The organism is Amycolatopsis sp. cmx-4-61, assembly GCF_046548775.1.
Classification (GTDB): domain Bacteria; phylum Actinomycetota; class Actinomycetes; order Mycobacteriales; family Pseudonocardiaceae; genus Amycolatopsis.
Genome location: NZ_JAEBEI010000014.1, coordinates 113376 through 228718, shown reverse-complemented (window position 1 = coordinate 228718; position 115343 = coordinate 113376). Strand labels below are relative to the sequence as shown.

Below are 115343 nucleotides of genomic sequence, written 5' to 3'. Positions count from 1 at the left end.
GCTGCAGTGGCGCCGGGTCCGCTCGCGCGAGCACGTCGCCGCCCGGCTGGCGCCCGGCGGCGCCCGGCCGTCGTGGCGGGTGGCGGCCGGGCAGGTGGGCTGGTGGTACCTCGTGTCGGTGGCGACGACGTTCGGCGGCGGCGCGGTGCTGTGCGCCGCGCGGTTCCTGTCCAGCCCGGCGGCGGGAGCGTGCTGGGCGGTGGCACTGGCGATCGGCGCCTTCGGAGCGGCGCTGGTGCTCGGCCCGGCCCTGCGCGCCCCGGTGATCGCCGAGGACGAGACGTCGCTGGCCGTCGACGGGATCCTGCGCGCCCAGGACGCGGCCGTGTTCGCCCCCTCGGCGGTCCTGGTCGTGCTGGCCTGGATCGACTGGAGCGTCACCTGGCCGGCCGCGCCGCCGTGGTTCCCGGTCCGGGTGGGCTACATCGTCCTGGCGATCGCGACGTGGGCGGTCGCCCGGTTCGGTGCCCGGTACCGGCGCCTGCCGCCCGGCACCTACGGAACGGAGACCGCGTCCGGGGGCCGGCACCTCGGCCGGCCCCCGGACCTCAGCGGTTCGACGCCCGCTTGACGAACTTCGCCAGGTCCTTCGACTGCTGCACCCGGGTCGGCTCGTGGATGTACATCATGTGGCCCGCCGGGTAGTACGCCGTGTCGATGTTGTCCCGCAGTTCCTCCGGGATCTGCAGGTGGGCCAGCACGTGCTCGGCCGCGAAGTACGCCGTTGCGCCGTCGTAGTGGCCGAACGCCACGTGGACCCGCAGGTGCGGGTTCGCGCGCATCGCCGCGCTCAGCGAGTCCACCACCGACACCGAACGGCCCTCGAACTCCTTGTACGACCACGCCTTGAACGTGTCCTCGTGGATGAGCTCGTACGGCAGGTCGTTGGCGTACCCCAGCTCCGCGCGCACGTAGTGGTTGAACGCCGCCGCGTACGCGCCGACCACGCGGGAGATCGACGGGTCGTCGCTCATGTGCTCGCGGCCGCCGTCCGGCTCCCACGTCGTGAAGCGGCCGTCCATCCGGCCGACGACCAGGCCGCGGTCGCGCAGCAGCTCGGTGAAGAACCGGACGTGCTCGATCCGCAGGTTCACCCGGTCCACATAGGACTCACTGAGCCCGGTGAGCGACGCCAGCGTGGCCACCGCCTCCGTCCGGTCCTGAGTGGACAACCGGGCGCCGCGGGCCAGCGCCCACGGGAGCTCCTTCGCCGCGAAGTCCTCGGCGTCGGCGAGGACGTCGTCGAGCGGGCGATCGCCGTGCCGGCCGTGGTAGTGCGCGATCGCCGCGTACGTCGGCACGTACAGCGAGTACGGGAGGTCGTTGCCCTCCGTGAACCGCAGCGTGCCCAGGTCGAGCACGGAGGAGATGAGCAGCAGGCCGTTCAGGTACAGCCCGTGGCGGTCCTGCAGGTGCGCGGCCAGCCCGGCGGCGCGCAGCGTGCCGTACGACTCGCCGGCCAGGAATTTCGGCGACAGCCAGCGCTGGTGGCGCGAAACCCACAGCCGGATGATCTCGCCCACCGACTCGATGTCGCCCTTGAAGCCGTGGAAGTCCTTCGTCTCGCCGCCTTCGGACGCGCGCGAGTAACCGGTCGAAACCGGGTCGATGAACACCAGGTCGCTGTGCACCAGCAGCGTTTCGGGGTTGTCGGCCAGCCCGTAGGGCGGCGGCACCAGGTCGTCGACGTCGCCCGAGAGCACCCGGCGCGGCCCCAGCAGGCCCATGTGCAGCCAGATGCTCGACGAGCCGGGGCCGCCGTTGAAGGCGAACGTCACCGGTCGCGACCCCGGGTCGGCGTCGTCGAGGGTGTAGGAGGTGATGAACACCTCCGCCGTCGCCTTGACGCCCTCGGACTTGCCGTCCTTGACGACCTCCTTGCGGAGGACGATCCGGCCCGCCTTCGCCGTGTACGCGAGCTTCTTGCGCTTCAGGGTGAGCGTGTGCTGGGTCGTGACGATGTCGTCGGTCGGCTCGGCCGGGATCTCGGTGGTTTCCGCGGCCGTCTTCTCGGGAGGCTCTTCGGGGGTCGTGTCCGCCATGGCCCCAACTTAGTCGGCGGGAACGGGGGTCTGTGGCAGGGTGACCTGGTGCACACCGAGGACTGGCCCGCGACGGTCGAGGAAGCGCTCGCCACGCAGGAACGGCTGCGCGGCCGGGTGGACCTCACCGACGACCTCCCCGAACTGCCGCCGACCGTCACCGGCCTCGACGTCGCCTACGACGAGGACGGCCACATCGCCGCGGCGGTCGTCACCCTCGAGACCGCCGGGCTCACCGTGGTCGAGCAGCGGACGCACCGCGCGGAGGCCCGTTTCCCGTACGAGCCGGGCCTGTTCGCCTTCCGCGAGCTGCCGCCGCTGCTGGCCGCGCTGGACCGGCTGGAGCGCACCCCCGACGTCCTGGTCTGCGACGGCCACGGCCTCGCGCACCCGCGGCGCTTCGGCCTGGCGTGCCACCTCGGCGTGCTGACCGGGCTGCCCGCGTTCGGCGTCGGCAAGACCCGGTTCGTCGGCTCGCACGACGAACCGGGTGCGTCGCGCGGGGCGTCGGTGCCGCTGATCGACGCCGGGGAAGAGGTCGGCGCGGTCGTGCGCACCCAGGACGGCGTCAAGCCGGTGTACGTCTCGGCCGGGCACCGGATCGGCCTGGCCCACGCCTGCCGGCTCACCCTGGCGCTGACCCCGCGCTACCGGCTGCCGGAGACCACCCGCCGCGCCGACCGGCTCTCCCGGGCGGCGCTGCGATGAGGTCGCTGCGCGAGCTGGACGCCGCGGTGGCCGGCTGCCGCGCCTGCCCGCGGCTGGTCGCCTGGCGTGAGGGCGTCGCGGGCACCAAGGCGGCCTTCCGCGACGAGGAGTACTGGGCGCGCCCGGTGCCCGGCTTCGGGCCGCCGGACGCCTCCCTCGCCGTCGTGGGGCTGGCTCCCTCCGCGCACGGGGCGAACCGCACCGGCCGGATGTTCACCGGCGACCCGTCGGGTGATTTCCTCTTCCGCGTCCTGCACGAGGTCGGTCTGGCTTCGCAGCCGACGTCGACGGCCATCGGCGACGGTCTCGAGCTGTACGGCACCCGGCTCGTTTCGCCCGTCCGCTGCGCGCCGCCGGAGAACAAGCCGACGCCGGCCGAGCGGGACACGTGCCGTCCGTGGCTGGCCGAGGAACTGGCGCTGTTACGTCCGACACTGCGCGCGATCGTGGTGCTGGGGGCGTTCGGCTGGCAGGCGTTACTGCCCGTGCTCGACGCGGCCGGCTGGCCGGTGCCGCAGCCGCGGCCGGCGTTCGGCCACGGAGCCGTCCTGGAGCTGGACGACCTGCGGGTTTTCGGGTGTTATCACGTCTCGCCGCGCAATGTCCAGACTCATCGCGTGACCCACGCCATGGTGGCCGACGTCTTCCGCGCCGCGACCTCGGTGACGCCACCGAACTGAATCGTTACGGAAACCGCAGCGACGCTGGTCACAGCCGGATGGGGCCCCCGAGCGGGGTCGCGGCGAAGGTGTCACCATGAGGACATGGCTGCTGCGAAGTCGAAGTCGGAACCGACTCGGATCCTCGTCCTCGGTGGTGGGTACGTCGGGCTCTACACGGCGTACGGCCTCCAGAAGATGCTCCGGGCCAACGAGGCCTCCGTGACCGTCGTTGACCCGCAGCCCCACATGACCTACGCGCCGTTCCTCCCGGAGGCCGCGGCCGGCGCGATCGAGCCCCGGCACGTGGTCGTGCCGCTGCGGCGGGTGCTCAAGCGCTGCCACGTGCTGACCGCGCGCGTCACCAAGATCGAGAACGAGAAGAAGTCCGTCACGGTCGAGGCGGCCGACGGCCACGTCGAGCAGCTCGGCTACGACATCCTGGTCGTCGCCCTCGGCGCCGTCGCGCGCATCCTGCCGATCCCGGGCCTGGTCGAGGAGGGCATCGCCTTCAAGACCATCGGCGAGGCGATCTACCTGCGCAACCACATCATGACCAAGCTCGACGAGGCGGCCAGCACGCTCGACCCCGAGCTGCGCAAGCGCCTGCTGACGTTCACCGTCGTCGGCGGCGGGTTCGCCGGCATCGAGGCGCTGGCCGAGCTCGAGGACATGACCCGGTTCGCGGTGGAGAACTACTACCCGAACATCAAGGTCTCCGACATCCGCTGGGTGCTCGTCGAGGCCGCCGGCCGGATCCTGCCCGAGGTCCGCGAGACCCTCGGCGTCTACACGGTCGAGCAGCTGGAGAAGCGCGGCATCGAGGTCTACCTGTCGACGGCGGCGAAGTCGTTCGAGAACGGCCACGTCGTGCTCTCGGACGGCACCGAGTTCGACACGGACACGATCATCTGGACCGCGGGTGTGAAGGCCAACCCGGTGGTGGGCCAGTCGGACCTGCCGGTCGACAAGCGCGGCCGGCTCGAGGCGACCGCCGCCATGCAGGTCGTGGGCCACCCGGACGTGTGGACCGCGGGCGACAACGCGGCGATCCCGGACCTCTCGCGCACCGAAGAGGACCCGACGGCGACCTGCCCGCCGAACGCGCAGCACGCCGTCCGCCAGGCCCGCCTGCTGGCGAAGAACATCATCAAGGTCCTGCGCGGCGGCAAGCCGAAGGACTACTACCACAAGAACCTCGGTGCGGTGGCGAGCCTCGGCCTGCACAAGGGCGTGGCGGACGCGCTGAACCTGAAGATCAAGGGCTTCCCGGCGTGGCTGTTCCACCGCGCGTACCACCTCAAGGCGATGCCGACGTGGAACCGCCGCATCCGGATCCTGTTCGACTGGATCCTCGGTGGCCTGTTCCGGCGTGAGGTGATCTCGCTCGGGCAGATCAACAACCCGAAGGACGAGTTCGCGCGCGTCTCGAAGTCCTGACGCTCGTCTCGCGAAGCCCCCGGCCCGTTGCGGCCGGGGGCTTTCGTCGTTTTCGGGGGTATTGCTGGGAATGCCCGGCTGTGTACCGGTGAGCGACATGGTCTGGACAACTGGACGGGTGGGCGGGTAAACCCTTTCTTCACAACGCGGAATAAGTCCGCTCCCGGCTCCCTCCCTCGGTCCCCCCTGGAGCTCGCCATGCCCTTTTCCCGTACCAAAGCGGCCCTGACGGCGGCCTTGCCGATCGCCGCCGCCCTCGTCCTGCCGCCGTTCACCGCCGCCGCGGCCGGCGCCGCCTTCCCCGCCCACTACGCGGCGCCGTACCTGCAGATCAGCGACGCCGACGCCGGCCAGATGGCCGCCGACCTGAACGCGACCGGCACGAAGTTCTACACGCTGGCGTTCCTGACCCCGCAGTCCGGCTGCACGCCGGTCTGGGAGGCGAACGGCACGGGTGTCGGCTCGTTCAAGTCCCAGATCAGCGCGCTCCAGGCGGCGGGCGGCAACGTGATCCCGTCGTTCGGCGGCGCGGCAGGCGGCGAGCTGGCCCAGACGTGCACGAACACGTCGAGCCTCACGGCGGCGTACGCGAACGTCGTGAACACGTACGGAACGCCCCGCCTCGACTTCGACATCGAGGGCGACGTCCTGAACGACACGGCCTCCAACCAGCGCCGCAATTCGGCGCTGGCGGCGCTGCAGCAGCAGAACCCGTCGGTGCAGGTGGACTACACGCTGGCGGTCGACCCGTCGGGCATCCCGTCGAACGAGCTGGACCTGCTGCGCGACGCGAAGAGCAAGGGCGTCAAGGTCAGCGTGGTCAACCTGATGGTGATGGACTTCTACGACGGCCAGCCGGTCCTGCCGGACGCCCTGTCGGCAGCACGCGCGTCGGCGTCCCAGCTGGCGAGCCTGTACGGCATCTCGACGTCGGCGGCGTACGCGATGATGGGGTTGACGCCCATCGCGGGCCGCAACGACGACGGCGCCCAGTTCAGCCAGTCGGACGCCCAGCAACTGGAGAGTTTCGCGGCCTCGAACGGCGTCGCGGAACTGTCGTTCTGGGAGCTCCAGGACTACGACCGGGCCACGGGTTACGCGTACTCGAGGATCTTCAACGCGATCTCGGGCACGACGCCACCGCCGTCGTCCGGAGGCACGATCACCGGCTACGGCGGCAAGTGTGTCGACGTGGCGGGCGCATCTTCGGCGAACGGCACGACGGTGGACCTGTACACGTGCAACGGCACGAACGCCCAGCAGTGGACGTCTTCCGCGGGCACGCTGCGAGCCTTGGGCAAGTGCCTGGACGTGGCCTCGGCAGGCACGGCGAACGGAACCCGCGTCCAGCTCTACGACTGCAACGGCACGGGCGCCCAGCAGTGGACGCATTCGGGAAACCAGCTGGTGAACCCGGCCTCGGGCAAGTGCCTGGACGCAACGGGCCCAAGCTCGGCGGACGGCACCCCGCTGCAGATCTGGACGTGCACGGGAGCGGCGAACCAGTCCTGGACGTTCAACTGACGCGAGCACGAACACCCGGCCGGGCCGCCTTCGAGGCGCCCGGCCGGCGTCGTTCTCCGGGCGGTGGTGCCGTCGACTCGACCCACATAACATCTCTCGTGGTCGAGGGGAGAACCGGTGAACGGCCGCCAAGACACGACGTTTCCGGGAGGCAGCTTCCTGGCCGGGCTCTCCAGTGCCTCCCGCGCCGCCCTGCTGGCCCTGGGTGTCGCGCGTGACTTCGGGGCGGAACGGGTCCTGATCCGCGAGGGCGATGCCGGCACGCATGTTTTTCTGCTGGTCGATGGCTGTGTGAAGATCACGGGCACCACGCCGGACGGCCACCTCGCCCTGCTGGCGATCCGCGTCGGCGGTGACCTCGTCGGCGAGCTGGCCGCGATGGACGGGCAGCCGCGGGTCGCCACGGTCACGACGGCGGGCCGGGTGGCCGCCCGCCTGATCACCCAAGCCGAGTTCCGCCGGTTTCTCGCCGGCTTCCCGGACGTGGCGCTCGCGGTGACCAGCAGTGTCGCGGCCAAGCTGCGCTGGGCCACGCGCCGCCGGATCGACTTCGGCAGCCGGGAAGTCCGGATCCGGCTCGCCAGGGTCCTCCTCGAACTGGTCACGTCGTACGGAACTGCCGCCGGATCGCACGCCGAGATCGGAGTAGCTCTCACCCAACCGGAGCTCGCCGCGCTGGTGGGCGCGGCGGAACCGACCGTGCACCGGGCGCTGGCCGGGTTGCGGCGAGAGGGGATCGTCGAAACCGGCTACCGCCGCGTGTGCGTCTGTGACCGGGCGCGGCTCGCCGGCGTCGCCGACGGCTGAGCCTGGCTCAGGGCACCGCCGCCATCACCAGCAGCACCAACGCGCTCGAGAAGAGCACGCAGGTCCCGGTCAGCGCCAAGCGGACGTGGCGGTGCTTGCGCATCGCCAGCGCGGCGAGCAGCCGGACGAGTTCGTGTGCTTGGTCGGACTGTTCTCGTGCACCCACACGTCCGGTGACGGCCGTTCCGGCGGCGACGCTCGGGAAGGCGAACTGGTTCTCCTCGGACGGGGCCGCGGTCCGAGGCCGGATCGCCAGGTAGACCTGCAGTGAGGCGTAGGCGTACGCGCACGCGAAACAGAGCAACGCTCCGACGAAGACCATTCGCGGCACAGAACCAGCTCTCGCCCCGCCCAGGAACCCGAGCTGGGCGGCAACGAGGGCGGTGATCATGGTCTGAACCGCGATCACGGTGCGCGCCTTCTCGTCGGCGTGCTGGACGGCGCCTTGGAAGAAGGTCACCGTCGTCAAGGTCGTGGCCAGTTCTCCCCGGCTCCCGGTGCGTGCGTCCCTGAGCCCGGCCGGTGTTCTCCTGTTCATCGCTTCTCCCTCCTTCCGGCCGAGCATCGCCGGTCCGCGTCGCGGAAATGCCGTCACCCGATGGTTTCCCCGCGGAAACTGCTCCGCTTGCTCTCCGAAACCCGGTTTTTGACGTGGTGGGCCGCTCGGCGCCGGAGAAGCGTGGACAGGGCCGCGTCCGCCCGAGGAAGGAGTGGAGCTGAACCAGAAGCCTTGGCCGAAGACCAGCCTGCTCGGCCGGATGTCCGCCCGGACCAGGGCCGGCTTCCTCGAACTGGGAACCGCGGTGACCTACGGCGCACGGCAGAAGGTCATCCGGCAGGGCGAGGAAAGCCACCACGTGCTGGTGGTCGTCGACGGGATCATGAAAGTGTTCGTGGACACCGAGTTCGGCAGCCCGGTTCTGCTGGGGCTGCGCGGCCGCGGCGACCTCCTAGGTGAGATGTCGGTCCTGGAGCGCAGACAGCGCTCCGCCAACGTGATGACCTGCACCGCGGCCCACGTCAGGCTCATCAAGAGTGCGCAGCTGGTGAACTTCCTCGACCGCAATCCGGAGGCCTGGGCGGCGATGGCGGCATCGCTGAGCGCCCGGCTGCACTGGGCGAACAACCGCCGGGCGGAGTTCGTCGCCTGTCCGGCGGCGGTGCGGGTCGGCCGCGTGCTTGCGGAAATCGCCGGCCGGCACGGTGTCCGCACGGCGGAAGGCTGGGACCTCGACGTGTCGCTTACCCAGGCGGAGATCGCGTCGCTGGCCGGGGTCGCGTTGGCGACGTTCGAAAAGGCGCTTCAGCAACTCCACCGGTCGGGGCTGGTGCGACGGCGATATCGACGGATCGTAGTCGAGGACCTCGCCCGGTTGGCCCGGTTCGGCGCGAACGACCGCCGAAACCCGTATCAATACGGGGTCGACTACGGGGATGTGGCTCAGAGTTAGGGATCGGAACGCAGACGATCTTCGGAGGAGGCCGCGTTGCCGGAACACACCGACTTCTCGCGGGTGCTGTTGCTGGCCGTCGACATGTGGCGGTACGGGAGCCGTGACGGGCGGCAGCAGGCCGAACTGCAGCAGGCGTTGTCCGACGCGGTGTCCGCCGCGGCCGCAGCCAGCGGGCTCGACCGGTCGTCGTGGCGGGTGCAGGACGGCGGCGACGGCTTTCACGCCGAGATCGACGACGGCAAGTCGGAGCTCGCCTTGGTGGGCCCGTTCGTGCGCGAGCTCGACGCCCGGCTCGCGCGGTTCAACGCCCCCCGGCGCCCCGAAACGCGCCTGAGGCTACGGCTTGCGCTGCACCACGGCGGCTCACTGCCCGCCGCGTACGGCTTCGCGTCCGACGGTCCGGTGCACGTCCACCGGCTCCTGGACTCGACACAGGCACGAGCGGTGTTGGCTGCGCTACCCGAGGCCAACCTGGTCCAGATCGTCTCGGCGCCGATCTTCGACGGCTGCGTGCGCCAGTGCATCACCGAGGTCTCCGAAACGGAGTTCGTGCGTATCCGCGTGGACATGCCGGACAAGGACTTCCACGATGACGCGTGGCTTCGCGTGCCCGGCGTGTCCGCCACGACGGTGGCGGACCTGATCGGCCCCGAGCCGCTGCTGTTGGGGTTACGGTGCGACCCGGCCACGCCGGGCTTCGTGGACCGAGTGCTCCGGTCGTCGTTCGCCGCGGCGAGGATCGCGTTCCCGGACGCGGTGCACGACGATGGCCGGAACATCACCATGAGCCTGCCCACCGTGACTCGCGGCGAGCACCTGCTCGGGGTGTGGCTGCACCACCTCGGCGGAGTGCTCGACGCGGTCGCCCCGGGCTCGCGGATCATCGTGGGGGTGGCCACCGGCCGCGAGCACGCGGTTGTCAGCGGGCTCATCGGCCGTGCGGCGGCAGCGGGTCTTCCGGCCGGAACCGTCGTCGTGGTTTCCGGGGATGTCCACCGGCAGCTCGTCGCCGGTTCGACGGCACGCATGGTGATGCCGGAGAGCTACCGGCCGCTCGGCACCGAACCGGAGTCCTGGATCCGAGTCCTCGGCTACTCCGTCCCGCCGAAGCCCACGGCTCCGCGGGAGGAAGCGAGCGCACCGGCGGCTGCGCCCAGGATCGGCGTGGCGCACGGGCCGGTCTCACACATCGAGTCCGGTACTTTCCACGGCCCGTTCGTGGTCGGCTCGTGGCACGACAACCGGGGAGCGGACCGATGAGCGACAGCACGCCGGCAGCCCAGCCGGGACCCGTCCCCGGACCGGCCTCGGGTTCCGCATCGCCCCCGCAGGCACCGGCGGAGGGGCCGGCCGGCCCGAAGGGCGGCCAGCCGAAAGCCGATGCGCCGAAGCAGAACCGCGGGAGCACCAAGAAACCCGAGCAGGACCAGGAGAAAGACCACGGCGACGACGAAGCCCGCGGCGTGAAGGAAGCCCTCGACCAGGGAGACCGCTTCTTTTCGCCCAGGTATTCGCAGCACGCTCCGAGCGCCACGATCCACCACGGGAAGTTCAACGGTGACGTGCAGATCGGGGACCGTTACTACGGGATCTCCGTGGGACAGCAGCTCTCGCGCAAATCCGGCTCGGTTCGCGAGGACGTGCTCGACTGGGTCAGGTCTCGCTACCTCGCCGTGGAAAACCACGGCGAGATGGCCGAAATGCTCGAGAAGCGCGGGGTCATCCTCTTGCGTGGACAGCCGGGCACCGGACGCGTCACCACCGCGTTGCACCTGCTGGACCAGGCGGTCGAAGGCCGGGTGTTCCGGCTGTCCTGCGGCGAGAACGTGAAGTCATTCGTGAGTGCCGACTTCCCCGAGGAGAACGCCGGGTACGTCGCGGAGCTGCCGCCCCGCGTGAGCGGAGGCCTCACCGAAGAGAACCTCGACGAACTTCGCGATCGACTGAAGAAAGCTTCGTCTTGCTGCGTGTTGGTGGCGGCGCGCGATCCCCGGTTGACGGCCGTGTTCGGCGGCTACGCGTTCGACTACTTCCCGCCCGATCCGTCGGCGTTGCTCGCCAAACACGTCCGGCACGAGGTCCGGCCCGATGACCCACCCGAGTTCGAAGCCGATCTCGACGAGCTGCTCGCGGCCCCGTGGGTCGCCGAGGCGCTGGCCCCCTGCCCGCGGCCGGTGGAATCCGTGGCAATGGCGGCCCTCCTCGTTCAGCACGCACGGGGAGAGATCACCCGGGAGGACGTCGAGCGAGAGGCCGCCCAAGCAGTCCACGGCCAAGTGGCCGAGTGGTTCTGTTCGCTGCAGGGGATCGCACCGGGTCCCGAGCTCGACGAGGCCCTCCGGCTGAGCGCGTTCCGGGTGGCGCTGGCGGTGCTCAACGAGTCGCCGTACAACATCGTCGCCGAGGCGGCCGAACTGCTGGGCAGCAAGTTGGTCACGGCGTCGAGCAAGGACGACAAGCGTGGGATTTCCTTGTTCGCCGACGACCAGGGGAACCGGCTGCCGGAGCTGCGGGCGACGGTGGCCGACGGATACACGACGTTCGGTCGTGTCCTACTCCCGACGCCCCTGCTGCGGTTCCACGATCCGCGGTACCCGGCCGCGGTCCTCGACCATGTTTGGCAGAACCACTACCGGATGCGTGACTCGATCAACACGTGGCTGACGAAGCTGACCGAAGACAGCCGCCCGATGATCTGGGTCCGCGCCGCGCAAGCGATCGGATACCTGTGCCGGCGGGACTTCGCCTACGTCTACATGAAGATGATCAGGCCCCGCGCCGTCGACCACGATCGGGGCTGGTACCTCGGCAACCGCCGCCTCTCGCCGGCGATCGCCCTGGACCAGGCCGCCCAGGACGACGACCTCCGCCCGGCGATCGTCGAACGGCTGGAGGAGTGGCGCCGGTCCGGCTCCCGGCCGCTGCGCTGGACCGCCGCGGCGACCTACGGGTTCTCGTTGGGCCGCCGGCGCATCGCCGACACGCTCGAGGAGCTCCGGGTGCTCGGCACTCCGTCGGAAAGCCGTCACACGCTCGACGACGGTGACGACTGGGACGTCGTCTGGATCTCCGGGTACAGCGTGGCGAAGCTGCTGGCGTTCGGCCGGGTCACCGAAGTCCTCGAATGCCTGCAGCGGTGGTTCGACAGCGATCGGAGCAGCCTGCGCCGGCTCGCGTTGCGGAGCCTGCGGCACCTGACGAACCTCTACGGGTTCGAGCTCGACAGCCTGGTGATGTCGGAGACGGACCGTCCGGCGCTGCCGTCCGGCGCCGAGCAGTGGCCGTTGCTGCTCACCCTGCATTCGCAGGATGCGGGCCTCACGGAGCCGATCTGCGCGTTGCTCCGGCGGTCACTGCGGAACCGGGAGGGCGATGTACTGGCCCGTCACTTCATCACCAGGTGGATCCGGTGTGCCGAGCAGGACCGGGTACTTCTCGACGTCTTGGCCGGCTTCATGGCCGAGCTCGTCGAGACCGAAAGCGACGCCCAGCGGCTGTTGTACCTGATCGGCAGGCTGACGAAGGACTGGGCCGACCCGCTCGCGCCCGCCGTCGCGACCGAGCTGACCGCGGCGATCAAGACCCGGACCAAGATGAGGGTGGTCGTATGACCGAGGAAAAAGTTACCGAAAAGATCGATCGGAAGAGCGAAGAAGAGCCGGAACAGCCGGAGAAGAACGAGCAGACGTTGCCGGACTCGGGCACGCAGGCCGATCCGTCGGTGGTCCGCACCCTCGATGCCTCCGCGTACGCCCCCATCGTGAGTGACGACCGGGTCGGCCGGCTGGGCTTCGTGCGGAACCGGACGCCGATGCGACCGTGGGTGGCCAGGGTTTTCGTCCAGGGCGACGGCCGGATGGTCGTCTTCGGCAGGCACAAGCAGCCGACCGCGGGCGAGCTCTTCTGGAGTGGCTTCCGCTCGGTGTTCGAGGTGGACCTTTCGCTGCGGCAGCTGTCGCTGGAAATCACACTGCCGAGCCTGGGCGACGCGTTCGTTTTCCGGGCGGAGGTGGACATCCAGTGGCGGGTGACCAGCCCCGAGGTGGTCGTCGCGGAAGGGCTTACGGACATCCGGCCGGTGTTGGTCCCGCGCCTGCTCGCCGGCCTCCGCGAAGCGAGCCGGGTCCTGACGGCGGCGGACGTGGAAACGGCGGAGAAGGCCGTCAACACCCGGTTTCCCGCCGACTGGCTGTCGGCGGAGTTCGGGCTGTGGACGAACGTCCTGGTCCGCCTGCGGATGGACGAGCAGAAGGAGCGCAACGTCCGGCTGGAGGCGGAGGTCGGCGCGTTCAAGGAGCTCATCAAGAACGGCGACCTCGATCAGTTCGCGTTGCAGCTGGCCCAGAACCCGAAGGAAGTCGAACCGGTGGTGCGTGCACTGATCGCGGAGCGCGACACTCACCGCCAAGAGGTGTTCGATTTCATCACGCGGCTGATCGAGTCCGACGCTCTCGACCGCTGGCAGATCGACGACCAGGTCCGCACGGTTATGCAGTGGATGCAGGCTTCGATCAACCGCGTGCTGACCGGAACGGACGGGGCACGCCAGCTCAGCTTCGAAGACCGGGCGAACAACACGGGCGGTGCTTGATGTGGCCGTTGCTTCCGCAGGCGCTGCCCAGTTTGATCCTGGTGGTGGCGGTGGCCTGCCTGGTGGTTCGGTTTGTCGTGCCGATCATGCTCAGGACACTGATCGAGCCGGCACGAGACGTGGTGACGCTGCTCGCCGCGGTCTTGGTGCTCCCGGAGTACTGGCTCAGCCAAGCCCGCCGCCGAGCGGGCGGCGCACCCCCACACTTCGCGTACGTGTACGGGAACGGCGTGACGCGCCTGGCGTGGCTCGGTGACCGCGGCGTCGTTTTGGTGTTGCGCTCGTTGGCCCGGGTGGCGGTCTCGGTCCACCCATTGGCGGTGGGCCTGGCTGCGGCGGCCTGGAAGCTGGTGGTCGCGGCGTGAGATCGTCCTGAGCACCACGGCAGGGCGGTCATAACCTAGAGTGTGCGGTGCCCCCGTAGCCCAACCGGCAGAGGCAGTCGACTTAAAATCGATTCAGTGCGGGTTCGAGTCCCGTCGGGGGCACCACACACGCTGGTCAGCGGGCTGGGGTGGGGTGCAGTGAAGATCGAGTGCCCCACTTACGCCCCACTTTGCCGTGACGGTCACAAGAGGTCTTCCATCGTGTCCGCGATCGTGGGTGCCACGGCGCCCCGGCCGACGTACCGGTCGAGGGTAACCGATGGGCGGGCGTGCCCGAGGAAATCCGCAATCTGGCGTGTGCGGCCAAGCGGCATCTCGACGACCTCCCGGAGGGCTATCACGCCGCGTCAAGGGGGCAGCCGGGCAGGTCAGCCGCAGTCGAGCGGGAAGTGCCCCCTTGACACAGCGTGATCGGGCTGCGCCAGATCGACGAGATGCCGAAAGGCCACCCACTTATGGTTGATTGACTTCAACCCCAGGCTCAAGTACTTGAAAAGAGCGATGCCACGTGCGCTCAGAATCATCAGTAAGGCTAAGTTCCCAGCGATAGAAGCCGGGTTCAAGGGGGAGGCCCCGGTCGAGTCCTAGGATTATCGGCGTGAGGGCGGGGGCGCGGTTGTCAAACTGTTCGGCCTCTACGTCGAACTCCATATTTGCCGAGATGTCGTTGCCATTCCTGTCGGGAACAGGTTTATTATCGGAGTTCACCAGGCGGACGTTGAGTTTGAATCGCTTACCCGCATCTTCTTTGTCAGGTTCGGCGGTCACGACAACAACGTGGGCTTGCAGGGGAGTGGTTGTCCGCGTCCAGCCTAGTCCGATGGCATTAAGCTTTTGTCCGGCTCCGCCTTGGGCGTAGTCGGCGAGCTGAATGAAAAATTTCACTCTGCAACACTCAAAATCGAGGAAGTTGGATTAACTCTTAGATGTGAAGGGCGCCGTGCGGCTGCGCCTGTCTGTGTGCGGGAAACGTTCGAAATGGCACTCGACCCCGACGAGAAATGATCTACGACAGAGTGTCGTACAAGGACGCCGAGGGCTAGAGCATAGCGTCGGATCGTTGACAGCTTGGGGTCGGCATCCGCCTTCTCGAAGGCTGCTACGGCTGGCTGTGTGACACCCATGCGTCGTCCGATTTCACCCTGCGTGAGGCTTTTTTCATTGCGGAGGGCAACTAGACGACGGAGTAACTGGTCGTCAGCGTCCACTAGTTCCAGCGCAAGTTGCTGCGTCGGGTCGGCGGGGTTAATCCCCAACAGGTCGTCGAGTTCGTCACTCATCGTCATCATCTCCTCTCTACGCGTATCAAGTCTAGTTTATACTAGGTTCGAGTCGTCCGCGCCAGCCAGGTTGCGTAGCGTGACCATGCCTCATCGATGTGCTGATCTTGCACCGCGCGGCCCTCCGGCCCTCGTGGCTTTTCACCGAACTTGAAAGCTACGCGAAGTGGGCCCATGTTCGAGTGCCAGCCAAAGTAGAGCCGCCACAGTCGAGCTGGGATGGCCGCATCTCCGATCTTCCAGCGGAGTTCAAAGAGTAGCGGGTTTCGAACGAGGTGCTTCAGGTCGACGTAGGGCTTAAGTCTTCCCTCCATCGCGGCAAGCATGATTCGCTTCACCTCGGCTCGGATCATGGCTCGCTCTACCTCTGAGTTGCCCGCCACGCTGATTTCAACCTTCACTACAGAGATGCCGCGTTCATCCCGGTAGAACTCCCAGACTCCGCCGCTGGCTGCGGCAACGACCTCGGTTAACCCCACCCGCACCTCCTGAGACTGCCCTGACAGTCGGAGAGGCAAGATCGCCTGTTACACCCCCGACAGCCAATGGTCTGGTCGGACAGCTCGCTCGCCGCGCCAGGCCCGACTGCGCACCTAGGTGGCTTCTGCGGATGATCAAGCGCCCCAGATTTGCCCACTATCGAGGCCAGACGACGAAAGAGCTCCACTGAGGTCGACTGTTCGCCATCGTTAACCCCGCAGGCAACGGCCGCGATCGACCAACAACAGGCAACGGCAGCCGATCTAGCCTTAAAATCGATTCAGTGCGGGTTCGAGTCCCGTCGGGGGCGCCAAACACGCTGGTCAGCGGCCCAGGGTGGGGCGGAGACCTCGGGTCAACATTGGTCCTTCGGGATATAGCCCTGCTGGCACCCGTACTCATGCTGGGTATCGCCGGACGTCTTCTGTCGGCCCGATCCTCCGGGGTCGAGGTAGCCCTGGTACTCGCGGCATCTGGGGTTGAATTTGCCTGCGGCGATGGCCCGCTGTCCGCAGCCTGGCTCGTTCGAAGAACCCGACCGCTTCGTAGTGGATCGCGGCGAAGGGGTTGTCGCCGGTGCCGGCACCGCTGACGACGTCGAAGGCTTCGAAGGAGAAGTTGGTGGAGTTTGCGTCCTTGGCGGACCCGACGATGTTGGGGGTGACGCTGGGCGATCGGGTGCCGGTGTTGGGGCTGGGCCACATGCGACCACGGCAAGGCCCACGGCAGCAGCTAGTGATGCTCGTACAGCCCAACTCGTCATACACGGAAGTCGAACCCGCTCAGCTTGGCGTTATGAGTCCGCCCCGCCAGCCGTTGGATCGTTACGTGCTGGTCTCCACTTCGATCGATGAGGCCAAAAGGATCTCGGGGAAAGGGAGGGAAAGATCAACTGCCCCGGTTTCTCCTCACTGTCAACGCCAAATGACAGAAGACGCTCACGCCCGACCGTCGTTTGCGGAAGCCAGCATGGCGGGCCGCACCGCATGTCGATCAACAACAGCCGATATCGGCTGATCCGGCCTCCAATCGATTCAGTGCGGGTTCGAGTCCCGTCGGGGGCACCAACTCAACGACCCGCGGACGGCGGGGCCTGGGTCAGCATCGAAAAGATCGGTTCCGCCATCGCGACCCCGAGCGCGTTCGCATACACCTCCGCCGTCGCCTCCGTCCAGCGGCCGCTCTCCGCCAGTTCCTGGTGCGCCGCCTCGTGGCCCATGCTTCGGGTGTCGAAACGGATTGTGCCCACCTCCCTTCCCGATGCGTCCGCCAGCGGGACCGACCGCAGCGCGTGTGCGGGGCCGCCCAGTGCGTCCGGTGCCTCCGCCGTCAACGCCGGCAACCTGGCGCCGTCCACGCTCACCGTGAACGACAGTCCGCTCGGGCGGTCCTCCGCCGCCGCGTTCACGTGGACCACCTGGTCGAAGTAGTGGTGGAACCGGGTGTTGGCCCGGCCGCGGCCGTCCCACATCGTCGTGCCCGCCGTTGCCGACCGGCCCGCCACCGTCACGTCCAGGCGGAGGTCCGCGCCGGCCGGGAGGGGGTTCGCCGGGGTCAGGGCGATGTCGAACACCGTGACCGCGGTGATGTCCCCGCCCAGCAGCAACGCCGTCCGCCAGCCCACCGCCACCAGGGACGACAGCCACTGGCCGGAGGCCGACAGCAGTCCGTCGAACATGCTCGCCACCACCGCGGCCGTCTCCGCGTTCCGGCCCGCCAGTTCCCGGTACAGGCGGTCGATGCGGTCGGCGAGCCGGCCGGACGGCTGCGGTGCGCCGAACGACGGCGTGGTGGCCAACGCCTTCGTCAGCGCATCGTGGAAGATGCCCGGGCCGAAGCGGTTGATGCGGTCGATGATCCACGATGGCCAGCCCGGGTGGTCGTCCCGGTGCAGGAGACCCTCCATCACCGCCACCACCGTGGTCGCCGCCGCGCCGGCTTCGTCGAGGATCGGGTACTCCGGGGCCACCAGGTAGAAGTGTTCGCCGTCGCCCGCCCAGAACTCCTGCCGCTCCCCGGACGCCGTCGTGAGCCTCAGGTCGTACAGGACAGCGTCCTCGCACGGCACGCGCTCCACTCCCGTCACCCGGGTGGGGCCCGGTGCGCGGGAGTGCACCAGGCTGCCCGGCGCCAGGACCCCGATGCCGTTCTCCCCGAGCGTCGGGACGTCCGACGCCAGGGCCGCCGGATCCACGGCCAGCACGGCGGGCGGCGGGGCCGACGGGTCCTCCGGGGCGGCGTTGAGGAACGGGTGGGTGCCTGTGAACACCGGGCCGCCGCCGTCCAGCCGGTACAGCGGGCGGCCCGCCCGCAGGGGCTGCGCCAGGTAGGCCACCGTGGCGGTGCCGTCCCGGGTCAGCACGACGTCACCCCGCTTGACCGTCCGCAGCGGAACCGGCCGGCCGTCCTTGCGCAGCACCTGCGTGTCGCCGGTGAAGCACGACCCGCCCGGCGGCCGGCGGTAGTGCGTTCCGGGCTGGCTGTTCGCGGTGAACTCGTAGCAGTTGCCGTTGGGCAGCGACGCCAGGCCGCCCCCGTAGGTCGCCATGTACGTCGTCTCGGTGACCGGGCGCGCGCACGCGTCCCGGACGTCGGCGACGTCGACGTCCCGCTTGTCCCGGAGCTCCTCGGCGTAGGAGCGCCAGTTCCGCTGGTCCACCACGCCCGGCACCGGCAGCCCGGCGTCGCCCAGCTCGCGGATCAGCGTGTCCACCTCGGCGTCCGTGGCGCCCAGGACCAGGTACTTCGCGTACTGGTTGAACAGCTCCCAGTCCGGGCTGGTCCACATCCCCGCCTGGTACCACAACTGGCGGTTGAGCACGTTGGCCAGCAGCGATTCGCGGAACCGGGCCTTGGCGACGTCCCGGTTCACCTGGCGCAGCAGGGCGACGAGCGGCTCGTAGGTGGCGCCCAGGATCGTGGCGTACGCGCGGGCCGACCGGGCGCGCAGCTGCGCGTTGAACGCCGCCACGTCGCCGCGGATCTTGTCCGCCAGCATCTGCCCGCGGATGCTGCTGCCCAGCTCCGCGATGGCCTGGCACAGGACCACCACGGAGAAGTCGCGCCACCACGAGTCGGCGAGGCCGGTCACGTCCGCGGCCGCCAGCAGCGGGTCGGCCCGCCAGCCGGGGTAGAACACCCCCCGGAACGCCGGGCCGGTGCCGAACAGCTGCGAATAGTTGCCGGGCAGCGCGCTCTGCGTCTTGTTGACGTAGAGCTCGTGCAGGCGACGGCCCGCGCTGTAGTCGGGCATGAGGTTGACCATCGCTTCGATGGCGGGATCGGGCGTGCCCGCCAGCGGGACGGCGGGCCGCGACAGGGCGATGAGCACGGCGTTCTCCGTCACGCGTTGGCGAAGCCCTTGGCCACCATCGGGCCCTTGACGAACTCGGTGATCGGGTCCGGCGGCGGCGGGGGCGGGTCGATCCAGTTCCAGATGAACTGGATCAGGGCGATGACGACGCCGATGGCCGCGATGGCGAGACCGGCCGGCCCGGCCCAGGCGAAGCTCATCAGCTCGAGACCGAGCAGGGCGACGGTCGCCAGTGCGATGAAGGTGTTCAGCGCCTCGAACACGATGTTGCGCACGTTCCCCGACTTGATGGCGTCGTACAGCGTGAAGGCCGCGAGCACCAGACCGCAGACGGCCATCGCCGGCCCGATCCGCCGGGCCATGAACTCCGCGGCGTTCTCGCCGAAGACGGCCACGAACGCCTTCCCGACCGGGCCCCTCGGGATGACCTTGCCGCCCTCGGCGAACCAGGTCGCGAGGTCACCGGCGAACGCGCGGAACGCGCCGCCCTGGCCGCCTGCCGCGAAGTTCTCCAGGAACCGGCCGACCCCCAGCGACATCATCTTCTGGACGCCCTGCACCAGCAGCGCCAGGGCGAGGATGCCCAGGTTCACCTCTTCGGTGACCGTCTTCGGCGTCTGCTTGCCCTTGCCGTCCTGGACGATCGAGTAGATGAGGAAGCCGGCCGAAGCGCCGTAGAACAACATGCCGAGCAGGCCCTTGACCTTCCCGCTCTTCGTCAGCTGCTCCCAGGCCTCGTACTGGCTGCCCTGCAGCTGCTGCCCGATCAGGCGCTGCGCCTCCGGGTCCGTGGCGAGCTGCTGCAGCGACTTGCGCTGGTAGGCGGAGAGGGCCGCGGCGATGCCGTCCACCAGGTGCACGATCGAGTCGGTGGTGGTGATCAGCGTCTTCAGCAGCTCCCGGTTCTCCGCGGCCGCCTGCTGCTGGAGCTTGTCCATGACGGTCGGGTCGACCTTGCCGGCGATGGCGTTCTCGATCAGCGCCTGGAGGAACGGCTTGAGGTCGTCCGACCACTGGGACTTCGAGTAGTTCACCCCGAGCAGCGCCGCGTAGGCGATGGTCACCATGCGCTGGCCGTAGTCCTTCTTCGGCGCGAGCACCTGCAGCTTGACGTACCACTCGTACATCCGCGTCTTGACGTTGTCGAACTGCTTGCTGGCGACCTGGATCTGCCAGGTCAGGAGGTTGGCGTCGTCGGTCAGCCAGGCGAAGTACTCGGCCGCCCACTTCTCGGGGTCACGGTCGAGGTAGGGCCGCATCGCCTTGACGCCGTCGCGGTAGCCCTCCAGGTAGAGGGCGCTGCTCGCCTCCTGGTAGCGCACGCCCTCGGTCTCGCTCTTGCCCATGTCCGTCCAGACGGTCTTCATGGTCTCCGGGCGGATCTTGTTGATCAGGTCCTTGTACTGCGGCCAGGTGCCGAGGTTGTCGTAGAGCATCTGGCCGGTGCCGAGGACCGCGTTGTCGGCGAAGAACGGCTTCGAGTGCTCGAACACCTTCTGCACGCCGTCCGGGAGGGTGTACCGGTGTCCGTAGATGCCGTCGACCCACCGGTCTTCCAGGCCGTTGACGAGGCACTTGTTGAAGTAGCCGCCGCAGGTCGTCTGGGCGTAGTCGACCGTGACCTGGTTGCCCTTGCCGTCGGTGACGATCTGGATCGAGGAGATGTTGTCCAGGTCCTGCACCGACATGGTGGCGGTTTCCGCGGCGGGTGCCGCGGCGGTCGTGCCGTTGCCGAGGACGGCGGTGCGGGCCGCAGCCACCTGCGCGGGCTGGACGGAGCTGCCGCGCCAGTCGTAGTCGTTGTCCTCGTCGTCGGTGTAGGTCCCGGCGAAGGTGCGGCTGCCGGAGACGAGCACGATGACGAAGGCGTTCTGGCGGAACGGGGCGACCAGCTGCGGGACCATCTCCAGCGTGGTCTCGCCCTTGGGGCGGTCGACCTTCGTCACGCGGGTGCGGTCGCTGACGTCGTCGGTGCCGAGCAGGTAGGTGATCTTCAGGTCGTTGCCGGCCCACTCGGACTTGACGGTGAGGTCTTCCGACGGCCGGAACGGGGCGTGCGGATCCTCCTTGAGGTGCCGTTCGGTGTGGTAGACCTGCTCGATCACCCGGCCGCGGACGGCCTGGGGCGCGCCGCCGCCGGTGGACATCGTGCCGACGAACGCGGACCCGCACTCGGTCAGGTTCAGTCTGGCCCGGAACGTGGGGTCGCCGGTCTTGCCCGCCAGCAGCAACGCGTGGTTCGCGCCGTGGTAGTCGACGGTGTGGACGTGGTCCTCTTCGTGCGTGACCATGTCGTCCTGCACGACGAGCTGCCCGTGCGGCTGCCACGTGGTGCCGTCGTGGACTTCGACGTCGTAGACGCGGCCGTGCGCGGCGCGGCAATGGGTCAGGTCGAACGGAACGGGCCGGGTCGGGAGCATGGCTGGTCACCTTTGCGGTCGTCGTCGGAACCGTGCTTCGACACAATCTAGAAAAGCGCAGTGCCGGAAAACTGACGGTGCTCTGCTCGCCCGGCGGGCGGCTGACAGTTTTGCGGCACAGATTGCGCCTGCGGCCGTGTGAGTGATGATCGGCCACCCGTTCAGGGAGAGTTCGTTGCCCGCCATTGCCTTCGGCGGCCTCGTGCGTAGTGTCGATCGTGCCGGAAAACGTCCACGAACGCAGGCGGAAAACGTCCATGGGGGAATCCGAGTTCCATTTCTTCGTCCTGGGCCCCGTTCGCGTGCGGCGGTCGGGCGCCGACGTGGTGCTCGGTTCTCCTCAGCAGCGGGCCATTCTGGCGTTGCTGATGGCGAATCCCGGCAGCCCCGTTTCCATCAGCCGGATTTCCGAGGTGGTCTGGTGCGCGGACCCGCCGCCGAGCGCGGCCAACGTGGTCCACCGGCACATCGGCGCGATCCGGCGGCTGCTCGAACCGCGGCTGCCCGAGCGGGCGGCCGGGCGGTGGCTGTCCCGCAGCGCCAACGGGTACCAGCTGGACGCGCCGCCCGGCGCCGTCGACCTGCACCGGTTCCGGGAACTGGTGTGCCACGCCCGATCGGCGGGCGCGGCCGGCCGCCGGGTGCCGGCCGGGGAGCGTTACCGGGAGGCGCTGGGGCTGTGGGCCGGACCGGTCGCGACCGGGTGTCCCCGGCACGTCACCGAGCACGCGGTGTTCGCCGCGGTGGAGATGGAGTACCTGCAGGCGCTCCGGGAGGCCGTCGACGTCCTGGCGGACGCGGAACTGCCCGAGGAGGTCGTGAGCGCCCTGCGCGAGGCCAGCGGCCGCTACCCGCTGGACGAATCCCTGCTGGCTCGGCTGGTGCTGGCGCTGGGGATCACCGGGCGGCAGGCCGAGGCGTTCACGGCCTACGAGTCGGCGCGGCGGCGCCTCGCCGACGAGTTCGGGGTCGGTCCGGGCCCGGAGCTGCGGGCCGCGCACGCCCGGGTGCTGCGCCAGACCGCCCGCAGCTGGGGCCTCGTCGCCGCTCCGGCGGTCGCGGCGGCCCCGGTCGTGCGGCCGGCGCAGCTGCCGATGGACGTGCCCTACTTCGCGGGACGCCGTGGGGAGCTGGCGCTCCTGCTGGCGGGCCCCGAGCGGCCGGACGCCCCGGTGCCGCGGGTCCGGACGATCACCGGCGTCGCGGGGGTCGGCAAGACGACGCTCGCGACGCACGCCGCGCACCGGCTCGCGCCGCGGTTCCCCGACGGGCAGCTGTACGCCAAGCTGGGCGGCTCCGATCCGGCCGACGCCACGGCGGCGACGACCGTGGTGCTGCACGGGTTCCTGGAGGCGCTCGGCGTGCCGCAGACGCGCGTGCCCGGCACGGTGGACGGCGCTTCCGCGCTGCTGCGCAGCCTGCTCGCGAACCAGCGGGTGCTCGTCGTGCTGGACGACGCCCGCGACGCCGCCCAGGTCCGGTCGCTGCTGCCCGGGTCGGCCGGGTGCCTGACCGTCGTCACCAGCAGGCACCCTCTCCCGGAGCTGGCGGTCGTGGAGGGGACGTGCCCCCTGTCGCTGCAAGCGCTTTCCGCGGCGGAGTCCCGCGAGCTGCTGGCCCGGCGGATCGGCGAGTCCCGGCTCGCGGCCGAAGGCGCCGCCCTCGACGACGTCGTCGAGTTCTGCCAAGGGTTCCCGCTCACCCTGGCCCTCGTCGTCGGGCACGCCGCCCTGCACCCGCACCTGCCGATCGCCGCGATCGTCGAGCAGTTGCGCGCCACCCGGCTGCCGGCGGGCGCGGCCGACGTCGTGGGCACGCTCGGCTGGAGCCGCGTCACCCGGTGCGGGCCCGCGGGCCGGTCGGCAGCGCGCCGGCTGGCCCGACCGTGACGCGCTGGGCGCTCAGGCGTGGGCCAACGGCCACCGTTCGGGACGAACCGGCGCCCGTGGGCCCGGCGATCAGGCGCACCCGGAAGGGCTCGGCGGGATCGGGCGCCTCGGTCGCGCGCGCGGTCAGCGGCCCACCTGGCAGTAGACCGCGCGGGTGAGCTCCGTGATCCGCGCGGCCGAGTCCTGCCAGGACAACGTGGCCGGTTCCAGCGTCAGTACCACCACGATCCTGCCGCCGTCCGCTCCGGCCGTACCGCTCGTGTGCATCGCGCGGCTGGTCAGGTCGATGTCCTGCCCTCCGAAGGCACCGACAGTCCCTTCACCGCTCGAAGCCACCGAGGTGGCCGCCCCGACCTCCGGCGAGTGCAGCACCCGCAGCACGTTGGGGTCCGTCTCCCTGCACTCCTCGCCGGGGGCCGGGGCCGCTCCGAAACCCGACCAGCCCTGCTTGACCGCCTTAGGGCCGGGGACCGCGCTCGGGAGGCCGAACGACTGGTCGAAGCCGTCCCAACCGCACTTGGCCGACTGCGCCAGGTTGCCCAGGATGAAGTCGCGGTACTTCGGGTTCGCCTCGTGCTGGATGTACTGGTACGTCCGGACGATGTCCGCGGCGCTGATCGCGGTGTACCCCCACTTGCCGCGGTCGGCGGGCGGTGCGGTGTCGGTCAGACCGAGCTTGCCGGCCATCCGCTTGACGATCTCCTCCCAGCCGTCGCGGACCCACAGCGTGCTGGCGGCGTCGTCGTTGCTGGAGCGCAGCATCGGCTCCAGCAGCGCCAGGTCGTCGGCCGGGATTTCGTGGCCCGGGCCCTGCGATTCCAGGTAGTCGAGCGCGATGAACAGCTTGACCAGCGAGGCCGAGCGGTACCGCAGGTGCTCGCCGGAGCCGAAGGCCTGGCCGGTCTTCTGGTCGACGACCAGGTAGCTGGCCGTCATCCCGTCGGGCAGGTCGGCCGGAGACGCCGCCGCCGGCCCGGCCGCCAACGCCATCCCCGTCACGACACCGGTCGCGATCGTCGCCAGCCGCCGGATCTTGCCCATGGTGACCACGCCAGTACCTCTCGATCAACTTTGTCCGCGCCACCGTAGCGGGGTGGTCACTCCGCGTCCGCTAGCGGCGAGCCGGGAGCCGGACCGTGACGAGGAGGCCGCCGGCCGGGCGCGCAGCCAGCTCCAGCATCCCGTCGTGGGCCCGGACGACGCTGTGCACGATCGCCAGCCCGAGGCCCACGCCGTCGTGCTCGTCGGTGCGGGTGCGCGCGGTCCCGCGCTGGAAGGGCTCGGTCAGGGTCGGGACCAGCTCCGGCGGGAGCGGACGGCCGGTGTTCTCGACCCGCAGCACGCTCGCGTACCGCCGTCGTTCCGTGTGGACGGTGACCGTGCCGTGCGGGTGGTTGTGGACGATCGCGTTCTGGACCAGGTTCGTCACCATGCGCAGGAGCAGCGCGGCGGAGCCGGTCGCGCGGACTGGCTGCCCGGTGACGTCGAGGGTGATCCGGCGCGCTTCGGCCAGCGGCAGCAGCGTTTCGGCGGCTTCTTCGGCGAGCAGGGAGAGGTCGACGGGCTCGCGGGTGAAGACCCGCCGGTCGCTGCGGCTGAGCAGCAGGAGGGCCTCGGTGAGGTCGATCGCCCGCGTGTTCACCGTGCGGAGCCGCTCGATCAGCTCACCCCGTTCGTACGCCGGGTCGTTGCGGGCGACGTCGAGGATGGCCTGCGAAACGGCCAGCGGCGTGCGCAGCTCGTGGGAGGCGTTCGACGCGAACCGCTGCTGCTCGCCGACCTGGGATTCGAGCCGCTCGAGCATCGTGTCGAAGACGTCGGCGAGCTCGCGGAACTCGTCGGAGGGACCGGGCAGCCGGACGCGGTGGGACAGCGATCCGTGCGCGGCGAGCCGGGCGGCGTCGGCGATCCGCGTGAGCGGCGCGAGCATCCGGCCGGCCAGCAGCCAGCCGCCCAGGACGCCGAACACGAGCAGGAAGCCGAGCGCGGTCGCCGCGGCGGGGACGAACATGCGCACGAGGAGGTACCGGTTGGGGGAAACCCCGAGCAGGCCCTGGTCGTTGTCGGGCACGTACCGCAGCAGCGACACCCACACGACGGCGAGCAGGACGCCGCCGGCGAGCACGAGAAACCCGGCGTAGCTGATGGTGAGCTTCAGCCGCGCGCTGAGGCCGGGGCGCCTGTTCACGGAAAAAGCGTAGGCAGCCGCGGTTATCGCGGGCATATGCTCGTTCCCCCGCTCGAGCCAAGGACATTGCCGTTGGACACCATCCCGGATCTCGGCCCCGCGCCCGAGCGCGTCACTCTCGGCGTGGACGTCGTGCGCCGGTTGATCGCGGAGCAGTTCCCGCACTGGGCGGCGCTCCCGGTCCGGCCGGTGGCCCACGGCGGGTGGGACAACTTCACCTTCCACGTCGGCGGCGAGCTGGTGGCGCGCCTGCCCAGCGCGGCCGAATACGCCCTGGCCGTCGCCAAGGAACAGCAGTGGCTCCCGGTGCTCGCCACCCGGTTGCCGCTGCCGATCCCGGTTCCGGCGGCGAAGGGGAAGCCCGGCGCGGGCTACCCCTTCCCGTGGTCGGTCCACCGGTGGCTCGACGGCGAACCCGCGAGCCCGGACCGGATCGCCGACCCCGTCCGCTTCGCCCTCGACCTCGCCGGGTTCCTGGCCGCGTTGCAGGACGTCGAGACGGCCGGCGGCCCCCGGCCGGGGAAGCACAACTGGTTCCGGGGCGCCACCCTGCGCACCTACGGGGCGGCGGCCGAACGCGCGCTCGCGGCGCTGGGCGACCGCGTCGACGCCGGACTGGCCCGCGAGATCTGGGCGGCCGCACTGGACGCCCGCTGGGACGGCCGGGACGTGTGGTTCCACGGTGACGTCGCGGCGGGGAACCTCCTGCTCGACGCGGGGGAACTGACGGCCGTCATCGACTTCGGGACCTGCGGTGTCGGCGATCCGGCCTGCGACACGGCCATTGCCTGGACGCTGCTGACCGCCGACGGCAGAAAGGCGTTCCGCGAACGCCTGTCGGTCGACGACGCCACCTGGGCGCGCGGGCGCGGCTGGGCGCTGTGGAAAACGCTCGTGGCCGCGGCGCGCACCGGCGAAGAGGCCGCACACCGCGTACTCGAGGAAATCTTCAGCGAGTACCGGAGCGGAAGCTGATCCTTCGCGCCCCACCGGGCCGTCGGCTACCGCGCGTGGCGGTGACTCCGGCCGGGTGAGCTGCCTGCGGTCGTCGGGGGAACGCGCCGGACGCTGTTCGCCGGAATCGGCGGGCTTTCCCGCCGTTGGTGATTGACAACCCCGGGCCGGGCAGCGACGGTGTGCACGGCGTCTGGGAACGCTCCCAGACGCGTCCGACGTCAGTGTGCACAAGGGAGTGCCGATGTGGGGAAGAGCCGGAAACCGTCCTGCCGCGCTGGCGATAGCGGGTCTCGCGGTCGCCGCCGGGGTCGTCACCTCGACGACGGCGGTGTCGTCCGCGCGTGAGCCGAGCGCGGCGTTCGCCTGCCGCGTCACCTACTCGGCCAACGACTGGGGAAGCGGTTTCAGCGCCACCGTCGGCATCGCCAACGTCGGCTCCGCGGCGGCCGACGGCTGGACGCTGACCTACTCCTACACCGGGAACCAGACCCTGCAGCAGGGCTGGTCGGGCACGTGGACGCAGTCCGGCAAGCAGATCACCGTGACCAACGCGAGCTGGAACGCCACCATCCCGGCCGGCGGCTCGGTCAGCACCGGCGCCAACTTCTCCTACAGCGGCACCAACACGACGCCGGCCACCTTCGCGGTCAACGGCGCCGCGTGCACCGGCACCCCGCCGACCACGGCGACGACACCCAGTACCCCGACGACAACCCCGACCACGACCCCAACGACAACCCCGACACCACCGCCGCCCGGGCCGGCGCCCGCGCTGCACGTGTCGGGCAACAAGCTGCTGACCGCCGACGGGCAGACCTACCGGCTGCTCGGCGTCAACCGCTCCAGCGCCGAGTTCGCCTGCGTGCAGGGCAAGGGCATGTGGGACAGCGGCCCGGTCGACCAGGCGTCGGTGGACGCGATGAAGGCCTGGAACATCCACGCGGTGCGGATCCCGCTGAACGAGGACTGCTGGCTCGGCCTGTCCGGTTCGCCCAGCGGCGCGCCCTACCAGCAGGCCGTCAAGGACTACGCGAACCTGCTGGAAGCCAACGGGATCAACCCGATCCTCGACCTGCACTGGACGCACGGCCAGTACACCGGCACCTCCTCGGCGTGCACCGACGTCAACGCGACCTGCCAGAAGCCGATGCCCGACCGGCAGTACACGCCGACGTTCTGGACGCAGGTGGCCACCGCGTTCAAGGGTGACAACGCCGTGGTGTTCGACTTGTTCAACGAGCCCTACCCGGACGCCGCCGCCAACTGGTCCGACGCGGCCGCCTCGTGGCGGTGCCTGCGTGACGGCGGCACCTGCACCGGCATCGGCTATCCCGTCGCGGGGATGCAGGAACTCGTCGACGCCGTCCGCGCGACCGGCGCCCGGAACGTGATCATGACCGGTGGCCTGACGTGGACCAACGACCTCACGCAGTGGCTGGCCTACCGGCCCGCCGATCCGGCGGGCAACCTGGTGGCGTCCTGGCACTCGTACAACTTCAACGCCTGCATCACCGCGTCCTGCTGGGACAGTCAGATCGGGACGGTCGCCGCGCAGGTGCCGGTGCAGGCCGGGGAGATCGGCCAGAACAGCTGCGCGCACGACTACCTCGACCAGGTCATGGCCTGGCTGGACGCGCACAACCTGGGCTACACGGCCTGGACGTGGAACCCGTGGGGCTGCACCGGTGGCAACGTGCTGATCGAGGACTTCGCCGGCACGCCGACCAAGACCTACGGCGAGGGCTTCCGGGCCCACCTGCTGACCGTTCACCCGTGAGGGTCGCGCCGGGGGTGCGACGGCGCTCGCCGCATCCCCGGCGTCCGTGCGAGTCTTCAGGGCGGACCCACCCGCTCGTCCGCACCCGGGGGACTTCATGGGCAAGCTGCTGCTCGCCGCGCTGCTGGCGGCGTTCGCACTGCTGCCGCCGCCGTCCGGCCCGGCGCCGAGCGCCGGCGCCGGACCGGGTGACCCCTTCGGCCCGGACCTGCGGGCGCGGATCGCGCGGGCGCAGGCCTACGCCGACAGCCGGCCCGGGGTGACCGGCATCGTGCTCCGCGACCGCCGGACCGGAGCCGTCTACCGCAGCCCGGCCGCCGGCACGCTGATCTGGGCCTGCTCGACGCCGAAGCTGGCCATGGCCGTTGACCTGCTGCTGCGCGAGGACACCGGGGCCATCGCGCTGTCGGCCGAAGATCGCGAGCTGCTGCACCGGATGCTCTATTCGAGCGACGACGCCGCCGCTCACGCGTTGTGGACCCGGTACGGCGGCGAGACCGAATTCGGCCGTCGGTTTCCGGCATACGGAATGACCGACATGCGGTTCAGTGATCGCCACCCGCACCACTGGGGCTGGATCCGCACGACGGCCGACGATCTGGACCGGCTGATCGAATACGTCCTGACCCGCCTGCCCGCGCGGCACCGCGACCACCTGGTGCGGGAGCTGCGGGCCGTCGACGTCAACCAGCAGTGGGGGGTCTGGGGCGCCGGGCCGTCCGCGCAGCCGGGGAACAAGAACGGCTGGTCCGACGACAACGACGACGGCTCCTGGATCATGAACTCGGTCGGGTTCGCGGGCCCGGACGAGCGGTACACCCTCGCCCTGATGAACGACACCGGCGTCGTCGCCGGCGGCGAGGAGGCCGGTCGCGAGACCACCACGAAGATCGCCGCAATCCTGTTCGCCGGGTATTTCGGCGCCTGAAATCTGCCGTCCTTTCAGGGGATTTCCGAGCCCAATCGTGTTTATGGGGGCACCGTGCGTAGGCCCCTGTGAGGTCTGTGTATGCTGCGATTCGCTTGACCGGGTGATCACTCACCCGAATCAGTGGCCGCCGTGGTCGGGGATGGTGATCTCACGCGGCCCCTAACGGCTTGGTTCGGGCTCGGATAGGAGATTTATGCAGGTCAGGTCAGCTCTCGTGCGTGGCGGGATCGCGGTGCTCGCCGCGGCCGCCGCCGTCATGGTCAGCGCTCCCTCCGCCCTCGCGGACGACGGCGCCGCGCGCGGCCGCGTCGTCGAAGACGCGGGCACGGTCGGCTACCGGATCAACCTCGACGGTGGCGGTGACTACATCGCCAAGCTGTTCGGCTTCAAGCTGTCGGACGGCAAGTCGCTCAAGCTCTACTGCGTGCAGATCACCGTCGGCATGCGCACCGACGTCGACATGGTCGAGACGCCGTGGAACAAGTACCCGGCCGCCAACTCGCCGTTCAACAAGAACAGCGACAAGATCAACTGGGTGCTGCACCACGGGTACCCGGGCCTCACCCTCGACGCGGTGGGGGCCGCCCTCACCAAGCAGGGTGTCAAGGTCCACGACGGCATTTCCGAGCGCGAGGCGATCGCCGCCACCCAGGCCGCGGTCTGGCACTTCAGCGACGGCGTGAACCTCAACCTGCAGAAGCCGCTGGCCGAGCCGAACCCGGCCGAGGCCAACGCCGACGTCGCCGCGCTGTACAGCTACCTGATCGGCGACCAGAACAAGGGCATCGGCGCCCAGCCGAAGCCGACGCTGAACATCTCGCCGGTCAAGGCCGACGGCAAGGCCGGTACCAAGGTCGGCCCGTTCTCGGTCGCCACCTCCGGTGACGTCACGTCGCTGACCACCGAGCTGCCCGACGGCGTCAAGGTCACCGACGCCGACGGCAAGGAGCTGAAGACCGCCGACGTCAAGGACGGCAGCAAGCTGTTCGTCGACGTCCCGGCCGGCGCCAAGCCGGGCGACGGCTCGTTCTCGCTCAAGGTCACCGGCGAGCTGGACACCGGCCGCCTGTTCGTCGCGGAGAACTACGCCCGGAAGCCGGCGCAGTCGCTGATCGTGGCCGACTCGGAGAAGACCCAGGTGGCCGCGAAGGCGGGCGCGAGCTGGACCGAGGCCGGCACCGTCCCGAGCACCCCCGCGCCCAGCACCACCCCCGGCGGTGCGCCCTCCGGTGGCGGCGAGCTCGCCAACACCGGTGTCGACGCCGCGGTTCCGTTCGGCATCGGCGGCCTGCTGCTCGGCGGCGGCGCGCTGATGCTGCTGGTGAACCGGCGCCGCAGCCGCGCGTAAGCAGCGCTTCACGGAACGGGGTCGGTCCACTGTGGACCGGCCCCGTTTTCCGTGTCCGGTACCCGACGTTCGGATTGCGATCATCGGGGCAAAAACGGCGAATCGCCTTTGAATTGGTCTAGACTTTTCCCCCATGCGCGGTACGACGGTTCCGCTCGGCACGCCCTGCCGGCCCCCGCAGCCGGGGGAGCTGCCGATGCACCGGCTGGAGGTGCCCGCCCCGCACGCGCCGCCGTTCGCGGTCGGCACCTTCGCCGCGCTGGGGCCGCTCTCGCACGCGGATTTCCCGCACCGGCACACCTTCCACGAGCTCGTCCACGTCACCGGCGGCACCGGCGCGCACGTCGTCGACACCGCGCGCTGGCCGCTGCGGCCGCCGCACTTCGGCGTCCTCGCGCCGGGGCAGGTGCACCAGTGGGCGGACGTCCGGGACCTCACCGGGCACGTCGTGCTGTTCACCGACGACTTCCTGCTCGACCACCCGGCCGACCGCGAGTTCCTGCGCCGCCTGAGCGAACGGCCGTGGCTGCACCTGGACGACCACGCCGACGCGCACGTCACGCGGCTGATCGCCGACCTGGAGGACGAATACCGCCGCGGCGGCGAGGGGACGGAGTCGGTGCTGCGGGCGCTGGTCCACGTCCTGGTCGTGCGGGCGGGACGGCTGCTGGGCGCGCCGTCGCCCGCCCCGGCCCCCGCGGTGGCGGCGGAGTTCGTCCGGCTCGCCGGCCGTCCCGAGCTCGGGCTGTGGTCGGTGCGCGCGCACGCCGAACGCCTCGGTGTCACGCCGGGCCACCTCACGGAGGCGGTGAAGGCCGCGACCGGCCGCACCGCCGCGCAGCTGCTGCGCGAGGCCCGGACCCGGGAGGCACAGCGGTTCCTGCTCCGGACGGACCTCACCGTGCGGCAGGTCGCCAGCCGTGTCGGGTTCGCCGACCCGGCGTACTTCTGCCGGTTCTTCCGCCGCGAAACCGGGCTGAGCCCGGGCGGCTTCCGCCGCGGCGGGGAGATTCACCACGACTGACCGGTCCAGTCCATCGCCGCTCACCCGGTGCGCTGCCTACGTTCGAGGAGATCCCCGACCTCCCCCACGAGGAGCAGGCATGGACGAAGAAACCAAGCTCAGCCGCAAGACGGTCCTCAAGGCCGCGCTCGCCGCGGGTGTCGCCGCGCCGGTCGCGCTGATCGGCGGCCCGGCGCTCGCCCGCGCGAACGCCGTCGGCGGTGCGGCACCGGAGCTGACCCCGGCGTGCCACGACGACGACGATCCGACCATCGAGCAGACCGAGGGCCCCTACTTCAAGCCGAACTCGCCGGAGCGGACCAACCTCGTCACGCCCGGCACCCAGGGGACCCGGCTGACCGTGACCGGGTACGTCTTCGGCCGCGCCTGCCTGCCGGTGAACCGCGCGCTGCTGGACTTCTGGCAGGCGGACGTCAACGGCGCGTACGACAACACCGGCTACACCTTCCGCGGGCACCAGTACACCAACGCCCAGGGCGCGTTCACGCTGTCCACCATCGTGCCCGGCCTCTACCCGGGCCGGACGCGGCACATCCACGTCAAGGTGCAGGCACCCGGCCGGCCGATCCTGACCACGCAGCTGTACTTCCCCGGCGAGCCGCGCAACAACACCGACACGATCTTCGACGCGCGCCTGCTGATGACCGTGCGGGACAACGGCTCGGCGAAGGAGGCCGCCTTCGACTTCGTGCTCGACGTCCCGCAGACGCCGACGTCGACGCAGCCCACCCAGCCGTCTTCCACCCAGCCGTCTTCCACCCCGCCGTCTTCCACCCCGCCCGGGGGCACGACCTGGGCCGTGGGCACCGCGTACACGGCGGGCGCGCGGGTCACCTACGGCGGCCGCGGTTACGTGTGCCTGCAGGCGCACACCGCGCAGCCGGGCTGGGAACCGCCGAACGTCCCGGCGCTCTGGCGGGCGGAGTGAGGCCGTCCCGCTGAGGAGGGAGGGAGAACCGGCAGGTCCCGGCCGCATCCCGGGGCCTGCCGGACCCCACTGCGCACCTTGGGGGTCGACGGCGGCGCCGCGGCCTGCCAGATTGGGGCCATGACGATTTCCCTCGACGCCTCCGAGTGGGTCCGGCGCTTCCACCCGGCGCCGTCCGCGACGGCGCGGCTCGTGTGCTTCCCGCACGCCGGGGGATCGGCGAGCTACTTCCACCCGGTTTCGGCGGCACTGGCGCCCGCGGTCGAGGTGCTGGCCGTGCAGTACCCGGGCCGGCAGGACAGGCACACCGAAGCCCCGGTGGACGACCTGTTCGTGCTCGCCGACCGGCTGGCGGACGTGCTCGTCACGGAGACGGCGGGGCCGGTGGCGTTCTTCGGCCACAGCATGGGCGCCAGCCTCGCGTTCGAGGTCGCGCGGCGGCTCGAGGCGAAGGGCACGCGGCTGCTGTCGCTGTTCGTCTCCGGACGCCGGGCGCCGTCCGCGCCCAACGACGACCGCGTGCACGAAAAAAGTGACGACGCGCTGCTGGCCGAGGTCAAGCGGCTCGGCGGCACGGACGCGGCGATCCTGGACGACGAAGACATCCGCAGCCTGGTGATGCCCGCCTTGCGCAGCGACTACAAGGCCGCGGAGCTCTACCACTACCGCCCGGGCCCGGACGTCTCCTGCCCGATCGTGGCGCTCATCGGCGACAGCGACCCCAAGGTCACCGAGGCCGAGGCCCGGCTGTGGGCGGAGCGGACGTCCGCGGGGTTCGAGCTGAAGACGTATTCGGGCGGCCACTTCTACCTCAACGACCACGCGGCGGCGGTCATCGGCCTGATCGCCGAGCGGCTCGGCGGCTGAGCGGGCGGGCGGGGTCGTGACCCCACCCGCCCACCGGTTCAGCAGTACAGGTTGGCGCCGGGGTCGACGCCGAGGACCGCGGTGATCTGGCGGTACTTCGAGACGCGGCTCTCGACCTGGGCGGGGTTGCCGCCGTTGCACTCGATCGAGCCGTTGATGCTGCGGATCGTCTCGCCGAAGCCGCGGCCGTTCACCATCGCGTTGTGCGGGGTCATGGTGCCGGGGCCGCTCTGGGTGTTCCAGTACCAGAGCCCGGTCTTCCAGGCGACGGCCGAGTTCTGCTCGACCTGCCACGGGTTGCCGAGCAGGTCGATGCCGAGCGCGTCACCCGCGGCCTTGTAGTTGAAGTTCCAGCTCAGCTGGATCGGGCCGCGCCCGTAGTAGGCGGACTGGCCGGCGGGGCAGCCGTAGGGCTGGTTCCAGTCGCAGTAGTGCGGGTAGTTGGCGGTGTTCTGCTCGACGATGTAGACGAGCCCGCCGGTTTCGTGGTCGACGTTCGCGAGGAACGCGGCGGCTTCCTGCTTCTTCACGGTGTCGCTCCCGGTGGTCGCGAAACCGGGGTAGGCCGACAGCGCCGCGGTGAGGCCGCTGTAGGTGTAGAAGGAGTTCCGGCCCGGGAAGATCTGGTTGAACTGCGCTTCGCTCACCACGAACGCGCCCGGGTTGCCCGGATCGGTGCCACCGCCGCAGTTGTAGGGCTCCCAGTACCAGGTGCTGATGACCGGGTCGTAGCCCGGGTTGGCGTTCTTGGCGCGGTAGTAGCCGCCGTTGGTGTACCGGACGATCGCGCCGACGTCGTACCACTGGCCGGCCACCCAGTCCGGGTAGCTGCAGCCGGTGCCGGGGTCGGTCCCGCCGCAGCTGTAGGGCTCCCAGTACCAGGTGCTGATGACCGGGTCGTAGCCCGGATTCGCGTTCTTGGCGCGGTAGTAACCGCCGTTGGTGTAGCGCACGACGGCGCCGACGTCGTACCACTGCCCGGCCACCCAGTTCGGCGCGCTGCACGCCGCGGCGGCCGCTTGCGGGGCGTGCCCGGTGACGGCGGGGGTGCCGAACACGAGCCCGGCAACGGCGGCAACGGCGGACAGGACCGCGACAAGGCGTTTTCTCAAGACTGGCTCACTCCTTCGGCCACGACGGATGCCGGGCGCGCAGGCGCCCGGCGTCGAGGGGTGGGGTGCTCATCCGGCCGAGACGAACGTGACACGGCCACTAGAGCAGATTGGTCTAGTCCAGTCAAGAAAGCGTGCGGGAGCGGGCAACGGTTGTGCGCGATCGTCCCCGAGGAGTCCGGCGCGCGGCCGGCGCGCCGCGGGGCGGGCGACGCGGCGCGAAACCGCGTGGCCCGCCCGGCACGTCACCGCGCTTGCGGGATCTTCACCTGCGTCGCCGGGGCGAGGTTCAGGATGCGCTGCAGCCTGGCCCGGCCCAGCCGGTGGAGCATCTCCCCGAGCTCCTCCGGCGCGATGCTCCCCTCGAGGTCGAGCCGCGTCGTCCGGACGACGCGGTCGATCTCCGACGCGGGCAGCCGCCCCGCGAACTCCCCGGCCAGCCACACCCCGACCTCGTCCACGACGTCGTCCGCCCGGTGGCTCCGTACGGTCATCGCTCTCCTCGTTTCGGATCGCCTTTTCACCCAGGTCGGGGCGGGAAAATCCCGGCCCGACGCCAGTCCGACGGGCGAGCCGGGGGGCCATGACGCCGAATCGGTGAAGTTCGTGGCAAAAAAGCCTTGCGTGTTCGGACCGGTGAGTACCGTGACCGCCGCCATCACTCACATGGGCTGATTGCCGCCCGAAGTTGTCGGCCGTTCGGGTAAAAATCCGCCGAACCGCGCCGGTGGTACGTCTGGCTCAGGACCCTGGAAGCGGGCGTTCCTGACGGGACGCGGAACGGGAGACGCGATCCATGGGCCGGTACGACCGGACCGACCTCGGGGCGTACAGCCTGGGGTTGCTCGACGCCGCCGAAGCGGCCCGGGTCGAGCGGCACCTCGCGGCGTGCCCCGACTGCCGCCAGGAGGCCCGGGAGTTCGAAGCGGTTCGCGGCCTGCTCGACCACCTGACCCAAGTGAAGTCCACTTAGGACAGTTGCGGGAATTGTCGGTGCCGCCGGGTACGGTCCGCACCGTGACCGACGACCACTTCCTCGACCCGACCCGGCACACGTACGCAGTCGTGGCCGGCAGCTACGACCGCTTCGCGCCCCCGATCGCCGAAGACGTCCAGGACCGCGCGCTGCTCACCGCGTTCGCCGACCTGGTCCGAGCGGACGGCGGCGGCCCGGTCGCCGACCTCGGCTGCGGTACCGGCCGCGTGACCGCCTACCTGGCCGACGCCGGGTTGGACGTTTCCGGCATCGATCTGACGCCGGAGATGCTGGCCATCGCCCGCCGCGACCACCCCGGCCTGCGCTTCTCCGAGGGTTCGCTGCTCGCGCTCGACCTGCCGGACGCCGGCCTGGCCGGCGCGGTGGCCTGGTATTCGATCATCCACACCCCGCCCGAGCGACTGCCGGCGTTGTGCGCCGAGCTGTTCCGCGTCCTGCGCCCGGGAGGCCACCTGCAGCTGGCGTTCCACGTCGGCGACCGCCGTCATCACCGAACGGACGGCTACGATCACGACGGGTTTTCGCTCGACATCTACTGGCTGCCGGTGGACCGGGTCAGCGAGCTGCTGACCGACGCGGGATTCGAGATCCTGACGCAGGTATTGCGGGACCCGGCCGCCCGCGTGCCCCAGGGGCGGGTGCTGGCGCGGAAGCCCTGAGACTCCAGCGCCGGACCGAGCAGGGGCGACCCAGCGGCAGGTGCCGCCCTGACGTGCGTTGACTTCCGCGAGGAAGGGAGGTGGCGGCCCCGGAGCGTGGTTGTCGCCGCCCAGCCATCCGGTTTGCCCCGAAGCCGGCCTGACGGGCGCCGACCCCTCAGCGGGAGGCGGCCGCCTTGACGGTCCGCAGCACCGGCGCCGTCTCCAGCGTCCGGATGGCGTCGAGCGCCCCCAACCGGTGGGTCAGGTAATGGTGCAGGGCCGCCGCGTCCGGGCACAGCGCCTGCGCCACCAGGTTCGCCGGCCCCGTCGTCGCGGCCACGAGCGCCAGCTCCGGGTGGGTCGCCAGTGTCCGGGCCACCTGGTCGAGCCGGGCCGGCGCCACCGCCATCCAAAGCAATGCCTGCGTCGTCGCGCCCAGCGGGGCCGGGTCGATCTCGAGGTCGAAGAACACCGTGCCGCCCGCCTGGAGATCGGCCAGGCGACGCGCGACGGTCGCCGCGGACCAGCCGGTCGCCGTCGCCAGCTCGGCCAAACCTGCGCGGCCGTCCCGCTGCAGCGCGGCCATCAAGGCGTCGTCTTCGCCGGTCAGCGGCTTGCCCGGGCCGGTGTGCACCGGCGTGAGCGCCGCGATCTGCGCCGCGTCGAGCGCGTCGGCCCGGCCGAGCCACGCCGTCGGGCCGCCGAAGTAGCGGTGCAGCAGCTGGTGGGCCGAAACCGCCGTGATGCTCGCCGTCCGCGGGATGTCCCGCAGCAGCAGCGCGTGGTCGCTCGCCGCCGTCGTGTGCACGTTCACGCAGATCTCCGTGCCCCCGGACATCAGCTTGATCCACGCCGTGTCGCCGCGGCGGGCGAGCGCCTGGGCGAGGTCCTGCGCCGCGTGCGGCGTCGCGGTCAGGCGGACCATCCACTCGGCCTGGCCGGCCCGCTGCGGGTCCGGCAGGCCGACGACCCGGAGCGACGCCTCGGCCCGGAGCCGCCGGTAGCGCCGCGCCACCGTCTGCGTCGAGACGCCGAGGACGTCGCCGATCTTCGTGAACGGCGCCCGTGCGTCGATGTGCAGCGCGTGGATCAGCGCCCGGTCGAGGTCGTCCAACGTGGTCATATCCCTCATTGAACCGCACCGAACGGAACAAATCCGCAATCCGCGGCGCAAAGCTGGAACCTACGTTGATCGGCCGTCAGGGTGGACGCCGACCGAAAGGAGGCACCTCTTGCCCACCATGACGCGTTACCGGCGGCGCTGGGCCGCACTGGCCGTCCTGCTCACCGCCGAGGCGATGAACCTGCTCGACGCGACGATCGTGCAGGTCGCCGGCCCGGCCATCCACGCCGACCTGCCCGGCCCGGCCGCCGACGTCCCGTGGTTCAGCGCGGCCTACACGCTTCCGTTCGCCGCCTTCCTCATCACCGGCGGCCGTCTCGGGGACGTCTTCGGCCGGGCCAGGGTGTTCAAGCTCGGCGTGGCGGGCTTCGTGCTCGCGTCGCTAGTCTGCGCGGCCGCCGACGACTCCGGGCTGCTGATCGGGGCCCGCGCGGTGCAGGGCGCGGCGGCCGCGCTGATCATCCCGCAGACCATCGGCCTCATCCGCGCCCTCTTCGACGGCGCCGAACTCGCGAAGGCGCTGGGCACCATCGGGCCGGTGATGGGCCTGTCCGCGGTCACCGGGCCCCTGCTCGGCGGGCTGCTGACCCAGGCTGTGTCGTGGCGGGCGGTGTTCCTGGTGAACGTCCCGCTGGGCCTGGCGGTGCTCCTCGCCGCCCGGCTGCTGCGGGAGGACCGGGCCGCCACCCGGCCCCGGCTCGACGTCGTCGGCACCCTGCTCGTCGCCGCCGGCGCCGGGGTGTTCGTGTACCCGCTGATCGATCCGGCCGGGACGAACTGGGGCCTGCTCGCCGCCGGCGCCGCGGTGCTGGCGGTCTTCGGTTTCCACCAGCGCCGCACGGCCGCGCCGCTGGTCGAGCCGAGCCTGTTCGCCCACCGCGGGTTCCCGGCGGCACTCGCCGGGTCGCTGCTGTTCTTCGCGGTGATGACGGGCCTGATGCAGGTCGTGCCGATGCAGCTGCAGCTCGGGCTCGGCGTCGACGTCCGCACCGCGGGCCTGACGCTGTTGCCGCTCTCGGCCGGGCTCGCGGTGTCGTCGTACTTCGCCGGTGCCCGGCTGGTGCCGAAGTTCGGCCCGCGCGTGATGTTCGCCGGGCTCGCCCTGCTGACGGCGGGCCTCGTCGCCGCCCTCACCCTGGGGGCCGGCGCGTACGCGTGGGCGCTGGCGTTGTGCGGGCTCGGGATGGGCACGTTCACGGTGCCGTTCTTCGCCGCGGCCCTGGACCGGGTCCGGCCGCACGAGACGGGCTCGGCCGCCGGGCTGCTCAACGCGGTGCAGCAGCTCGGCGGCACCCTCGGCGTCGCCCTCCTCGGCGGGCTCTACCTCGGCACCGGCACGGCGGCCGTGGCGCTCGGCCTGGGCGCCGCGCTCGCCGTGGCCGCCGCGATCGCGGTGGTGCCGCTCAGCCGGGAGTCCGGGCGGCTCAGTAGTCGTCGCGGCCGGTGAACTGCTGCTCCAGCAGCTCGGCCGCGCCGGCGACCAGCTCGAGCGGATCGGTGAACTCGTTGATGTCGAGGTTGATCAGCGGCAGCGAGTGGCGGAGCACGACGTGGTCGCCCATCACCGCGATCCCGCCCACCACGATCGCCTCGCCGACCTCGGTCAGCACCTCGAGGAGGTCCACCTCGTCGTGCCGGGCGAACGGCGTGGCGATCTGCACCCAGTCCTCGCGCTGGTCGAGGATTTCGCGCGCGATCACGACGATCTGCGCCCGCTGCTCGGTGTCGGGGTCGTCGCCGAACACGAGCCGGATGCGCAGTTCGTCGGGCTCGTCGCGCACCACCCGGTACGACTCCCTGATGTAAGCGACCAGATCGCCCCACTCCGCCACGGCTTCTCCGTCCTCGTGCCTGTCCGGGCGCCCAGCGTAGCGATCAGGCGGTGCCGATCCGGTCGAGATCGGCGAGAACGTCGGCGGGCAGTTCGAGATCGGCGGCGGCGAGGTTCTCCCGCAGGTGCCCGGGCGACGACGTGCCGGGGATGAGCAGCATCGACGGCGACCGCTGCAGCAGCCAGGCCAGCGCGACCTGCATCGGCGTGGCGCCGACCCGGGCGGCGCAGTCGTCGAGCAGCCCGGACTGCAGCGGGCTGAACCCGCCGAGCGGGAAGTACGGCACGAAGGCGATCCCCTCGGCGGCGCACTTGTCGACGAGGGGATCGTTCTCCCGGTGGGCGAGGTTGTACTGGTTCTGCACGCAGACGACGGGCGCGATCGCCTTCGCCTCGTCGAGCTGCTCGGCGCTGACGTGGCTGACGCCGAGGTGCCGGATCAGCCCCTGCTCGCGCAGTTCGGCGAGCACGCCGAAGGGTTCGGCGAGCGACATCGGCACGGGGTAGTCCCCGGCGGCGTTGCTGAGCCGCAGGTTGACGACGTCGAGCGCGTCGACGCCGAGGTTCCGCAGGTTGTCGTGCACGGCCTCGGTGAGGTCGGCGGCCGACAGCGCGGGCGGCCAGCCCTTGTCCTCGCTCCGCCGCGCCCCGACCTTCGTCACGATGACGAGCGATTCGGGGTAGGGGTGGAGGGCCTCCTTGATCAGGGCGTTCACGGTGTGGGGGCCGTAGTAGTCGCTCGTGTCGAGGTGGGTGACCCCGCGTTCGACGGCCTCCCGCAGCACCGCGACGGCGGTGTCGTGGTCCCGCGGCGGCCCCCAGACGCCGGGCCCGGCCAGCTGCATGGCGCCGTAACCCATGCGCCTCACGGGGAGTTCGCCGCCGAGGGTGAAGGTGCCGCCGAGGTCCGCCATGCCGCTCCTAGCTCCGGGTGCTCTTGCCGGGAAGTCTAGGCGCAGTCACCGAAGTCTTCGCGCCACCGTTTTCGTCGGTGCCGGCCGGTAGCCTGGAATCGGGGGCCCGCTTACGCGGTTTCCTTGTCCCGCAACGGAAATCCATCAGCGGGTTTCACCCGGTCCAGCGATGTTGGTTCGCACGCATGTTCGATAACGTTGGTGGTGATCGCGAAAGGAGATCACCGTGAACCTCCACGGCTCAACCGCAGAGTCCCTTGCCCCGCAGCACCCTCGTCACCGACTCCTGCACGCGGCTCGGTGGCAGTTCCCCGGATCGCACCGCCTTCACCAGCCGGTCCAGCACCTCGTCCACCCGGCCCCCCGAGGACCACAGAGCCTGGTCCGCGCCGGCCTGCAACGCCTTCAGGACCGCGTCCGGCAGCGGATACTGGGCGGTGATCGCCTTCATGGCGCCGAGGTCGTCGGTCACCACCGGCCCGGTGAAGCGGAATTCGCCGCGCAGCAAGGCGTAGGCGGCCGAAGACAGGGAAGCCGGGACCCCGTCGGTGAGGTCCGGCACGTCGAGGTGGCCGACCATGACGGCAACCGGGCCGTAGTCGGCGAGGTCGCGGTAGGGCACGAGGTCGACCGCGCGCAGCTGCGCGAGCGGCGGCGTGACCACCGTGCCCTTGTGCGAGTCGCCCGAGCCGTGGCCGTGGCCCGGGAAGTGCTTCAGCACCGGCTGCACGCCCGCGTCGCGGAGGCCCTGCGCAAACGCTTTCGCGTACGTCTTGACCTTGACCGGGTCCGGGCTGAAGGACCGGTCGCCGATGACGTCGTCGTCCGGCGCGCCGGTGACGTCGGTGTCGGGGGCGAAGTCGACCGTCACCCCGCGGGCGCGCAGGTGCCGGCCCCGCTCGGCGGCCAGCGCGCGCACCTCGTCCGGCGACTTCGTCGCGGCCATCGTCCGGGCCGAGGGCAGGTCGCCGTCGAGGTCGTCGATGCGCTGGACGCGGCCGCCTTCCTCGTCGACCGAGACCGCCACCGGCACCCGGGCCACGGCCTGGACGGCGGCCAGCGAGCGATCTTTCAACAACGCTGTTGCGTTACCCCCGATGAAGATCCCGCCGACCTGGTGGTCGCGCACCAGCGAGACCGTGGCCGCCGGGTTGTCGCCCGAAACCCCGACGACGACCAGCTGCGCGACCTGGGCGCGGACGTCGAGCCCGGCCACCAGCGAGGCACAGTCGCCCGGCCGGGCGAGGCGGGAGGTGGGCACGGAAGGCGAGGGCGGAGCCACCGGCGAAGGAGTGGGCCGGTCGTAGGTCAGGGGCACCGCCAAGCCGGACACGGTCCGTGGTTGCAGGCCCGCGACCAGCAGGCACCCGGCCACGATGCAGAACGCCACCCCGAAGGCGGCAAGACGTCGGCGGTTCATCGGTCCCTTCACTCGTTCGTGGTCCCCTCGACCGTAGTCGACGGCCAAACTTCACGGTGTGAAGAATGGCCGGGCGCCCCTTAGAGAATTCGTGAAGGCGTTCTCCGCAGACTGGCCGCAGTCAGGTTTCGTCGTGGGCGGGGAGGGTTCCATGGACCAGGTGCGAGTGGCGGCGTGGGCGTCCGATCCGATCGCCTTGACCGGGCTGATCAACCACCTCAAGTCCCGCCCGGAGCTGCTGGTCCTGCCCCGCGCCCGCCGGGGCGAGGCGGCCGTGCTGGTGTTCGCCGTCGGGGAGGTCGACCGGGAGGCCGTCACCGCGCTGCGGGCCGCGGCTGCCGAGTCACCGGCCGCGATCGTGCTGGTCGCCGGGCACGTCGACCCCGCGCACGTGGGTTTGCTCGCCGACTGCCACGTCTCCGCGGTGCTGCCGCGGACCGCGCTCGACAGGCTCAGCGCGACCGTGGTCGCCGCGGCGCAGGGCCGCTCGTCGTCGCTGCGCGAGCAGGTGGAGGCGCTGGCCGGAGCGGGTGGTGGCGCGGCGCTGACGCCGCGCGAGGTGGATGTGCTTCGCCTGATGGCCGAAGGCTGGGACACTGCCGAGATCGCGGGCAAGCTCTGCTACTCGGAACGGACCGTGAAGAACGTCATCTACGCCATGACCAACCGGCTCAACCTGCGCAACCGGCCGCACGCGGTCGCGTACGCCGTGCGGGCCGGTGTGATCTGAGGAAGCCTGTTGCGAACGATCGCCCGCCGGACCGCGCTCGTGGTGGCCGCGCTGATCCCGCTCGCCGCCTGCAGTCCGGGTGACGCCGGGGAGAAGACGAAGCTCACCATCGCGACCTTCGGTGAATTCGGCTACGCGCCCCTGATCGCCGAGTACGAGAAGCTGCACCCGGACATCACGGTGCAGAACCGCGTCACCGACTTCGACACCCACCACAAGGGGCTCGCGACGCAGCTCGCCACCGGGCACGGCGCCGCCGACGTCGTCGCGATCGAAGAGCAGTACATGCCGCAGTACCGGAAAGCGAAGGACAAGTTCGCCGATCTCGCCGGTTACGGTGCCCGTGACCTCGAAAAGCAGTGGGTGCCGTGGAAGTGGGCGCAGGGCACCGACGGCGCCTTCGTCCTGGGCCTCGGCACGGACATGGGCAGCCTCGCCCTCTGCTACCGGCGTGATCTGTTCCAGGCCGCGGGCCTGCCGACCGACCGTGCCGAGGTCGCGAAGCTGATGCCGGACTGGGAGGCCTACGCGGCCACCGCGGAGCGGTTCACGGGCAAGACGCCGAACGTGAAGTTCACCGACTCCGCCGGGACCGTCTACACGGCGATGCTCAACCAGTCGCCGGAGAACTACTTCTCCCAGCGAGACGACTCCTTCATCGCCGACCGCAACCCGAGCGTGCGCACGGCTTTCTTCCTCTCCGGCGGCCTGGCCGCGAAGGGGCAGACGGCGGCGGCGACCACGTTCACCCAGGCCTGGAACGTGGCGATCAAGCAGGGTTCCTTCGCCACCGTCGCCTGTCCCGCGTGGATGCTCAGCCAGATCAAGGAAGCCGGTGGGGACGCCGGCCGCGGCAAGTGGGACGTCACCACCGTGCCGGGCAGGAGCGGCAACCAGGGCGGCTCGTTCCTGACCGTGCCGAAGCAGGGCGCGCACCAGAAGGAGGCCTACGAGCTCGCCCGCTGGCTGACCGCCCCGGAGCAGCAGAAGAAACTCTTCCTCTCCGACGGCATCCTGCCCAGCGAGCCCGCCGTCTACCAGGATCCCCAGGTCGTCGCGCACACCGACCCGTACTTCGGGGACGCGCCGATCGGGCGGATCTTCGCCGCCTCGGCCGACCAGCTGCGTCCCAACTACCGCGGCCTGCGGGACGCCGACGTCCGGCCCGAGTTCGGCCGCGCTCTCGGGCGGATCGAGGAACGGACCGAGACCGTCGACCAGGCCTGGGCGAAAGCCGTCCAGCAGGCCCAAGCCGCCCTGAAGTAGCCGCGCGTGCAGCACCGGCTCGCCCGTTTCGACCGCGCAGTCACGCCGCTGCTGCTCGTCGCGCCCTTTTTCGCGCTCTTCGTCGTCTTCGGCGCCTTTCCGCTGCTGTACACGGCGTGGGTGTCGCTCCACGACTGGAACCTGCTGGAAGGCGATCAGGGCGCCTTCGGCGTGGCCAACTACGGCGACCTGCTCACCGATCCGCACTTCTACAACGCGCTCGCCAACACGGTCTCCATCTTCCTGCTCGCCGCCGTCCCGGAGTTCCTGCTGGCGCTGGGCATCGCGGCGCTGCTCGACCGGCCGCTGCGGGGCGCGACCTGGTGGCGCACCGGGGTGCTGCTGCCGAACGTCGTGTCCGTCGTCGCCGTCGGGCTCGTGTTCGGGCAACTGTTCAGCCGTGACTACGGCGTCGTCAACGAGGTCCTCGGCTGGATCGGGGTCGCGCCGGTCAACTGGCGGGCGACGACGTGGTCGTCCCACGTCGCCGTGGCGAGCATGGTGCTCTGGCGCTGGACCGGCTACAACGCCCTGATCTACCTGGCCGCCATGCAGGCCGTTCCCGGCGATCTGTACGAGGCCGCCGAGCTCGACGGCGCCTCGCGGTGGCGGACGTTCTGGTCGATCACCGTGCCCGGCATCCGGCCCGCGCTGGCGTTCACCGCCATCGCCGGCACGGTCAACGGCCTGCAGCTGTTCGCCGAGCCGCAGCTGTTCGACGCCGGGGGCTCGGCCGGGACCGGCGGCAACGACCGCCAGTTCCAGACGCTGGTGATGTACCTGTACGAGAAGGGGTTCACGCACTTCGACGCCGGTTACGCGGCCGCGCTGACCTGGGTGCTGTTCGTCATCTGCGCGGGGTTCGCCCTGGTCAACTACCGGCTGGTGCGCCGGTTCGTGAGGTCGGCGTGACGGCGCGGCGCCGGCCGGGCGGCTGGGTGTACGCGGTGCTGGTCGGGGTGCTCGGCGCGTCGGTGTTCCCGCTGTACTGGTCGTTCGTCGTGGCCACGCGGGACAACTCGGCGATCGGGGAGACGTCGCCGCTGCTGCTGCCGGGCGGGCACCTGGCCGAGAACGTGCGGCGCGTGTTCGACACCGTCGACTTCTGGCTCGCCATCGGCAATTCGCTGATCGTCGCGGGCACCGTCACGGTGGCCAACGTGGTGCTGGCGAGCCTCGCCGGGTTCGCCTTCGCGCGACTGCGGTTCCGGGGCCGCAACACGCTGTTCCTGCTGGTGGTCGGCTCGGCGATGGTGCCGGCGCAGCTCGGCGTGATCCCGCTGTACCTCGTCGTCGGCGACCTCGGCTGGTACGGGCGGCTCGAGGCGGTGATCGTGCCGGCGCTGGTGAGCGCCTTCAGCGTGTTCTGGATGCGCCAGGCGTGCGAGAACGCGATCGGCCCGGACCTCGTCGACGCCGCGACCGTCGACGGCTGCTCGGTCCTGCGCACGTACTGGCACGTGGCCGTCCCCGCCCTCCACGCGCCGGCCGCGGTGCTCGCGATGCTGACGTTCATGGCCACGTGGAACGACTACTTCTGGCCGCTGGTGGTCCTCGACCCCAACGAGACGCCGACCGTGCAGGTCGCCCTGTCGCAGCTGGCCAGCGGTTACTACACCGACTACGCGCTGATGCTCACCGGCGCGACCGTCGCCGTCGTGCCCGTCATCGCGTTGTTCCTGCTGCTGGGCCGCCACATCGTGCGGGGCATCCTGAGAGGGGCACCGGTATGACCTTCCCGGCGGGTTTCCTGTGGGGCGCGGCGACCGCGTCCTACCAGGTCGAAGGCGCCGTGACCGAGGGCGGCCGCGGGCCGTCCGTCTGGGACACCTTCGCGGCGGCCGACGGCACGGTGCTCGGCGGTGCGACCGGCGCCGTCGCCTGCGACCACTACCACCGCTACGCCGAGGACATCGGCCTGCTGGCCGGCCTGGGCCTCAACGCCTACCGGTTCTCGGTCGCGTGGCCGCGGGTGATGCCGGACGGCCGGACGACGTCCGCGGCCGGGCTCGCCTTCTACGACCGGCTGGTCGACGAACTGCTCAGCCAGGACATCGTGCCGGTGCTGACCCTCTACCACTGGGACCTGCCGCAGGCCCTGGAAGACGACGGCGGCTGGCCGGAGCGTGACACGGCCGCCCGGTTCGCCGACTACGCCGCGGTCGTGCACCACGCGCTCGGCGACCGCGTGCACCAGTGGACGACGATCAACGAGCCGTTCTGCGCGGCGTTCCTCGGCTACGGCAGCGGCGTGCACGCCCCCGGTGTCCGGGACCACGACACGGCGCTCGTCGCGGCCCACCACCTCCTGCTCGCGCACGGCCTGGCGACGCGGGCCCTCACCGAGCAGGCCCGGCCGGGCCACGAGTTTTCGCTGGCGCTGAACTTCGCCCCGGCCATCCCGGACGGCGACACCCCGGCCCACCGGGAGGCGGCCAGGAAGTTCGACGGCATCCACAACCGGTTCTTCCTCGACCCGGTGCTGGGCCGCGGCTACCCGGAAGACGTCCTGGCCGACACCGAGCACCACGGCGGCCGTTTCGCCGCGGCCGTCCGCGACGGCGACACCGACGTCATCGCCGCCCCGATCGACTGGCTGGGCGTGAACTACTACGCCCCGGCGCGCGTGACCCCGCTGGAAGACCCGCACGCGCCGGGCAACTGCCCGCTGCCGGGGTTGCGCGGCTTGGACGTCCTGCCCGCCCGACCGCCCCTGACGGCGTTCGGCTGGGAGCAGGCCCCCGGCACGCTCACCGACCTCCTGCGCTGGATCCACGACCGCTCCGGTGGCCTGCCGCTGGTGGTGGCCGAGAACGGTGCGTCCTTTGTGGACAAGGTGGTCGACGGCCGCGTGTTCGACGCGGCGCGCGTCAACTACTTGATGGAGCACCTGCGGGCGGTCCACGACGCGATCCGGCTCGGCGCCGACGTGCGTGGGTACTTCGCGTGGTCGCTGCTGGACAACTTCGAGTGGGCGATGGGCTACACGCAGCGGTTCGGCCTGGTGCACGTCGACTTCGAGACGCAGCAGCGGACGGTCAAGGAGTCGGGCCGCTTCCTCGGCCGGGTCGCCCGGGCCAACGCGCTAGCTGCGCCGGCGGAAGGCGTCGGCGACGCCCGAGCGTGACGGCGTCTCCAGCTTGCCCAGCAGCCGGGCCACGTGGGCTTGCACCGTCCGCCGCGGCAGGGACAGTTCCGCCGCGATGTCCGGGTTCGACCGCCCTTGCGCGACCAGCCCGGCGATCCGGACCTCGATCGGCGTCAGCGACTCCCAGCCGTGGCCCGGCCGGATCGGGGAGAACAGCGCACCCCGGCGCACACCGAGGCGGCGCAACCGGGTTTCCGCCCGGCGGAGATCCCAGCGTGCCGCCAACGTCGTGTACAGCTCGGCCGCCTCTTCGAACGCCGCGTGCGCCGCGTCCAAGCGGCCCGCGCGCGCCAGCAGCACGGCCGCGTCCTCCAGCGCCGCAGCCAGTTCCGGGCGGCGGCCGACCGCGCGGAAGTGCTCCGCCGTCGCCAGCACGGGCGCCGGGTCCTCGTCGATCAGGCCGCGGCACCACGACACCGCCGCGTGCGCCCGCGCCGGACGTCGCTCCTTCGCCGCTTCCTCCTCGCACACCGCCAAGGCGCGGCGGGCGCGGGTGACGTCGTCCTGCTCCATCGCCAGCCGCACGAACGCCGGCAGCCACTGGTGCCGCAGCATCATCTGCGCGTACGTCGGGTTCAGGATCGGCTCCAGCACCGCCAGCGCGCGGACCCGGTCGCCGCGCTGCTCGGCCGCCAGGGCGTCGGCGACCAGCAGGAAGTCGAAGCTCTCGCGCTCGGCGCCGGTCGCCGGGGCGTACTCCTCCGCCGCGTCCAGGTGGGCCGCGGCCTGGGCGCGGTCGTCACGGCGGCCCGCGATCAGCGCCGCGACGCCGTGCAGCAGCAGCGCTGCCGGGCCTGGCTCGCGCAGGCCGTAGAACGTGATCGCCGGTCCGTCCTCGATGACCGCATCCAGTTCGACCAGCGCCTCGTCCCAGCGGCCCTCCCAGTACCGGTGCACCGCGGCGGACACCTGCAGCCCGACCGGCAGCGCGTGCCGCGCCGCGACTTCGCCCGCCGCGCGCAGGGCGTCGCCCGCTTCGGCCAGGCGATCGAGGTTCTGCAGCGTGAACACGCGGTTGTCGAGCAGGTCCAGGTGCAGGTCGGCCAGTTCGTGCTCGTCGCCGACGGCTTCGATCGCCGCGTCGATGTGGGCGAGCGCGCGGTCGTGCTCGCGGCGCACCGAATCGACCAGCCACAACGACTGCAGCGCGTGCGCGGTCAGGTAGCGGTCGCCGCCGGCGAGCGCTTTCGTCTCACGCGCGGTCCGTTCCGCGGTGTCCAGATCGGACAGATCGCCCCGGCGGAAGTTCGCCAGCAGCTGCCGGTGCTTGACCCGCCAGAGCTCGGGCACGGCCGGGTCGTCGACGGACGCGGCGAGCGTCGCGACGGCGCCCTCGGTGTCACCACGCCGGTGCCGCAGCGCCGCGAGCACGTGCCGCATCTCCTCGGCGGCGTCCGGGTCGGTGGCGGCGTCGAGTGCCTGCTGGGCCAGGGATTCCGGGCTGCGCTCCAGCCGGAACAGCACCTTGACCAGCGCGACCAGCAGCGTCTCCCGGCGCGGGTCGCTGCCGGAGCACGCGGCCAGCGCGCGTTCCAGCAGCTCGACGGCGATCAGCGGCGCCCGGGTCGACACGGCGGCGTGGTGCGCGGCGAGCCAGTCCAGCACCCATTCGTCCACTGTGGCCGGTGCCGCGACCAGCTGCTCGGCGACGCGCTTCACCGGCGCGCCGATCCCGGCGAGCGCCTCGGCGGCCTGCCGGTGCAGCGCCGCGCGCGTCCCGGCCAGCAGCCGGTCGTAGAGCGCCTGGCGCAGCAGCGGGTGCCGGAACGCCAGCTGGGTCCCCGTGTCGATGAGGACGTTCGCCGCGACGGCTTCCTCGAGCGGCGCCAGCAGGTCCGACGGCCGCGAGCCGAGCACCGCGGCGACGTCGCCGACGGCGAACTCCATGCCCAGCAGCGCGCCCCAGCGCAGCACTTCCTGCGTCCGCGACGTCAGGAAGTCCAGCCGCCGGTCGACCGCGGCGACCAGCGACCGCGGCGCCTCGAACTCCGCGGGATCGTCGACGTCGGCGTGGCCGCCCGCCACCGCGACCGCACCGGCCCGCCGCAGGACGTCGACCATTTCCTTGACGTACAACGGGTTCCCGGCCCCGCGGGCGGCGAGTTCGCGCAGTCCCGGCCCGGGTGGGGCGCCGAGCTGGTCCTCGATCAGCTTGTCGACGTCGTCGCCGGTCAGCGGCGCGAGGTCGAGGACGACCCCGTCCCGTGCCTGGACACCGCGGCGCAGCTGGGCGAGTTCGGCGCGGTCCGGCGCCGGGCGGGTCGCGGCCACCAGCAGCAGCGGCAGCTGCCTGGTCGCCGCGCAGAGCCGGTGCCAGACCAGCACGGACGCTTCGTCGGCCCACTGGAGGTCGTCGATCACCAGCACCTGCGGCGACTGCGCGCACAGCTCGTCAACCAGGGCCAGCAGCCGGTCGACGGCGCCGAGCACCGGGTCGGCCGGCCCCCAGGAGCGGCGCGCCGCTCCTTCGCCCGCGAGCTCCTTGGCCACCCGCGCCCGCCGCGGGTCGGGCGAGTGCACGTCGATGGCCAGGCACTCCAGCACGACCTGCAGCGGGAACCGGGTGCTGAGCTCGTCGGCGGCGGCCCAGAGCCGCTGGAAGCCGGGGCCGTCCGGCAGCGAGCTGGTGAGCAGCTCGGACTTCCCGATCCCGGCGTCGCCCTCGATCCAGACGGCCCGCCCGCGCCCGGCGCGGACGTCGGCGACGAGCTCGGCCAGCTTCGCCGTTTCGGCACTTCGGCCGTACAGCCGGTGCCCGGTGACGACGACGGGCGCCGCGGGCGCGTCGAGAGCGGGGTCCTGGGCGAGGATCTGCCGCTGGAGCCGCTGCAGCCCCGGGCCGGGTTCGACGCCGAGTTCGGCGACGAGGGTGGCGCGGGCGTCGCGGAAGACGTCGAGGGCGTCGGCGGGCCGTCCGCTGCGGTAGAGGGCGAGCATGAGCGACTCCCGCAGCGACTCGCGCAGCGGGTGTTCGCCGGCGAGCACGGCCAGCTCCGGCGCGAGATCGAGGTGCCCGCCGAGGGCGAGCACGGCTTGCGCCCGCCGTTCGAGGGTGTCCAGCCGCAGCTCGGCGAGGTGTTCGCGGTGACGCTCGGCGAACCCGCCGGGCACCCCGGAGAGGGCCTCGCCCTGCCAGAGGGCGAGAGCGTCGTCGAGCTCGGTGACGGCGGCCCGCGGATCGCCCCGGTCGAGCAGCCGCTGCGCGCGTTCGCGGTGCCGTTCGAACAGGGCGGCGTCGAGCGCGTCTTCGCCGAGGATCAGCGAGTACCCGGCGGGGTCCGACACGAGGACACTGGCGGCCGACCACCGCGACCGGTCCGGTTCGAGCGCCCGCCGCAACCCGGAGACGTAGGTGTGCACGCTGCCTTCGACACTGGCCGGCGCGGAGTCGCCCCAGACGCCGGCGATCAGTTCGGCCCGCGGAACGGGCCGCCCGGCATTGACGGCGAGCACCGCGAAGAGGGCACGCTGACGAGCGGGACCGAGGCCGATCTCGGCCGCCCCGCGCCAGGCCCGCAGCGGGCCGAGCACACCCACCCGCAGGCCGGTGTCCGCATCCGCTGGCATGTCGTTGCCGTCCCCTCTGGGACATCCGCCCAGACCCCATCCCCCAGGGACATTCGCTACCGGCTACTCCGGTGACCTTACCGACGTGACAGCCCCGGGCAAGGTTGCGCGTTCAACCGCAACTCCCGACCTTCGGCGGGTGCGGGGTGGAGGGGGTTGCGGCGGGCGGCGCGGGCCGAGGGGCGGCGGGGTGGAGCGGGCAGGGGGCGAGGCGTTGCGCCCGAGCGGCGCGGGCCGAGGAGCCGCGGGGGTGTCCCGGCGGCAGCGTGGCGCGGGTAAGGCAGAGCGAGCTGGCCTGGCTATGGCGCAGCCGTAGCTGACCACCCGGATGGAGCGGCCGAGGCGAAGCCCAGCACCCCGCCCGGTCCCAAACCGCCAAGCCTGGCCAGCACCCGCGCTGCCTGCCCCACCACCGCGCCCGGTCCGAAGACCGCCAGGCCCGGCCAGCGCCCGCCCTGTCCGCCCCAGCAACCCGCCCGGTCCGAAACCGCTCGAAGCCGCCGCCCAGCCGAGCGTGCGAAGCCCGCGTCCCGTTATCCCCCCGCAGTGGCCCGCGACCGCGCCGGATGGGCCCGCCGGATGCCGAACGGCTGCATCCGGGCCTCCGCGCGCCGGACGTCCCACGTCGCGCCCATTCCCGTGTACGCCGTCAGGGCCGCCCGGAACGCCGTGCGTGCCTGGGCCAACTCGCCCGACACCGCCAGCAGGATCGCCGCGTCCTCCGTGGCCTTCGCCTCCTTCAGCACCCGGCCGGCCGCCCGGTAGTGCCCCGCCGCCGTCAGGACCGGGGCCGGGTCGCCCGTCGCCAGGCCGCGGCAGTGCGCGGCCGCCGCCGCGTGGGCCGGGGGGATCTCGCCCTCCGGCTCGAGCAGGCGCACCGCCTCCTCCGCCCGCTGCCGGTCGCCGAGGAACAACGCCAGCCTCACCAGGTCGGGGAGCCACTGGTGGCGGGCCGCCGGTGGGTGGTCGTCCTCCAGCAGGGGCGACAGCGCCGCCAGCGCCGCCTCCGGCCTGCCCTCCTGCTCGGCCAGCAACGCGCGCGCCGCGAGCAGGAAGTCGCCGCCGTCCGGCTCCAGCCCGGGCGGCCACTGCCGGCGGTCCGCCGCGTCCAGGTGCGTCCTGGCCTGGCCCGGATCGCCGCGGTGCCCGGCGATCAGCGCGCCGACGCCGTGGACCAGCAGCGCCGAGCCCGGGCTGCGCAGCACGTAGGACGCCGTCTCCGCGCCGTCGCGGATGACCGCGTCCAGCTCGGCCAGCGCCTCGGGCCAGCGGCCCAGCCAGTAGTAGTGCACCGCGCCGGCCAGGTGCATCTCGCCCGGCACCGCGCGGGTCGCGGCGATCCGCCGGGCGGCGTCGAGCGGCTCGGCGGCGTCCTCGAGGCTGTCGAGGTTCGGCACAGCCAGCGCCGCGTCGTCCAGCGGGTGCAGCCCGGCCGGGGCCAGCGCCGTCTCGTCGCCGAGCTTCGCCAGCGTGCCCAGCAGTGCCTCGTGGCGCCCGCGCCACATCTCCGGGACGTCGGCGTCGTCGAGCGTCCGCTTGAGCTCGGCCGTCGCCTCGGAGAAGTCGCCGCGGCGGTAGTAGACGTAGGCCAGGATCCAGCGCATTTCGGCCGCGCGCCTGCTGTCGGACGTCCGCGCCACCACCGAGCGCGCCTCGGCTTCCGGCTCCCGGCCGAGCCAGAACAGCAGCCGGGCCAGGGTCGCGGTCAGCGTCTCGCGCGCGTCCGGCGGCAGCGTGCCCTGCGTGACGGCGTGGCGCAGCAGGTCGACGGCGACCCGCGGCGTCTCGGTGGCCACCGTGCCGATGTGCTCCAGCAGCCACGCCGTGACCCACGGGTCGACCTGCGCGGGCGCGGCGGCGAGCTGCCCGGCGACGCGTTCGGCGGGCGCGCCCGCGGCGGCGAAGGCCTCGGCCAGCTGCCGGTGCAGCGCGACCCGCATCGCGGCGGGCGTCTTTTCGTACAGCACCCGGCGCACCAGCGGGTGCCGGAACGCCAGCCGGTCGCCCGATTCGACGAGCACCCCGGACGTGATCGCCTCGTCGACCGCCCCGACCAGCGCCGTCGGCGGCCGTTCGGTCGCGACGGCGATGTCCGACAGCGAGAACTCGTGGCCCAGCAGCGCCGCCCAGCGCAGCGTGTCGCGGGTCCCGCTGGAGAGGAAGCTCAGGTAGAGGGTGATCCGCGAGCCCAGCGGCGGCGGGATGGTCTGGCACGCATTGCCGTCGAGGTGCGCGTGGACGCCGTCGAGCACGATCATCGACTGCGCGAGCAGCGTCCCGACGATTTCCCGGACGTAGCGGGGGTTCCCGGCCGCGTAGGAAACCAGCAACTGCAGCCCCGGCCCGGGCGGCGCGCCCGCCAGCTCGGTCGCCAGCTCCCGGGTGGCTTCCTCGGCCAGCGGCGGCAGGGTCAGGACGGTGATGTCATCGTTGTCAAGTTCAGCCCGCAGGTCGTCGAGCGCCGCCGGTCGCGGCACCGGACGGCACGCGCCGACGAGCAGCAGCGGCAGCTGCCGTGTCTCCCGGCTCAGGTAGCGCCAGACGTGCAGCGTGGCGTCGTCGGCCCACTGCAGGTCGTCGACGACGAGGACGAGCGGGGCTTCCGCGCACAGCTCGCGGACGAGCCCGAGCACGTCGTCGACGGGGTCTTCGCCGGACTGTCCGGCGAGCCGCGCGGCCAGGGCGGCTCGGCGCGGGTCGGTGGCGCGCGGGTGCACGCCCAGTGCGTCGAGCAACGGCCGCAGAGCGAACCGCTGGTCCAGCGCGTCCGCGGCGGCGAAGGCGGGGTCGAAGTCCCGCGCCGCGGTGAGCAGCTCGGCGAGCAGCGCGCTCCGGCCGCTGCCCGGCTCGCCCTCCAGCCACACCGACCGGCCCTCGCCGGCACCGAGGCCGACGACGGCCTCGTGCAGGCGGTCGAGTTCGGCTTCCCGGCCGACGAAGGTGTCCGCCCGCTCGGGCAGCGCCGCGGCCGGCAGCCGCGCCGGCCGCCGGACCGGCGCCGGGTTCGGTTCCGGCGCCGCGGCGGGTCCTTCCCGCAGCTCGTCGTGCAGCCGGCGCAGGGCGGGTCCGGGTTCGGTGCCCGACGCCTCGACGAGCCGGTCGCGGATGTCGGCGTAGACCGCGATCGCCTCGGTCCGCCGCCCGGCCCGGACCAGGGCCCGCATGAGCAGTCCGTGCACCGTCTCGCGGAACGGGTGTTCGCGGGTCAGCGCGGTCAGCTCGGCGACGAGTTCGGTGTGCCCGCCCGCCTCCAGCACGACCTCGGCGCGCCGCTCGACGGTCGCGAGCCGCACCTCGGTCAGCCGGGCGCGCTGGGCGGCGGCGAACGGCCCGGGCAGGCCGGACAGCGGAACGCCCTGCCAGAGCGCCAGCGCTTCGTCGAAGGTCTCGCGGGCCCCGCGGAGGTCGCCTGCGGCCTGCCGGCGCTGTGCCTGCTCGCGCAGGGTTTCGAACCGGTGGACGTCGATCGCTTCGGCGTCGAGGCGCAGCGAGTAGCCGGAACCGATCGACGCGAGCAACTGCGGACCCTCGCCCTTGGCGCGGCCGGGTTCCAGCGCGCGCCGCAGCCCGGAGACGTAGGTGTAGATCGAGCCCTGCGCGCTCTGCGGCGGCGCGTCGCCCCAGACGGCGTCGATCAGCTCCTCGCGCGAAACCGTGCGGTTCGGGTGCATCGCCAGTGCGGCGAGGACGGTCCGCCGGTGCGCGGAGCCGAGGTCCAGCTCCGTGTCGCCCTGCCAGGCCTTCAAGGGTCCCAACAGCTGGAGTCGCAATGCTGCTGTCGGGGGGTCCAGGGGGGCTTGCCCCCCGGCCGGGGGCTGCGCCCCGGCCCCGGAGGGAGGCAGTGCGGAGCTGTCCGCGGCCGACATCGGTCTCCCTTCGTGCGCGACGAATCGTCACGCGCCGGATGCCTGCCGTGAGCATACGCGGACACCGTGAACCGGCAGGCAAGGATGGCGGACATTCGGGCAACGCGCGCGCGTGCGGGGTTCCGCGCCGCCGCGGCCTGCGCCACCCTCGGGGAGCCCGAGAGGAGCCGCGGATGCCGACCGAAGACATGCAGCGGGCCGCCGCCTGCCTCGCGTCCGCGCTCGATACGGCCCGGTCCCACCTGCGTGCCGTCAACAGCGAGATGGCGATGACGCAGGCGTCGTGGCGCGGTGAGGCGTCGGTGCGGTTCGGCCAGGCGATGCGCGACTGGGAGCAGGAGTACGACGTCATCCTGTCGCGGCTGGCGGAGCTGCTGGAGGCGACCGGCGGCCCGATGCCGCGGCCGCGCCTGCCGTGACGCGGCTCGATTTCGGCTTCGCCGATCTGGTGCTGGACCGGATGGCCGCCATCACCGGAGACCTCGGCGAACTGCTGGCCGACCTGGAGGCCCGGGTCGAGCCGGAGCTGGCCGGCTGGCCGCCGGAGGCCCGGGAGGAGTACCGGCGCGCCCAGCGCGACTGGGCCCGCGCGGCCGGGCGGATGCCGGGGTGCCTGGAGCGGGCGCGGGCGGCGTTCGGGGAGCTTTCTTCACGGGCGTGAAGAAGGAATAGGGAAGGCGTGAAGACACGTCGGCCACACTGCGCGCATGAAGCCCGTCGAAGTGAGCGTCCTCGCCTCGGACCCGATCACGCACGCCGGCGCGGTGAGCCTGCTGGACAACCATCCCGACGTCCGGCTGACCGACCTCGTGCCGGACGTGCTGCTGGTGATGGAGGACCACGTCACCGAGACCGTCCTGGGCCAGATCCGGGCGGCCAAGGCGTCCCACGTCGTGCTGGTCGTCGAGCACTTCCGCGAGAGCGACCTGATGGCGGCGCTGGAGTGCGGGGTGGTGGCGATCCTGCCGCGCCGCGAGACGGGCGGCGCGGAGCTGGTGACGGCGGTCCTCGCCGCGGGCGACGGCACGGCGAACCTGCCGCCGCGGCTGCAGGGCGCGCTGCTCGCGCAGGTGCAGCGGATGCGCAAGGACGTCCTCGAGCCGAACGGGCTGACGCTTTCCGGGCTCGCGGCGCGTGAGTGCGACGTGCTGCGGCTGGTCGCCGAGGGCTTCGGGACCGAGGAGATCGCGGCGAAGCTGTGCTACTCCGAGCGGACCGTGAAGAACGTGCTGTACGGCCTGATGACGCGCTGCGGCCTGAACAATCGTGCCCACGCCGTCGCCTACGCGCTGCGAGCCGGCGCAATCTGAGACGTTTTCTCTGCCGCTGTCACCTTTTCGTGGGCTAGGGTCCGGTCATGGCGCTCACGGCAGTGGAGATCGCGGCCTCGGTCCGGGCCGGGAACCTCGATCCGGTGCGGGTCACCGAGGAGGCCCTCGACCGGATCGCCGCGGCGGACGGCGTCGTCGGCGCGTTCCGCCGGGTGCGCGCCGAGGAGGCGCGGAAGGAAGCCGCCGAGGTCGCCGCGCGGCCGGATCTCGCGTCGCTGCCGCTGGCCGGGGTGCCCGTCGCCGTCAAGGACGTCACGGAGCTGACCGGCGAGTACGCGTCGCACGGTTCGCAGGCGGGATCGTCCGCGCCGGCCGGCGCGGACGGCGTGATCGCGGCGCGGCTGCGGGCCGCGGGTGCGGTGATCGTCGGGCTGACGCGGGTGCCGGAGCTGTGCATCTGGCCGATGAGCGACACCCCCGACGGCATCGCCCGCAACCCGTGGGACCCGACGTACGCCGCGGGCGGATCATCCGGCGGCAGCGCGGCGGCGGTGGCGGCGGGGCTGGTCCCGCTGGCCCACGGTTCGGACGGCATGGGTTCGGTGCGCCTCCCGGCGGCGATGTGCGGCCTGGTGGGCTTGAAGCCGGGCGCGGACCTGCTGGCCGAGGGCGGCTGGTTCGGCATGTCGGTGCACGGGCCGCTGGCCACGACGGTCGCGGACACGGCGTTGCTGCTGTCGGTGCTGGCCGATGCGCCTGCGTTGGCTTCGGTCCCGTCGCCGTCCGCGGTCCGGATCGGGATGTCGACGACGGTGCCGGTGCTGCACACGCCGGTCCCGAAGGAGCTGGTGGCGGCGGTCTCGACGGCGGCGGGCCACCTGGCGGCGGCCGGGCACGCGATCGCCCCGGCGGCCCCGCGGTACCCGGCGACGATGGTCCTGGGCATGACGGCCCGCTGGCTGGCTGGCCCGGCGGTCCAGGCCCGCGACTTCGACATCTCGCGGCTGCAGCGCCGGACGCGAGCCCACATCCGCGCGGGCCGCCTGGCCGAGCGCGCGGGCCTGCTCCACCCGCGCCCGCGCGACCGGTGGATCGCCCGCGCGGAGGAGTTCTTCGCGACGCACGAAGTGCTGCTGACGCCGACGTTGTCGCACTGGCCGGTGAAGGTGGGCCGCTGGCACGAAAAGGGCTGGCTGGCGAACGTCCTGCCGTCGACGCGCCTGGCGGGCTTCACGGGCCAGTGGAACTTCGCGGGTTATCCGGCGATCACGGTCCCGGCGGGCCGGTCGGTGGTGTCGGGTTTGCCCACGTCGGTCCAGCTGGTGGCCCGCCCGGGCGGCGAGTCCCTGCTCCTGGGTTTGGCGGCCCAGCTGGAGGCGGCGAATCCCTGGCCCCGTACGGCCCGCAACTGAACGCACCCCGATGTGGCCTTCGGTGAGGGTGGCGGTGGGGCATGGGAGGAGCACCCAAGGCCGCCATGGGTGCGTCTGACGCAACCAAGGCGGCCTTGGGGCGCTTGTGCCGGCGCCGACGAATCCGGAACTGTCGGTGCCTGCCGGTAGCGTGGGAAACGGGGGCTGCTCAGGCCCGGAACGCGGTGAAGGCCGCGTCGGGGACTCGTAGTCCCGCAACGCGGCCTTCACCGGATGTTCCTTGCCGGCCAGCGATTCCGGCCGGGTGAGCTTGGCCCTGGAGCCGCAGAGCTCAGGAGCTCGGCTTGCTCCCCGTCGGCGACAGCGGCTTCGCGCCGTTGCCGTTCGCCGGCTTGGTCGCCGGGCCGTTCGAGTTCGCCGGCTTCGCCTGCGGCGCCGGCTTGGGAGCCGGAGCGGGCTTCGCCGCCTGCGGCGCGGGCTTCGGAGCTGCCGCGGGCTTCGCCGCCACGGCCTGAGGCGTCGCCTTCGGTTCCACAGTCGCCCCCGCGGCCTGCGCCGCTCCCGCAGGCTGCGCTCCTGCGGGCTGCCCCGGCTGCGCCGCCGCAGCGACCTGCGCCGCCGCTCCCGCAGGCTGCACTGCCGCCGGCTGCGCCCCTGCGGGTTGCCCCGCCGCAGCGGCCTGCGCCGCCGCACCCGCCGCTCCTGCGGCCTGCGCCGCTCCCGCAGCCTGCGCCGCTCCTGCGGCCTGCGCCGCGCCCACCGGCTGCGCCGCCGCACCCGCCGCTCCTGCGGCCTGCGCCGCGCCCGCCGGCTGCGCCGCCGCTCCTGCGGCCTGCGCCGCTCCCGCCGGCTGCGCCGCCGCTCCTGCGGCCTGCGCCGCTCCCGCCGGCTGCGCCGCCGCTCCTGCGGCCTGCGCCGCTCCCGCCGGCTGCGCCGCCGCCGCTCCCGCGGGCTGCACCGCCGCCTTCGGGAGCGTCGGCTGCACCACCGGTACGACCGGTGCCGCCGGGGTTGTCGCCGAGTCCGCATCTCCGCCGACCAGCCTCGAGGCCTGGGGGATCACCGCCTCCTCCGGCAGTGCCGCCAGCTGCGTCTCGCTGCGGTTGAGGATGTCCTCCGCCATCGCCAGGCTCTTGCGGGCCTGCTCGCGGATCTCCGCCAGGCGCTCGACCTTGCGGTTGGCCGCCGTCGTGCGCTGGGCTGCCTGGGTGGTTGCCTCGTCGAGCCGGCGCTTGGCCTCCGCCGTGGCCTCGTCCAGGCGCCGCTTCGCCTCGGCCGTCGCCTCCGCGATCCGGCGCTCCGCCTGGTTCTTGCTCGCCGTGCGCTGGTCCGCGATGTGCTTCTCCAGCGCCGCCTTCTCGGCCGCCTGGGCCGCCTCGAACTCGCGCTCCAGCTTCCGGCGCTTCCGCTCGGCCTCGTTGTCCAGCAGCTCGCGCCGCTGGGCCGCCTCGATCGTCAGCCGCTGGACTTCGGCGCGCGTCTCCGCCAGCGCGGCCTCGTGCTCGGAGTGCAGCAGGTCGGCCTGCTTGTCCAGCTCCGCGACCAGCTTCGTGTACCGCTCGCGCAGCTTCGTCGACGCCTCCGTCGAGGACGCCCACGTCTTCTCCGCGGCCACCTCGGCGCGCTTGATGATCTCGTCCGCGCGGGCCTGCGCGAGCGTCACCGTGCGCTGCATCCGCTCGTCGAGGTCCTCCAGCCGCTCCGGCGGCTTCTTCAGCTCCTCGACGCGTGCCTCGAGCGCCGCGACCTGCTGCCGGACGGACTCGACCTCTCGGGCCGCGGCCGCGGCCTGGGCCGCGGCGGCGTCGCGTTCGCTGAGCACGCGGCGCAGCTGGGCTTCGACGTGGTCGAGGTACTGCCGGACCTCGTTGCGGTCGAAACCGTGCCAGGCCTGGGTGTACTCACGACGGAGGGGGAGGAGGCCGTTGAGGGCGGTTGCGGCGGGGTCGCGCTCAGAAACCATGCGCCCGACCGTACCCGGGCACCCGCCGCCTCCGCCGTCCGGCTTAACGAATCACTGACACGTGTCGCGCTGTCGCCGGAATGGCCTCACCCGGGGAACGCAGAGTGAGCTTGAAAACCGGCATCCGCGCTGACCAGCGGGACGGAGTCACCAGTGGAACCCGCGGGAAAGCCGGGCCAGCGCCATCGCCGCGCGCGAGAGGTGTTTCTCGCCACGTCCGATCTTGAGCTCGCCCGAACCGCCCGCCGCGGCCGAATCCGGGAAGATCCGGAAACCCTGGTACGCGATCGCGTCGGTGAGGCCCGGCGTGAGCGTGTAGGCCAGTCCGATCGCCTGCCCGGCCGGGGTGCCGATGTGCTTCGGCCGCTCGACGAGCGCCTTCATCACCATGTCCGCGGCCTGCTCCGGCGACTTCGTCGGGAACGCGTCGTAGATCTTCGTCGGGCGGATCATCGGGGTGCGCACCAGCGGCATGTGAATGGTGGTGAACGTGATGCCGTCGCCGTGCGTCTCGGTCGCCGCGATGCGCGAGAAGTAGTCCAGCGCCGCCTTCGAAGCCGCGTACGCGGAGAAGCGCGGGGCGATGCCCTGGACGCCGATCGACGACACGTTCACGATGTGCCCGAACTTGCGCTCCGACATGTGCGGCAGCACCGCGAGGATCAGCCGGACCGCGCCGAAGTAGTTGATCGCCATCGCGCGCTCGTAGTCGTGCATCCGGTCGTAGGACAGCTTGATCGACCGGCGGATCGACCGGCCGGCGTTGTTCACCAGCATGTCGATCCGGCCGTGCTCGGCCAGCATCGCGTCGACGGCCTTGCGCAGCGAGTCCTCGTCGGTCAGGTCGGCCGGGTACACCGACGCCGTGCCGCCGGCGGCGACGATCTCGTCGCGGACCTCTTCCAGCTCGTGCTGGCGGCGCGCGACGAGCAGCGGGACACCGCCCGCGGCGGCGACCTTCAGCGCCGTCGCCCGCCCGATGCCCGAGGACGCGCCGGTGATGATCACGCGGCGGCCGTCCAGCTCACCGCGCGGGCCGTGCTTGCGCGCGCGGAAGGGGTCGAGGTGCTCGCGCCAGTAGCGCCACAGCGTCGGCGCGTACTCCTCCAGTCGCGGGACTTCCACGGTGCCGGCCAGCGCCTTGCGCGTCTCGGCCGAGGAGAACACCGACGGGAACGCCATCGTGTCCAGCAGCACCGGCGGGATGCCGAACCGCTCGAGGACGGCGTCGCGCGCGATGGTGACACCGGGGATGTGCTCGGTCAGCTTGACCAGCCCGACGATCCGCTTCGAGATGCCCTCGCCCAGCTGGACGGTGATCGTCGGCGCCCCCGCGGCCCGCGCGAAGGCGTTGTACACCGACACGACCGGCTGCGGCTCGGGGTTGACCAGGTGGAAGGCGCGGCCGTCGAGCCCCGGCTTGACCACCAGCTCCAGCAGCGCCTTGGCGACGTAGTCGACCGGCACGATGTTGGTGTCGCCCAGGTCCGGGCCGACGACCGGCAGCACGTCGGGCAGCCCGGCGAGCCGGTTGATCGCCGGGAAGAGGTAGTACGGGCCGTCGATCTTGTCCATTTCGCCGGTCTCGGAGTGCCCGACGACGACGGCGGGCCGGTACACCCGCCACGGCACCCGGTCCTGCTCGCGGACGATCTTCTCGGCTTCGAACTTGGTCCGGTGGTACGGCGTGACCAGCCGCTGCCCGGCGTCGAACATCTCCTCGGTGAACACGCCTTCGTGGTCGCCCGCGACGGCCACCGACGACACGTGGTGCAGGCAGCCCGCGCGCAGGTCCGCGGCGAGGTCGACGACGGCCCGCGTCCCGTCCACATTGGCCTTGACGCTGGCTTCGTCGTCGGCGGTGAGGTCGTAGAGCGCGGCGAGGTGGACGATGTGGTCGACACTGCCGCGCAGCTGCTCCCGGTCCGCTTCGGACACGCCGAGCAGCGGCTCGCCGAGGTCGCCGGTGACGAGCGTGACGCGGTCGGAGTGCGGCCACTGGTCGACGAGCGCGGCCAGCCTGGCCCGCGAGGACGCGCGCACCACGAGGGCGACGCGGTCGTCGTCGGGGCGGGAGAGCAGCAGCCGGGTGAAGTGACGGCCGATCAGTCCGGTCGCCCCGGTCACCAAGAACGTCGCCATCTGACTCACACCTCTCGCCGCCACAGCCCTGACCCTGGGCATTGTGCTGCATGGCGTCGCCCGCGACCACCGTGTCGAAACGTGATGTTACCCACGGGTAACTTATGCGGGGTCCGCGATGACGACGCGGTTCTCCTCGTAGCCGTCCGAGCCGCCGACCCACCGGCCGCCGCACGTCACCAGGACCACGCGGTGCGGGCCGGACGGGCCGAACAGGTAGTCCGCGCGCGCCGGCAGGTCGCTCTTGTGCACCGTGACCAGCTGCGAGATCCGGTACCGCCACGTCTTGCCCGAACTGTCCACAATGGTCACCTCGGCGCCGATCCTGGCCGACCACAGCTCGGCGAACGGCCCGGTCGCGCCCCGCCAGTTCACGTGGCCGGCGAACACGCTCGCCCCGCTCGCCGCGTCGAGGGACGCGCCCCACCACGTCGCCTGCCCGAGGTCCGCGGGGATCGGCAGCTCGCCGCCGGGGCCGAGGTCCATGCGCACCAGCGTCGCCGTCCCGCCGGCGGGCAGCCGGACGGTGCCGGGCCGCTGCTGCCGGGTCGGCGGTGGGGACGGCGGTGGCGCCGCCGAGGAAGACGTCTGTGCGGCCGGCGCGGCCGGAGCCGCGGATGTCGTCGCCGCCGGGGATGAGGACGGCGCCGGAGCCGCGGCAGCGGCCGCGCCCGCGGCGGGCAGTGCCGTGCCGGCCACGACGGCCACGGGTGGCGCGGTGACCACGGAGGAGCCGAACTCCACCGCGAGCACCGTCGCCGCGCCGAGCGCGAAGCCGGCGAGCAGCCGGCCCCGGCCGCGCTTCGGCGGGGGCGGCTCCGGGTCGCCGTCGGGCAGCTCGTCGTCGACGGCCGCCCAGCCGGTGCCCCGGTGCCATTCCTCGGCGAACCAGTCTTCGCCCTGCCAGCCGTGGTGCGCCACGCCGTTACCGCCGGGACGCCCGCCGCGCGGCGGCACCGGCCAGCCCGGCCGCCAGCAGCACCAGCAGGCCGAGTCCGGCCAGGCCCAGCGCGGAATAGTGCGTCTCGACGGCTCCTCGGGCCAGCGCCACCGGCTGGTCGCCGGCCGGGATCGCGCGCGGGACCTCGTTCGGTTTGTTCGCCACCGTCAGCGCGAGGGTCTCGCCCGGCTTCAGCGTGCCGCACGCCGACGGCGGGTTCTGCGGGTCGTAGGCGTTCGTGTAGCCCGGCGGCGGGCTCGCCTCGACGACGCAGATTTCCTGCGGCGCGCGCAGGTTCTCCACCGTCACGCCGCCGGTCTTGCCGTCGGTGGTGACGACGACGGGTTTGCCGTCGGCCCCGGTGAGCGGCTTGCCGTCCTGGCCGAGCGCGGCCGACGTCCGGTCCTTGCCGGTGATCCGCAGGACGGCGCCGCCGACGCCCTTGCCGGTGTTCGCGTCCGTCTTGGTCACCTGGACGGTGCCGGGCTTGGCCACCTCGACCACGCCCTGGGCGGTCAGTTCCTTCTCGCCGCCGGTGGAAACCACGCGCTGCACCTTGGTGTCGACCGGCACCCGCACGTACGGCCGGTCGGCCGGTGCGGAGAGCGCGGCCACCAGCTTCGGCCGGTCCCCGGCCGGGGTCAGCTTCACGTGCACGGTGCCGTCCGCGCCCGTCTTGAGCGTGACTTCCTTCGCCGCGGCCTGCGGGCTCGAGTTCCCGGAGGCGGTGTCCGCCTTCCCGTCGTCGAGGGTGGCGTCGGTCGCCGTCAGCTTCACCGGGACGTCCGGGACGCCCTTGTCGCCGGCGTTCTGCACGGTGACCGTCCACTCGGCGGCCTCGCCGGGGTGCTGGTCGCCCTTCGGCGTGGTCAGCGACGCGGTCCACGGCCCGCGGTTGGTTTCGGCGTCCGTCTTCAGCCGGTCGACGGCGTCGGCCGCGGCCGGGAAGTTGTCGCGCAGGAACTTGAGGTGCCCTGGCGCGTCGTAGGCGATCTTGTCCGCGGGCAGGCTCGGGTCGAGGTCGGCCGGGGTGCGCGGCGCCGCGGTCCAGGAGTGCAGCAGGTGCGCGAGCGCGGTCGCCTCGTCCGCGGCCTTGGTGTCGCCGTAGCGCAGCAGCAGGTAGGAGATGTTCGCGGCGGCCTCGGCGGGCAGCTTCGTGCCCCACTTCGTGAGCAGTTCGTCGCCGGGCTTGTACTGCTCGTCGGTGTCCGGCGCCCGGAGCAGGAAGCTGACGCAGAACACCTGCCGGCCGCCGACGACGTACGACCCCAGCCAGACCTGGTGGTCCGAACCCTGCTGGCCGCCGACCCGGTGGCCGATGCCTTCCTGGCTGGCGGCGGCGGCCGGGGACGCGCCGACCGTCACGGAAAGCGTGCCGAGCAGGGCCGCGGCGACGAGACCGATGAGCGCGCGAACACCCGCGCGTGGGCGTGCTGACCACCCCATGTGTCAATGCTCCTTCGTTCGACGCGCGGCATGGCCCCGCGTCTGTGCAGGTCACACGACTGATCAAGTCCCCGACGCGCGTTCGGTGAACGTCCGAGCACGCGAAGTGAGCGTTGCGTCAAGGAGCGAAACTGTGTACCGCTCTTCGGGTGGCTGTCGCCGAACGGTCGTGGCGGCCGTCGCTTACCGTGTCGTCCACGGCCGGTGGGCGGCCGTCGAGTAAAGTGTTCTTTACTCGACGGGAACCGCTCGTCCCCGGCGGTCGTTGAACCCGATGCAGCGATGATCCACGAAGCAGCAGATCCAGGAGGATCAGGTGCGTTCCAGTAGCAACCCGGCGTTCCGCAACCTGCCCAGCGGCGGAACCCAGACTTACGGGCAGTACGGGCCCCCGGTGGGCTTCAACCAACCCCAGGGCGGCGTGCCCGGGTACGGCCCCGGCCGGACGGCCTCCGGTGAGGGCGACCGCCCGATGACCGTCGACGACGTCGTCGTCAAGACGGGTCTGTCCCTCGGTACCGCGCTGCTGTTCGGGGTGATCACGGCGATCTGGGCGCAGGTCCAGCTGGCCGACACCGGCCGGCTGTCCGGTGCGCTCATCGGCGTGATGCTCGCCGGCCTGGTCGTCGGCCTCGTCGTCTCGCTGGTCATCATCTTCCGCCAGAAGCCCAGCGGCGCGCTGACGCTGACGTACTCGGCGGCCGAAGGTCTCTTCCTCGGTGCGCTGAGCGGCGTGTTCGAGGTGATCTACCCGGGCATCGCGCTGCAGGCGATCGTCGGCACCGTGGGTGTCTTCATCGGCATGCTGGTGGTCTACAAGACGGGCGCGGTCAAGGTCACGCCCAAGCTGACCAAGTGGATCGTCGGCGCCGTCGTCGGTGTCGCGGTCCTGATGCTGTTCAACCTGATCAGCTCGCTGGCCTTCGGGTTCAACCCGCTGCGCGACGGCAGCCCGCTCGCCATCGCGTTCAGCATCCTGTGCATCGGCATCGCGGCGTTCAGCTTCCTGCTCGACTTCGACCAGGCCGACCGGATGATCCGCGAGGGCATGCCGTCGAAGTGGGCGTGGTACACGGCGTTCGGCCTGATGACGACGCTGGTTTGGCTGTACCTGGAGATCCTGCGGCTGCTCTCGTACTTCCGCGATTGACCTGGCTGACAGTCCCGCAGTGAAGGCGCTCCGTAACCGGCGGGGCGCCTTTTCTGTGGGTAATTCGTGCATTTGTGGACCCCGCTGCGGACGGCGCTCACCCTGCGTGTTTGATGAGCCGGTCGGTTCTCATTTCACATGTGTGAGGTTCACAGTGAGCGTTCCCCCTCCGGCCCCCGGGGGCCAGCAGCCGGTGGGTCAGCCCGATCCCTACGGTCCGCCGCCGGGCGGCCAGCCGCAGCAGCCGCAGGGTCAGCCGGGGCAGTACGGCCAGCCGGGGCAGTACGGTCCGCCCCCGGGGCAGTTCCCGCCCGGCCAGCAGGGGTTCGCGCCCGGTCAGCCGGGTTTCCCGCCCGGCCAGCCCGGTTTCCCGCCCGCGCCGCCGGCCCCGCCGAAGCGCTCGAAGGCCAAGCTGATCCTGGGCGGCATCGGTGCGCTCGTGGTGCTCGCGATCATCGCCGTCGGGATCATCTCCTTCATGAAGTCGCCGGCCACCTCGAACGCCGGTGACTGCCTCACCATCACCGAGTTCACCCAGGGCGGCGACGACCCGGTGAAGGCCGACTGCAACGACCCGAAGGCGAACGTCAAGATCGCCAAGAAGCTGGAGACCGCTTCCGAGGCCTGCCCCGGCGGCTCCTCCGGCGCCGGCTACGACACCTACTCGGTCACCGGCCGCAGCTCCTACAAGCTGTGCCTGATGATCAACGCGAAGCAGGGCGACTGCCTGGCGAACTTCACGTCCCAGACCAAGGGTTACGTGAAGGTCCCGTGCACCGACCCGTCGAAGGACGGCGAGCTGGTGAAGGTCGTGACGGGCCAGGCGGACAAGAGCGTCTGCGAAGGAACCGACGCAACGCGCGTGGCGGTGTACCCGGAGCCGGCGACGACGATGTGCGTGAAGACGAACGAATAGCTGTGGTCTCACGAAGGCCCCCTCACCATGTGGTGAGGGGGCCTTCGCCGCGTGCGGGGGCTGTGCGGGTGTTCCGACGCCCGCGGGATGGCGGCGGGGCGTCGCCGGACGGCGGCAGGTCGCGGTGGGTGGGGCCGCCCGCCAGGGGCCCCGAAGCCTTATCCCCAGCCCAGCCCAGCCCAGCCCAGCCCAGCCCAGCCCAGCCCCCAGCCGCGGCCTCGGCGCCGGGTGGCGGCTTTCGACCCGATCCCATGGGCGGCGCTCCGTCGCCCGCGGCGTGGTGGCGGCGGCGCCCTGTCCGATGCGTCGGTCACCACACGAGCCAGCAGCATTCGGGGGCATCCGGATTGCTCCGTTCGTCCCACAGTGTGCGACGGGCTGCGACGGACCCGTCACCCGATCTAGCTTTTGGTCGTCCTGCCCGCCCGAGCCTGGAGTACCGGTGGCGACGACCGAATCCCCGATCGGTGACAAGAAGGTCCTCGACTTCCCCACGTCCTGCGCCGCGCCCGTGCCGCGGCCGGAAGACCCCGTCAAGACCGGCCCGCTGGCCGTCGCCGGGGTACTTGCCGCCGGCCTCACCTGGTACGTCTGGGCGAGCCAGGGCGCCAAGTCCGGCGTCCTGCTGTTGCTCGGCTTCGGCCTCGGGCTCGCGCTGTTCCACTCGCGGTTCGGCTTCACCTCGGCGTGGCGGCAGCTGATCGCCGTCGGCAACGGGCAGGGGCTGCGGGCCCACACCGTCCTGCTCGGCACCGCCGCGACGCTCATCGCGCTGATCGCGGGCACCGGCAGCGGCCTCTTCGGCAGCAAGCCGGCGCCGACGGCGGGCGCCCTCGGCCTCGCCCTCTTCGTCGGCGCGACGCTCTTCGCGATCGGCATGCAGCTGGGCGGCGCGTGCGCGTCCGGGACGCTGTTCGCCGTCGGCTCCGGGCAGTCCGCGATCGTGCTCACCCTCGGCGGGTTCGTCCTCGGCTCGGTGCTCTACACCTGGGCGTACCCGGTGCTGTCCGGCTGGCCGGAACTGAAGGGCGTGCTGCTGGCCGACCACGTCGGCTGGTTCGGCTCGTGGGCGATCACCATCGCCGTCCTCGCCGGGATCGTCCTGGTGACCCGGGCGGTGCAGCGCCGCCGGACGCCGCCGCCGGTGGACGTCGTGCCGACCGCGCGCGGCTTCGCCCGCGTCTTCCGCGGTTCCTGGCCGATGCTCGCCGGCGCGGTCGTGCTGGGCGTGCTGGCCGCCGCCGTGTTCCTCGTCTCCGGCGGGATCTGGGGCATCACCAGCGCGTTCGCCCTGTGGGGCGCCAAGGTCCTGCAGGTGTTCGGGCTGCACCCGGAATCGTGGGAGTTCTGGCGCCAGAAGGCGAACGCGGCGTCGCTGGCCGGCCCGATCTGGCGGGACAAGACCAGCCTCACCGACATCGGCATCATGATCGGCGCGGCGGTCGCCGCCGCGGCCGCGGGCGCGTGGAAGATCCACAGTTCCATCCCGTGGCGCACGGCGGTGGCGGCGCTCCTCGGTGGCGTCCTGATGGGCGTCGGCGCGCGCATGGCGGGCGGCTGCAACATCGGCGCGTACCTCGGCGGCATCTCCACCGGCAGCCTGCACGGCTGGCTGTGGGGCGTGTTCGCCCTCGGCGGCACGTGGCTCGGCCTGAAGCTGCGCCCGCTGTTCGGGCTGGCGAACCCCGAGCCGTCCGACAGCGTCTGCTGACAGACGGAGGCCCCCACCCGCCGGGTGGGGGCCTCCGCCGAGGAATCAGGAAAGGCGCTCGATGATCAGCGCCATGCCCTGGCCGCCGCCGACGCACATCGTCTCGAGGCCGAACTGCTTGTCGTGGTGCTGCAGGGAGTTGATCAGCGTCGAGGTGATCCGGGCGCCGGTCATGCCGAACGGGTGACCGACCGCGATCGCGCCGCCGTTGACGTTCAGCCGGTCCAGGTCGATGCCCAGGTCCCGGTACGACGGGATGACCTGCGCCGCGAACGCCTCGTTGATCTCGACCAGGTCGATGTCGCCGATCGAGAGCCCGGCGCGCGAAAGCGCCTGCTTGGACGCCTCGACCGGGCCGTAGCCCATGATCTCCGGCGACAGCCCGGTGACGCCGGTGGACACGATCCGCGCCAGCGGCGTCAGGCCCAGCTCACGCGCCTTCGTGTCGGACATGATGACCAGCGCCGCCGCGCCGTCGTTGAGCGCGCAGCAGTTGCCCGCCGTGACGCGGCCGTCGGGGCGGAACACCGGCTTCAGGCCGGCGACGCCGTCCAGCGTCACGCCGGCGCGCGGGCCGTCGTCCTTCGAGACGACCGTGCCGTCCGGCAGCGTGACCGGGGTGATGTCCTTGGCCCAGAAGCCGTCCGCGATGGCCTTCTCGGCCAGGTTCTGCGAGCGGACGCCGAACTCGTCCATCTCCTCGCGCGTGACGCCCTTCAGCCGCGCCAGGTTCTCCGCGGTCTGGCCCATCGCGATGTAGACGTCGGGGACGTTGCCCTCGGTGCGCGGGTCGGTCCAGGTGTCGGTGCCGGACTCGGCGGTCGTCTTGGTGCGCGCCTCGGCGTCGGCGAACAGCGGGTTGTGCGTGTCGGGCCAGGAGTCCGAGCTGCCCTTCGAGAACCGCGAGACGGTCTCGACGCCGGCCGAGATGAACACGTCGCCTTCGCCGGCCTTGATCGCGTGGAACGCCATCCGGGTGGTCTGCAGGCTGGAGGAGCAGTACCGGGTGATCGTGCAGCCGGGCAGGTGGTCGTAGCCCAGCTCGACGGCGACCGCGCGGCCCATGTTGAACCCGGACTCGCCGCCCGGCAGGCCGCAGCCCAGCATCAGGTCGTCGATGTCCGCCGGGTCCAGCTGGGGCACCTTGGCCAGGGCCGCCTGGACCATCTGCACGGTCAGGTCGTCGGGCCGCATGCCGACCAGCGAACCCTTGTTGGCCCGCCCGATGGGCGAGCGTGCGGTGGAGACGATGACGGCTTCAGGCATGACGTGACACATCCTCGTATCGCGAGCTAAGCAGTTGCTCACCATACTGCCGGGTACGGCCCCGGCGGCAAAGCCCAACGCGACCTGCGCCACTCCTGGCAAGATCGGGCGGCGTGGCGAACGAGCCGGAACGGGTGCTGCGGACCAGGACGATCGTGCTGTGGGGCGTCGGGCTGCTGGTGGTGGCCGGGGTCGCCGCGGCCGCGCTGCTGACCCTGCTGGGCGGCGGCCGCCCGGAGGATTCGGCCCGGCTCGACGCGCTGAAGACCGCGGCCAGCATCGTCGTCGGCACCGGGGGCGCCGCCGCCCTGCTGCTCGCCGCCCGGCGGCAGCGCTCGGCCGAGCTGGAGCTGGTGCAGAAGGACCACGACGCGACCGAACGCCGGATCACCGAGATGTACGGCAAGGCCGCCGACCAGCTCGGCAGCGACAAGGCGCCGGTCCGGCTGGCCGGGCTGTACGCGCTCGAACGGCTCGCCGCCGCGCACCCGGAGCACCGGCAGACGATCGTCAACGTCTTCTGCGCCTACCTGCGGATGCCCTTCGACCCCGAGAAGGACGAAGAAGAGGGGCAGGTGCGCAGGGCCGCGCAGCGCATCCTCATGCTGCACCTGCGTCCCGGCCGCGGGGAGCGGCCGAGCGGCGACTTCTGGCCGGACACCGACCTCGACTTCTCCGGGGCGAAGCTCGTCGAGCTGACCCTCACGCACTGCGTGATCCGGTCGATCACCTGCGATCACGCGAAGTTCCTCGGCTCGGCCACCTTCCGCGGCACCGAATTCCGCACCAAGGCCGATTTCACCAAGGCGTACTTCCGGGACAGCGTCGATTTCCGGGGAACCGTTTTCGGCGGCGAACGCGAGAGTTTCGCCGACGCTCTTTTCGCAGGTCCGGTCGACTTCGGCACGAATTCGGCCGCCCGGCTCGCGGGCGCCGAGGCCGAGCCGGGCTTTCCCCGGACCTGGCCACCGGGCTGGCAAGAAGGGCCGAAAACCGCAGGCTCCGAGCGGCTGCAATTGACGAGAAACGACGAACCGGCGAGCCGATAGGATCGTCCCGCGGGTCGCCAGCCGACCGAGAAGGGTGCGGTGGCCCACGGCCGGTACCGGTGCGCCCGCGCGGCTCGGGTGGCCGCCCGATCGCGCACGAGTGGACAACCCCGCCGGTCGGCCGTTTAGGCTGGCGGTCGTGGAGTACGCAGAGCACATCGCAGACCTCGTGGGCAACACCCCGCTGGTCAAGCTGAACTCGTTGACCAAGGGGCTCAAGCCGCTCGTGCTGGCCAAGGTCGAGTACCTGAACCCGGGTGGCTCGGTCAAGGACCGCATCGCGCTGCGCATGATCGAGGCCGCCGAAGCCTCCGGCGAGCTGCGCCCGGGCGGCACGATCGTGGAGCCGACGTCCGGCAACACCGGCGTCGGGCTGGCCATGGTCGCCCAGCGCAAGGGCTACCAGTGCGTGTTCGTCTGCCCGGACAAGGTCAGCGAGGACAAGCGCAACGTGCTCAAGGCGTACGGCGCCCGGGTCGTGGTCTGCCCGACGGCGGTCGCGCCCGAGCACCCGGACTCCTACTACAACGTCTCCGACCGCCTGGTCCGCGAGATCGACGGCGCCTGGAAGCCCAACCAGTACGCCAACCCGCAGAACCCCGAGAGCCACTACCTCTCCACCGGCCCGGAGCTGTGGACGCAGACCGAAGGCAAGATCACGCACTTCGTCGCGGGCGTCGGCACCGGCGGCACGATCTCCGGCACCGGTCGCTACCTCAAGGAGGTGAGCGAAGGCCGCGTGCAGGTGGTCGGCGCCGACCCGGAGGGCTCGGTCTACTCCGGCGGCAGCGGGCGCCCGTACCTGGTCGAAGGCGTCGGCGAGGACTTCTGGCCGGGCACCTACGACCGGACCATCGCCGACGAGATCATCCCGATCTCCGACGCCGACTCGTTCCAGATCACCCGCCGGCTCGCCCTCGAGGAGGGCCTGCTGGTCGGCGGCTCCTGCGGGATGGCCGTCGCCGCGGCGCTGAAGCTGGCCGAGCGGCTCACCGAGGACGACGTCGTCGTCGTGCTGCTGCCCGACGGCGGCCGCGGCTACCTGACGAAGGTGTTCAACGACACCTGGATGTCCTCCTACGGCTTCCTGCCGCCCGATTCCTCCGGCGCGACGGTCGCCGACGTGCTCACGAAGAAGAGCGGCCACCTGCCGGCGCTGGTGCACTCGCACCCGAAAGAGACGGTCGCCGAGGCCATCGCGATCCTCTCCGAATTCGGCGTGAGCCAGATGCCCGTGGTCAGCGCCGAACCGCCGGTGATGGCCGCCGAGGTCGTCGGCGCGGTCAACGAGCGTGACCTGCTCGACGCGCTGTTCACCGGCAAGGCGCAGCTGGCCCACCGGCTCGAGCAGCACATGTCGCCGCCGCTGCCGACGATCGGCGGCGGCGAGCAGGTGGGCGCGGCGATGACCGCGCTCGAGGGGGCCGACGGCGCTCTCGTGCTGGTCGACGGCAAGCCGGCCGGGGTCCTCACCCGGCACGACCTCCTGGGCTTCCTGGCCGGTCGCTGACCGGATCCGGGAAGGTCTTCGTCGGTGGACCCGGCAGGCGTTGCGAGCGCCCTGCCGGGTGATCCGATAGCGTGGGCGCAGTAGAACACTTTCGCGTCCTCGTCAAGGGGGTTCAAGACCCACATGAGTGCACCGCAGCCACCGAACCAGCCGTGGGGTGGCGGCCAGCCGCCTCAGGGCCCGCCGAGTGGCCCCCAGCCGCAGCAGGACGACCCGTTCGGCAGCCCGGAGCCCACCCAGGTGGTGCAGCCCGCGCAGCCCCACGGCGGTTCCCCGTTCGGGGAGACGCCGGAACCCACCCAGGTCGTCCAGCCGGCCCAGCCGGGTGACGGCGGGGCGGGCGCGACCCAGGCGATGCCGCCGGTGGACGCGAACGCGACCCAGGCGGTGAACCCGGCCGGCGGCGGTGGCGCCCCGGTCGCGGACTCGACGCAGCTGGTGCCCCCGGGCTCCCAGCCGCCGGCGATCCCGTACACCCCGCCGCCGAGCGCGGCCGACAACCCGGCCGCGGCCTACGGCCAGCAGCCCGGTGGTTTCGGCCAGCAGCCGGGCGGCTTCGGGCACCAGGGCCAGCCGGGCGGCTTCGGGCAGCAGCCGGGCGGCTTCGGTCAGCCGGGCCAGCCGGGCCAGCCGCCGCAGGGCTTCGGTGCGCCCGGGTTCGGCGGCCCCCAGCAGCCCGGCTACGGCGGGCAGCCACCGCAGTTCGGCGCGCCCGCGGCGGGCGGCAACAGCCTCTTCCGCTACATCGCCGGCGGCCTCGCGACGCTCTTCGCCCTCATCGCGCTGATCTACACGTTCGTCTACATCGGCGACGTCAGCGACTACTCGACCGCGCTCGACGGGGCCCCCAGCGACGACGTGCTGAACCGGTTCCTCGACGAAGCGGGCACCGCGCGGCCGGGCACCCTGTGGTTCTACGTGATCGGGCTGCTGGTCGGCTGCCTGGTCGCGCTGGCGGGCGGCATCGGGCTCGCACTCGCCGGCAAGCTGCCGGCGAAGCTGCGCAAGCTCGTGCCGATCGCCCTCGCCGCCGGCGGCGCGCTGACCGTGCTGTTCTCGGTCCTGCTGCTGATCGGTTCGACGCCGAACCCCGCCTTCGTGGAGCGGCTGAGGAGCCTCGGCAACAACCTCGACAACGCCACCGGCATGGGCATCCCGCCGCTGGTCTTCGGCATCCTGCTCCTCGTCGTCGGCGTGCTGGGGCTCATCCCGGCCACCGCGCAGCTGATCGGCCTCGGCGGCGGCGGTGCCGCGCCGGGCGGGCCGCAGGGCTTCGGCGGACCGCCCCCGGGCTTCGGCGGACCGCAGCAGCCGTTCGGCCAGCCGGGCCAGCCGGGCCAGCCCGGTCAGCCGGGCGGGTTCGGCCAGCCGGGCGGGTTCGGCCAGCAGCCGGGCGGCTTCGGCCAGCCGGGCCAGCCGCCGCAGGGTTACGGGCCGCCTCCGGGCCACGGCCAGCCGGGCGGTCCCAACCCGGCCAGCGGCGGGTTCCCCCAGCCGCAGCAGCCGGGCGGGTACGGCCAGCCGCAGCAGCCGGGCGGGTACGGCCAGCCGGGGCAGCCCGGTGGCTACGGCCAGCCGGGTCAGCCCCCGCAGGGCTGGGGCCCGCCGCCGGGCCAGCAGGGCCCGCCGAGCGGAGGGTTCGGCCAGCCGGGTCAGCCGCCGCAGCAGCAGTGGTGAACCCCTGGGACCATTTCGTGCCCCGGAGCCGTTTCGGCTCCGGGGCACGCTGCATTCCCGGCCGGTCACACAATTGTCCGAAAAGGACAAGAAGCGTCCGGCACAGCTGTCCGTGATCGTGTGACAGCATTTCTGCCACTACCGCACACAAATGATCTTGGGTTCCGCCGTCCGGCCGAATTCCGTTCCGTTTCCGGACTGATTACCCCGATTCCGACTAGGGTGAGCGCCGTCGTCCCGTGTTCGGCTGATGGGGGAGAAGTGACCGGTCCGCACCGATACCCGGTGGCGCATTCGCATTCGTATTCATCGACTCGGCCATCCGGCGTAACGGCGGTTCTCGCCGGCGTGCTCGGTTTCCCGGCCGCGATCGCCGCGGGATACGTGCCGGTCAAGATCTTCCTCGACATGCCGGCCGAGTTCAGCCTCGGCGCGCTGCCGTCCTGGGTGCTGGTGGACCTCGCCGGGTACGTCGTCGCGGGGCTCGTGCTGCTCATCGGTTCGCTCGCGACGCTCTTCCGCGCGACGGCGGGCGCGGTCCTGCTCGGCGTCGGGGCGTTGCTGGCCATCGGTGCCCTGCTCACCGAGCCGATGTCGGTGGGCGTACCGCCGGCCCGGTTCGCCGACGCGATGTTCACGCACGGCGGGTTCGCCATGGCCGACCGCGTCGGCCTCGCCGCGCTGGCGGTGCTCGTGCTGGTGCTGGCGTTCCTGCCGCCGACGTTCCGCTACCTGCGCTACCGCACGTCGATGACGCCCGTCCTGTCCGGCCAAGGTGCGTATTCGTCGTCGCGGAGCTGGTGAATGGCCGTCACGGCCCCACCGAGGCGGGGAACCGGACCGGCGGTGGCCGCGGGGGTGCTGGCCGTGCTCGGCGGGATGTGGTTCCTGACGGGCCTCTTCTGGTGGACCCTCGTCCTCGGGTACGACCAGCTGGACTTGATGGTCCCCGGCCAGATCGCGGACGCCGTCATCGGCCTGCTGCTCCTGCTCGGCGGCGTCACGTTGCTCGGGGGCGTGGCGGCGGGCCGGGTGCTGTGCCTGGCCACCGCCGTCCTCGCGCTGGCCGCGCTGGTCGCCGGCCTGGTGCTGCGTTCCCAGCGCGTTCTTTTCCTCGTGGGTGGTCCCACCGGGATCGGCTCCGATGTGCTGCGCGGATTCGTCGTGGTGGTGCCGTTCGTGGCTTTGCTGGTGCTCGCGGCCCTGCCGGCCACCCGCCGGTGGACGCGCCGCTGAGATCCGTCCCACCTGACGGGAATGTCAGGGGAGGCCCGTACGCTGAACCAATGGTGGACGACTACTCCGAACTGGGTTTCGAGACTCGCGCGATTCACGCCGGTCAGAAGCCCGACCCCCGCACCGGTGCGGTGATCGTGCCGATCTACCAGACCTCCACCTACGCGCAGGACGGCGTGGGCGGAACCCGCGAGGGCGACTACGAGTACTCGCGCACCGCGAACCCGACCCGGTCGGCGCTGGAGGAGGCGCTGGCGTCGCTGGAAGGCGGCCGGCACGCGCTGGCCTTCGCGTCCGGCATGGCCGCCTCCGACGTGGTGCTGCGCAGTACCCTCCGCCCCGGCGACCACCTCGTGCTCGGCAACGACGCGTACGGCGGCACGTTCCGCCTGATCGACAAGGTGCTCAGCCTCTGGGGCGTCGAGCACACCGTCGCGAACCTCGCCGACCTCGACGACGTGCGGGCCGCCATCCGCCCCGAGACGAAGCTGGTCTGGTGCGAGACGCCGACCAACCCGCTGCTCGGCATCGCCGACATCGCGGCGCTGGCCGGGGTCGCGCACGACGCCGGCGCCCGGCTGGTGGTCGACAACACCTTCGCGACGCCGTACCTGCAGAACCCCCTGGCGCTGGGCGCGGACATCGTCCTGCACTCGACGACCAAGTACCTCGGCGGCCACTCCGACGTCGTCGGCGGCGCGATCGTGACGAACGAGGACGAGCTGCGCGAGCAGTTCTTCTACCTGCGCAACGCCGCGGGCGCGGTGCCGGGGCCGTTCGACGCGTGGCTGACCCTGCGCGGCATCAAGACGCTGGCCCTGCGCATGGAGCGGCACAGCGACAACGCCGAGAAGATCGTCCAGGCGCTGGTCAAGCACCCGAAGGTCGCGAAGGTCTACTACCCGGGCCTGCCGGAGCACCCGGGCCACGAGACGGCGGCGAAGCAGATGCGCCGCTTCGGCGGGATGGTGTCGTTCAGCCACGTGGACGGCGAGCAGGCCGCGCTGGAGGTCGCTTCGCGCACGAAGCTGTTCATCCTCGCCGAGTCCCTCGGCGGCATCGAGTCCCTGATCGAGCACCCGGGCAAGATGACCCACGCGAGCACGGCGGGCTCGACCCTGCAGGTCCCGGCCGACCTCCTCCGCCTGTCGGTCGGCATCGAGGACGGCCGCGACCTGGTCGCGGACCTGCTGACCGCACTGGGCTGAGCCCAAGCGCCCGAAGGCCACATTGGGGGGCTGGTCAGCCCACGTCGAGGCCGCCGCCGTAGAGGCGCTCCACCCGGAGCGTGATCACCACGCGGCGGTCCTCGACCATGTTCCGCAGGAAGGTCGCCTCGTCCTCGGGGTCGCTGAACGGCGCCTGCATGGCGAGCAGGGCGAGGCCGGTTTCGTCCCCGGGCACCACGCTGACCGGTGAGACCTCGGCCGGCCCCTCGGCGACCGCGAACGCCAGGTGGTCGTCGCTGCTGACGTAGAGCGACGCACGCGGGTTGTTCGCGAGCTGGCGCACCTTCGCGCGTCCCGCGGCGGAGCCGATCCGCACCACGCGCTCAGCTGGGTCCCAGCGGTAGGCGACCGTCGACAGGTGCGGGTGTCCCGCGCGGTTGACGGTGGCCAACGCGCCCAGGCTGTGCGCGGCCAGCAGCCGGCTCGAGGCGTCTTCGGTGGGTTTGGCGGGGCCGGGGCCGCGGCCCGGCTCGGAGGCGGTGGTCACCCGGTGATCATCGAGGACGCACGGAGACCGCGGAAGAAGGCACTTTCGTGTTCCCCGGGCACATCGGGGTAACCCGCCAGGTCAGGGGTTGTAGTTGCCGTGCACGACACCGCCGGTCGACGGCGTGCCGGTGGCCGGCAGGTTCGCGCCGTCGACGCAGCCGCCGACCAGCTCGACGTGGCTGTCGTGGCGGATGTACTGGGCCGGGGACCCGCACGAGGCGCTGTCCACCGTGAAGTACGCGGCGCCGGTGAGCGCGGCGGCCGAAGCCAGGCCGACGACGAGGGGGAGCAGGCCGGCCGAGCGCGTCGCGCGGGCCCGTCGGGCCGTGTCCGCGTCGTTCCCCGGTGCCATGGTCGCTCCTTGTTTACCGCCTGTTGACGCACCCCAGGGTACCCGGCTCACGGTCCGGACAACCTGTGGAGTTCCTGAGTGGCATAGTCCGGCCCATGGAACTCGTCACCCTCGAGCGGATCAAGGCCGCCCGGGAACTCCTCAAAGGAGTGACCCGGGTGACGCCGATGGAGCACGCGCGCGACCTGCGCCGGCTCCACGGCGGTCCCGTGCACCTGAAGTGCGAAAACCTGCAGCGGACGGGCTCGTTCAAGATCCGCGGCGCCTACACCCGCATCCACGGCCTCACCGGGGCCGAACGCGAGCGGGGCGTCGTCGCGGCCAGCGCCGGCAACCACGCGCAGGGCGTCGCGCTGGCGTCGTCGCTGCTCGGCGCCAAGTCGACCGTCTTCATGCCGCTGCGGGCCCCGCTGCCGAAACTCGCCGCCACCCGCGGCTACGGCGCCGAGGTTCACCTCCACGGCGCCCTCCTCGAAGAGACGCTGAGAGCCGCCGTCGAGTTCGGCGAGCGGACCGGCGCGGTGTTCATCCACCCCTTCGACCACCCGGACGTCATCGCCGGCCAGGGGACGGTCGGCCTGGAGATCCTGGAGCAGGTGCCGGGGGTGAAGACCATCCTGGTCGCCACCGGCGGCGGCGGGCTGGTCGGCGGGGTCGCCTCGGCCGTGAAGGCGCTGCGCCCGGACGTCCGCGTCGTCGGCGTCCAGGCCGAGGAAGCCGCCGCGTACCCGCCGTCGCTGGCCGCCGGCGCCCCCGTGCGGCTGAGCCAGACCTCGACCATGGCCGACGGGATCGCGGTCGGCGAACCCGGCCTGGTCAGCTTCGCCCACGTCGAGTCGCTGGTCGACGACGTCGTGACGGTGTCCGAGCAGTTCCTCTCCCGCGCCGTGCTGCTGTGCCTGGAGCGGCGGAAGCTGGTGGTCGAGCCGGCCGGCGCGGCGACGGTCGCCGCGCTGCTGCAGCACCCCGGCGTGTTCGAGCCCCCGGTCGTGGCCATCCTTTCCGGCGGCAACGTCGACCCGGTGCTGCTGCTGCAGATCATCCAGCACGGCATGACCGCGGGCGGCCGCTACCTGCACCTGCGGCTGCGGGTCCCGGACCGCCCCGGCTCCCTGGTCGGCGTGCTGTCGTGCGTCAGCGGACTGGGCGCGAACGTGCTCGACGTCGAGCACTCGCGCATCTCCGGCAGCCTCGACCTCGGCGAGGCCGACGTCGTGCTCGCGCTGGAAACCCGCGGTCCCGAGCACTGCAAGGAAGTCGAGTTCGCGCTCACGAACGCCGGGTACACCGTGGTCTGACTCGTCTTTTCCGGGGTTCGGATGGCGAAGCCCCGGATGTCTAAGCGCCGGTGATGGCGGCCAGGGCGAGGTCCGTGGCGGCTTCGGAAACCTCGGCCGGTGCGGTGAACCGCCGGGCCCGGATGTGGGCGACCAGGTCCGGGTCCGGCGGCACGCCGTGCTCGCGCAGGTAGTACGCGACCGCGCCGGGCCACGCCCAGGCGCCGTCGGTCCGGAAGCTCAGCGGCACGGCGTCCGTGCGCTCGGGGGCGAACGCATCGGGCCCGTTGCTGCGGGACGCCAGGATCACCGGGGCCGCGTCCAGGTAGGCCAGGACCGGCTCGATCTCGGACGGCGGCAGCGGCGGCCGCCGGAGGATCGGGCGCCCGGCCGCGTCGACGCCGTCGTGGATGCGCGGGGTCCGGATGCCGTCGAACGGCGTGGCGCGCCGGCGCAGCCAGTCCGGGATCTGCTGCTCGGCGCGCGGGAACGCCCGCAGCTCGTCCTGGAAGCCGATCGGCGGCGGCGTGCGCCGCCACTGCGGTTCCCGGTCGAACGCGAAGTCCGCGTCGACCCCCCGGCCGGCGTCCACGGTCAGCACCGCCCCCAGCCAGGTCCCCGCGCCCGGCCGGTACATGCCCGCGCGCAGCGTGCCGAAGAGCCGGAGCAGTTCCGGGGGCGGCTGGACCGCGCGGGGCACGCCGTCCTGGCCCGTGACGACGACGTCGGCTTCGATGTGCCGTCCGGCCGCCCGGTACTCGGCCCGGATCGCGCGCCAGGTGCCGGGCGGGGCCATCGACGCCAGCCCGTGCCCGATCCGGTCGACGAGCTGCCGCTGCTGTTCCGGGCTCAGCGGCACCGGCGGTGTGCTCATCGGTCAGCCCTGCTCGGGTGGCCGCGTCGTCGCCTGCGGGATCTCTTCGAGCACGTCGTCGGCCAGGAGGTCGGCGACCGGCCGCTCCAGCACGTAGGCGGTGCCGCCGCCGGGCTGGTCGTACCAGTCGATGGCCGTGCCGGTGAGGGCGCGCACCGGCCGGCGCAGGCGGTAGACGTGGTAGGCCCAGTCCTGGACCTCGGCCGGTTCCGAGCGGTGCGGCCACTCGGTCCGCGCGGCGTAGAGCGTGTTGCCGGTCGGCTCGCCGTAGCGGTCCATCTCGGTGCCCGGGGGCAGGGTGACCAGGCGTTTCCCGCTGTACATCGACAGCGGGGCGTCGCCACCGACGGGCTGGATCGGCCACTCCTCGGTCTGGCGCTTGGCGTCGGGCGGGAGCTCACCGCGCAGGGTGACGCGGTCGAGGTAGAGGTGCCCGACGAAGTGGCGGACGGCCGCCGCCGCCGTCGGGAAGGTCGCCGCCGCCAGCCGTTCGCCGCCCCGGGCCCGGAACACCGCCCAGCCGTCGTCCTCGCGCACCAGGCACCAGGCGCCGTCGGCGACCTCGCCGATGCGGTAGCGGGCGGCGGGGATCTCCAGCTCGGCCGCGGCGTCTTCGGCCGCGCGCAGGGCTTCCTTGTCCGCGGCTTCCGGGTCCGCCGGGCCCGTCGCGGCGCCGCCGGTCGCTTCGGCCAGCCAGCCGGGCAGGGCCTGCCCGGTCCGCGGGAACTGCGCGAGCTCCCGGGCGAACTCGGCCACCGGCCGCGGCCCGTCCCACGCCGGCTCGTCGTCCCACGTGTACGTGTACTCGATGCTCGAGTTGAGCGCGACGTGCGCGACGGCCTGGAACCAGGTGCCCCGGTCCGGCACGTACATGGCGGCCCGCAGCTCGGCCAGCAGCTCGGCGACCTCCCGCGGCGGCTCCCACGGGGACAGGCCGCCGTCGGTGGCCCGGCGGACGAACACCGGCAGTTCGGTGTACCCGCCGATCGCCCGGTAGGTCAGCATCACCTGCGTCCAGTCCGGCGGCACGGACAGCGCGACGACGTTCGCGATCTGGTCCCAGTACCAGTTCTGGTCCTGGGGGGCCAGCGGCGGCCGCGGCCGCGCGAGCGGGACGTCCCCGGGCACCGGGCGACCGGCGTCGGCGAGCCGCGCGCGCAGCCACGGCTGGATGTTCGCCGGATCGCGCGGGTAGGCGTCGAGGTCGCGCACCCAGCCCGCGTTGTCGATCGACGGCGCCCAGTGCGGGTCCCAGTCCAGGTTGAACAACGTCTGGATGCGCCCGGGCGGGTCGATCAGGTACCGCATCGAGAACCAGGTGCCCTCGCCCGGCACGTAGTACGCGTCGCGGATGCGGCGCACGGCGGGCGCCACCCGGTCCGGCACCGCGACCGGGACCTGGCTCCCGTCGGCCATCAGCACGGTGAGCACGAAGTCCTGGACGTCGACGTTGACCCGGCTCACCAGGTCGATCCGCCGCCACCCCGGGGGCGCGGCGTCGACGAGGGCGTTGCCCACTTCGTGCGACTGTTCCCGCCACTGCGAGACGTCACGAGGCATGCGTGCCGGTCCTTTCTGGTGCCGCGGCCGGTCCCATCAGGACACTCCGGCCGGCGTGTTGGTGAAGCTGCGCAGGTGGACGCTCCGGTTGCCGGCGGCGTCGACCTCGACCCACCGTACTTGGATGGTGTGCGGCACCAGATCGCCGTCGTGCCGCATCGGGAACACGTCGATCCCGTCGATCTTGCCGCCCTTCTTCAGGTGCTCGGCGAGGTCGGACTCGAACGCGTACCAGTGGTCGGGACCGGCCTGCTTCGGCCAGCCCTGGTTCTGCGGGCGCCACTGGGACATCATGTTGACCAGCTCGCCGGGCCCGCGGAACTGGTTGCCGGCGATGTGCCCGCCGTCGTACAGCCCCATGCCCGCGCCCAAGCGGCCGGACTCGCCTTGTGCCCCGCCGTCGCGGCGCAGCAGCTCGCCTTCGGGGGCGAGCTCCGGCTGGTGGGAGCGGCCGTGCACGGTCTGCGCCGGGCCGCCGTCGACCTCGGGACCGGTCTGGTAGGTGAACCGGCCGTCGTCGACGTGGTAAACCATGTTCGGCGCCGGGTTGTTGAGGTCCGGGTGGTGCGGCCGGAAGGTCTCGACCACCGCGACGTTCCCGTGCTCGTCGGTCCAGTACACCGAGCGGACCTGGTCGATCTTGTTCTTCCCCTCCCGGTAGTCGCTGTGCACGACGTACTTGGAGTTCGGCTCCAGGTCGGGGTGGGCGTCCAAAAAGGACTTACCACTGGGCAGCTTGACGTCGTGCTGCTGCGCCCCGCGGAACCGCTCGGGGTCCCGGACGCCGTGCGGGACGTCGGCGTCGGCGTCGATCCGCTGTCGCAGGTGGACTTCCGGGTTCCCCGGCAGGGTGCTGATGGCGTTCCAGTCCGGGTTCGTCCGCGCGATCCGGCCGGAGTCGACCTCCGCCCAGCGGACGTGCCCGTCGGCGTCGGTGTGGAACGTCCCGCGGTGAACGCCGCTTGAGTCGGTGACGTCGTACCGCCGGTGCGGCTCGTACGGGCCGCCTTCGGCGAAGGACTGCTTCGGCCCCGGCGCGTTCGGGTGGGTGCGGTCGATCTCGACCGCGGGACCGTCGAAGTCCGGCCGGTGGTACTGGACCGAGGGGTGCGGCACGCCGTCGGCGTCGGTGTGGAAGGTCTGGTGGTGCCCGTCGATCGCCACCCGGTAGGTGGTGTCCGGGTGCGGGTGGGTGACGTCCGGGTTCGGGTGGTAGGCCGGGTTCGGCTTGAACGCGGGATCGGCCTGCCCGGTAGGGATCCGCGGCGGCACGTTCGGGTGCGACGTGTCGATGTGGGTGACGCGGCCGGTGCCGTCGGTGTGGTAGGTGCCGCGCGGGTGCCCGTCGGCGTCGACGACCTGGTAGGACCGGTGCGGTTGCAGCGGCTGGTCCCCGGGGAAGCGCTCCCCGGCGTGCGGCGGCCGGGGCGCGTCCGGGTGCGCGCTGCCCGGCCCGACGGGCACGGGGTCCCCGCCGGCCGGCGTGAAGTCGGTGCCGTGCTGCGGGTTCCGCCGGACCTCGGCCTGGTGCTGCGGATCGGTGAGCTCGCGTTCCTGTTGCCGCGAAAGGGGATTCCGGTCCTCCGGAACAGGCGGCGCGTCCCGGTCGGCGCCGGGCGCCTGGCGTTGCCGGGTGTCGTCGTCACCGCGGTGCCGCGAGCTGTCGGCGTCGACATCGTGCGGATCGTGGTGCCGGGTGTCCGGCGCGAACCCACTGTCTCCGGCGGCGTGCGTGGAGCCGTCGGGGTGGTGGACGTGCCATTCGCCGTCCGGCGGGATGCGCGGCCGCATCTTCCCGTCCGGCCCGATCTCGTAGTCGGAGGAGAAGACGCGCCCGTGCGAGTCGGTCCAGGCGGGCTTGCTGGGCGCGAGCACCTCGGTGTCGAGTTCCCGCGAGAGCCGGTGCGCGAAGTCGTTGGAGGAGGCATCGCACCCGATGAGCCGGACGGGCCGCCCGTCGTAATCTCCGTTGCGCCGCAGTATATCGGCGAATTCCTCGGGGGTGTAAAGGCGATCCCCGATCCGCGCGTGCCCGTCGGGAGTGACGTGCACATCGACGGTGTAGCGCCCGTCGGGATCGGGCCGCACCCGGTGGGGGAGGTCGCCCATGCCGGGATCGCCGGCGTGGTAGGAGCTGCCGGAGGGGGTGCTTTCGGAGTGCTGCGCGTTGACTTCGTCCGGGGTGAGGGGGTGGGGCTCGTGGGTGGGGAGGTCGAGGTCGTGGGGTGGGAGGTCGCGGTGGTGGGGGTCGGGTGTGTATGGGCTGTCGGGGGTGTGTGGGTGGGTTTCCGGGGTGTTGGGGCCGTGCCCGGAGTTGGTGGATCGGGTGTCGGCGGGGTGGGCGGGGGTGCCGTCGGAGCGGTTGGGGCCGCGACCGTTCGGCGGGGTGTCGGCGCCGGAGTTGCTTGGCCGGGTGCCGGGGGTGCCGTCGGGCCGGTTGGGCGCGGCGGGGCCGCGACCGTTCGGCCGGGTGTCGGGACCGTTGCCGGGGGCGCCGTTGCCGGGGCTGTTCGGCCGGGTGCCGGGTCCGTTGCCGGGGGCGCCGTTGCTGGGGCTGTTCGGCCGGGTGCCGGGGCCGTAGCCAGGGGTGCCGGTGTCGGGCCGGTTCGGGACGGCGGGGCCGCGGCCGCCCGGGTGGGTGTCCGGGCCGGGGCGGGTGGGGGCCGGAGCCGCTCCGCGGGCTGCGGGCGCGGGGGTGTCGGGCGTCCGGGGGCGGGCCTCGGGCAGGTCGGTGCCCGGGCGGGGGCGCCCCGGTGTGTCGATGCGGGCGCCGGGGGTGCCCGGGGTGCCCGTCCAGCCCGCGCCGCCGCCGGGGCGGGGTGAACCGCCGCTGGGACCGCCGCCGGGTGCCGGTGTTGCGCCGCCGGGTGGCATGCCACCCATCGCGGGCTGACCACCCTGCGGCGGAATTCCCTCCCCGCGAGGCGAAGGCACGGCCGAACCGGGCTCACCCGTCCGTGGAGCGGCGGGAGCGGTCCCGCTGGCCGAGGTGGTTCCGTCGACCCGCGGTGGCGCGGCGCTGCTCGGGATTTCGGTGCCGGCGTGCGACCCCGGGCCATCGGCCCGGCCGCCCGGCGACGAGCCGGAATGCGCGGGTCCAGCGCTGCCATCGCCGGTCCTGCCGGGGGCAGGGCTGGTGTCGCCGCTGTGCGATGGACCGGAGTTCGCGGCATGGGCGGGAGAGCTGTCCCCGACCCGGGTGGGCGGAGGGCTGGTGTCGCTGCTGTGCGATGGACTGGAGTTCGCGGCATGGGCGGGAGAGCTGTCCCCGGCCCTGGTGGGCGAGGGGCTGGTGTCGCCGCCGTGCGACGGCCCGTTGTCGCCCGCACGGGTGTGAGCGGGGCCGCTGTCGCCGATTCGCGACGGGTTCGGGTCGCCGACGTTGGCTTCGGCCCGAGTGGGGGCGGGACTTGTGTCGCCAGAATGCGACGGTCCGGTGTCGCCCACACGGGTGGACGAGGGACCGCTGTCGTCAACTCGCGACGGGTTCGAGTCGCCGGTGCGCGCGGGCCCCCTGTCGCCAACTCGCGACGGGCCCGGGTCGCCAACGTGCGGCGAGCTGTTGTCCCCGCCCCGAGCAGTCGCCGGGCCGCTGTCGCCGACGTGCGACGGCGCCCCCTCCTCGCCACCCGTACGCGATGACGAATCGGATCCTCGGCTCCGGCGCGAATCGCCCGAAGAATCCGTGTTCATCGGGTCGGACCCCGGCGAATCACCGTCGGCGTGCCCGGAGGAGGACGAGTCACCGTCGGCGTGCCCGGAGGACGACTCACCATGCGCCCGGGCGTGGACTCCGCCGCCCTCCCTCGGCATCTTGTGGACGAAGCCGACCCTCTCCACCTTCAGCCCGTCGAGGCCGCTGACCTTTCCCAGCACCTTCCCGAAGACCTTCGCGATCTTCTCGAACAGGTCCACCAGCTTCGACAGCAGCGGCGACACTTTCCGGATCGTGTCGGTCAGCTTCTTGAGCAGCTCGCCGATCTTCTTGCCCCACTTGGCGATCGCCGCCGTCGCCTGGGCCACCACCACCGGGGTGCCGAAGCCGAGGGAAAACACCTCCTCCATCACCCACGCGATGAGCTTGCCGACCAGGTCCGCGATCAGCTGCCGCACCGTCTCGCGGACGAACGACACCACCTGGCCCATGATCATCGTGACCGTGCTGATCGCACCCGCCACCGTCGCCGCGCCCGACAACGCGTCCGAATGCTCCGCGGCGAAGGCCCGGTACGCGTCCGCGCCCGCGCCCGTCCAGCCCGTCGTGCCGTTCTTGACCGCGTTGTCGAAGTCCACCTTGCGCTCGCCCAGCGCCTTCGAGACGTTGCCCCAGGTGTCCGCATAGGACTGGATCACCGGCGGGTTGCCCGCCACGGAATCCAGCATGTCCTTCAACGGCTGCACGTGCTCCATCAGGAACGACGCCACCGACGACATCAGGTACCCGAACGGGTCGATCGCCGCCCCGGCGACCTCCCCGGCCAGCGACAGCATCCCGAGGCCGCCGGAAACCCAGTCGCCGTCCCTGATGCCGTTGAACGCGTCCATCGAGGACTCGGCGATGCCGATGCCGCCGGCCCAGCCGTAGTCGCCGTTGCCCGCCGTGAACGCGCCCGGCCCGTCCGGATCCTTCTTGGCCTCCGCGACGAGCGGGTTGCCCTCGGGCATCAGGCACCGTCCACGGACTTGTTCAGGTCGTCGGCGACGCCGCTTTCGTACGTGCGGTAGGCGAGCGCGGCCTCGCGCACCTTCCCCGACACCGCCGTCATCGCCTGCACGGCGTCCTTGAGCGCGTCGATCCCGTACTGCTCCACCGGGTCGAGCAGCATCCGGAACGGCTGGCAGAGAATGCCGTACGCGTCGGTCGGCATGCTCACCTGGGTCGCCGCGTCGACGGCCTGCTGCAGCCCGTCGCCGATGGCGTCGAGCTGCTTCGCGTGCGCCGTCAGGTCGGTGCTGAGTTCCACGTCCGTCATCGGTTTTCCCCTCAGGAAAGAATCGGCCCGCCGAAGTCGTCGTCATCGTCCTCGACCGGACGACGGCGCCGCGGCGGCTGCGGCGAGGCAGGCGGCGCGGGAGGCGCAGGTGGCGTGCGCGGCGGCTCCTCGACGTCCTCCGGCAGGAACCGGCGGACGCGGCCGGGTTCCGGGAACGCCGGTTCGGCCTCGGGCGGCGGCGCCGGGAACGTGCTCTGCGCCTCGCGGACGATCTCGGCCGCGGCCTGGTCGCCGGTGCCGGTGGTCTCGGTCATGGCCTGCTGCAGCAGCTCCGGGATCCGCGCCTGCGCCCGCTGCACCAGCTGCATGACCTGCGCCGACACCTCGGCCATCCGCTTGCCGGCCGCGGTTTCGGCGATGACGAGGTTCTTCAGCAGCCCGCGCGAATCGATCGTCACCTCGACGGTGCCGTCCTTCGACCGCTCGGTGACCGTCTGGCCCTGCATGCGATCGGCCAGCGCCTGGTACCGGGCGGCGTTCTCCTCGAGCCGCTTGGTCCAGTTGTCGATCAGCGCGTCGCTGGCGTCGATGCTCTCCGGCATCACGGCCCCCTTCCCTCCATCACACAGACGGACCCGGGCCGCCGTCGGTTCCCGGATCACGACAAAGGCCACGATAGGGGACCCGGAAGTCTCCTATCGTGGCCTCTCGCCGAGATGTGTCAGAGGTTGCCCCGGCGTCTGATGGCGCCCAGGCGTTAAAGATTGCCCCGGCGCTCCTGCTCACGCTCGATGGCTTCGAACAGCGCCTTGAAGTTGCCCTTGCCGAAGCCGAGCGAGCCGTGCCGCTCGATCAGCTCGTAGAACACCGTCGGGCGGTCGCCGATCGGCTTGGTGAAGATCTGCAGCAGGTAGCCGTCCTCGTCGCGGTCGACCAGGATGCTGTGCTCCTTGAGCACCTCGATCGGCACGCGGACGTTGCCGATCCGCGCCCGCAGCTCGGGGTCGTCGTAGTAGGAGTCCGGGGTGTCGAGGAACTCGACGCCGGCGGCGCGCATCGCCGTCACCGTCGCGATGATGTCGTTGGTGGCCAGCGCGATGTGCTGGCAGCCGGCCCCGTCGTAGAACTCGAGGTACTCGTCGATCTGCGACTTCTTCTTCGCCACGGCCGGCTCGTTCAGCGGGAACTTGACCCGGTGGTTGCCGTTCGAGACGACCTTGCTCATCAGCGCCGAGTACTCGGTCGCGATGTCGTCGCCGACGAACTCCGCCATGTTCACGAAGCCCATGACGCGGTGGTACCAGTCGACCCAGTAGTCCATCTTGCCGAGCTCGACGTTGCCGACGCAGTGGTCGACCGCCTGGAACAGCCGCTTCGGCGCGCCTTCGGGGCGCTTGATCGTGCTCTCGCGCGGCTCGTAGCCGGGCAGGTAGACGCCGTTGTAGCGCGAGCGGTCGACCAGCGAGTGGCGGGTTTCGCCATAGGTCGCGATCGCGGCGACGCGGACCGTGCCGTGCTCGTCGGAGACGTCGTGCGGCTCCTCGAGGACGGTCGCGCCCTGCGCGCGGGCGTGCTCGATGCACTTGTCCACGTCGGTGGTCTCCAGCGCCAGGTCGATGACGCCGTCGCCGTGCTTGCGGTGGTGGTCGAGCAGCGGCGAGTCCGGCTTCACGCCGCCGGTGATGACGAACCGGGCCGAGCCGGACTTGAGCACGTAGGACTTGCGGTCGTAGACGCCGGTCTCGGGACCGGAGTACGCGACGAGCTGCATCCCGAACGCGATCTGGTAGTACCAGGCGGTCTGGGTGGCGTTGCCGGCGATGAACACCACCGCGTCCATGGCCTTGACCGGGAACGGGTCGGTCGAGGCGTCGTGGTCGACGAGCCCGACCAGCTGACGCAGCTGGTCGTAGCTGACGTCGTCGAGGGCACCCTGGGGTTCGGCAGTCTGGGTCATACCTCGAAGGATCATCCTTGCGAGGCAAGATGCGCAATGGTCTCTGATTTCGCTGGACAATCTGACCGGTGTGTGCCGGAGACCGACGGTCATGATGGACAATCTGCGCATGGCGGAGAACCTCGATGCGCTGGATGCGCGACTGCTGTTGCTGCTCACGGACTCCCCGCGCCTGGGGGTGCTGGAGTGCGCGCGCCGGCTCGGGGTGGCGCGCGGGACGGTCCAGGCGCGCCTCGACCGCCTGACCGAGCGCGGCATCCTCGGCGGCTTCCCGCCGGAGCTCGACCTGGCGGCGATGGGCTACGGCCTGACGGCGTTCGCGGTGCTCGAGATCGCGCAGGGCCGCCGCGCCGAGGTGGCGGAGGCGCTGGCGGCGATCGACGAGGTCTGCGAAGTCCACGCGACGACCGGCCAGGGCGACCTGTTCGTCCGCATGGTGGCGCGCGGCAACGACGACCTGCAGCGGGTCATCGACAAGGTGGTCGGCGTCCCGGACGTGCTGCGGACGTCGACGTCGATCGCGTTGTCGACGCCGGTGCCGCCGCGGGTCCGCCCCCTGCTGGAGCGGACCGCGCGGGGCTGAGGGCTCAGGCGACCTGGGCCAGGTAGCGCCGGGCCGAGCGCTGGACGACGTCGAAGCCGTCGGTCCGCACGACGGCGTCCCACCAGGCGCCGTAGATCGCCTCGAACCGGTAGCCCGCCAGCAGCTCCGCCGCCCGGCGGACCACTTCCGGCCGCTCCGGGATCAGGTTCGGATAGCTGTACATGAAGCCCACGTGCGTGCGGTCCGGGATGACCTGCACGATGTCGCCGGACAGCAACGCACCCTGCCCGTTTTCGCCGCCCGGCCAGTGCAGCACCGTGCCGCCGGCGAAGTGCACGCCGAGGTTGATCAGGCGCAGGTCGTCGGCGACGTCGAGGGTGGTGCCGGACCACAGCTTCACCGCCGGGTCGGGCCGGCCGATCCACTGCTGGTCGGCTTCGTGCAGGTAGACCGGCACGTCGAACGCCCGCGCCCACTCGACCATCGTCGTGTAGTAGTGCGGGTGGCTGATCGCGATGCCGGTGATGCCGCCCAGGTCGCGGACCTGCGCCACCAGTGCGTCGTCGAGGTAGGCGGCGCAGTCCCAGAGGAAGTTCCCCGAGCGGGCCCGCACCAGCAGCGCGCGCTGCCCGATCGCGAATCCCGGGTTCGAGCCGACGCCGGTGATGCCGGGGCCCTGCTCCTCGATCCGCGGGGTGTAGGTGCCGCTTTCGCGGAGAGCGGAAAGGTTCGTCCACTGCTGCCCGGACTGCGGGACGTACTGGCGTTCGTCCTCGCAGACCGGGCAGTCGTCACGGGCCGCGGCGTACTGCATGCCGCAGGCCTGGCACAACGGTTGCGTGCTCACAGCTGTGTCCTCCCAGAATGTGGATCCTGGGAGGACACGCTAGCCGCGGACGTCAGGCGTCGGTGTAGGGAACCGCCTTGACGAGCGTCACCTTCTGGACCTTGCCGTTGGGCAGCTCGTACTCGCGGGACTCGCCCTCCTTGGCGCCGAGCAGGGCCTTGCCCAGCGGCGACTCCGGGGAGTACACGTCGAGTTCGCCCTCGGCGCCCTCCTCGCGGGTGGCGAGCAGGAACTTCTCGTCTTCGTCGTCACCCTCGTAGCGGACGGTGAGGACCTTGCCGGGGCCCGCGGTGCCGTCGTTCGCGGGCGCTTCGCCGACCTTGGCCGAGCGCAGCAGCTCCTGGAGGTGCCGGATGCGCGCTTCGGCCTGGCCCTGCTCCTCGCGAGCCGCGTGGTACCCGCCGTTTTCCTTGAGGTCACCCTCTTCGCGGCTGTCGTTGATGCGCGCGGCGATGACCGGCCGATTCTCGATCATTTCGTCGAGCTCGTGCTTGAGCCGGTCGTAGGCATCCTGGGTGAGCCAGGTCACCTTGGTGTCGCTCACGGTCACCATCTCCTCGTCGGGCCTGCCAGGCTTGCGTGTTCAAGCCGGCCCACGCGGGCGTAGGTGCCCGCGTGGCTGAGATAAAGGAAAAACACGGCCCGTCGCGGACCGTGCTGAGGGGTCAGAGTATCACGGCGCGAGAGGTCGACGCCCGTTATTTCCCCGCACCCTGGGCGTTGAGCGCGTGGTTCACCCCGTTGGCCGCTATGGGGTTGACAGATAGCGTGGTATGTCGTACGAGCAGCCGAAGACGTCTGCAGTAACGGGTTCCCCGATGCTCTTGATCGTCGTGCTCATCCTGCTGTACTTCGCGCCGGCCGGGATCAGGAGCTCTTTGCGGCCGCTCTCGGCGCCGGTCTTGTCCCGGACGCGGACGACGCACACGCCCGGCCGGCTGTTGTCGTCACGGGTGACGTTGATGGTGATTTCCATCGCGTTGCCCGGTTTCGCGGTGAAGGCGATGCGCTCGGCGTCGATCGGCGCCGAACCCAGGTTGACGTACGCGACCCAGGCGATCAGGCCGCTGACCAGCAGGGCGACGGCCAGGAAGAGCCAGCGCCGCCAGCGCCGGGACGTCTTCGCGCGCGCGGTGCCGTACCGGCCGTCGGGCAGCGTCGGCGCGCTGGCCGTTTCCGCCGGTCCGCCTGCCAACCCGGGCCTCCTGCTCGTTCCTGTCGTACCCGTCTGGACAATGGTGACGCGGGTACGTCCCGAGTATCCGCCCGCTGGGTGGGCGGCCCGCAGGTGGGTCGCGGAATAAGGGCAGAAGGGGAGTCGTTCGGAGCATGGTGGACGCCGACGAGCTGAGGAAAACCGCCAACCCGCGCCTGCGCATGATGGCCGTGCACGCGCACCCGGACGACGAGTCGAGCAAGGGTGCGGCCACGATGGCGCGCTACGCCGCCGAGGGGCACGAGGTGCTGGTCGTCACGTGCACCGGTGGCGAAGCCGGCAGCATCCTGAACCCGGCCATGGACCGGCCCGAGGTGCTGGCGAACATGACCGAGATCCGCCGCGAGGAGATGGCCCGCGCGGCCAAGATCCTCGGCGTGAACCAGCACTGGCTGGGCTTCGTCGACTCCGGCCTGCCGGAGGGCGACCCGCTGCCGCCGGTGCCCGAGGGCTCGTTCTCCGTCGTCCCGCTCGAGGAGTCGACCGAGGCGCTGGTGCGCGTGATCCGCGAGTTCCGCCCGCACGTCATCACGACCTACGACGAGAACGGCGGCTACCCCCACCCCGACCACATCCGCACCCACGAGGTGTCGATGGCGGCGTGGGACGCGGCGCCGGACCCCGAGCGCTTCCCGGACGCCGGCGAGCCGTGGCAGCCGCTGAAGCTGTACTACGTGCACGGCTTCTCGAAGGCCCGGATGGAGGCCTTCGACGCCGCGCTGAAGGAGGCCGGGCTCGAGTCGCCCTACACCGAGTGGCTGGCCAAGTGGGACCCCGACCGCGCCGATGTGATGGAGCGGGTGACGACCCGCGTCGAGTGCGGTGAATACTTCGAGGTGCGGGACGAGGCGCTCAAGGCGCACGCCACGCAGATCGACCCGACCAGCCGCTGGTTCGCCGTGCCCCTGGAGATCCAGCGCGAGACCTGGTCGACCGAGGAGTACGAGCTGGTCAAGTCGCTGGTCGACAGCACGTTGCCGGAGGACGACCTGTTCGCCGGCATCGCGGGTCCGGAGAAGGGCCCTAAGGAGAAGGGGCACTGAGGAGAAGGTGAACACATGAGCTTGACGCTGCCGGCCGGCGTGGCGCTTCCGGTGACCGCGTCGGCCCTGGTCTTGACGCAGCAGCCGGGCAACGGCGACAACGGCGGGCAGGGGGAGGACTTCGGCAAGTCCTCGCCGGTCGGCTTCCTGGTGCTGATCCTGTTCCTCATCGCGGTGGCCTTCCTGGTCCGTTCGATGACGAAGCACCTGAAGCGCGTCCCGGCCAGCTTCGACGAGCCGGCCGCCGAGGAGAAGGCGGCCGAGCCGGAGCAGCCGGCGGCCGGCTCCGACGCCGAGGCGGCCGAGAAGCCCGTGAAGGACTCCTCGACCACCAAGGCCGACTAGCCGGCCGAGGTCCCGGCGCCGAGGCGGCCGGGGTCCACGTCCGGAACCGCGAAGCGCGGGTTCGCGCCGGCCGCGACCAGCCGCATCACGAAGCCGGCGGCTTCCTCCGCCTGCCGCGCGGCGGTGAGGCCGCCCAGTACCGCGGGCCGTGCGCCGAGGTCACCGATCAGCGCGGCGGTCCGGCCCAGTGCGCCGGTGTCGTCGCCACAGAGCGCGACCACCGGTGCCGCAGCCGGGTCGCCGATGAACGGCCAGGATGCGCCGGCGAACAGGTGCAGGGCCTTGATCACGTGGGCGCCGACCGCGACGTCGGCGACCAGTTCGGCGGCCGACCCGCGCTCCGGGAGCAAGCGCCCGGTCGCGTAGTCCACGGCGTTGGTGCAGTCGATGACGGTCTTCCCCGACAGTGTCCCTTCCGTGCCGCCGACCAGCCTCAGCGCTTCCACCAGCCCGGCCCAGGCGATCGCGACCACGACGGCCTCGGCCTGGCCCGCGAGCCGGCCCGGGTCGACCGCGGTCGCGGCGGCACCGATCCGCTCCGCGGCGGCCTTCGCCCGGTCGGGGTTCCGGCCGGTGACCGCGATCGCGTGCCCGGCGCTCGCCCACGCGCTTCCCAGCGCCACCGCGAGGTTGCCGGTCCCCAGCAGTCCGATCTTCACCATGGTCTCCTTCGTCTCGTGAGTCTCACGGCGACGCTAAGAGGCCGTCTCCTACCAACCGGTAGGAGCGCGGGTGGGAGGCTGGACGGGTGAACGAGCAGGGCTGCGAGACCTTCGTCTCGGACTGCCACGTCCGAGCCGCGGTCGAACTCATCAGTCACACGTGGGACCCGGTCGTCGTCTCCGCGCTGCGGATGGGACCGACCCGGCGCAGCGTTCTCCTGGACCGCATCGCCGGGGTGAGCGACAAGGTGCTGACCGAGTCGCTCCGGCGCCTGGCCTCGCGCGGCCTGGTCGCGCGGACGGCCCGGGCAGCGGGGCGCGACGCCGCCGTCTACGAACTCACCCCGTTGGGAGCGTCCTTCGCCGGCGGCCCCTTGGCGCACCTCGCCGAGTGGGCGGCCGAGAACCAGGGCGCTCTGTCGTCGACGCCGTGACCCGGGGCAACCAGGCTCACAACCGCGGGTCCACCGGGTCCGATTCCAGCGCGAGCACCGCGAACACGCACTCGTGCACCCGCCACAGCGGCTCCCCGCGCGCCAGGCGCTCCAAGGCTTCCAGCCCCAGTGCGTACTCGCGCAGCGCCAGCGTGCGCTTGCGGTTCAGCCCGCGCTTGCGCAGCCGCTCGAGGTTCTCCGGGCGCGTGTAGTCGGGGCCGTAGATGATCCGCAGGTACTCGCGTCCGCGGACCTTCACCCCCGGCTGGACCAGCCCGCGCGTGCCGCGGGTCAGGTTGCCCGCCGGCTTGACGACCATGCCCTCGCCGCCCGCCGCCGTCAGTTCCTCCCACCACGAGACGCCGCGGGCGACCGAGGCGTCGTCCAGCAGGTCCACCTCCAGCGTCCGGGTGCGCTGGAAGCGCGGCCCGCGCAGCACGTCCAGCGAAGACAGGTGCCACGCGTGCGGCCGGTCGTGGTGGGCCCTGCCTTCGGACGCCAGCAGCTGGAACGGCGCCAGCCGCACGCCGTCCAGGCCCGACGTCGGCCGGCAGTAGCGCCGGTACGCCGTCCGATATGCGTCCACTGTGGACGAACGGGACGCCGTCCGCGCCAGCAGCTCCGAAACGTCGATGCCCCGCGCGGCCGCCGTCGCCAACACCGAGACCGCCGCCGGCAGCACCGCTTGGGCGGCCGCGCCCACCGACGCGTACTGATCGGCGATCAGCGAACCGGCCTTCGCGCTCCACGGCAGCAGCTCGGCGTCGAGCAGCAGCCAGCCCGAGTCCAGCTCCTCGAACAGCCCGGCCGCCGCCGTGCGCACGTCCGCCAGCAGCTCGGCGTTCTGCTCGGGCGAGAAGAACGGGCGCCCGGTCCGCGTGTACACCGCGCCGCCGCCGCGGATCCCGAAGCGGCGGTACGCCACTTCGTCGTCCCGGCAGACCAGCACGACGGCCCGCGAGCCCATGTGCTTCTCTTCGCACAGCACGGCTTCGACCCCGGCCGCCCGGTACTCGGCGAACGCCTCGTCCGGGTGCTCGAGGTAATCCTCCCGCGAAGACGTCGAACACGGCGCCATCGTCGGCGGCAGGTACGCGAGCCACCGCGGGTCGACCGCGAACCGGCTCATCACCTCCAGGGCCGCCGCCGACTGCTCCGCCGAGACACCGACCCGGCCGTGGTGCGCGGTCTGCACGATCCGCTTCCCGGTGACGTCACCCAGCTCCAGCACCGCCGGCTCGCGGCCACCCAGCGGACGCGTGGCGTCGAGGGGCCGCGCGGGCTCGTACCAGACCCGGTGCGCCTTCACCGAGACGACTTCGCGCTCCGGGTAGCGCAGCGCGGTCAGCTTCCCGCCGAACACGACGCCGGTGTCGAGGCACATCGTGTTGTTGACCCACTCCGGCTCCAGCGTCGGCGTGTGCCCGTAGAGGACCGTCGCGGACCCGCGGTAGTCGCGGGCCCACGGCAGCCGCACCGGCAGGCCGTACTCGTCGGTCTCGCCGGTCGTGTCGCCGTAGAGCGCCATGCTGCGCACCCGCCCGGACGCGCGCCCGTGGTACCGCTCCGGCAGCCCGGCGTGGGCGACGACGAGCTTCCCGCCGTCGAGGACGTAATGCGCGATCAGCCCGTCGCAGAACTCGTGCACGCGGCGGCGGAACTCCTCGCTCTCCGCGCCGAGCTGCTCGAGCGACTCGGCGAGCCCGTGGGCGACGTTGACCTTCCGCCCGTGCAGCGCGCGCACCAGCTTCTGCTCGTGGTTACCGCAGACGACGAGCGCGTTGCCGGAGGAAGCCATCCCCATCACGCGCCGCAGCACGCCCGGGGTGTCCGGGCCGCGGTCGACGAGGTCGCCGACGAACACCGCGGTCCGGCCGTCCGGGTGCACGCCGTCGACGTACCCCAGCTCGGCCAGCAGCTCCTCGAGCTCGGCCGCGCAGCCGTGGACGTCGCCGATCACGTCGAACGGCCCGGTCAGCTCCCGCTTGTCGTTGCGCAGCGGCTCGACGACGATCTCGGCTTCGGCCACCTCGGCCTCGGACCGCAGGACGTGCACGCGCCGGAAACCCTCGCGCTCCAGCGACTTCAGCGATCGCTGCAGCTCGCCGCGCTGCCGGCGGACCACGTGGTCGCCGAAATCGCGGTCCGGCCGCCCGGCGTTGCGGGCGACGCAGACACCGAGCGGCAGGTCCAGCACGATCGCCGTCGGCAGCACGTCGTGCTCCTTCGCGAGCTTCACCAGGCTCGCCCGGGAAGCGCGCTGGACGTTCGTCGCGTCGATGACGGTCGTCCGCCCGGCGGCGAGCCGCTTCCCCGCGACGTAGTGCAGTGCGTCGAAGGCGTCCGCCGAGGCCGACTGGTCGTTCTCGTCGTCGGCGACGAGCCCGCGGAAGAAGTCGCTGGAGAGCACCTGCGTCGGCGCGAAGTGCGTGCGCGCGAACGTCGACTTGCCGGAGCCGGAAGCGCCGACGAGCACGACGAGCGCCATGTCGGGAACGGTCAGCTTCACGCGGCCACCTCCTCGTGGGTGGTGAAGACCGCCATCTGGGTCGGCGGTCCCGATTCCTGGTCCTCCGGTCCGATCGGCACGTATCGGACGTCGTAGCCGCGTCGGGTCGCGACGCCGTCCGCCCAGGCGCGGAACTCGGCTCGCGTCCATTCGAACCGGTGGTCGGCGTGCCGGAAATGCCCCGTTGGCAGGAACTCGAACAGCCGGTTGTACTCCGCGTTCGGCGTCGTGACGAGCACCGTGCGCGGGGCCGCGACCCCGAAGACCGCGTGTTCCAGGGCCAGCAGCCGCTCTTCGTCGACGTGCTCGACGACCTCCATGAGCACGGCCGCGTCGAACCCGGCCAGTGCCGGGTCCGCGTAGGTGAGCGCGGACTGCCGCAGCGTGACGCGGGAGTTGTCCTTCAGCCGCTTCTCGGCGATGCGCAGCGCACTGCTCGACACGTCGACGCCGACGATCTCGGTGAACGACCGCTCCTTCTCGAGAACGCGCAGCAGCGCGCCGGAGCCGCAGCCGAGGTCCAGCACGCGCCGGGCGCCCACGGCCCGCAGCGCGGCGAGCACGCTGCCGTGCCGCTGCGACGCGAGGCTCTCGGGCTGGTCCGGCACCTCCTTGACCAGCGCTTCGGCCTCCGCCGGGACGTCGTCCGCCTCGGCCAGCCGCGAAAGCGCGTACGCGACGACCGGACGGCGCCGCTCGAGGTAGCGGTTCGTGATGAGCGTCCGCTCGGGGTGCCCGGCGAGCCAGCCGTCGCCGGCGCGCAGCAGTTTGTCGGCTTCGTCCTGGCCGACCCAGTAGTGCTTGTCGCCGTCGAGCGCGGGCAGCAGCACGTAGAGGTGGCGCAGCGCGTCGGCGACGCGCTGCGTGCCGGTGAGACGCAGGTCGACATAGCGACTGTCGCCCTACTGCGGGAACTGCGGGTCGAGCGGGATCGGGGTCGCGGAGACGCGCCAGCCGAGCGGCTCGAACAGCCTGTGCACGACCTCGGCCCCGCCGCGCGCCGACAGCGACGGCACGTGGATGTCCAGGTCGAAGCGCTCGTCGACGAGTTCCGGCCGCGCGGCGCAGCGGCCCGCGAGCGCGGTCGTGAAGGCGGCCCGCAGCGCGACCGCGAGGTACGAGCCGCCGGCGTACGGCCGGTCGTTGACGTACTGGGTCAGCGACGTCCCGCCCCCGCGGACGAGCTCGACCGGATCGATCTCGACGAACAGGGCGGCGGTGCAGCGCCCGGGCCCCGCGTCCGGGTAGAAGACGTGCGCGGTCCCGGCCGACAGCGCAACCGACTGCGCCTTCTCCGGGTGCTTGTGCAGGAGAAAGCCCAGGTCGGTGGCCGGGTTCCGGGTCGTCGTGATGGTCAGCAGCACGGGCATCAGTGTGGCCGAGGAGCCGGTGACCGCGCGCCCGGTTTTCCCGGGTGCGACCCTGGAACCATGAACCGCCTCGCGCACGCGACCAGCCCGTACCTGCTCCAGCACGCGGACAACCCGGTCGACTGGTGGCCGTGGGGGCCGGAGGCGCTCGCCGAGGCGAACCGGCGGAACGTGCCGATCCTGCTTTCCGTCGGCTACGCCGCCTGTCACTGGTGTCACGTCATGGCGCACGAGTCGTTCGAGGACGCCGGGACCGCGGCCCTGATGAACGGGAACTTCGTCAACATCAAGGTCGACCGCGAGGAGCGGCCCGACATCGACGCGGTGTACATGGCCGCCACCCAGGCGATGACCGGGCAGGGCGGCTGGCCGATGACCTGCTTCCTCACGCCGGACGGCGAGCCGTTCCACTGCGGTACCTACTACCCGCCGTCGCCGCGGCCGGGCATGCCGTCGTTCCGGCAGCTGCTGGCCGCCGTCACGCAGGCGTGGCAGGAGCGGCCGGACGAGCTGCTGGACGGCGCCAAGCAGATCGTCGCGCACCTGGCCGAGCAGACCGGGCCGCTCAAGGAGTCCGTTGTGGACGAAGCCGTGCTCGCCGGCGCGGTCGGGAAGCTCGAGCAGGAGGCGGACAGCGTCAACGGCGGGTTCGGCGGCGCGCCGAAGTTCCCGCCGTCGATGGTCCTGGAGTTCCTGCTGCGCCACCACGAGCGCACGGGTTCGTCGGTCGCCTTGTCCCTTGTGGACAGGACCGCCGAGGCGATGGCCCGCGGCGGCCTGTACGACCAGCTGGCCGGCGGTTTCGCACGCTACTCCGTCGACGCCGAGTGGATCGTGCCGCACTTCGAGAAGATGTTGTACGACAACGCGTTGCTCCTGCGGTTCTACGCGCACCTCTGGCGGCGCACCGGCTCGGCGACGGCGTTGCGCGTCGCCACCGGAACGGCGGAGTTCCTCTTCGAGAGCCTGCGGACGCCCGAAGGCGGCTTCGCGTCTTCGCTGGACGCGGACACCGAGGGCGTCGAAGGGCTGACGTACGTCTGGACGCCGTCGCAGCTGCGTGAGGTGGTCGGCGACGACTCCGCGGCCGAGCTCTTCGGTGTCACCGAGGAAGGGACGTTCGAAGAGGGTGCGTCGACGCTGCGCCTGTTCGGCGACCTGCCGGAAGCGCTGCGCGTCCAGCTCCTGGAAGCACGTTCGAGGCGGCCGCAGCCGGGCCGGGACGACAAGGTCATCGCGTCCTGGAACGGCCTGGCGATCACGGCACTGGCCGAAGCGGGCGCCGCCCTGGATCGTCCACAGTGGATCGACTGGGCTCGTGAAGCGGCCGAACTGCTGCTGCGGGTGCACGTCGTCGACGGACGGCTGCGGCGCAGCTCGCGTGACGGCGTCGTCGGCGAGTCCGCCGGGGTGCTGGAGGACTACGCCTGCGTCGCCGACGGGTTCCTCGCCCTGCACCAGGCGACCGGGGACGCGAAGTGGCTCACTGAGGCGACCCGGCTGCTCGACCTGGCGCTGGCGCACTTCGCGTCCCCGGACGTCCCGGGCGCGTACTTCGACACCGCCGACGACGCCGAGACGCTGGTCCAGCGCCCGGCCGACCCCGGCGACAACGCGAGCCCGTCGGGGGCGTCCGCGCTGGCCGGCGCGTTGCTGACGGCCTCCGCACTGGCGGGGTACGACAGCGCGGCGCGGTACCGGGAGGCGGCCGAGCAGGCGCTGCGCCGGGCCGGCGTGCTGGCCGGGCGGGTGCCGCGGTTCGCCGGCCACTGGCTGTCGGTGGCGGAGGCGCTGCAGGCGGGCCCGGTGCAGGTCGCGGTGGTGGGCGACGACGCTGCGCTGCGCCTGGCCGCGGCCCGTGGCGTGCACGGCGGCGGCATCGTGCTGGCCGGGGAGCCGGACGCACCGGGCGTGCCGCTGCTGGCCGACCGGCCGCTGGTCGCGGGCGCCCCGGCGGCGTACGTGTGCCGGGGGTACGTCTGCGACCGCCCGGTGACAACGGTTGAGGAGCTGACCGCCCGGCTCTGATCGCCGGGCTCTGATCGCCCTGGGTGAACGCCGTGTCGACGGCCGTGTTTCCGGCGTAGCTTCGGTAGCGATGTAATCATGTAATCTGGAGGTACGACATGGGACGCGGATGGCGCGGAGGCCGGGGCTGGCAGCAGGCCGAGGTCCCGCCGGCGGACGACGCGGCGGCCTGGTTCGGCGGCCGCCTGCCCGACGGCTGGTTCACGGGCGCACCGGAGGTCACGGTCGACCGCGAAGAGATCATCGTGGTCGGCGAGCTCCCGGCGCTGACGGAGGAGTACGCGGACGACGCCGCCCGCGCGGCGGCCGAAGAGGGCCGGATCAGCCGGTACCGCGAGGAGACGCGCGACGAGCGCATCGAGATCGCCCGCCAGGCGGAGCACCGTTACCAGCGCAAGGTGTCGTGGGGTGCCCGCCTGGGCGGCACGACGGCGTTGTTCACGACGCACTCGGCACCGGTGATGACGCGCTTGCGCCAGCCGGAACGCCTGGTGCTGGACACGCTGGTGGACGCGGGCGTGGCCCGGTCCCGCTCGGACGCGCTGGCGTGGGCGGTCCGGCTGGTCGGCCAGCACGCGGACAGCTGGCTGGGCGAGCTGCGGGAAGCGATGAGCAAGGTCGACGATCTGCGGTCGAAGGGTCCCGACCTGGCGTGAACCGTGGGCTGCCGCCTCGGCGGCGGCAGCCCACGGCCCGGGGCCTGGGCGCGCGGTGCCGCCCCCTCGGTGGCACCCCGCGGCCCGCCGGGAACCGGCAGGTCCGTCTTGCGGCCGCGAACCGAGCCGCGGTTGCTGGCCCTTCGACAGGACCCTCGCTCCCAAGGCGAGTACCGGCGGCCCGGCACCCGGCCGGGCCGCAGCCGCGCGGTGCCGCCCCCTCGGTGGCACCCCGCGGCCCGGCCTCAGTCCGCGATCAGCACCGGTTTCCGGAACCCCGCTCCCAGCTCCCGCTGCCGCCGCACGAACCACGCCCCGGGCGCGATTCCGGTTGCCTCATGCTCCGGGTGGATCAGCCACACCGGCGCCGTGTTCTCGAAGCCCGCGATCGCTGAAGTACGTGGACAGCGCCCGCTTCACGAATGTGACGCTCAACGGCAAGCCGATCTGAACCTGCGGGATCGCCGACGCTGCGGCAGGCTTACTACCAACGAGTAGGAAGCCTGCCGTTCGTCCTTTCCGGAGGTAGCCGTGGACGTCCCCGAAGTGCCATCGAAGGTGGATCCGGACGCTCTGACCACCGTCCTCGACGGTCGCTGGGCCGAGCTGCGCCGCGGGGTGCGGGCGCAGATGGCCGAGGCGGAGTTCCGGGACCCGGTGGACCTCGGCATCGAGGCGCACCGCGCCCAGGTGCTCGACCAGCTGCGCGCGCTCGCCGCGACCGACCGGCCCGGCCTGGGCTTCGACCCGGCCTACGGCGGCGGTGGCGACGTCGGCGGCTCGGTGACGTCGTTCGAGATGCTCGGCTACGGCGACCTGTCGCTGATGGTGAAGGCCGGCGTCCAATGGGGCCTGTTCGGCGGCGCCGTCCAGCTGCTCGGCACCGAGCGCCACCACGAGCGGTACCTGCGCGCGATCATCGACCTCGACCTGCTCGGCTGCTTCGCGATGACCGAGCACGGTCACGGTTCCGACGTGCAGCACCTGCGCACCACCGCGACCTTCACCGACGGCGGCTTCGTCGTCAACACGCCGGACGCCATGGCGCGCAAGGAGTACATCGGCAACGCGGCCCGCGACGGCCGGATGGCGGTCGTCTTCGCGCAGCTGGTGACCGGCGGCGAGTCGCGGGGCGTGCACGCGTTCATGGTGCCGATCCGGGACGACTCCGGTGCTCCGGTGCCGGGGGTGTCCATTGAGGACTGCGGCCCCAAGGCGGGCCTCAACGGCGTCGACAACGGACGGCTGGGCTTCGACAACGTCCGGGTCCCGCGCGAGGCCCTGCTGAACCGCTTCGGCGACGTCGCCGAGGACGGGACGTACTCGAGCCCGATCGAAAGCGACAGCCGCCGGTTCTTCACCATGCTCGGCACGCTGATCCGCGGCCGGGTGAGCGTCGGCGGCAGTGCGGGGAGCGCGACCAAACGCGCCCTGGCCCTGGCCATCCGCTACGGCGAGCAGCGCCGCCAGTTCATGACGCCGGACGGCGACGAGGTCGTCATCCTCGACTACCTCGGGCACCAGCGGAAGCTGCTGCCGGCGCTGGCGAAGACGTACGCGCTGCACTTCGCGCAGGAAGAGCTGGTGTCGAAGCTGCACGACATCGACTCGTCGGCGCCCGAGGAGGAGCAGCGCGAGCTGGAGGCACGGGCGGCCGGCCTGAAGGCGCTCAACACGTGGCACGCGACGGCGACGATCCAGGCCGCGCGCGAGGCGTGCGGCGGCGCCGGCTACCTGGCGGAGAACATCCTGCCGGGCCTGAAGGCCGACACCGACGTCTTCACGACGTTCGAGGGCGACAACACGGTGTTGCTGCAGCTGGTCGCGAAGGGCCTGCTGACCAGCTACAAGCAGGACTTCGAGGACCTGTCCCCGCTGGCGACGGCCCGGTTCTTCACCGACCAGGTGGTCCACGCGTTCCTGGAGCGGACCTCGGTGCGCAAGGCACTCGAGTCGCTCACCGTGGGGTCGGACGCGGAGGTGTTCTTCCGCCGCGAGTGGCAGCTGCGGCTGTTCGAGGACCGCGAGGAGCACGTGGTCGAGGGCGTGGCGAAGCGCCTGCGCAAGGCGGCCGACGACCCGTTCGGCGTGTTCAACGCGGCGCAGGACCACGTGCTGCGCGCCGGCCGCGTGCACGTCGAGCGGGTGGTGCTGTCGGCGTTCGCGGCGGGCATCGAGCGCTGCGAAGACCCGGACGCCCGCACGCTGCTCGAGCGGGTCTGCGACCTCTATGCGCTGTCGGCGATCGAAGAGGACCTGGCGTGGTTCCTGGGGCACGGCCGCCTGACGGCGTCGCGCGCGAAGGCCGTCACATCGGCGGTCAACCGGTTGTGCGCGGAGCTGCGCCCGCACGCGCGCACGCTGGTGGACGCGTTCGCGATCCCGGCGCAGTTCCTCGCAGCGCCGATGCTGGTGTCCTGATCGGCCGGTTTGCACGTTTTCCCTGGTGGGGTGCGGGAAAGCGGTCGTCACCCGTCGTCTAGCGTGGCGCGTCCGCTTCCCGCACTCCCCGAAGGAAACCCCCATGGGCGCACGCCGTGAAAGACGCTTGCTCGAAACCGCCGCACCGATGATGCAACCGGGCGAAACGCCCGAAGTGATCGCCATGGCCAAGGTGGGCTCGCTGCGGAAGGTCCTGGGCCGGCACTTCGCACTCGCCGCCGCAACCGCCGTTCTGAGCGGCGGCACGATGTTCTCGATCACCACCCAGCGCGAGCTCTACCTGCTGCTCACCGACCGCCAGCTGCTGTTCTTCGAGGCCGACGCCTACACGGGCGGCCCGGGCAAGGCGCTGTTCGGCGTGCCGCGGACGCACGTGGCGATCACCGAGCCCAGTGGCGGGTTCTTGCTGAAGTTCGAGCTGCACGTCCACGGCTGGGACCAGGCGATGACGTTGTCGATGCCGCCGTTCCCGCCGTCGCTGCGCAAGAAGGGCCGGCAGCTGGTGGCCGGCCTGCCGCGGCTGCAGCCCGCCGTGGGGTGAAACCCAGGCGGGTGGCCGGTATCGGGGACCAGCCACCCGCCCGGGAGCTCACGAGCGGCGGTGCTTGCGGTCGTCGTCGGTGACCTCGAACTGCTCCTTGCGCACCTTGCCGGACACGGTCTGCTCGTCGCTGACCGTCTCGGTCCGCAGGCGGGCCCGCTCGACCGGTACGGTTTCCTTGCGCACCACGGGTTTCTCGGCGTGCAGGACGACGTCCTGCTCGGCCTCGCCGATCTCCGCCGTGCCGTCCGCGCGGGTGACCGGCTCGCGTTCGATGCGCACCTCTTCGTGCCGCACCGGCACGGTGACCTGCTGTTCCTCGGTGACGACGTACTTGCGCAGCCGCACGCGCCCGGTCTCGACCTGCTCGGTGCCGACGTTCAGCCGCTCCTCGGAGCGCGTCATGGCGCGGTCGTCGCGCTTGCCCGTCCCGGCCTTGCCCCGGTCCATCCGCCCGTCCGGCGACGTGCGCGGCACCGGCAGGCCGTAGTGCTGGTAGAGCTGCGTGCTCTCTTCGGGGGACAGGTGCCCGTCGGCGTCGATGCGGGGTGCGCCGGAGACACTGTCCTTGTCGACCTGGACGTGGACGCCGTCCTGGTCGGTGTGCGCGCCGGAGAGCGGGACGAAGCTTTCCTTGGTGCCGAACATGCCGGTCTTGACGGTGATCCACTCGGGCTGGTGCGTCGCGTCGGCGAGGTAGACGTTGCCGACCTTCCCGATCTTGTTGCCGTTCGGGTCGACCACGGCACTGTCGATGAGTTCCTGGGGCTGCAGGGTCCTGGCCATCGCGGTCGTGCTCCTTCCACACGTCGATTCGTTTGGTGAACCCACGGTCGGACGCTCCGGCCGGCCCGGCAACCGTCGTGGTGTTCCCGTGGGTGACCCCTGAAAGTGATCGTTTGACGCGGTTTCCGCTGGCCAACGGAGGCGGGACGCCCAGGTCGGCGGCGTGTTCCCGCCGTCACCGGCGGCCGGGGGCGAGCCGCGAAGGTGTGGATCCGGATTTCGGCGTGACCGCCGTCACCGGAGGCGTTGTCACAACGCCGTCGCCGAGGTCGTCAAGGGGGTGAAGCAGACGATGGGAAGGGAACCACGATGGAAGCGCGGCTCAACATGTTCGAGAACGAGATCACCGGCAAGTTCGTCAAGCGCCTGATCGCGGCGTCCCGCCCGGTCGAGGAGTCGTCGCTGCCGCACGCGACCCAGGAGCTGGTGAAGATCCGCGCGAGCCAGATCAACGGCTGCGGGATGTGCCTCGACATGCACACGAAGGACGCGGCGGCGGCCGGCGAGACGGCGGTCCGCCTGGCGATGGTGGCGGCGTGGCGCGAAGCGGTGGTGTTCACCGAGGCGGAGCGCGCGGCCCTGGCGCTGACGGAGGAGGGCACCCGCCTGGCGGACGCGCACACCGGCGTCAGCGACGAGACGTGGGCGGCGGTGCGCAAGCACTACGACGACGAGCAGATCGGGGCGCTGATCGCGCTGGTGGCGACGATCAACGCGTGGAACCGGCTGAACGTGATCGTCCGCACCCCCGCGGGGGAGTACCAGCCGGGGATGTTCGGCTGACGGGTTCTTCCACCGGCCGTGGGGTGCAGGACCAGCTTCGATGGCGACGCCCCTCGCGGCCGTGGAACCCCCGTATCGGGTGATGTCGACAAAGGACGGTGGCGGGGCCGCGCTTTTCGCCGGTCCCGGCTCAGGCGTACATGGCCAGCCAGATCGCGACGTAGTGCGACACCGCCGCCAGCACGGTGCAGGCGTGGAAGAACTCGTGGTACCCGAACGTCTCCGGCCAGTGGTTCGGCCACTTCACGGCGTAGAACACCGCGCCCAGCGTGTAGAACAGCCCGCCCACGCAGAGCAGCACCAGCGCCGCGACGCCCGCGTGCGTGGCCAGTTCCGGGAACACGAACACCGCGACCCAGCCCAGTGCGATGTAGATCGGCACCCCGAGCCACCGGGGTGCGTGCGGCCACAGCATCTTCAGCGCCACGCCGGCGATCGCGCCGCCCCAGACGATCGACAGGATCACGTAGCCGGTCGGCTTCGACATCGCCAGCAGCGTGAACGGGGTGTACGTGCCCGCGATGAACAGGAAGATCATCGAATGGTCCGCGCGCTTCATCCACTTGTACGCGCGCGGGCTCCAGAACTGGCGGTGGTAGAGCGCGCTCACGCCGAACAAGCCGAGCACCGTCAGCCCGTAGACCGACGTCGCCAGTGCGGCGAGCGCGGACACTGTGGACGCCACGCTGATCAGCGTGGCCACCGCGGCCAGCGCGCCGAAGAACGTCCAGAAGTGGATGTGCCCACGCAGCCGGGGGCGGAGGTCCACTACGGGCTCGGGTGGTTCCGTCATCAGGCTCACCCTTCCAGGTTACGGGGCCGTAGGTTGTCCGGCAGCGGTCGAGTCACACGCCTCACACCGGGTGCGTACGCTGACTCCACGTGAGTGTTCGCTCGTTCTTGTCCGACGTCGTGTACAGCGCCTACGGCAGGCGCCTCATCCAGCAGGCGGCCGGGCGGCATCCCCGGCACATCGCCATCATGCTCGACGGCAACCGCCGGTGGGCCCGGGAAGCGGGCTTCACGGACGTTTCGGACGGGCACCGCGCCGGCGCCAAGAAGATCGCGGACTTCCTCAGCTGGTGCCAGGAGGCCGAGGTCGAGGTCGTCACGATGTGGCTGCTGTCCACCGACAACCTCAACCGCGACCCGGACGAGCTCACGCCCCTGCTGCGGATCATCACCGACGTCACCGACGAACTCGCCGCGCCGGGGACGCCGTGGCGGCTGCGGATCGTCGGCGCCCTCGACCTGCTCCCCGCCGATGTCGCAAAGCGACTGAGCGAAGCCGCCGCCCGCACCGAAGGGCGGACCGGGATGGAGGTCAACATCGCGGTCGGCTACGGCGGGCGCCAGGAAATCGCCGACGCCGTGCGGAAGCTGCTGCTGCAGCACGCCGACGAGGGAACGTCCATTCACGAGCTGGCGAAGATCCTCGACGTCGACCACATCTCCGAACACCTCTACACCTCGGGCCAGCCGGACCCGGACCTCATCATCCGCACCTCGGGCGAGCAACGGCTTTCCGGCTTCCTGCTGTGGCAGTCCGCGCACTCGGAGTTCTGGTTCACCGAGGCGTACTGGCCGGCGTTCCGCCGGGTGGACTTCCTGCGTGCCATGCGCGACTACGCCTGGCGGCACCGCCGGTTCGGCTCCTGACGCGCCGGCAAAACCGCTGCTCAGGGCCCACACCGACACCCAAAGTTGATTTCGGCCGACCGACGGTGAGGTGACGATCCGGCGAATCACCGGGTTGGCTCCCTGCGCGCCGCCGGATTCGTCGGTACCTTCCGAGGTGAGGGCGCGCGTTCCGTGCGGGTCCTCGCGGGAGGCCCTGGTCGTGGCGGTGATCGAGGGGGCGGCGCAGCCGCCCACGAGACGCTCGAGGGGGCCGGCACCCGGCCCTCGTGGCCGCGCCACCTGACTCCAGGTCAGGAGGAGTGGTCCAGCCAGGGAGGTGCCCGGCCCAGCGAGTGCGGGCGTGAGGTGCACACGCCCTCGAGGGAGATGCCGTCGTGACTGCGCAGCGTTTGCCCCGCAAGGCCTCTGGCCACTCTTCGACCGGTGCCGTTCCCGGCCCGGAGAAAGCGCCCGAATCCCAGCAGCACATGTACGTGCTCGACACGTCGGTCCTTCTTTCGGACCCGTGGGCGGTCACCCGCTTCGCCGAGCATGCCGTCGTGCTTCCGCTGGTCGTCATCAGTGAACTGGAGGCGAAGCGCCACCACCCGGAGCTGGGCTGGTTCGCCCGGGAATCCCTGCGCATGCTCGACGACCTGCGCCGGCAGCACGGCAGGCTCGACGCACCGCTCCCCATCGGGGAGCACGGCGGCACGCTGCAGGTCGAGCTGAACCACTCGGACCAGACCGTGCTCCCGGTCGGGTTCCGCACCGACTCCAACGACCACCGCATCCTCGCCTGCGCGCTCAACCTGGCGGCGGAGAACCCGGCGGTCACGCTGGTGACGAAGGACATCCCGCTGCGGGTCAAGGCGGGCGCCGTCGGTCTCGAGGCCGACGAGTACCGCGCGCAGGAAGTGACGCCGTCGGGCTGGACGGGCATGGCGGACGTGGACGTCCAGCAGGAACTGCTGGACGAGCTGTTCGGCGGCAGCACCGTCGACCCGGTCGAATGGGGCATGGACGAGCTCGCCGAGCTGCCCTGCCACACCGGGCTGCGGCTGCTCGCGGGCAGTTCCAGCGCGCTGGGGCGGATCACCGCGGACAAGCGCATCCGGCTGGTCCGCGGCGACCGCGAGGCGTTCGGCCTGCACGGCCGCAGCGCCGAGCAGCGCGTCGCGCTCGACCTGCTGCTCGACTCCGACGTCGGGATCGTGTCGCTGGGCGGCCGGGCCGGCACCGGCAAGTCGGCGCTCGCGCTGTGCGCGGGCCTCGAGGCGGTGATGGAACGCCGTCAGCACCGCAAGGTCGTGGTGTTCCGGCCGGTCTACGCGGTCGGCGGCCAGGACCTCGGCTATCTGCCCGGGTCCGAAAGCGAGAAGATGCAGCCGTGGGCGCAGGCGGTGTTCGACACGCTCGGCGCGCTGGTCAGCCAGGACGTCCTCGACGAGGTCTTCGACCGCGGCATGCTCGAGGTGCTCCCGCTGACGCACATCCGCGGCCGCTCGCTGCACGACACGTTCGTGATCGTCGACGAGGCGCAGTCGCTGGAGCGCAACGTCCTGCTCACGGTGCTCTCGCGGCTCGGCACGGCGTCCCGGGTGGTGCTCACGCACGACGTCGCCCAGCGTGACAATCTGCGCGTCGGACGCCACGACGGCGTCTCGGCGGTGATCGAGAAGCTCAAGGGGCACCCGCTGTTCGCGCACGTCACGCTGACGCGCTCCGAACGCTCGCCGATCGCCGCCCTGGTCACCGAAATGCTGGAGGACCACGGCTGACGGACCCCGGGGGCGGCGCGAGCGCCGCCCCCGGCAGTCCTTCCCGTCATTGCCGGGCATCCGGTGAAAAACCCGCTCGGCCGATGGACGGCCGCAGCCGGGGTGGGCATAGTTGGCCGGATGCCGCCGGAAAGCCTGTCGCGTCGTGAACTTCTCGTGCGTGGTGGCGCAGCAGCCGCCGCGCTGACCGTGGCCGGGGCGGGCGTCGCCCAGGCCGAGCCGGACGCCGAGCCGGACGCCGAGCCGGACAACCAGGCGGACGGCGTGGTCCTGCGGCAGGGCACGAACATGTCCGCCGCGCTGTCACCGGACGGCCGGTGGCTCGCGGTCGACCTGGTCACCGGGATCTGGGTGCTGCCCGCCGCCGGCGGCCGCGCCCGGCGGCTCACCGACGACCTCCAGGACGCGACGCTCCCCAGCTGGTCGCCGGACGGCCGCCGGATCGTGTTCCAGTCCTACCGCGACGGCAACTTCCACCTGTACGTCATCGACGCCGCGGGCGGTACGCCCCGCAAGCTCACCAGCGGCCGGTTCGACCACCGGGAGCCGGTGTTCTCGCCGGACGGCACCAAGATCGCCTTCAGCAGCGACCGGGACGGCAGTTACGGCATCCACCTGCTGGACGTCGCCTCCGGAACGATCGGCACGGTCGTGTCCACCGCCGACGAAGAGGCGTCGCCGCGGTGGTCGGCCGACGGCACCAAGATCGTCTTCACGGTGAACGACACCGCCATCGACGTCGTCACTCCGGCGACCGGCGCCCGCACGCGGCTGATCACCGCAACCGGCGCTGACAAGGTGTACGGCCCGGCGTTCGGTCCCGGTGGGCAGCCGAGCTACCTGCGGCTGCGCGGCGCCGAAGCGGACCTCATGCTCGGCGAGGAGCAGCTGACGAAGGGCGAGGACGTCTTCGGCTTCGCCGCGAACTGGTCCGGGTCCGCCGTGCTCTACACCGCCGACGGCCACATCCGGCGGCGCACGGGGGCCGGTGCCGTCGAGGACATCCCGTTCGAAGCGCGCGTGTCCACGGCCGCCCGCGACTATCGCAGGCGGGTCCGTGACGTGGACGCGGCCGGGCCGAAGCCCGTCCGGGGCATCGCCGGTCCGGTGGTGTCCCGCGACGGCAAGCGGATCGCGTTCCGGGCGCTCAACGCGATCTACGTCGTCGCGGCGGGCGGAGGGCGGCCGCAGCGGCTGATCGGCGACGGCTACTTCAACTCCGACCCGGACTTCCACCCGGACGGGACGAACCTGCTCTACACGAGCGACCGGCTCGGCACCGCCGACCTGTGGCTGCACGACCTCGGCACCGGCGAGGACACCGTCCTCACCCGGTTGCCGGGCGCCCAGGTCGCGCCGCGGTGGTCGCCGGACGGCGGCCGGGTGGCCTACGCCGACCAGGACGGCGCCACGTGGATCCACGACGTGGCCGCGAACACCGCCCAGCAGGTGACGCCGCCGCTGTTCATGCCGGGCCGGCCGAGCTGGTCGCCCGACGGGTCGGTCCTCGCGCTGGCCGCGGTGAAGCCGTACTCGCGGCGGTACCGCGAAGGCACCAGCCAGATCCTCACGGTCGACCTGAAGACCCACGAACTCCGCTACGCCGAGCCGATGCCGTTCCGCTCGCTCGCCACCCGCGGCGACGACGGTCCACTGTGGTCACCCGACGGCCGGTACCTCGCGTTCACGGTGGAAAGCGTCGCCTGGATCGCCCCGGTCGACGGCACCGGGCGGCTGATCGGGGCGCCGCGGCAGGTCACCCACGACGTCACCGACTCCCTGGCCTGGCAGGGGAACGACACGCTCGTGTACCTGTCGAAGGGGCAGCTCAAGGCGCAGAAGATCGCCGGTGGTGAGCCGCGCACGATCCGGCTCGACTTCACGTGGGCGCGCCCGCGCCCGCCGCGCCGGACCGTCGTCCACGTCGGCGCGGTGTGGGACGGCGTCGCCCCGACGCTGCGGCGGGACGTCGACATCGTGGTCGAAGGCGGCCGGATCGCCGACGTCCGGCCGCACCGGGACGCCCCCGGCACCGTCGACGCGCACGACCTGACCGCCATGCCGGGGCTGGTCGACATCCACAACCACTGGCACCTGCGCGGCCGGCAGTGGGGTGACCGGCAGGGCAGGCTGTGGCTGGCCTACGGCATCACCACGACCCGCTCGCCCGGCGACCCGGTGTACCAGATGCTGGAGACGCGCGAGGCCCTGGAATCCGGGAACCGGGTCGGGCCGCGGTACTTCGGCACCGGGGAAGCCGTCGACGGCTCCCGGATCTACTACAACTTCATGCGGCCGACGCTGTCGCCCGCGCAGCTGGACCTGGAGCTCGCCCGCGCGGTCGAGCTGGAATACGACATGATCAAGACGTACGTCCGGCTTCCCGTGGCCTACCAGCAGGCCGTGGTCCGGGCCGCGCACCGGGCGGGCATCCCGCTGTCGTCGCACTACCTGTACCCGGCGGCGAACATCGGCATGGACGCGATGGAGCACACCGGGGCCACCAACCGGCTCGGGTATTCGCACACCGTCAGCCGGATCGGCCGGTCCTACCAGGACGCGGTCACCCTGTTCGTCCGCTCCGGGATGTCGATCACGCCGACGTTGTTCACCTCCCGGGCGTTGTACGCCGACGACAAGTCCCTCGTGACCGACGAGCGCACCCAGGTCCTGTTCCCGCCGTGGGAGTACGCGCAGCTCAAGACCACGGCGGACACCGCGGGCAACCCGGAGAACGCCTACGCCCGCCAGGTCCTCGCCGGGAACGTCGACATGGTGCTGCGGATCCACCGGGCGGGCGGGTTCGTGGTCACCGGCACGGACTCCCCGCTGGACAACGTGGCCGTCTCCACCCACCAGAACCTGCGGGCCATGGTCGCGTTCGGGTTCACCCCGTACGAGGCGCTCACCACCGCCACCCGCAACCCGGCGCGGTGGCTGGGGCTCGAGGACCGGATCGGAGTGCTCAAGCGGGGTGCGTACGCCGATTTGTCGCTCGTCCGCGGCAACCCGTTGCAGGACGTCAAGGCGGCCGCGAACGTCCGCAGCGTGCTGGTCGGCGGGGTGCTGCGGACGGTCGGCGAGCTGCTGGCGCCCTTCCGGAACCAGCCGGGCGCCCGGGCGGCGGCCACCGAGGTGGCGCCCGCCGCCCGATCGGCCGAGAAGCAGCACTGGTGGCACGTTCCGGAGTGGTCGGAACACGTGTGCTGCGCGGGCTGAGTCACCAACCCGCCGTCACCAACCCACGGTCACCAGCCTGCCGGCAGCGGGCGTCCTTCGGCGAACCCGGCCGCCGACTGGACGCCCAGCAGCGCGCGCTCGTGGAACTCCTCGAGGGTCCGCGCGCCGGCGTAGGTGCAGGACGAGCGCACGCCGGAGCCGATCGAGTCCAGCAGGTCCTCGACCCCCGGGCGCTGCGGGTCCAGCGACATCCGCGACGAGGAGATGCCCTCCTCGAACAGCGCCTTCCGCGCGCGGTCGAACGAGTTGTCCGTCCGCGTCCGCGCGCCCACCGCGCGCTTCGACGCCATCCCGAACGACTCCTTGTAGGGCCGCCCCTGCTCGTCGAACCGCAGGTCGCCGGGGGATTCGTAGGTGCCGGCGAACCACGAGCCGACCATCGCCGCGGACGCGCCGGCGGCCAGCGCCAGCGCGACGTCACGCGGGTGCCGGACCCCGCCGTCGGCCCAGACGTGCTTGCCCAGCTCACGGGCGGCGGCCGCGCACTCGGCGACCGCGGAGAACTGCGGGCGGCCCACGCCGGTCATCATCCGGGTCGTGCACATCGCGCCGGGCCCGACGCCGACCTTGACGACGTCGGCGCCGGCCTGGATCAGGTCGCGCGTGCCCTCGGCCGTGACCACGTTGCCCGCGACCACCGGGACCTGCGGCGACACCGACCGGACGGCCTTCAGCGCGGCGATCATCTTCTCCTGGTGCCCGTGCGCGGTGTCGACGACCAGCACGTCGACGCCCGCCTTCAGGACGGCGTCGGCCTTCGCGGCGACGTCGCCGTTCACGCCGACCGCGGCCGCGACCCGCAGCTTGCCCGCGTCGTCGACGGCGGGGGTGTAGATCTCCGCACGCAGGGCGCCGACCGCGGTCAGGACGCCCGCGAGCCGGCCGTCGGCGTCGAGGCCGAGCGCCAGCGGGGCGCCGTGGCCGTTCAGCAGCTCGAACACCTCACGGGCCGGCGTGGTGAGCGGGACCACGACGGCCGGGGGCTGCGCGACGTCGGCGAGCCGCGCGAAGCGGTCCACGCCCGCGCAGGCCGCTTCGTCGACGATGCCGACCGGGCGGCCGTCGCCGTCCACGACGACGACCGCGCCGTGCGCGCGCTTGTGGACCAGGTTGAGGGCGTCGGCGACCGCGTCACCGCCGGTCAGCACCAGCGGGGTGTCCCACACGGTGTGCCGGCTCTTCACCCAGCCGACGATCTCGGCGACGGCGGCGCTGTCCACATCCTGCGGCAGCACGACCAGGCCGCCGCGGCGGGCGACGGTCTCGGCCATCCGGCGGCCGGCGACCGCGGTCATGTTGGCGACGACGATCGGGATGGTCGCGCCGGTGCCGTCCGCGGTGGAGAGGTCGACGTCGAAGCGGGACTCCACGTCCGAACGGTTCGGGAGCAGGAACACGTCGTCGTAGGTCAGGTCGTGGGCGGGCCGGTGGCCGTCGAGGAAACGCACGAGTCACCAGACTACCTGCCTTGGCCCGTGGCAGGATCGGCGGCATGAGCCGCCGCGACCGGGACGCCGAGGGACGAGCACGCAATGCGCGGCCGCGCGACGGCCTCGGCCGGCCGCTGCCGTACGGCGCCGACGGCGTGGAACGCCAGCCCGAAGGCATCGAGCGCACGCCGGCGCAAACGCTTGCGGAGGCTCAGCGGCTGCTCGACGACGGCAAGCCGTTCCACGCGCACGAGGTGTTCGAGGACGCCTGGAAGACCACCGGCGAGCCGGACCGCGAGCTGTGGCGCGGCCTCGCGCAGCTCGCCGTCGGCCTGACGCACGCGGCGCGCGGCAACAACGTGGGCGCGGTGTCCCTGCTGGAGCGCGGCGCGGCGAACATCGAGCCGTTCCGCCGTGCCGCGCCGCACGGCGTCGACGTCACCGGGCTGCAGGAGTGGGCGCGCACGCTGGCGGAAGAGGCGAAGCAGCGCGTCCGGGTGTCGCCGAGCGTGCCGCGGCTGACGCGCTGACACCCTCGGCGAGCCCTTTTCTCAGGGCTGGTCCCAGCCGTCCGACGCGGCCTTCTCGGCGCCGATCGTCGTGCCTTCGCCGTGTCCGGTGTGGACCTTCGTCGCATCCGGGAGCGTGAACAGCTTTTCACGGATGGACCGCACGATCGTCGGATAGTCCGAATAGGACCGTCCGGTGGCGCCGGGACCGCCGTGGAACAGCGTGTCGCCGGTGAACAGTACGCCAAGGCCCGGTGCGTACAGGCACACCGCGCCGGGTGCGTGCCCCGGCGTGTGGATGACGCGGAGCTCGGTGCCGGCGGTGGTGAGCACCTGGCCGTCGGCCAGTTCGCCGTCCGGGGCGCGGTCCGGGTGCGTGAGGTCCCAGACGACCCGGTCGTCCGGGTGCAGCAGGATCGGCGCGCCGGTCGCGGCGGCGAGCTCCGGGGCGGCGTTGACGTGGTCGTTGTGCGCGTGGGTGCAGACGATCGCGGTCAGTTTCCGCTCGCCCACGACGTTTTCGATCGCCTTCGCGTCGTGCGCGGCGTCGATCACGATCACTTCCGTGTCGTCGCCCACGAGCCACACGTTGTTGTCGACGTCCCAGCTGCCCCCGTCGAGCCGGAAGACGCCGGAGGTCACCAGGTTCTGCACGATGGCCGTCATGCGCCCGACCCTAGTGGTCCTTCGGCGGGTAGATGACATACCGGCAGTATGCTACCGTCGAGTCATCTTACTGTGAGTAAGTTGGAGGGCGACGCGATGACCCGGGACCTCCTGGCCGAGCCGCTGAAGCTCCGGTGCGGCGCGGTGCTGCCGAACCGGCTGGTCAAGTCGGCGCTGAGCGAGCAGCTCGGCGACCGCCGCAACGCCCCCACGCGCGAACTCGCCGAGCTGTACCGGGCCTGGGCGCGCGGCGGCGCGGGCGCGCTGATCACCGGGAACGTCATGGTGGATCCGGCGGCGCTCGGCGAGCCGCGCAACGTCGCCGCGACCGCCGGCCCGGCAGGGTTCCGGGCCTGGGCGCGGTCGGTCGAGGGCACGGACACGCGGCTGTGGGTGCAGCTGAACCACCCGGGCCGGCAGAGCCCGCGGTACCTCTCGCGCGAGCCGGTGGCGCCGTCCGCCGTCCCGTTCGGCAACCGGGGCATCCGGACCGCCTTCGCGCCGCCGCGCGCGTTGACCGGCGAAGAGATCGAAGCGATCATCGAGCGCTTCGGCGTCGCAGCGCGCACGTTCGTCGAAGCGGGCTTCACGGGCGTGCAGATCCACGGCGCCCACGGCTACCTGGTCTCGCAGTTCCTTTCCCCGCTGACGAACCGGCGGACCGACGCCTGGGGCGGCGACGCCGTCCGCCGCCGCCGGTTCCTGCTCGAGGTGGTCCGGCGCGTGCGCGCGGCCGCGGGCGACGACGTACCGGTGTCGGTGAAGCTCAACAGCGCGGACTTCCAGCGCGGCGGCTTCACCGAGGACGAGTCCCTGGACGTCGTGCGCGAACTCGGCGAAGCCGGCGTCGACCTCCTGGAAGTGTCGGGCGGCACGTACGAGAAGGCCGCGATGATGGGCGCCGGGCGCGCGAGCACCCAGGCCCGGGAAGCGTATTTCCTGGACTACGCGGCGAAAGCTCGCGCGGTGTCGGACGTCGCGCTGATGGTCACCGGCGGGTTCGCGACACCGGAGGGAATGACCGGAGCGCTGCGTTCGGGTGAGGTGGACGTGATCGGCCTCGGCCGGCCACTGGTCGTCGACCCCGGCCTGCCGGCCCGGCTGATCGACGGCGAAGACGTCCGGGCCGAGCGGCTGTGCCCCAAGACGGGGATCCGGCTGGCGGACAGCCTCCTGGAGATCCAGTGGCACACCCGCCAGATGCACCGGATCGCCGCGGGCAAACCGGCCGACCGCCGCGGCGCGCTCCCGACCCTGGTGCGGGCCGGGCTGACCGACGGCCTCAACGCGTTCCGCCGCGTCCGCGGCTAGTGTCGCGCGTCGCAGGTTCGTCGACGCTCACCGAGCAGGACGCGGGTCCCGAGCGCCCCAATGTGGCCTTCGGTGCGTCAGACGCACCCAATGTGGCCTTCGGTGCGTGAGACGCAACCAAGGCCACATTGGGGCGCTTGAGCCGGGCCGCTTTCAACGGACCTCGGACACGCGACACCGCTAGGCGGTGGCCAGCCGCGCGAAGCGGCGGTCGTACAGGAACGCGCCCGTGACGAGCGCGGTGAAGAAGAGGCCGATGAAGACGCAGTTCAGCGTCACCTGGCCGTAGCCGAGGGCGGCCGCGTCGACGAACGGGTACGGGTAGAAGCCGGTCAGCGCGCCGCGGGGGAGGGTGAACGCCAGCCACGCCAGCGGGTAGAGCAGGGACCACCAGACCGTGCGCCACGTCAGCGCGCCGCGGGGGCCGACCAGGAGCCAGCCGAGCACGAACAGGATCGGCGTCACCTTGTGCAGCATCGTGTCGGAGAACAGCGAAAGGCCGTGCAGTTCGTACAGGCCGGCCAGGGCGACCTGGTACACGATGCCGGTGACGACGATGCCGGCCAGCGCGTCGAGCCAGAGGACGGTGAACAGCCTGCCGCGGGCCGCGCCCAGCGCGACCAGGGCCGAGTTGAGCGTGACCAGCAGGTTCGACTCGATCGTGAAGAAGCAGAGCAGGTTCGCGACCCGCCCGTCCGGATCGCTCGCCGTGGCGACGACCTGGGTGACGAGGCCGGTCAGCGCGACCAGCGCGGTGACCGCGAACCAGGCGCGGGTGAGCTTCGAACCGTGCATCCCGGCAGCGTACCCGCGGGTAACTCCACAGTGGACCCCCCGAAGGGGCCGAGTAGCGTCAGCTCCCTTCGGACCGGTCGCCGTGGAGCAGGCCGCGGACGGTGTCGATCGTGTCCGCCTCGGCCGGGTCCTTGTCCGGGCGGTAGCGGACCACCCGCGCGAACCGCAGGGCCAAGCCGCCCGGGTACCGCGTCGAAACCTGGGCGCTGTCCAGTTCGATCTCGACGACGATCTCCGGCCGGACGTACACCGTCCAGTCGTCGCGGTGGGTCTCGATCTCCTGGAACGCCCTCGTCTGCCACGCCAGCAGCTCGTCGGTCATGCCCTTGAACGTCTTGCCGACCATGATCGGCGGGCCGCCGTCCGGGTCGCGGGCGCCCAGGTGCAGGTTGGACAGCGTGCCCGTGCGCCGGCCGTGGCCCCACTCCGCGGCGAGCACGACGAGGTCGATCGTGTGCACCGGCTTGACCTTCAGCCACGCCCGCCCGCGCCGCCCGGCCGCGTACGGCGACGCCAGGTCCTTGACCATCACCCCTTCGTGGCCCGCGTCCATCGCCGCCTCCAGGACCGAAGACGCCCGCGAAGTGCCGACCTCGCCGGGGATCACGTGCGCCCCGGCGACCTTGCGCAGGGCCGCGTTGCGTTCCGAGAGCGGCGCGTCCAGCAGGTCGACGCCGTCGAGGTGGAGGCAGTCGAAGAAGTACGGCCGCAGCAGCAGCGCCTTGACCTGTTCCTCGCGGGTGCTGCCGAACCGGCTCATGGTGTCCTGGAACGGCCGTGGCCGCCCGGCGTCGGTCAGAGCCAGCGTCTCGCCGTCGAGCACCACCGACTCGCACGGCAGCCCCCGCACCAGCTCCACGAGTTCCTGCACGCTCCCGGTGATTTCCCGCAGCGTCCGCGTCCAGACGCGCACGTCGTCGCCCTGGCGGTGCACCTGGATCCGCGCACCGTCCATCTTGTACTCGACGATCGCCTCGGCGTGCTCGGCGACGGCTTCGTCCAGCGACTCCGCCGGGGACGCCAGCATCGGCTTGATCGGCGTGCCCAGCGTGAGCCGGAACTCCGCCAGCGCCGCCTGCCCGCCGGTGAGCGCCGCGACGGCGGTGATGCCGAGCTTCCCGGACAGCATGAAGGCGCGCCGCACGTCCTCGGCCGCCACCTCGGCCGCGGCCGCGACGGCGTCGACCATCACGCCCTCCAGCGCGCCCTGCCGCAGCTCGCCGGTGACCAGCCGGAAGAGGAACTGCTGCTCGTCCTGCGTCAGCCGGGTGAACAACGCGCGCAGCACGTCCTGCCGCCGCGTGTTCGACCCGGTGCCCGCCGCCACGCCCGCGGCCGCCGTCAGGGCCGCGTCCACCTCGGTGACCGTGGCCACGGACTCCGCGGACGGCGAAGCGCCCAGCGCGGCCAGGGTGCGCCAGCCCGCGCCCAGCCTGTCCTGCGCCGTCTGCCCGGTGAGGTACGCGACCACGGCGGGCAGCTCGGCGACCTCCGCCGCGCGCAGCACGGCGGCCAGGACGGCGATCTTCACCTTCCTGGACCTGGTCGCCGCCAGTTCGGCGGACGCGCGGACCAACTCGCTCAGCAACACCCGGACATCATGACCCGGACCACCGACAATTTCAGATCGGCTAGCTGTCCGGCCTGGTGCAGAGCGGGTCGAGCAGGCCGTCCTTGGTCACGCAGGGGGTGTACCCGGCGTCCTGCAGCTCGGCCCGCGCGGCCGGGGCCGCCAGGTAGTCCAGGAACCGCTTCAGCACGCTCTCTTCGCCGGGTACACCCTTCGTGTACAGGTATTCGACCGTCCAGAACCGGTAGCCGGCGACGATCGTCGT

At 71.8% G+C, this 115343-nt stretch carries 96 protein-coding genes, 1 tRNA gene and 2 pseudogenes (2 of these 99 cut by a window edge); 56 read left to right on the top strand and 43 right to left on the bottom strand.

What is annotated here, in order from left to right; genetic code table 11:
• Positions 1-571, top strand: the 3' portion of a protein-coding gene (locus tag ACLJOU_RS32640) for a hypothetical protein (RefSeq protein WP_410572855.1). It extends 263 nt beyond the left edge of the window; 571 of the gene's 834 nt are visible here — the last part of the coding sequence; its start codon lies beyond the left edge, outside the window; the stop codon is at positions 569-571.
• On the opposite strand, the gene ACLJOU_RS32635 is transcribed toward ACLJOU_RS32640, so the two are convergent.
• Entirely contained in the window at positions 549-2042 is a 1494-nt protein-coding gene (locus ACLJOU_RS32635; RefSeq protein WP_410572853.1) for a S10 family peptidase, read from the bottom strand. The two genes, ACLJOU_RS32640 and ACLJOU_RS32635, sit on opposite strands and share 23 nt — an antisense overlap.
• Positions 2043-2090: 48 nt before the next feature.
• Here ACLJOU_RS32635 and nfi point away from each other — a divergent pair, with 48 nt between their 5' ends.
• The 5 genes from nfi (at position 2091) to ACLJOU_RS32610 (ending at position 7180) form a co-directional block, all read left to right on the top strand.
• The gene (nfi, locus tag ACLJOU_RS32630; RefSeq protein ID WP_410572851.1) at positions 2091-2750 is read left to right on the top strand and encodes a deoxyribonuclease V; all 660 of its coding nucleotides are present in this window, start codon (positions 2091-2093) and stop codon (positions 2748-2750) included.
• Positions 2747-3430, top strand: a complete 684-nt coding sequence (locus tag ACLJOU_RS32625) for a uracil-DNA glycosylase (RefSeq protein ID WP_410572849.1) — start codon at positions 2747-2749, stop codon at positions 3428-3430. Before nfi ends, ACLJOU_RS32625 begins: the two co-directional genes overlap by 4 nt.
• A gap of 84 nt (positions 3431-3514) precedes the next feature.
• Entirely contained in the window at positions 3515-4849 is a 1335-nt protein-coding gene (locus ACLJOU_RS32620) for an NAD(P)/FAD-dependent oxidoreductase (protein WP_364275751.1), read from the top strand.
• 198 nt (positions 4850-5047) lie between these two features.
• A complete protein-coding gene (locus ACLJOU_RS32615; RefSeq protein WP_410572847.1) occupies positions 5048-6373 on the top strand; it encodes a ricin-type beta-trefoil lectin domain protein in 1326 nt (441 codons plus the stop codon).
• A gap of 117 nt (positions 6374-6490) precedes the next feature.
• Entirely contained in the window at positions 6491-7180 is a 690-nt protein-coding gene (locus ACLJOU_RS32610) for a Crp/Fnr family transcriptional regulator (protein WP_410572845.1), read from the top strand.
• A 7-nt stretch (positions 7181-7187) separates the two neighbouring features.
• Here ACLJOU_RS32610 and ACLJOU_RS32605 read toward each other — a convergent pair whose 3' ends face one another.
• The gene (locus ACLJOU_RS32605) at positions 7188-7718 is read right to left on the bottom strand and encodes a hypothetical protein (RefSeq protein ID WP_410572843.1); all 531 of its coding nucleotides are present in this window, start codon (positions 7716-7718) and stop codon (positions 7188-7190) included.
• Positions 7719-7890: 172 nt separating this feature from the next.
• Here ACLJOU_RS32605 and ACLJOU_RS32600 point away from each other — a divergent pair, with 172 nt between their 5' ends.
• From ACLJOU_RS32600 to ACLJOU_RS32575, 6 genes are all read left to right on the top strand, one after another.
• Complete coding sequence (locus tag ACLJOU_RS32600) at positions 7891-8631, top strand: Crp/Fnr family transcriptional regulator (protein ID WP_410572841.1); 741 nt, start codon at positions 7891-7893, stop codon at positions 8629-8631.
• Between the two features lie 36 nt (positions 8632-8667).
• Positions 8668-9894, top strand: coding sequence for a hypothetical protein (locus ACLJOU_RS32595; RefSeq protein ID WP_410572839.1), 1227 nt, complete (start codon positions 8668-8670; stop codon positions 9892-9894).
• On the top strand, positions 9891-12245 hold the full coding sequence (locus tag ACLJOU_RS32590) for a hypothetical protein (RefSeq protein ID WP_410572837.1): 2355 nt from the start codon (positions 9891-9893) through the stop codon (positions 12243-12245). Before ACLJOU_RS32595 ends, ACLJOU_RS32590 begins: the two co-directional genes overlap by 4 nt.
• The gene (locus ACLJOU_RS32585) at positions 12242-13225 is read left to right on the top strand and encodes a hypothetical protein (RefSeq protein WP_410572835.1); all 984 of its coding nucleotides are present in this window, start codon (positions 12242-12244) and stop codon (positions 13223-13225) included. Before ACLJOU_RS32590 ends, ACLJOU_RS32585 begins: the two co-directional genes overlap by 4 nt.
• A gap of 8 nt (positions 13226-13233) precedes the next feature.
• Positions 13234-13590, top strand: a complete 357-nt coding sequence (locus tag ACLJOU_RS32580) for a hypothetical protein (RefSeq protein ID WP_410572833.1) — start codon at positions 13234-13236, stop codon at positions 13588-13590.
• A 49-nt stretch (positions 13591-13639) separates the two neighbouring features.
• A tRNA-Leu gene (locus ACLJOU_RS32575) sits at positions 13640-13716 on the top strand.
• A 348-nt stretch (positions 13717-14064) separates the two neighbouring features.
• Here ACLJOU_RS32575 and ACLJOU_RS32570 read toward each other — a convergent pair.
• The 5 genes from ACLJOU_RS32570 to ACLJOU_RS32550 all read right to left on the bottom strand — a co-directional run bounded on the left by ACLJOU_RS32570 (position 14065) and on the right by ACLJOU_RS32550 (position 21104).
• Entirely contained in the window at positions 14065-14496 is a 432-nt protein-coding gene (locus tag ACLJOU_RS32570) for a hypothetical protein (protein ID WP_410572831.1), read from the bottom strand.
• Positions 14493-14891: a helix-turn-helix domain-containing protein gene (locus ACLJOU_RS32565; RefSeq protein WP_410572829.1), complete on the bottom strand. Its 399-nt coding sequence runs from the start codon at positions 14889-14891 to the stop codon at positions 14493-14495. Before ACLJOU_RS32565 ends, ACLJOU_RS32570 begins: the two co-directional genes overlap by 4 nt.
• Before the next feature lie 41 nt (positions 14892-14932).
• Positions 14933-15370: a hypothetical protein gene (locus ACLJOU_RS32560; RefSeq protein WP_410572827.1), complete on the bottom strand. Its 438-nt coding sequence runs from the start codon at positions 15368-15370 to the stop codon at positions 14933-14935.
• 1070 nt (positions 15371-16440) lie between these two features.
• A complete protein-coding gene (locus ACLJOU_RS32555) occupies positions 16441-18717 on the bottom strand; it encodes a hypothetical protein (RefSeq protein ID WP_410572825.1) in 2277 nt (758 codons plus the stop codon).
• Positions 18714-21104 (bottom strand): hypothetical protein, encoded by a 2391-nt coding sequence (locus tag ACLJOU_RS32550; protein ID WP_410572823.1) that lies wholly within the window; start codon positions 21102-21104, stop codon positions 18714-18716. The genes ACLJOU_RS32555 and ACLJOU_RS32550 overlap by 4 nt, the downstream gene beginning before the upstream one ends.
• 257 nt (positions 21105-21361) lie before the next feature.
• On the opposite strand from ACLJOU_RS32550, the gene ACLJOU_RS32545 reads away from it, so the two are divergent.
• Positions 21362-22993 carry a BTAD domain-containing putative transcriptional regulator gene (locus ACLJOU_RS32545; protein WP_410572821.1) on the top strand — a complete coding sequence of 544 codons (1632 nt, stop codon included), beginning with the start codon at positions 21362-21364 and terminating at the stop codon, positions 22991-22993.
• 123 nt (positions 22994-23116) lie between these two features.
• Here the strand turns inward: ACLJOU_RS32545 and ACLJOU_RS32540 are convergent, their stop codons facing one another.
• Both ACLJOU_RS32540 and ACLJOU_RS32535 read right to left on the bottom strand, forming a co-directional pair.
• Positions 23117-24034 carry a hypothetical protein gene (locus tag ACLJOU_RS32540; protein ID WP_410572965.1) on the bottom strand — a complete coding sequence of 306 codons (918 nt, stop codon included), beginning with the start codon at positions 24032-24034 and terminating at the stop codon, positions 23117-23119.
• A 70-nt stretch (positions 24035-24104) separates the two neighbouring features.
• Positions 24105-25181 carry a sensor histidine kinase gene (locus tag ACLJOU_RS32535; protein WP_410572819.1) on the bottom strand — a complete coding sequence of 359 codons (1077 nt, stop codon included), beginning with the start codon at positions 25179-25181 and terminating at the stop codon, positions 24105-24107.
• A gap of 72 nt (positions 25182-25253) precedes the next feature.
• On the opposite strand from ACLJOU_RS32535, the gene ACLJOU_RS32530 reads away from it, so the two are divergent.
• The 7 genes from ACLJOU_RS32530 to ACLJOU_RS32500 all read left to right on the top strand — a co-directional run bounded on the left by ACLJOU_RS32530 (position 25254) and on the right by ACLJOU_RS32500 (position 33013).
• Complete coding sequence (locus ACLJOU_RS32530) at positions 25254-26156, top strand: aminoglycoside phosphotransferase family protein (protein WP_410572817.1); 903 nt, start codon at positions 25254-25256, stop codon at positions 26154-26156.
• Between the two features lie 223 nt (positions 26157-26379).
• The gene (locus tag ACLJOU_RS32525) at positions 26380-27915 is read left to right on the top strand and encodes a cellulase family glycosylhydrolase (protein ID WP_410572815.1); all 1536 of its coding nucleotides are present in this window, start codon (positions 26380-26382) and stop codon (positions 27913-27915) included.
• Between the two features lie 97 nt (positions 27916-28012).
• On the top strand, positions 28013-28843 hold the full coding sequence (locus ACLJOU_RS32520; protein ID WP_410572813.1) for a serine hydrolase: 831 nt from the start codon (positions 28013-28015) through the stop codon (positions 28841-28843).
• A 196-nt stretch (positions 28844-29039) separates the two neighbouring features.
• Positions 29040-30194 (top strand): thioester domain-containing protein, encoded by a 1155-nt coding sequence (locus tag ACLJOU_RS32515; protein WP_410572811.1) that lies wholly within the window; start codon positions 29040-29042, stop codon positions 30192-30194.
• A 196-nt stretch (positions 30195-30390) separates the two neighbouring features.
• Entirely contained in the window at positions 30391-31218 is an 828-nt protein-coding gene (locus ACLJOU_RS32510) for an AraC family transcriptional regulator (RefSeq protein ID WP_410572963.1), read from the top strand.
• Positions 31219-31297: 79 nt separating this feature from the next.
• Positions 31298-32146: a carbohydrate-binding protein gene (locus ACLJOU_RS32505; protein ID WP_410572809.1), complete on the top strand. Its 849-nt coding sequence runs from the start codon at positions 31298-31300 to the stop codon at positions 32144-32146.
• 120 nt (positions 32147-32266) lie between these two features.
• Positions 32267-33013: a thioesterase II family protein gene (locus tag ACLJOU_RS32500; RefSeq protein ID WP_410572807.1), complete on the top strand. Its 747-nt coding sequence runs from the start codon at positions 32267-32269 to the stop codon at positions 33011-33013.
• A gap of 38 nt (positions 33014-33051) precedes the next feature.
• Here ACLJOU_RS32500 and ACLJOU_RS32495 read toward each other — a convergent pair whose 3' ends face one another.
• Entirely contained in the window at positions 33052-34071 is a 1020-nt protein-coding gene (locus tag ACLJOU_RS32495) for a glycoside hydrolase family 19 protein (protein ID WP_410572961.1), read from the bottom strand.
• 299 nt (positions 34072-34370) lie between these two features.
• The gene (locus tag ACLJOU_RS32490; protein WP_410572805.1) at positions 34371-34619 is read right to left on the bottom strand and encodes a hypothetical protein; all 249 of its coding nucleotides are present in this window, start codon (positions 34617-34619) and stop codon (positions 34371-34373) included.
• A 302-nt stretch (positions 34620-34921) separates the two neighbouring features.
• Here ACLJOU_RS32490 and ACLJOU_RS32485 point away from each other — a divergent pair, with 302 nt between their 5' ends.
• Both ACLJOU_RS32485 and ACLJOU_RS32480 read left to right on the top strand, forming a co-directional pair.
• On the top strand, positions 34922-35098 hold the full coding sequence (locus ACLJOU_RS32485; protein WP_410572803.1) for a zf-HC2 domain-containing protein: 177 nt from the start codon (positions 34922-34924) through the stop codon (positions 35096-35098).
• Positions 35099-35142: 44 nt separating this feature from the next.
• Positions 35143-35781, top strand: coding sequence for a class I SAM-dependent DNA methyltransferase (locus ACLJOU_RS32480; protein WP_410572801.1), 639 nt, complete (start codon positions 35143-35145; stop codon positions 35779-35781).
• Between the two features lie 157 nt (positions 35782-35938).
• Here the strand turns inward: ACLJOU_RS32480 and ACLJOU_RS32475 are convergent, their stop codons facing one another.
• Positions 35939-36886 (bottom strand): Lrp/AsnC family transcriptional regulator, encoded by a 948-nt coding sequence (locus ACLJOU_RS32475; protein ID WP_410572799.1) that lies wholly within the window; start codon positions 36884-36886, stop codon positions 35939-35941.
• A 109-nt stretch (positions 36887-36995) separates the two neighbouring features.
• Between ACLJOU_RS32475 and ACLJOU_RS32470 the strand changes: the two genes are divergently transcribed.
• A complete protein-coding gene (locus tag ACLJOU_RS32470; protein WP_410572797.1) occupies positions 36996-38333 on the top strand; it encodes an MFS transporter in 1338 nt (445 codons plus the stop codon).
• Here the strand turns inward: ACLJOU_RS32470 and ACLJOU_RS32465 are convergent.
• From ACLJOU_RS32465 to ACLJOU_RS32455, 3 genes are all read right to left on the bottom strand, one after another.
• Positions 38311-38718 carry a hypothetical protein gene (locus ACLJOU_RS32465; RefSeq protein WP_410572795.1) on the bottom strand — a complete coding sequence of 136 codons (408 nt, stop codon included), beginning with the start codon at positions 38716-38718 and terminating at the stop codon, positions 38311-38313. The genes ACLJOU_RS32470 and ACLJOU_RS32465 overlap by 23 nt on opposite strands.
• 43 nt (positions 38719-38761) lie before the next feature.
• On the bottom strand, positions 38762-39631 hold the full coding sequence (locus ACLJOU_RS32460; RefSeq protein ID WP_410572793.1) for an oxidoreductase: 870 nt from the start codon (positions 39629-39631) through the stop codon (positions 38762-38764).
• A gap of 241 nt (positions 39632-39872) precedes the next feature.
• Complete coding sequence (locus ACLJOU_RS32455) at positions 39873-41051, bottom strand: glycoside hydrolase family 3 N-terminal domain-containing protein (protein ID WP_410572791.1); 1179 nt, start codon at positions 41049-41051, stop codon at positions 39873-39875.
• 151 nt (positions 41052-41202) lie between these two features.
• Here ACLJOU_RS32455 and ACLJOU_RS32450 point away from each other — a divergent pair, with 151 nt between their 5' ends.
• From ACLJOU_RS32450 to ACLJOU_RS32430, 5 genes are read left to right on the top strand one after another with little or no spacing between them, the layout of a single operon-like run.
• Positions 41203-41781, top strand: a complete 579-nt coding sequence (locus tag ACLJOU_RS32450) for a response regulator transcription factor (RefSeq protein WP_410572789.1) — start codon at positions 41203-41205, stop codon at positions 41779-41781.
• A 9-nt stretch (positions 41782-41790) separates the two neighbouring features.
• Positions 41791-43047: an ABC transporter substrate-binding protein gene (locus ACLJOU_RS32445; RefSeq protein WP_410572787.1), complete on the top strand. Its 1257-nt coding sequence runs from the start codon at positions 41791-41793 to the stop codon at positions 43045-43047.
• Positions 43048-43053: 6 nt separating this feature from the next.
• Positions 43054-43959, top strand: a complete 906-nt coding sequence (locus tag ACLJOU_RS32440) for a carbohydrate ABC transporter permease (protein ID WP_410572785.1) — start codon at positions 43054-43056, stop codon at positions 43957-43959.
• Complete coding sequence (locus ACLJOU_RS32435; RefSeq protein WP_410572783.1) at positions 43956-44780, top strand: carbohydrate ABC transporter permease; 825 nt, start codon at positions 43956-43958, stop codon at positions 44778-44780. Before ACLJOU_RS32440 ends, ACLJOU_RS32435 begins: the two co-directional genes overlap by 4 nt.
• A complete protein-coding gene (locus tag ACLJOU_RS32430; RefSeq protein WP_410572781.1) occupies positions 44777-46174 on the top strand; it encodes a GH1 family beta-glucosidase in 1398 nt (465 codons plus the stop codon). Before ACLJOU_RS32435 ends, ACLJOU_RS32430 begins: the two co-directional genes overlap by 4 nt.
• Here the strand turns inward: ACLJOU_RS32430 and ACLJOU_RS32425 are convergent.
• Positions 46133-49762, bottom strand: a complete 3630-nt coding sequence (locus tag ACLJOU_RS32425) for a BTAD domain-containing putative transcriptional regulator (protein ID WP_410572779.1) — start codon at positions 49760-49762, stop codon at positions 46133-46135. The two genes, ACLJOU_RS32430 and ACLJOU_RS32425, sit on opposite strands and share 42 nt — an antisense overlap.
• A 533-nt stretch (positions 49763-50295) precedes the next feature.
• Entirely contained in the window at positions 50296-53508 is a 3213-nt protein-coding gene (locus ACLJOU_RS32420; protein WP_410572959.1) for a BTAD domain-containing putative transcriptional regulator, read from the bottom strand.
• A 293-nt stretch (positions 53509-53801) separates the two neighbouring features.
• Between ACLJOU_RS32420 and ACLJOU_RS32415 the strand changes: the two genes are divergently transcribed.
• Genes ACLJOU_RS32415 through ACLJOU_RS32400 form a run of 4 tightly spaced genes read left to right on the top strand, consistent with a single transcriptional unit; the run spans position 53802 to position 56311 of the window.
• Positions 53802-54047: a WXG100 family type VII secretion target gene (locus tag ACLJOU_RS32415; protein ID WP_410572777.1), complete on the top strand. Its 246-nt coding sequence runs from the start codon at positions 53802-53804 to the stop codon at positions 54045-54047.
• Positions 54044-54289: a WXG100 family type VII secretion target gene (locus tag ACLJOU_RS32410; RefSeq protein ID WP_410572775.1), complete on the top strand. Its 246-nt coding sequence runs from the start codon at positions 54044-54046 to the stop codon at positions 54287-54289. Before ACLJOU_RS32415 ends, ACLJOU_RS32410 begins: the two co-directional genes overlap by 4 nt.
• A 46-nt stretch (positions 54290-54335) precedes the next feature.
• Positions 54336-54938, top strand: coding sequence for a helix-turn-helix transcriptional regulator (locus ACLJOU_RS32405; protein WP_410572773.1), 603 nt, complete (start codon positions 54336-54338; stop codon positions 54936-54938).
• A gap of 47 nt (positions 54939-54985) precedes the next feature.
• Positions 54986-56311, top strand: coding sequence for an amidase family protein (locus ACLJOU_RS32400; protein ID WP_410572771.1), 1326 nt, complete (start codon positions 54986-54988; stop codon positions 56309-56311).
• Between the two features lie 769 nt (positions 56312-57080).
• Here the strand turns inward: ACLJOU_RS32400 and ACLJOU_RS32395 are convergent.
• The 4 genes and pseudogenes from ACLJOU_RS32395 to ACLJOU_RS32380 form a co-directional block, all read right to left on the bottom strand.
• Positions 57081-58235 (bottom strand): annotated as a pseudogene (locus tag ACLJOU_RS32395) (cell division protein DivIVA); the annotation flags it as partial.
• 147 nt (positions 58236-58382) lie between these two features.
• Positions 58383-60377, bottom strand: coding sequence for an SDR family oxidoreductase (locus ACLJOU_RS32390; protein ID WP_410572769.1), 1995 nt, complete (start codon positions 60375-60377; stop codon positions 58383-58385).
• Between the two features lie 102 nt (positions 60378-60479).
• Positions 60480-61298 carry a class F sortase gene (locus tag ACLJOU_RS32385; RefSeq protein WP_410572767.1) on the bottom strand — a complete coding sequence of 273 codons (819 nt, stop codon included), beginning with the start codon at positions 61296-61298 and terminating at the stop codon, positions 60480-60482.
• A gap of 4 nt (positions 61299-61302) precedes the next feature.
• On the bottom strand, positions 61303-62763 hold the full coding sequence (locus ACLJOU_RS32380; protein ID WP_410572765.1) for a collagen binding domain-containing protein: 1461 nt from the start codon (positions 62761-62763) through the stop codon (positions 61303-61305).
• 316 nt (positions 62764-63079) lie between these two features.
• Between ACLJOU_RS32380 and ACLJOU_RS32375 the strand changes: the two genes are divergently transcribed.
• The 3 genes from ACLJOU_RS32375 to ACLJOU_RS32365 all read left to right on the top strand — a co-directional run bounded on the left by ACLJOU_RS32375 (position 63080) and on the right by ACLJOU_RS32365 (position 66540).
• On the top strand, positions 63080-63913 hold the full coding sequence (locus ACLJOU_RS32375; RefSeq protein ID WP_410572763.1) for a Bax inhibitor-1/YccA family protein: 834 nt from the start codon (positions 63080-63082) through the stop codon (positions 63911-63913).
• Between the two features lie 154 nt (positions 63914-64067).
• Positions 64068-64829 (top strand): hypothetical protein, encoded by a 762-nt coding sequence (locus ACLJOU_RS32370; protein ID WP_410572761.1) that lies wholly within the window; start codon positions 64068-64070, stop codon positions 64827-64829.
• Positions 64830-65271: 442 nt separating this feature from the next.
• Complete coding sequence (locus ACLJOU_RS32365; RefSeq protein WP_410572759.1) at positions 65272-66540, top strand: YeeE/YedE family protein; 1269 nt, start codon at positions 65272-65274, stop codon at positions 66538-66540.
• 45 nt (positions 66541-66585) lie between these two features.
• On the opposite strand, the gene ACLJOU_RS32360 is transcribed toward ACLJOU_RS32365, so the two are convergent.
• Complete coding sequence (locus ACLJOU_RS32360; RefSeq protein ID WP_410572757.1) at positions 66586-67806, bottom strand: acetyl-CoA C-acetyltransferase; 1221 nt, start codon at positions 67804-67806, stop codon at positions 66586-66588.
• A gap of 113 nt (positions 67807-67919) precedes the next feature.
• Here ACLJOU_RS32360 and ACLJOU_RS32355 point away from each other — a divergent pair, with 113 nt between their 5' ends.
• The 6 genes from ACLJOU_RS32355 to ACLJOU_RS32330 all read left to right on the top strand — a co-directional run bounded on the left by ACLJOU_RS32355 (position 67920) and on the right by ACLJOU_RS32330 (position 74486).
• On the top strand, positions 67920-68855 hold the full coding sequence (locus ACLJOU_RS32355) for a pentapeptide repeat-containing protein (RefSeq protein ID WP_410572755.1): 936 nt from the start codon (positions 67920-67922) through the stop codon (positions 68853-68855).
• 139 nt (positions 68856-68994) lie between these two features.
• The gene (locus ACLJOU_RS32350; protein WP_410572753.1) at positions 68995-70365 is read left to right on the top strand and encodes a cystathionine beta-synthase; all 1371 of its coding nucleotides are present in this window, start codon (positions 68995-68997) and stop codon (positions 70363-70365) included.
• Positions 70366-70488: 123 nt separating this feature from the next.
• Positions 70489-72042, top strand: coding sequence for a hypothetical protein (locus ACLJOU_RS32345; protein WP_410572751.1), 1554 nt, complete (start codon positions 70489-70491; stop codon positions 72040-72042).
• Between the two features lie 348 nt (positions 72043-72390).
• Positions 72391-72846: a hypothetical protein gene (locus ACLJOU_RS32340; RefSeq protein WP_410572749.1), complete on the top strand. Its 456-nt coding sequence runs from the start codon at positions 72391-72393 to the stop codon at positions 72844-72846.
• Positions 72847-73278 (top strand): hypothetical protein, encoded by a 432-nt coding sequence (locus ACLJOU_RS32335; protein WP_410572747.1) that lies wholly within the window; start codon positions 72847-72849, stop codon positions 73276-73278.
• A 50-nt stretch (positions 73279-73328) separates the two neighbouring features.
• Positions 73329-74486, top strand: a complete 1158-nt coding sequence (locus tag ACLJOU_RS32330) for a cystathionine gamma-synthase (RefSeq protein WP_410572745.1) — start codon at positions 73329-73331, stop codon at positions 74484-74486.
• A gap of 34 nt (positions 74487-74520) precedes the next feature.
• Here ACLJOU_RS32330 and ACLJOU_RS32325 read toward each other — a convergent pair whose 3' ends face one another.
• Positions 74521-74994 carry a pyridoxamine 5'-phosphate oxidase family protein gene (locus tag ACLJOU_RS32325; RefSeq protein WP_410572743.1) on the bottom strand — a complete coding sequence of 158 codons (474 nt, stop codon included), beginning with the start codon at positions 74992-74994 and terminating at the stop codon, positions 74521-74523.
• Positions 74995-75075: 81 nt separating this feature from the next.
• Complete coding sequence (locus ACLJOU_RS32320; RefSeq protein WP_410572741.1) at positions 75076-75348, bottom strand: hypothetical protein; 273 nt, start codon at positions 75346-75348, stop codon at positions 75076-75078.
• A 95-nt stretch (positions 75349-75443) separates the two neighbouring features.
• On the opposite strand from ACLJOU_RS32320, the gene ilvA reads away from it, so the two are divergent.
• Positions 75444-76646, top strand: coding sequence for a threonine ammonia-lyase (gene ilvA / locus ACLJOU_RS32315; protein ID WP_410572739.1), 1203 nt, complete (start codon positions 75444-75446; stop codon positions 76644-76646).
• Positions 76647-76686: 40 nt separating this feature from the next.
• Here the strand turns inward: ilvA and ACLJOU_RS32310 are convergent, their stop codons facing one another.
• From ACLJOU_RS32310 to hppD, 6 genes are all read right to left on the bottom strand, one after another.
• Complete coding sequence (locus ACLJOU_RS32310; protein ID WP_410572737.1) at positions 76687-77499, bottom strand: ferredoxin; 813 nt, start codon at positions 77497-77499, stop codon at positions 76687-76689.
• A gap of 3 nt (positions 77500-77502) precedes the next feature.
• Positions 77503-79059 (bottom strand): TNT domain-containing protein, encoded by a 1557-nt coding sequence (locus tag ACLJOU_RS32305; RefSeq protein WP_410572735.1) that lies wholly within the window; start codon positions 79057-79059, stop codon positions 77503-77505.
• A 36-nt stretch (positions 79060-79095) separates the two neighbouring features.
• A complete protein-coding gene (locus ACLJOU_RS32300) occupies positions 79096-83724 on the bottom strand; it encodes a hypothetical protein (protein ID WP_410572733.1) in 4629 nt (1542 codons plus the stop codon).
• Positions 83724-84032 carry a type VII secretion target gene (locus ACLJOU_RS32295; protein WP_410572731.1) on the bottom strand — a complete coding sequence of 103 codons (309 nt, stop codon included), beginning with the start codon at positions 84030-84032 and terminating at the stop codon, positions 83724-83726. Before ACLJOU_RS32295 ends, ACLJOU_RS32300 begins: the two co-directional genes overlap by 1 nt.
• A gap of 11 nt (positions 84033-84043) precedes the next feature.
• Positions 84044-84595 carry a YbaB/EbfC family nucleoid-associated protein gene (locus tag ACLJOU_RS32290; protein ID WP_410572729.1) on the bottom strand — a complete coding sequence of 184 codons (552 nt, stop codon included), beginning with the start codon at positions 84593-84595 and terminating at the stop codon, positions 84044-84046.
• Between the two features lie 155 nt (positions 84596-84750).
• Entirely contained in the window at positions 84751-85950 is a 1200-nt protein-coding gene (gene hppD, locus ACLJOU_RS32285; RefSeq protein WP_410572727.1) for a 4-hydroxyphenylpyruvate dioxygenase, read from the bottom strand.
• 109 nt (positions 85951-86059) lie between these two features.
• On the opposite strand from hppD, the gene ACLJOU_RS32280 reads away from it, so the two are divergent.
• Complete coding sequence (locus ACLJOU_RS32280) at positions 86060-86533, top strand: Lrp/AsnC family transcriptional regulator (protein WP_410572725.1); 474 nt, start codon at positions 86060-86062, stop codon at positions 86531-86533.
• Positions 86534-86537: 4 nt separating this feature from the next.
• Here the strand turns inward: ACLJOU_RS32280 and ACLJOU_RS32275 are convergent, their stop codons facing one another.
• The 3 genes from ACLJOU_RS32275 to ACLJOU_RS32265 all read right to left on the bottom strand — a co-directional run bounded on the left by ACLJOU_RS32275 (position 86538) and on the right by ACLJOU_RS32265 (position 88536).
• On the bottom strand, positions 86538-87341 hold the full coding sequence (locus tag ACLJOU_RS32275; protein ID WP_410572723.1) for an MBL fold metallo-hydrolase: 804 nt from the start codon (positions 87339-87341) through the stop codon (positions 86538-86540).
• A 52-nt stretch (positions 87342-87393) separates the two neighbouring features.
• Positions 87394-87894 (bottom strand): transcription elongation factor GreA, encoded by a 501-nt coding sequence (gene greA / locus ACLJOU_RS32270; RefSeq protein WP_086845342.1) that lies wholly within the window; start codon positions 87892-87894, stop codon positions 87394-87396.
• Between the two features lie 195 nt (positions 87895-88089).
• Positions 88090-88536 carry a DUF4307 domain-containing protein gene (locus ACLJOU_RS32265; RefSeq protein ID WP_410572721.1) on the bottom strand — a complete coding sequence of 149 codons (447 nt, stop codon included), beginning with the start codon at positions 88534-88536 and terminating at the stop codon, positions 88090-88092.
• Between the two features lie 134 nt (positions 88537-88670).
• On the opposite strand from ACLJOU_RS32265, the gene mca reads away from it, so the two are divergent.
• Both mca and ACLJOU_RS32255 read left to right on the top strand, forming a co-directional pair.
• Positions 88671-89600, top strand: coding sequence for a mycothiol conjugate amidase Mca (mca, locus tag ACLJOU_RS32260; RefSeq protein ID WP_410572719.1), 930 nt, complete (start codon positions 88671-88673; stop codon positions 89598-89600).
• Positions 89601-89615: 15 nt separating this feature from the next.
• Positions 89616-89945, top strand: coding sequence for a hypothetical protein (locus tag ACLJOU_RS32255; RefSeq protein ID WP_410572717.1), 330 nt, complete (start codon positions 89616-89618; stop codon positions 89943-89945).
• Here the strand turns inward: ACLJOU_RS32255 and ACLJOU_RS32250 are convergent.
• The gene (locus ACLJOU_RS32250; RefSeq protein ID WP_410572715.1) at positions 89942-90607 is read right to left on the bottom strand and encodes an NADPH-dependent F420 reductase; all 666 of its coding nucleotides are present in this window, start codon (positions 90605-90607) and stop codon (positions 89942-89944) included. The genes ACLJOU_RS32255 and ACLJOU_RS32250 overlap by 4 nt on opposite strands.
• Positions 90608-90693: 86 nt before the next feature.
• On the opposite strand from ACLJOU_RS32250, the gene ACLJOU_RS32245 reads away from it, so the two are divergent.
• Complete coding sequence (locus ACLJOU_RS32245; RefSeq protein ID WP_410572713.1) at positions 90694-91041, top strand: winged helix-turn-helix transcriptional regulator; 348 nt, start codon at positions 90694-90696, stop codon at positions 91039-91041.
• A gap of 16 nt (positions 91042-91057) precedes the next feature.
• Here the strand turns inward: ACLJOU_RS32245 and ACLJOU_RS32240 are convergent, their stop codons facing one another.
• Positions 91058-93550 (bottom strand): polynucleotide kinase-phosphatase, encoded by a 2493-nt coding sequence (locus ACLJOU_RS32240; protein WP_410572711.1) that lies wholly within the window; start codon positions 93548-93550, stop codon positions 91058-91060.
• A pseudogene (locus tag ACLJOU_RS32235) lies at positions 93547-94914 on the bottom strand (3' terminal RNA ribose 2'-O-methyltransferase Hen1). The gene ACLJOU_RS32240 and the pseudogene ACLJOU_RS32235 overlap by 4 nt, the downstream one beginning before the upstream one ends.
• A gap of 66 nt (positions 94915-94980) precedes the next feature.
• Between ACLJOU_RS32235 and ACLJOU_RS32230 the strand changes: the two are divergent.
• The 4 genes from ACLJOU_RS32230 (at position 94981) to ACLJOU_RS32215 (ending at position 100587) form a co-directional block, all read left to right on the top strand.
• Positions 94981-96948, top strand: coding sequence for a thioredoxin domain-containing protein (locus ACLJOU_RS32230; protein WP_410572709.1), 1968 nt, complete (start codon positions 94981-94983; stop codon positions 96946-96948).
• Between the two features lie 98 nt (positions 96949-97046).
• Positions 97047-97604, top strand: a complete 558-nt coding sequence (locus ACLJOU_RS32225) for a hypothetical protein (RefSeq protein ID WP_410572707.1) — start codon at positions 97047-97049, stop codon at positions 97602-97604.
• 531 nt (positions 97605-98135) lie between these two features.
• Entirely contained in the window at positions 98136-100025 is a 1890-nt protein-coding gene (locus tag ACLJOU_RS32220; protein ID WP_410572705.1) for an acyl-CoA dehydrogenase, read from the top strand.
• Between the two features lie 103 nt (positions 100026-100128).
• Positions 100129-100587 (top strand): hypothetical protein, encoded by a 459-nt coding sequence (locus tag ACLJOU_RS32215; protein WP_410572703.1) that lies wholly within the window; start codon positions 100129-100131, stop codon positions 100585-100587.
• 48 nt (positions 100588-100635) lie between these two features.
• On the opposite strand, the gene ACLJOU_RS32210 is transcribed toward ACLJOU_RS32215, so the two are convergent.
• Positions 100636-101373 (bottom strand): DUF2382 domain-containing protein, encoded by a 738-nt coding sequence (locus ACLJOU_RS32210; protein WP_410572701.1) that lies wholly within the window; start codon positions 101371-101373, stop codon positions 100636-100638.
• A gap of 309 nt (positions 101374-101682) precedes the next feature.
• Between ACLJOU_RS32210 and ACLJOU_RS32205 the strand changes: the two genes are divergently transcribed.
• Positions 101683-102156: a carboxymuconolactone decarboxylase family protein gene (locus ACLJOU_RS32205; RefSeq protein ID WP_410572699.1), complete on the top strand. Its 474-nt coding sequence runs from the start codon at positions 101683-101685 to the stop codon at positions 102154-102156.
• Positions 102157-102286: 130 nt separating this feature from the next.
• Here the strand turns inward: ACLJOU_RS32205 and trhA are convergent, their stop codons facing one another.
• Positions 102287-102949, bottom strand: a complete 663-nt coding sequence (gene trhA / locus ACLJOU_RS32200; protein WP_410572697.1) for a PAQR family membrane homeostasis protein TrhA — start codon at positions 102947-102949, stop codon at positions 102287-102289.
• An 89-nt stretch (positions 102950-103038) separates the two neighbouring features.
• Between trhA and ACLJOU_RS32195 the strand changes: the two genes are divergently transcribed.
• The 3 genes from ACLJOU_RS32195 (at position 103039) to ACLJOU_RS32185 (ending at position 108776) form a co-directional block, all read left to right on the top strand.
• Entirely contained in the window at positions 103039-103815 is a 777-nt protein-coding gene (locus tag ACLJOU_RS32195) for an isoprenyl transferase (protein WP_410572695.1), read from the top strand.
• Between the two features lie 449 nt (positions 103816-104264).
• The gene (locus tag ACLJOU_RS32190) at positions 104265-105557 is read left to right on the top strand and encodes a PhoH family protein (RefSeq protein WP_410572957.1); all 1293 of its coding nucleotides are present in this window, start codon (positions 104265-104267) and stop codon (positions 105555-105557) included.
• A 120-nt stretch (positions 105558-105677) separates the two neighbouring features.
• A complete protein-coding gene (locus tag ACLJOU_RS32185) occupies positions 105678-108776 on the top strand; it encodes an amidohydrolase family protein (RefSeq protein WP_410572693.1) in 3099 nt (1032 codons plus the stop codon).
• Between the two features lie 29 nt (positions 108777-108805).
• Here ACLJOU_RS32185 and ACLJOU_RS32180 read toward each other — a convergent pair whose 3' ends face one another.
• Complete coding sequence (locus tag ACLJOU_RS32180; protein ID WP_410572691.1) at positions 108806-110245, bottom strand: GuaB1 family IMP dehydrogenase-related protein; 1440 nt, start codon at positions 110243-110245, stop codon at positions 108806-108808.
• Positions 110246-110289: 44 nt separating this feature from the next.
• On the opposite strand from ACLJOU_RS32180, the gene ACLJOU_RS32175 reads away from it, so the two are divergent.
• Complete coding sequence (locus ACLJOU_RS32175) at positions 110290-110757, top strand: DUF309 domain-containing protein (protein WP_410572689.1); 468 nt, start codon at positions 110290-110292, stop codon at positions 110755-110757.
• A gap of 21 nt (positions 110758-110778) precedes the next feature.
• Here ACLJOU_RS32175 and ACLJOU_RS32170 read toward each other — a convergent pair whose 3' ends face one another.
• Entirely contained in the window at positions 110779-111402 is a 624-nt protein-coding gene (locus tag ACLJOU_RS32170; RefSeq protein WP_410572687.1) for an MBL fold metallo-hydrolase, read from the bottom strand.
• Between the two features lie 96 nt (positions 111403-111498).
• Between ACLJOU_RS32170 and ACLJOU_RS32165 the strand changes: the two genes are divergently transcribed.
• A complete protein-coding gene (locus ACLJOU_RS32165; protein WP_410572955.1) occupies positions 111499-112713 on the top strand; it encodes an NADH:flavin oxidoreductase/NADH oxidase family protein in 1215 nt (404 codons plus the stop codon).
• A 180-nt stretch (positions 112714-112893) separates the two neighbouring features.
• Here the strand turns inward: ACLJOU_RS32165 and ACLJOU_RS32160 are convergent, their stop codons facing one another.
• The 3 genes in view from ACLJOU_RS32160 to ACLJOU_RS32150 are tightly spaced (at most 58 nt apart) and all read right to left on the bottom strand, a layout consistent with a single transcriptional unit that may run on beyond the window.
• Entirely contained in the window at positions 112894-113508 is a 615-nt protein-coding gene (locus ACLJOU_RS32160; protein WP_410572685.1) for a Pr6Pr family membrane protein, read from the bottom strand.
• A 58-nt stretch (positions 113509-113566) separates the two neighbouring features.
• On the bottom strand, positions 113567-115099 hold the full coding sequence (locus tag ACLJOU_RS32155; RefSeq protein ID WP_410572683.1) for an ATP-dependent DNA ligase: 1533 nt from the start codon (positions 115097-115099) through the stop codon (positions 113567-113569).
• A 40-nt stretch (positions 115100-115139) separates the two neighbouring features.
• A protein-coding gene (locus ACLJOU_RS32150) for a PstS family phosphate ABC transporter substrate-binding protein (RefSeq protein WP_410572681.1) crosses the window boundary here: on the bottom strand, positions 115140-115343 show its 3' end. Its footprint extends 1476 nt past the window's final position; the window shows 204 of its 1680 coding nt (coding positions 1477-1680); the start codon falls outside the window, past its right edge — the gene reads right to left on this strand; it ends in the stop codon at positions 115140-115142.

Coding starts and splice junctions, on each gene's coding strand:
- ACLJOU_RS32635 (WP_410572853.1), bottom strand. CDS start 2,042: ATGGCGGACACGACCCCCGAAGAGCCTCCCGAGAAGACGGCCGCGGAA.
- ACLJOU_RS32625 (WP_410572849.1), top strand. CDS start 2,747: ATGAGGTCGCTGCGCGAGCTGGACGCCGCGGTGGCCGGCTGCCGCGCC.
- ACLJOU_RS32620 (WP_364275751.1), top strand. CDS start 3,515: ATGGCTGCTGCGAAGTCGAAGTCGGAACCGACTCGGATCCTCGTCCTC.
- ACLJOU_RS32615 (WP_410572847.1), top strand. CDS start 5,048: ATGCCCTTTTCCCGTACCAAAGCGGCCCTGACGGCGGCCTTGCCGATC.
- ACLJOU_RS32605 (WP_410572843.1), bottom strand. CDS start 7,718: ATGAACAGGAGAACACCGGCCGGGCTCAGGGACGCACGCACCGGGAGC.
- ACLJOU_RS32590 (WP_410572837.1), top strand. CDS start 9,891: ATGAGCGACAGCACGCCGGCAGCCCAGCCGGGACCCGTCCCCGGACCG.
- ACLJOU_RS32585 (WP_410572835.1), top strand. CDS start 12,242: ATGACCGAGGAAAAAGTTACCGAAAAGATCGATCGGAAGAGCGAAGAA.
- ACLJOU_RS32565 (WP_410572829.1), bottom strand. CDS start 14,891: ATGAGTGACGAACTCGACGACCTGTTGGGGATTAACCCCGCCGACCCG.
- ACLJOU_RS32550 (WP_410572823.1), bottom strand. CDS start 21,104: ATGCTCCCGACCCGGCCCGTTCCGTTCGACCTGACCCATTGCCGCGCC.
- ACLJOU_RS32545 (WP_410572821.1), top strand. CDS start 21,362: ATGGGGGAATCCGAGTTCCATTTCTTCGTCCTGGGCCCCGTTCGCGTG.
- ACLJOU_RS32540 (WP_410572965.1), bottom strand. CDS start 24,034: ATGGGCAAGATCCGGCGGCTGGCGACGATCGCGACCGGTGTCGTGACG.
- ACLJOU_RS32525 (WP_410572815.1), top strand. CDS start 26,380: ATGTGGGGAAGAGCCGGAAACCGTCCTGCCGCGCTGGCGATAGCGGGT.
- ACLJOU_RS32520 (WP_410572813.1), top strand. CDS start 28,013: ATGGGCAAGCTGCTGCTCGCCGCGCTGCTGGCGGCGTTCGCACTGCTG.
- ACLJOU_RS32515 (WP_410572811.1), top strand. CDS start 29,040: ATGCAGGTCAGGTCAGCTCTCGTGCGTGGCGGGATCGCGGTGCTCGCC.
- ACLJOU_RS32510 (WP_410572963.1), top strand. CDS start 30,391: ATGCACCGGCTGGAGGTGCCCGCCCCGCACGCGCCGCCGTTCGCGGTC.
- ACLJOU_RS32505 (WP_410572809.1), top strand. CDS start 31,298: ATGGACGAAGAAACCAAGCTCAGCCGCAAGACGGTCCTCAAGGCCGCG.
- ACLJOU_RS32500 (WP_410572807.1), top strand. CDS start 32,267: ATGACGATTTCCCTCGACGCCTCCGAGTGGGTCCGGCGCTTCCACCCG.
- ACLJOU_RS32490 (WP_410572805.1), bottom strand. CDS start 34,619: ATGACCGTACGGAGCCACCGGGCGGACGACGTCGTGGACGAGGTCGGG.
- ACLJOU_RS32485 (WP_410572803.1), top strand. CDS start 34,922: ATGGGCCGGTACGACCGGACCGACCTCGGGGCGTACAGCCTGGGGTTG.
- ACLJOU_RS32475 (WP_410572799.1), bottom strand. CDS start 36,886: ATGACCACGTTGGACGACCTCGACCGGGCGCTGATCCACGCGCTGCAC.
- ACLJOU_RS32460 (WP_410572793.1), bottom strand. CDS start 39,631: ATGGCGGACCTCGGCGGCACCTTCACCCTCGGCGGCGAACTCCCCGTG.
- ACLJOU_RS32455 (WP_410572791.1), bottom strand. CDS start 41,051: ATGAACCGCCGACGTCTTGCCGCCTTCGGGGTGGCGTTCTGCATCGTG.
- ACLJOU_RS32450 (WP_410572789.1), top strand. CDS start 41,203: ATGGACCAGGTGCGAGTGGCGGCGTGGGCGTCCGATCCGATCGCCTTG.
- ACLJOU_RS32430 (WP_410572781.1), top strand. CDS start 44,777: ATGACCTTCCCGGCGGGTTTCCTGTGGGGCGCGGCGACCGCGTCCTAC.
- ACLJOU_RS32425 (WP_410572779.1), bottom strand. CDS start 49,762: ATGCCAGCGGATGCGGACACCGGCCTGCGGGTGGGTGTGCTCGGCCCG.
- ACLJOU_RS32415 (WP_410572777.1), top strand. CDS start 53,802: ATGCCGACCGAAGACATGCAGCGGGCCGCCGCCTGCCTCGCGTCCGCG.
- ACLJOU_RS32405 (WP_410572773.1), top strand. CDS start 54,336: ATGAAGCCCGTCGAAGTGAGCGTCCTCGCCTCGGACCCGATCACGCAC.
- ACLJOU_RS32400 (WP_410572771.1), top strand. CDS start 54,986: ATGGCGCTCACGGCAGTGGAGATCGCGGCCTCGGTCCGGGCCGGGAAC.
- ACLJOU_RS32390 (WP_410572769.1), bottom strand. CDS start 60,377: ATGGCGACGTTCTTGGTGACCGGGGCGACCGGACTGATCGGCCGTCAC.
- ACLJOU_RS32380 (WP_410572765.1), bottom strand. CDS start 62,763: ATGGGGTGGTCAGCACGCCCACGCGCGGGTGTTCGCGCGCTCATCGGT.
- ACLJOU_RS32360 (WP_410572757.1), bottom strand. CDS start 67,806: ATGCCTGAAGCCGTCATCGTCTCCACCGCACGCTCGCCCATCGGGCGG.
- ACLJOU_RS32345 (WP_410572751.1), top strand. CDS start 70,489: ATGAGTGCACCGCAGCCACCGAACCAGCCGTGGGGTGGCGGCCAGCCG.
- ACLJOU_RS32335 (WP_410572747.1), top strand. CDS start 72,847: ATGGCCGTCACGGCCCCACCGAGGCGGGGAACCGGACCGGCGGTGGCC.
- ACLJOU_RS32330 (WP_410572745.1), top strand. CDS start 73,329: ATGGTGGACGACTACTCCGAACTGGGTTTCGAGACTCGCGCGATTCAC.
- ACLJOU_RS32320 (WP_410572741.1), bottom strand. CDS start 75,348: ATGGCACCGGGGAACGACGCGGACACGGCCCGACGGGCCCGCGCGACG.
- ilvA (WP_410572739.1), top strand. CDS start 75,444: ATGGAACTCGTCACCCTCGAGCGGATCAAGGCCGCCCGGGAACTCCTC.
- ACLJOU_RS32310 (WP_410572737.1), bottom strand. CDS start 77,499: ATGAGCACACCGCCGGTGCCGCTGAGCCCGGAACAGCAGCGGCAGCTC.
- ACLJOU_RS32305 (WP_410572735.1), bottom strand. CDS start 79,059: ATGCCTCGTGACGTCTCGCAGTGGCGGGAACAGTCGCACGAAGTGGGC.
- ACLJOU_RS32300 (WP_410572733.1), bottom strand. CDS start 83,724: ATGCCCGAGGGCAACCCGCTCGTCGCGGAGGCCAAGAAGGATCCGGAC.
- ACLJOU_RS32295 (WP_410572731.1), bottom strand. CDS start 84,032: ATGACGGACGTGGAACTCAGCACCGACCTGACGGCGCACGCGAAGCAG.
- ACLJOU_RS32290 (WP_410572729.1), bottom strand. CDS start 84,595: ATGCCGGAGAGCATCGACGCCAGCGACGCGCTGATCGACAACTGGACC.
- hppD (WP_410572727.1), bottom strand. CDS start 85,950: ATGACCCAGACTGCCGAACCCCAGGGTGCCCTCGACGACGTCAGCTAC.
- ACLJOU_RS32280 (WP_410572725.1), top strand. CDS start 86,060: ATGGCGGAGAACCTCGATGCGCTGGATGCGCGACTGCTGTTGCTGCTC.
- greA (WP_086845342.1), bottom strand. CDS start 87,894: ATGGTGACCGTGAGCGACACCAAGGTGACCTGGCTCACCCAGGATGCC.
- mca (WP_410572719.1), top strand. CDS start 88,671: ATGGTGGACGCCGACGAGCTGAGGAAAACCGCCAACCCGCGCCTGCGC.
- ACLJOU_RS32255 (WP_410572717.1), top strand. CDS start 89,616: ATGAGCTTGACGCTGCCGGCCGGCGTGGCGCTTCCGGTGACCGCGTCG.
- ACLJOU_RS32250 (WP_410572715.1), bottom strand. CDS start 90,607: ATGGTGAAGATCGGACTGCTGGGGACCGGCAACCTCGCGGTGGCGCTG.
- ACLJOU_RS32230 (WP_410572709.1), top strand. CDS start 94,981: ATGAACCGCCTCGCGCACGCGACCAGCCCGTACCTGCTCCAGCACGCG.
- ACLJOU_RS32225 (WP_410572707.1), top strand. CDS start 97,047: ATGGGACGCGGATGGCGCGGAGGCCGGGGCTGGCAGCAGGCCGAGGTC.
- ACLJOU_RS32215 (WP_410572703.1), top strand. CDS start 100,129: ATGGGCGCACGCCGTGAAAGACGCTTGCTCGAAACCGCCGCACCGATG.
- ACLJOU_RS32210 (WP_410572701.1), bottom strand. CDS start 101,373: ATGGCCAGGACCCTGCAGCCCCAGGAACTCATCGACAGTGCCGTGGTC.
- ACLJOU_RS32205 (WP_410572699.1), top strand. CDS start 101,683: ATGGAAGCGCGGCTCAACATGTTCGAGAACGAGATCACCGGCAAGTTC.
- trhA (WP_410572697.1), bottom strand. CDS start 102,949: ATGACGGAACCACCCGAGCCCGTAGTGGACCTCCGCCCCCGGCTGCGT.
- ACLJOU_RS32190 (WP_410572957.1), top strand. CDS start 104,265: ATGTACGTGCTCGACACGTCGGTCCTTCTTTCGGACCCGTGGGCGGTC.
- ACLJOU_RS32185 (WP_410572693.1), top strand. CDS start 105,678: ATGCCGCCGGAAAGCCTGTCGCGTCGTGAACTTCTCGTGCGTGGTGGC.
- ACLJOU_RS32175 (WP_410572689.1), top strand. CDS start 110,290: ATGAGCCGCCGCGACCGGGACGCCGAGGGACGAGCACGCAATGCGCGG.
- ACLJOU_RS32170 (WP_410572687.1), bottom strand. CDS start 111,402: ATGACGGCCATCGTGCAGAACCTGGTGACCTCCGGCGTCTTCCGGCTC.
- ACLJOU_RS32165 (WP_410572955.1), top strand. CDS start 111,499: ATGACCCGGGACCTCCTGGCCGAGCCGCTGAAGCTCCGGTGCGGCGCG.
- ACLJOU_RS32160 (WP_410572685.1), bottom strand. CDS start 113,508: ATGCACGGTTCGAAGCTCACCCGCGCCTGGTTCGCGGTCACCGCGCTG.